Genomic DNA, 98,966 nt, shown 5'->3' with positions numbered 1-98,966 from the left:
TGAATCGCCCCGGCTTTCCTAGACACTCTCCAAGCTCTGGAAATAGCGCTTTTCAAACTCCACTGGCGATAGCTGCATAGCGCTGCTGTGCCGGCGTTTGGGGTTATAAAACATCTCGATGTAATCGAACACATCACTCCGAGCTTCTTCGCGGGTGCCGTAGGTCTTCCGTCGGATGCGTTCCCGTTTCAGCAACTGAAAAAAGCTTTCCGCTACCGCGTTGTCGTGGCAGTTGCCGCGTCGGCTCATGCTGCTGATCAGGTTGTTGGCCTTGAGGAAACTCTGCCAATCCGAGCTGCTGAACTGGCTGCCCTGGTCGGAGTGGATCATCACTTCCTGCTTGGGCTTGCGCCGCCAGACCGCCATCAACAGGGCATCGATGGCCAGGTCGCTGCACATCCGTGGCTTCATCGACCAGCCGATCACCTGGCGTGAAAACAGATCCAGCACCACCGCCAAATACAACCAACCCTCATAGGTGCGGATGTAGGTGATGTCGGTGACCCAGACCTTGTTCGGTTCACTGACGTTGAACTGCCGCTCCAGGCGATTGGGCGAAGCTACCGTTGGCCGGCCGCCGTAATAGCCGGGGCGCCGACGATAGCCGGTCTGCGAGCGCAGCCCTTCTCCCCGCATCAGGCGAGCCACGCGGTGCCGGCCACAGGACTCTCCCAGCTCACGCAGGTCGTCGTGAATCTTGCGATAGCCGTAGACCCCACCGCTTTCCAGCCAGGCATGTTTGATCAACCCGAGCAGGCGCTGATCTTCCTTGGCGCGTACGGATTTCGGCTCGGCCAGCCAGGCGTAGTAACCGCTGGGATGCACTTTCAGGGTCTGGCAGAGACGCCGTACCGGGTACTCCACCGACAGCTTGCTGATGAAGGCGTACTTCAGCCGGACTCCTTGGCAAAGTACGCGGCGGCCTTTTTTAGGATGTCTCGCTCTTCGGTCACTCGCTTGAGTTCGGCGCGTAGACGACGCAGTTCGGCCTGCTGATCATCTTCTTGCTGCCGCTGCGCCTGGGGCTTGCCGTAGCGCTTGATCCAGGCATACAGGCTGTGCACCGACATGCCTAACCGCGCTGCCACCTCGGCTACGGGGAGGCCGCGCTCGGTCACTTGCTTGACCGCTTCGATTTTGAATTCTTCGGGGTAACGCTGGTTGCTCATGGCACCTCCTAACGGGCCTCATTATGAGGCTTGGAGGTGTCTACGAAACTAGGGGCGATTCAATCGGCGGTATGAGAGTCGTCTCGGCTGGCCTGTTGGCAGGCGTTGTTGTTGGCGATCATCAGGCGGCGTCCCTTTCGGCAATCTTGGTGCGCAGCCATGCCTCTACCTCGGCCACGACGTAGAACGCAGCAGCCTGGCGCGTCTCGCCATCCTTGATAGGTTTCGGGAACGTCGGATCTTTCTTGCGTAGCTTGTCCAGGCCGGAGCGGGACAGGTCGAGCCAGCTGCAGAGTGCGGTCTGGCGGATGAGGGCTTTGTTTAAGGGGGTGTCTGGGTGCATTTAAGCGCCTCCATATTGGTGACGCTCGGAAAGTTATGCCTGAAAACGGCGGCTCAATTACAGCCCCGCCGTTTTTCTTTTACGTCTCCAGTCTCGGTAAGTTTTTTTAGGTATCCCCAGACGTTTTTCGATGATGCTGGATAGATCTCGTTCTGACTTGCCCGATGCCAGTAACTCGGCTTCTAGTCTCTCCACCCTGATCCATTTTTCGGTTCTTGAGGGGGCTTCAGCGGCCGCCTTGGCTTGCCTTGCTTTCGCTATATGCACTTGCTTCCTCTGACGTCCGGCCTCTCGCAGTAGATCCTCTGTCCGGAAGAAGTCTTCGGCTTTTGTTGTCTGCGCAAAGTGATAAAGCGTCCAGAAATCGAGAGCTAAGGGGCTCCAATGAGCAACCTTTTTAACGGCGCTGAGGCTGCGAGTAGCGTAGTAAATTGCCAGCGAAGATAGGTCTACGATTTCGTGCTGGCCCCGCTGTGTGTGGCCCTCCGACTCTAAGCAAGACACCCAGTCGTCTTTGGTCGAATTGTCCAACTCCAGTTCTTCGAGGGCTGATTTGGGGGCAGTAGTTAGCAGCAGTTCGATAATGGTTTTAGGGGGAAGGCCGCGAGTCATGCGTGCTTAAACTCCACTACATTGCTGCCAGCCAATCGATCCAAGTAGTCGGCATACCACTGCATCATTTCCCGGCGTTGAGGCAGATACACCGCCTTGTTGTACACGCCGGCGACCCCTTCCTTGACGTGGGATAGCTGGGCCTCGATGTGGTTTTCGTCAAAGCCATTTTCGTTGAGCGTGGTGGACGCGATGTGCCGGAACCCGTGGCCGGTTTGCCGGCCTTCATAGCCCAGACGACGCAGCGCCATCAGGAACACGGTATTGCTACGGGGCTTGGTTGTGTCGCTTCGGCCAGGGAAGAGCAGGGGATACGTGCCGGTGAGTATGTGCAGGTCGCGCAGCAGCTCGACGGCTTGTTGAGGCAGTGGCACGAGATGTTCGCGGCGGCGTTTCATGCGCTCGGCCGGAATGGTCCACAAGGCTCCATCTAGATCGAACTCGGACCAACTGGATTCCCGAAGTTCCGATGGGCGGCATGCCAGCAAGGAAAGCAGTTGCAGGCCTATGCGGATGTCGGCGGCGCTGGGATAGGACCGGATGGCACGGAGAAGCGCCGGCAATTCCGCCTGGGATACATGGGCGAAGTTCTCCACCGGCCGGGTCTGCAGGAACTTGTGCAGGCCCTCTAGCGGATTATGTGTGGCTCGGCCGGTCACGCGCGCCAGGTCATAGATCTCCCGGCACATGCCGCGCACGCGGCTGGTCTGCTCGACGATGCCCTTTTGCTCCATGGCGCGCAGGAACTCCATCCACTCGATAGGCAGAATTTCGGCGAAGGGGCGTTTCCCGAACGTCGGAAACACATGTAGTTCCAGGGCGCCGATGGTTCGAACTGCCGTACCCTCGGTCCACGTTTTGCGCTTGTTGGCGTACCACTCGCGAGCCAGCTTTTCGAAAGTGTTGGCCGCCGCTTCGGCATCGGCCGCCTTTCGGGCGTTCCTCATCGCCAGTGGGTTGCGGCCCTGGGATACATCGCCCCTGAGTTCGGCCGCCTTCTGACGGGCCAGGGAGCCGCCCACCTCAGGGTAACTGCCGAGGCCGATCCATGACCACTTACCGTCGGGCTTCTTGTAGCGCAGCTGCCAGGATTTGCGGCCGTCCGGTTTGACGCGCAGATAGAGACTGCTGCCGTCGTGCTCCCGGTACTCCGTGCCTTCCGGCTCCAGGGTGGCTAGCACCGTGTCGGCCAGTGGGCGGCGCTTGATTTCGCTGCGCTTCATCCTTGTACCCCTCAGTTTCAATTTATGATTCGGGTACAGGGGAGGATACACGGCAGGTTGTGCTGTGTGTATCTATTGGGGGATGTGTAGAAACAAGAAAGCCCGCACAGGGCGGGCTTTCAGGGGTGTTTCCGATCATGTGTGAACATGTGGAAACTTGCGTTTGGTGGAGCCGGGGGGATTTGAACCCCCGTCCGCCAGCTCTCCGCTTTCGGGACTACATGCTTAGCCAAGTCTACTGAGTTAGCTCTTTGCGGCCCGACTGGCAGGGTGCTCAGAGCGAGCTGTATAAGTTTTAGCCGTTACGTCTACAGCGAACTTGGCGGCGATCCTGTTCTATCTGACAGTCATTTCGGGTTTACAGGCATCCCCTTATGACTGCTGGCAGCCGAAGCCGCCAGAAGGGTTAGGCCGCGAGGGCCGCCCCGTAGTTGTCGTCGTTGGCAACTAATAGTTTGCAGCAGCTAATTTACGAGGTCTGCTACCAGCTCGGCATGCCCCTAGAGTTTTGTTACCGGCGTCGAATCCTAATCGGCCCCAATACTGCAAGGGTGTACAACGGGGGCGATTCTACGGCATAAGGCGGTGCAGCGTCGACCTTGCTTTTGACCTAATGTCATGGGTGCTTGCTATATGATTGCAGGCTATTGTCAGGAAGACCTTTGAGCCGAGACGTCGCCATGCCGCGTTCTGCCCGAACCCCCTTGCGCCAGTGGATCTGGCGCGCCTTCGTACAGAGTGCCCTGATCCCGCTGATTCTGGTCGAATCGGTGTTGATCACGGCTTATCTGTTGACCAACAGCGCGATTCGCGATGCCCAGGTGGACTACCTGCAGCAGAGTGCGCTGGAGGACCTGAGCAGCGCGGTGCTGCGTGAGGGCAAGGTGATCGACATGCGCCTGCAGGGCATCGAGGTGCCCACGCGGCTTTTCCGCGATGCGGTGGGCCGGTCGCTGCACGATCGCAACTTCACTCCGGATGACCTGGAGCGGCAGCGCCATGTGCTGAGTTCCGACGGCGTCTTCTACACCCGCTCCGACGACGGCCGGGCCGCTTCCTTCTACGCCAGCAGCACGCCGGTGGAGAAGCAGGACCACGACAAGGCGCTGCGCCTGTCCCAGGTGGACCCGCTGATGCGTTCGATCCGCGAGTCCAACCCGCTGGTGGCGGCGGTCTACTTCAACAGTTGGGACAGCTACAACCGCATCTATCCCTTCTTCATGACGCCCGAGCAGTATCCCCATGACATGGTGATACCCAACTACAACTTCTATTACCTCGCCGACGCCAAGCACAACCCGCAGCGCAAGACGGTCTGGACCGATGTTTACCTCGACCCGGCAGGCCTTGGCTGGATGATGTCGGCGATCACCCCGGTCTACCGGGGCGATTTCCTCGAAGGGGTGGTGGGGCTGGATATCACCGTGGGGCAGATGCTCGGCGAAATCGGCAGCCTGAAGGTGCCGTGGCAGGGTTACGCGATGCTGGTGAGCCGCGATCACAGCATCATGGCGCTGCCGGAAGCGGGCGAGCGTGATTTCGGCCTGCGCGAGCTGACCCGTTTCTCCTATGACGAGGCGGTGCGCCGCGAGGTGCTCAAGCCCGAAGACTTCAACCTGGCCCGCCACCGCGAGATGCAGCCGCTGCTGGAGGCCATGGCTGCCGGCAAGGGCAATGTCCAGGAAGTGGAGCTGGGCGGGCGCAAGCAGCTGGTGGCCTGGGCCGAGATTCCACAGACCGGCTGGCGGCTGATGATGGTGGTGGATGAGGCCAACATCTTCAAGGAAACCAACCGCCTCGCCGAGCGCTACCAGCAGATCGGCTATCTGCTGATCGCCGGGCTCGGCTTCTTCTATGCGCTGTTCTTCGCCTGGATGTGGTCGCGTTCGCGGCGCCTGAGTGGCGAGCTGGCCACGCCCATGGCAGCGATCATGGGAATGATGAAACGCATCGGCCAGGGCGACTTCCGCCCGCCGGCGCCGAGCAGTCGCATTGCTGAACTGCAGGCGCTGGCTGAAGCCGTGCAGCTCAGCGGCGCGCAATTGCAGGCCAGCGAGGAGGAGCGGCTGGAGGCCAGGCGCAACCTCGACCTGGTACTGGAAAGCACCACGGAAAGTCTCTGGGAAGTGGATGCCATTTCCCTGTCGATGAAGATGAGCGGGCGCTTCGTCAAACGCTTCGGGCTGCGTAGCGACAACATCACCTTCACCGAATTCAACGAACGCGTGCACCCCGATGATGTGGAGCGGGTGCGTCGCCTACGGATGCTGTTTTCGGTCAGCGACCAGGACAACTTCGACGCCGAGTACCGTTTTGCCGATGTGGAGGGGCGTTATTCCTGGCTGCTCAGCCGCGGCAAGGTGCTGGAGCGCGACTCCGATGGCCGCGCGCTGCGGGTGGCCGGTACCCATGTGGACATCACCCGCCTCAAGCAGGTGGAGGAAGAGCTGCGCGTTGCCAGCCGCGAGGCCCAGGCGGCGAGCCAGGCCAAGAGCCGCTTCCTGTCCAGCATGAGTCACGAGCTGCGCACCCCGCTCAACGCGATCAACGGTTTCGCCCAGCTCATCGCCCTGGAGGCGGAAGGCCAGGACGACCGCAAGGTGGAAGGCGACTACGCACAGGAGATCGTCAACGCCAGCCGTCACCTCACCTCGCTGGTGGACGACATCCTCGACCTGTCGAGCATCGAGAACCGCCGCCAGAAGCTGCAGCTCAAGCCTGTGGATATCGGCCCGCTGCTGGCCAGTTGCGGCGAGCTGATCCAGCCCGAACTCCAGGCGCGCCGCCTGCAATTGCAATTGATGGCGCCGCCTGTGCCATCGCTGCATGTGATGGCCGATGCCCGCCGCCTGCGCCAGGTGGTGCTGAACCTGCTCTCCAACGCGGTGAAGTACAACAGCCCGCAAGGCATGGTGAGCATGGGCTACGAGGTTCGCCCGGCGGCCGTGCGCCTCTGGGTGGCCGACAGTGGACCGGGTCTCAGCCAGGAGCAGCAGGCCATGTTGTTCCAGCCTTTCCAGCGCCTTGGCCGGGAGAATTCCACCATTCCGGGCACCGGCATCGGCCTGGTGCTGTGCCGCGAACTGGCGGAGTTGATGGGCGGTGAAATGGGCTTCAGCAGCGCGCCGGATATCGGCAGCCGTTTCTGGATCGACCTGCCCAGCGTCGCCGCGCAGGATGAGTTCGAGCCCCCGGCGCCGGCCAGGCCCGAGGAGGAAGAGCGGCAGGTGCAGCCGAAGGTGCTCTGCGTGGAAGACCATCCGGCCTGCCTCAAGGTGCTGCAGGAAGGTCTGAGGGACATGGCAGAGGTGCGTGGCGCAGGATCGGTGGGCAAGGCGCTGGCGCTGCTGGCGGATATCACCCCGTCCCTGCTACTGCTGGACCTGGACCTGCCCGACGGCGATGGCCTGGATGTGCTCGACTTCGTGCGCTCCAGCCCGCGCCTGGCGATGACGCCTGTGCTGGTGGTGAGCGCGGCGGTGGATGAAAAACTCCTGGCCGAAGCGCGCCGCCGTGGCGCCGACGCTTGCCTGAGCAAACCGGTAGACCTGAAGCAGGTGCGCCGGATGGCGCTTTCGTTGCTGGGCCAGGAGGCCTGAGGAACAGGATCCAGCTCGCGCGGGATCCTGGGTCTTTCCTATTCGCTGGCCTGCAAGAGGTTCAGCGCTTCAGCCAGCACTTTCTCTGACTCGGCATGATCGCCGGATTTATGCAGCTCTTCGCCTTCGGCACGGAGCTTTTTCACCTGTTCGAGCACGGCGGGGTCGGCAGGGGGATCGGTCTTCAGTATCTGGTCGATCTTCGCCATGTCCGCTGGGCAGTGTGACGCAAGAACGGGGGCACTGAGCAGGGCGGCGGCAAGCAGTACGGCGATACGGCGCATGTCGGACCTCCTTTTCGGGTTAACCGCTGAGCAGTATAGGAAAGCTCCGGGCGGGTGCCGGGAGGTCGCGCGAGGCGACCGGTCGCCATGCGCAACGATGCCGGGATCAGCCGCGGATCTGTCGAATAATCGCGGTGCGCACGGCGCACCCTACCGCTCGGCGTTGCGGGGTTGCTCGCATCCAAACGAGTTCACCCTACATCAGCCGGACTCGTCGGCACCGCCTTCGTTGCCGGGTTGTTGCAGGCGTTGCAGCGCCAGGGTGGTGGCATTGATGCAGGCTTCGGTGTCACCCAATTGCTGGGCCCGTTCGGCCTTCATGCGCAGCTCCAGGACTTGCTGGCGCAGCGGCTCGTCAATGGCGGTATTGGTTGCCATGGCGTCGTCGAGTTTCTGCAGGTTGACGCTGCACAGATCACCCGCGGCGAACGCGGGCGAGGCGAGCAGGGCAGCGGTCATCAACAGGACAGTGCGTTTCATGGGAAGTCTCCTCTCGGTTTCTTCGGCGCTGAGGCCTGTGTGTTCGAGACGGATAAGCCCTGGGTGTACCCCGGGGCTTATGGGGTGGACTGCCCTGTTTCCGCTGGGGTTCAGGTTTTTTGCGTCAGTGGCGGGGGGCATTTGTAGGAGCGAGCTTGCTCGCGAAAGATCGAGCTCGGGCTTCGCGAGCAAGCTCGCTCCTACAGGTTTCTACAGCCCAGGGCGGGGGCGGGTGACGCGATCCACCAGGTAGACCAGCCCGTGGTAGTCGATACCGCCGTGCTGGGAAAGGCCGATCTCGCAGGTGCGGCTGGTGGAAACGCCTTCGTCGCAGATCTGCACCGCATCCTTCAGCGAGCGCAGGGAGTGGGCGTTCAGTTCCGGGGTGGTGAAGCCTTTGTCTCCGGCGAAACCACAGCAGTGGATGCCTTCCGGCACCACCACTTCACGGGTGCAGCGCTTGACGATGTCGATCAGCCCCTGCGCTTCGCCCAGGTGCTGGGTGCTGCAGGTGACGTGGATGGCTACTGGTTTGTCCTGCGGGGTGAACTCCAGCCGATCCAGCAGGTGGCTGCGGATGAAACGCACCGGGTCGAACAGTTGCAGGCGCGAATCCAGGCCGTCCTGCACCAGCCGCAGCGTGCATGGGCTGGTGTCGCAGTAGACGGGGTCGAGGCCGCCACGGCTGGCGGCGAGCAGGGCGTCGACCAGTTCGCGGCGCTTGGTTTCCGCTTGCTCCGGGTAGCCCTTGGAAGCAAAGGGCTGACCGCAACAGAGGCTGTCGAGGTTTTCCGGGAACACCACCTGATAGCCGGCCTTTTCCAGCAGCATGCGGGTCTTGTCGATCAGCGGCACCTGCTCATGATCGCCGGCGGACGGCCCCATGGCGCGGGACACGCAGGCGGCCAGGTAGACCACGCGCGGCCGGTTGTCGGCAGTCGGTGGGGTGAAGTGGATGGGCGTCGCGGCCTGGGGCAGGGCGGGTGACCACTGCGGCAGACGATTGCCAGACAGCTGGCGCAGGGCCCTGGAGGTCTTCGCCAGCAACGGCGTGCCCAGTACCCGGCGTGCGCCATCGGCGATGCGCAGGGTCAGGCGTGTGCCCTTCAGGGCAAGGGCGAAGTGCCCGGCCAGCCAATCGGCGCTGCCGGCGTGGTGGGCGTCATTCGCGCGCAGCTTGCGTACCAGGTCGCCGGTGTTGATGCCCACCGGGCAGCGCTGGGCGCAGAGACCGGTGGCGGCGCAGGTGTCGATGCCCTGGTACTGGTAGGCCTGCTCGAGTTCGGTGGTGTCGATACCCGCGCGCCGTTTGGCCTGGATATCGCGCCAGATGACGATGCGTTGGCGGGGACTGAGGGTCAGCCCCTTGGAAGGACACACCGGTTCGCAGAAGCCGCACTCGATGCACTTGTCGACGATTTCGTCGGCGGCCGGCAGCGGCTTGAGGTTCTTCAGGTGGATGTCGCGGTCCTCGCTGAGGATCACGTCCGGGTTGAGCACGCCGCGCGGGTCGAGCAGGCGCTTGATCGTCCACATCAGCTGGTAGGCGTCGCTGCCCCATTCCAGTTCGACAAAGGGGGCCATGTTGCGCCCGGTGCCGTGCTCGGCCTTGAGCGAGCCGCCGAACTCCACCGCCACCAGTTGTGCCACGTCCTGCATGAAGGCTTCGTAGCGTGCCACCTGCTCGGGCTGTTCAAAGCTCTGGGTGAAGACGAAGTGCAGGTTGCCCTCCAGGGCGTGGCCGAAAATGATCGCCTCGTCGTAGCGGTGCTTGTCGAACAGCGCGAGCAGGCGATTGACCCCCTCGGCCAACTGCTCGATGGGGAAGGTGACGTCTTCGATGATCACCGTGGTGCCGGTCTGGCGCACGGCGCCGACGGCGGGGAAGGTGTCCTTGCGGATTTTCCACAGCAGGTTGTAGACGGCCGGGTCTTCGCTGAAGTCGACCTTCTGCTCCAGCGGGAAGTGGGTGATGGACGCCGTGATCTGCGCCAGTTGTTCGTGTAGCAGACTCTGGCTGGCCGCACGGGATTCGATCAGTAGGGCGCAGGCATTGGCCGAGAGGCCCTTCACCCACTCGGGCATGCCGGGCTTGGTTTCCACTGAGCGGAGGCTGCGGCGGTCCAGCAGCTCCACCGCCGACACCGGCTGGCTCTTCAGCAGGGTGACGGCCTTGCAGCAGCTTTCAACGTCGGGGAAGACGATCAGTGCGCTGGCCTTGTGCGGGTGGTCGGGCACGGTGTCGTAGGTCACCGCGCTGATGAAACCGAGGGTACCTTCGGAACCCACCAGCAGGTGGCTAAGGATGTCCAGCGGGTCGTCGAAGTCCACCAGGGCGTTCAGCGACAGGCCGGTGGTGTTCTTCAGGCGGTACTTGTGGTGGATATTTGCGGCGAGTTCGGTGTTGGCGCGGGTCTGCCGGCCGAGTTCCGCCAGCTCGGCCAGCAGCGGGCCATGGCTTTGGCGGAAGGCGACGATGCTGGCCGCGTCCTCGGTGTCCAGCAGGGTGCCGTCGGCCAACACCAGGCGCAGCCCGGCAAGGGTGTGGTAGCTGTTCTGCGCGGTGCCGCAGCACATGCCGCTGGCGTTGTTGGCGACGATGCCGCCGATCTTGCAGGCGTTGATGGACGCCGGGTCGGGGCCGATCTTGCGGCCGAAGGGGGCGAGCCAGGCGTTGGCCTGGGCACCGATGACGCCGGGCTGCAGGCGAATCTGTTCGCCGCCCCGGCGGATGTCGCGGCCGTTCCAGTTATCACCCAGGACGAGCAGTACGGAGTCGCTGATGGCCTGGCCGGAGAGGCTGGTGCCGGCCGCACGGAAGGTCACCGGGACCAGTTCGGCGTGGGCGGCTTTCAGCAGGGCAACGACTTCGGCTTCGCTCTCGACGCGGATCACCAGCTTGGGAATCAGCCGGTAGAAGCTGGCGTCGGTGCCGAAGGCCAGGGTGGACAGCGGATCGTCGAAGCGCCGCTCGCGGGGGATGAGGCGCTCGACGGTGTTGAGGAAAGGAATCGGCAGGCTCATGCGGTGTCCCGTCTGTTGTCGCGGGCCGCGGACGGCCCGCCGAAGTTGGGTGGCCGGTCAGCGGCCGAGTTCGCGTACCAGCGAGTCAGCGTTGATCTCGCTGATGGATTTGGCGCCGGTCAGCACCATGGCCACGCGCATTTCCTTTTCGATCAGGTCCAGCAAGTTGCTCACGCCCGCACCGCCTGCTGCGGCCAGAGCGTAGACGAAGGCGCGGCCGAGCATCACGGTGTCGGCGCCCATGGCGAGCATGCGCACCACGTCCAGGCCGGTGCGGATGCCGGAGTCGGCGAGGATCTTCAGCTCGCCTTTCACCGCATCGGCAATGGCCGGCAGAGCGCGGGCGCTGGAGAGCACACCGTCGAGCTGACGGCCGCCGTGGTTGGAGACGACGATGCCGTCAGCGCCGAACTTCACTGCGTCCTTGGCATCTTCCGGATCGAGGATGCCCTTGATCACCATCGGACCTTCCCAGTAGTCGCGGATCCATTCGAGGTCCTTCCAGGAAATCGACGGGTCGAAGTTGGCGCCGAGCCAGCCAATGTAGTCCGCCAGGCCCGTGGGGTTGCCGCGGTAGGTGGAGATGTTGCCCAGGTCGTGGGGTTTGCCCAGCAGGCCCACATCCCAGGCCCAGGACGGGTGGGTCATGGCTTGCAGCATGCGACGCAGCGGTGCGTTGGGGCCGCTCATGCCGGAGTGCGCGTCACGGTAGCGGGCACCGGGCACCGGCATGTCGACGGTGAAGACCAGCGTCGTCACGCCAGCAGCCTTGGCCCGCTCCAGGGCGTTCTTCATGAAGCCCCGGTCCTTCAGCACATAGAGCTGGAACCACATGGGGCGGTTGATGGCCGGCGCCACTTCTTCGATCGGGCAGACCGAAACGGTGGACAGGGTGAAGGGGATGCCCTTGGCCGCTGCCGCCTTGGCCGCCTGCACTTCGCCGCGGCGGGCGTACATGCCGGTCAGGCCCACCGGGGCCAGCGCCACCGGCATGGACAGGGTCTCGCCGAACAGCTTGGTTTCCAGGCTCAGCTCGGACATGTTCCGCAGCACGCGCTGGCGCAGGGCGATGCTGGCCAGGTCTTCGACGTTGCGGCGCAGGGTGTACTCGGCGTAGGCGCCGCCGTCGATGTAGTGGAACAGGAAGGGCGGGAGCTTGCGCTGGGCGGCGGCACGGTAGTCGGTGGAGGCGGAGATGATCATGAATTCGATCCGATTCAGGGCTTCAGGGCAGTGAAAAGGAACCGGGCTGCATCTGCACGCAGCCCGGAAGTGCCATTAATGAACGAGCAAGCCGGTGAACACGTAGGCCTGGGCCAGGGTGATCAGGCCGACCATGGCGGCGAACATCAGGCTGTGCTTCAGGGTGAAGCGGAACAGGTCGGATTCCTTGCCGACCATGCCGGTGGCGGCGCAGGCCACGGCGATGGATTGCGGCGAGATCATCTTGCCGGTCACGCCACCGCTGGTGTTGGCCGCAACCAGCAGGGTGTCGTTGACGCCGATCTGGTGTGCGGTGGTGGCCTGCAGGGAGCCGAACAGGGCATTGGACGAGGTGTCCGACCCGGTCAGGAACACGCCCAGCCAGCCGAGGAACGGCGAGAAGAACGGGAAGGCCGCACCGGTACCGGCCAGAACCAGCGCCAGGGTGGTGGACATGCCGGAGAAGTTGGTGACGAAGGCGAAGGCCAGCACCATGCCGATGGAGAGAATCGGCCACTTCAGCTCGACGAACGTCTCCTTCAAAGTGGTAATACCACTTTTTACATGGATATTCAGGACGATCATGGAGATCAGCGCGGAGAAGAAGATCGCGGTACCGGTGGCGGACACCGGGTCGAGCTTGTAGACGGCCGGAATGGCGGTTGCGGTGGCCACGATGGGTGCGCCTTTCATCACCAACTGGTCCAGGTGCGGAATGGCGAACAGGAAGACGAACTGCTCCAGTGCGCCGCCCGGGGCGAACATGGCCTTGAAGGGTTTCAGGGTCCAGATGGTCACCAGCACGGTCAGGATCAGGAAGGGCGACCAGGCCTTGAGGATCTCGCCGAAACTGTAGGGCGACGGAGTGGTACTGCGCGGGCCGCCGAAACCGCCCATCACTGCTGCACCACCGGATACGCCGACCACTTCGCGGTCTTCGGCGCGCTTGGGATGCCATACCTTGAGGAACAGGGTCAGGGATACCAGGCTCACCAGGGCAGAGGTGATGTCGGGCAGTTCCGGGCCGATGAAGTTGGAGGTGAAGTACTGGGTGACGGCGAAGCTGGCGCCAGCCACCAGGGCTGCCGGCCAGGTTTCCTTGATGCCGCGCCAGCCATCCATCATGGCGACCAGCCAGAACGGCACGATGATCGACAGCAGTGGCAGTTGGCGGCCGGTCATGGCGCCGATCTTGAAAGCGTCGATGCCGGTGACTTGTCCCGCAACGATGATCGGGATGCCCAGTGCGCCGAAGGCTACCGGTGCGGTGTTGGCGATCAGGCACAGGCCGGCTGCGTACAGCGGGTTGAAGCCGAGGCCCACCAGCAGGGCGGCGGTGATGGCCACTGGGGCGCCGAAGCCGGCGGCACCTTCGAGGAAGGCGCCGAAGGAGAAACCGATCAGCAGGACCTGCAGGCGCTGGTCGTCGGTGATGGACAGCACCGAGCTGCGGATCACTTCGAACTGGCCGCTCTTGACCGTGAGTTTGTAGAGGAACACCGCCGCGACGATGATCCAGGCGATGGGCCAGAGTCCGTACGCGAAGCCGTACCCGGCCGCGGCGAATGCCATGTCCACCGGCATCTGGAAGGCGAAGATCGCCACCGCCAGGGACAGCGCCAGGGTGATGGTGCCGGCGATGTAGCCCTTCATGCGAAATACCGCGAGGGCCAGGAAGAAGAAGATGATCGGAATCAGTGCGACGAGCGCCGACAGCCCGAGGCTGCCAAGGGGGGTATAGATCTGCTGCCAGGTTTGCATCGTGGGGTGGCTCCCTAATTGTTTTTGGAGTGCCTGTTTGCCGGATCGGGCGAAAACCGTTGCGCTCGTGGCGCGGCGGCAGGCGAAGACCGAGTCGGCGCTGCGTATCGCCTAAATTGGTAATACCAATTTACAAAAGCGATGGCTCAGAGTAAAAGCCGGACTATCCTTGTGTCAATTTGCCGCGTTGCGACTTTGGTCGAGCGGCAGATGGAAGGTGCGCTTCTTGTGCGTGGCTGGCGGGCTGGTTAGGCTGCCGCGTCGCGCCCCGCAGGCGCTGTGTTTGAAGGCCGCCCGAGGTGGCGTGAAAGGTTGGGTAGAGCAATGGGATTCGGTCAGATACGTCAGCGCCGCTTGTCGGACGATATCGTCAGTCAGCTCGAGGCGATGATCCTCGAGGGCACCTTGAAGGCCGGTGAGCGGCTTCCTGCCGAGCGTGCGTTGGCCGAGCAATTCGGCGTGTCGCGCCCTTCATTGCGTGAGGCGATCCAGAAGCTGGTGGCGCGGGGGCTGCTGGTCAGCCGGCAGGGCGGGGGCAACTATGTCGCGGCCGAATTGGGATCGACTTTCAGTGATCCGCTGCTGCAGCTGTTGGAGAGCAATCCCGAGGCCCAGCGCGATCTGCTGGAGTTCCGCCACACCCTGGAAGGTTCATGCGCCTACTACGCGGCGCAGCGGGCGACCGAGGTGGATCACGAGCGCCTGGCCGAGGCTTACGAGAACTTGCAGGCCTGCTACGCGTCGGACAGCAAGGCCAGTCGAGCGGAGGAGGGCGCGGCGGACGCGCGCTTCCATCTGGCGATCGCCGAGGCCAGCCATAACGCGGTGCTGCTGCACACCATTCGTGGCTTGTTCGACCTGCTCAAGCACAACGTGGTGACCAATATCGGTGGGATGTATCTGCAGCGTGGAGAAACCCGCGAGATGCTGACCAGGCAGCACCGTGCCCTTTACGAGGCGATCATCGAGCGGCGCGCAGAGGAGGCGCGGGAGATTTCCCATCAGCACATCCAGTACGTCCAGGAGGTGCTGGAAGAAGGTCAGCTGGAGGCGCAGCGGTTGGCGCGGTCGCAGCGGCGGCAGGGGCTCTGAGGCGAACGTTTAGCGGGCAGAGTTCGCTTTCATGGGGCAATGGCAGCTACAAACAAAAACGCCGGGCATTGCCCGGCGTTTCTTTGGGGTGGGGCTTATTCCTTGCCCTTGGTGCGCATGGCTCGCGCGATTTCGCGGTCGGAATCGCGTTCCTTCTCCGTGGCGCGCTTGTCGAATTCCTTCTTGCCCTTGGCCAGGGCGATCTCGCACTTGATCAGGTGTTTCTTCCAGTAGATGGACAGCGCTACGCACGCATAGCCCTTCTGCTGAACCGCCCCGAACAGCTTGCCCAGCTCGCGCTTGTGCAGGAGCAGTTTGCGGGTGCGCACCGGGTCCGCAATCACGTGGGTGCTCGCGGTCTTCAGTGGGGTGATGTGGCTGCCGAGCAGCCAGGCTTCGCCGTCCTTGAGCAGCACATAGCTGTCCACCAGCTGTGCTTTTCCGGCGCGCAGACTCTTCACTTCCCAGCCGGCGAGAGCCAGCCCGGCTTCGAATTTCTGTTCGATGGAATAGTCGTGCAGCGCCTTCTTGTTGAGGGCGATGGTGCCTTCCGGATGTTTCTTTTGCTTGGCCATAGGCGGCGCATTATAGGGAGTCGCAGACGGCGCGGCTACGGCGGCGTAGGCTTGAGCGATATTGGCGAATCTCCGACAATGCGGCACTTTTTTTGACCAGTCCGGCTCGGCGCATTTTCGCGCGAGGCAGTCCGGATACTTGTTCGAGGCCAAGATGACCACGCATATCCAGCGCTCCGCCCTGCTGCCATTTCCTGCGCAGGCGCTTTACGACCTGGTCAACGATGTCGCGCGCTACCCGGAGTTTCTGCCCTGGTGTGCGTCCGCCAAGGTGATGGAAGAGAGCGAGAGTCATATGCTCGCCAGTCTCGAAGTCGCCAAGGGCAGCCTCAGCCAGCGATTCGTTACCCGCAACCGGCTGGATAACGGCAAGACCATCGAGATGAACCTGGAGGAAGGTCCGTTCAGCCAGCTGCACGGCGTGTGGCATTTCAAGGCGCTGGGTGACAAGGCCTGCAAGATCAGCCTGGACCTGCGCTTCGACTACGCAGGCCCCATCGTCAAGGCCACCCTCGGACCGCTGTTCAACCAGGCTGCCAACACAATGGTCGATGCCTTCTGCCTGCGGGCGAAGGAACTCTATGGCTGAGGAGATGATTCGGGTCGAGGTGGTGTACGCCCTGGCTGACCGCCAGCAGTTGCTGCGCCTGAGTGTCCCTAGCGGCATCAATGCCCGTGATGCGGTTTTGCGTTCCGGGATGGATGCGCATTTCCCCGAGCTGGACCTCGCCGGTTGCCCGCTCGGAATCTTCGGCAAGTCGCTGCTCAAACCGGAAGAGCGGGTACTGGAGGAGGGGGATCGGGTGGAAATCTACCGGCCGCTGATTGCTGATCCGAAAGAGGTGCGCAAACAGCGTGCGGCGAAGGCTGCGCAGGCGCGCACTGGCGAGCGGTGAGTCTGAAAATCACCCAATAAAAAGCCCGGGACCAGCCCGGGCTTTTTTGTTGCCGCGTGTTATTGCGGCGAGGTTTCCAGCGGTTCCGGAATCGGTACCGGTACCGGTTCTGCACTGTCCACTTCCTTCTGGATCTTCTCCAGCAGGGAGCCCGGCGCTGCCGGCTCTTCGGCCTTGGGCTGCTCTTTCGGCTGCTCCGGTTTGGCTTCGGTGGTCGTGGTGGTGCTTTCGCCGCCGAGGATCGCTTCGTCACGGCTCACGCCGGGCATGAAGTCACCGGCCAGGCCGATCAGTTGTTCATTGCTGTCGAACATCAGGCTGACGCGTTCCTGGAGGCGTTGGCCGCCACCGGGCTGGATGCTGTAGAGGTAGTCCCAGCGATTGGCGTGGAAGGTGTCAGTGATCAGCGGGTTGCCCATGATAAACCGCACTTGACGTCGGGTCATTCCAGGCTTCAACTGGTCTATCATGTCTTGCGTTACGACGTTGCCCTGCTGGATGTCGATCTTGTAGACACCGGGAAACGAACAACCGGCGAGTGCGAGCAAGCCTGCGAAGGAGAGGCTGGTCAGCAGGAGCTTGGTGTTTTGCATCGGTGGGAGACTTCCACTATCTTGGCTGGGCATCAAAAGTCCCGATCATACCTGCATTAAGGGAAGCTGCGAAAGCTGCATTCCCCGAGAAAACCGACCATGGTTGAAAACAACGAACTGCGTAAAGCCGGCCTGAAGGTCACCTTGCCTCGGGTCAAGATCCTCCAGATGCTCGACTCCACCGAGCAACGCCACATGAGCGCGGAGGACGTTTACAAGGCCCTGATGGAAGCCGGCGAAGATGTCGGTCTGGCCACTGTCTACCGGGTCCTGACCCAGTTCGAAGCTGCGGGCCTGGTAGTGCGCCACAACTTCGATGGCGGCCACGCTGTGTTCGAACTGGCCGATAGCGGCCACCACGATCACATGGTGTGCGTCGATTCCGGTGAAGTGATCGAATTCTTCGATCCGGAAATCGAGAAGCGCCAGAAGGAAATCGTCAAGGAGCGCGGTTACGAACTGGTTGACCACAACCTGGTGCTCTACATCCGCAAGAAGAAGTAAGCGCTTCGCGCAAAAGAAAAGGCGACCTGTGGGTCGCCTTTTTCGTTTGGGGTCGGATCAGCCCTGGGCGCTGGTCACCATCTTCCTGGCGTGGGCCAGGGATTCCTCGGTGAGGTCGACGCCGCCCAGCATGCGTGCGATTTCCTCGATGCGTGGTGCTTCCTGCAGCTTGGCCACGGCGGTGCGGGTTTCCTGCGTGCCACGTTCCTTGTGCACGAAGAGATGGTGGTGACCCTGCGCGGCCACCTGGGGCAGGTGGGTGACGGTGAGTACCTGGCCACGTTGACCGAGGCGGCGCAGCAACTGGCCGACCACTTCGGCGGTGGGGCCGCCGATGCCCACGTCCACTTCGTCGAACACCAGCGTGGGAACGCGCGAGGTCTGGGCGGTGATCACCTGGATGGCCAGGCTGATGCGGGACAGCTCGCCGCCCGAAGCGACCTTGGCCAGTGCCTTGAGCGGCTGACCCGGGTTGGCGCTGACCAGGAATTCGACCTGTTCCAGGCCATTCTGCTGCGGTTCGTCGATCTGGCTGGCATGCAGCTGGATGCTGAATCGCCCACCGGGCATGCCCAGTCGCTGCATTTCGGTTTCTACCGAGCCTGCCAGGCGGTCAGACGCTTCGCCGCGCAGCCGGCTCAGCTCGGCAGCCTTTTCCCGGTAGTGGCGTTCATAGGCGGCCAGTTCCTCGGTCAAGCGCTCGACCGCTTCGTCATCGGCGTTGAGGGCTTCCAGTTCATCCAGTAGGTGCTGCTGCAGTTCCGCCAGCTCGTTTGGTTGCACCCGGTGCTTGCGCGCCAGGGTGTAGATGGTGTCGAGGCGCTCTTCGAGTGCCTGCTGGCGTTCGGGGTCGGCGTCGAAATGGTCGAGGAAGCGGTTCAGCTCGCCCATGGCTTCTTCGACCTGGATCTGCGCGCTGGAAAGCAGGTTGACCGCTTCAGCCAGCGCGCCGGGCTGGGTATGGAAAGCGGTCAGGCGGTTAAGGCTGGAGGTGAGTGCGCTGAGTACGTTGCCGGCATCGCTCTCGCTGCAGAAGTCGATCACCTGGCGGCAGGCGGCCAGCAGGCTTTCGGCGTTGGCCAGGTTCTTGTGTTCCTGTTCTAGCTGCTCCAGCTCGTTATCGCCGAGGGCAAGGTTCTCCAGCTCGTCCAGCTGGTAGCTGAGCAACTGGTGGCGGGCGCGTTGCTCGTCGCCAGCGCGGGAGAGGCGCTCCAGCTCCTGGCGGGTTTGCCGCCAGCGTTGTGCTGCTAGCTGGACTTGGCGAGCGAGGTCGCTGGCGCCGGCGAATTCGTCCAGGAGGCGGCGATGGGTGTCGGCCTTGAGCAGGGATTGGTGTTCGTGCTGGCTGTGGATGTCGATCAGCAGCTCGCCCAGGTTCTTGAGGTCGCCCTGGGGGCAGGGGCTGCCATTTATATAGGCGCGCGACCGGCCTTCGGCGGTGATGACGCGGCGCAGAATGCAGGGGCCGTCGTTGTCCAGGTCGCGCTCGGCCAGCCAGGCCCGGGCTTCGGGAATGTCGCTGATGTCGAAGCTGGCGAGGATGTCGGCCTTGTCGGCGCCGGGACGCACCACTCCACTGTCGGCGCGATCGCCCAGTGCGAGTCCGAGGGCGTCGAGCATGATCGATTTGCCGGCACCGGTTTCGCCGGTGATCACGGACATGCCGCCCTCGAGCTCCAGGTCCAGGTGCTCGACGATGGCGTAGTTATGGATCGACAGGTGTACCAGCATGGTGCGACTCCCGCGCTGAGATGGCTGGGTATTTATACAGTGTTTGTTTTCTGGCTGACAATCGTCCCTCCCCCTTGAAGCGACAAATTGCGACCCCATATAGGCGGACATATCAGCGGGTCTTTGCCCGCAGCTGTCTTTATGAGGAGGAAGGCATGGCCGACGAACAGACCCTGGAAAACCAGACCCCCGAAGCGAATTCCGCTGCCGAAACCGCATCCGGTGAAGATCTCGCCGCTCGCGTACAGGTGCTGGAAGAGCAACTGGCCGCGGCCCAGGATCAGTCGCTGCGCGTTGCCGCCGAGCTGCAGAACATCCGCCGCCGCGCCGAGCAGGATGTGGAGAAGGCGCACAAGTTCGCTCTGGAAAAATTCGCCAACGACCTACTGCCGGTGGTCGATAGCCTGGAGCGCGGCCTGGAACTGTCCAGCGCTACCGACGAGACCATCAAGCCGGTGCGCGAGGGCATGGAACTGACTCTCAAGTTGTTCCACGACACCCTCAAGCGTTATCAGCTGGAAGCCGTTGATCCGCATGGCGCGCCCTTCAATCCCGAGCACCACCAGGCCATGGCCATGGAAGAAAGCACCCATGTCGAGCCGGGCAGCGTGCTGAAGGTGTTCCAGAAGGGCTACCTGCTCAACGGTCGTCTGCTGCGCCCCGCCATGGTGGTGGTCAGCAAGGCGCCGAGCGCCACTCCGCCGTCGATTGACGAGCAGGCTTGAAATCCGGCCTCGGGCCCCCATCTGTTAGTTCAAGCGTTTATGTGCTGCCGCGGCCCGTGAAGCGAGGCCGCGGAGAATTCAAAGTTTCGGGAGAGAGAATATGGGCAAAATCATTGGTATCGACCTGGGGACCACCAACTCTTGCGTGGCCATCCTGGAAAACGGCAACGTCAAGGTGATCGAGAACGCCGAAGGCGCTCGCACCACGCCGTCCATCATCGCCTACACCAACGACGGTGAGACCCTGGTCGGCCAGTCCGCCAAGCGTCAGGCGGTCACCAACCCGCAGAACACCCTGTACGCCGTAAAGCGCCTGATCGGTCGCCGCTTCGAAGAAGACGTCGTGCAGAAAGACATCAAGATGGTTCCCTACAAGATCGCCAAGGCCGACAACGGTGACGCCTGGGTGGAAGTGAAGGGCCAGAAGATGGCGCCGCCGCAAATCTCCGCGGAAGTGCTGAAGAAGATGAAGAAGACCGCCGAAGACTACCTCGGCGAGCCGGTAACCGAAGCGGTGATCACCGTTCCGGCCTACTTCAACGACAGCCAGCGCCAGGCTACCAAGGACGCCGGCCGCATCGCCGGTCTGGACGTCAAGCGCATCATCAACGAGCCGACCGCGGCTGCGCTGGCCTACGGCATGGACAAGGCCAAGGGCGACCACACCGTCATCGTGTATGACCTGGGCGGCGGTACCTTCGACGTGTCGGTGATCGAGATCGCCGAAGTCGACGGTGAGCACCAGTTCGAAGTACTGGCCACCAACGGTGACACCTTCCTGGGTGGTGAAGACTTCGACCTGCGTCTGATCGACTACCTCGTTGACGAGTTCAAGAAAGAGTCCGGCATGGACCTGAAGGGCGACCCCCTGGCCATGCAGCGCCTGAAGGAAGCCGCCGAGAAGGCCAAGATCGAGCTGTCCTCCGCTCAGCAGACCGACGTCAACCTGCCGTACATCACTGCAGACCAGACTGGTCCGAAACACCTGAACGTGAAGATTTCCCGCGCCAAGCTGGAAGCCCTGGTGGAAGACCTGGTCGCTCGTACCATCGAGCCTTGCCGCATCGCCCTGAAGGACGCCGGCCTGGACGTATCCGACATCCAGGAAGTGATCCTGGTTGGTGGTCAGACCCGCATGCCGCTGGTGCAGAAGCAGGTCGCTGACTTCTTCGGCAAGGAGCCGCGCAAGGACGTGAACCCGGACGAAGCCGTCGCTATCGGTGCTGCCATCCAGGGCGCCGTACTCGCCGGTGACGTGAAGGACGTTCTGCTGCTCGACGTTTCCCCGCTGACCCTCGGCATCGAAACCCTGGGTGGCGTGATGACCGCGCTGATCGAGAAGAACACCACCATCCCGACCAAGAAGTCGCAGGTGTTCTCTACCGCTGACGACAACCAGTCCGCCGTGACCATTCACGTGCTGCAGGGTGAGCGCAAGCAGGCTGCCCAGAACAAGTCCCTGGGCAAGTTCGACCTGGCCGAGATTCCGCCGGCTCCGCGTGGCGTACCGCAGATCGAAGTGACTTTCGACATCGATGCCAACGGCATCCTGCACGTCGGCGCGAAGGACAAGGCCACCGGCAAGCAGCAGTCCATCGTGATCAAGGCCAACTCCGGCCTGTCCGAGGAAGAGATCCAGCAGATGGTGCGTGATGCCGAGGCCAACGCCGAGGAAGACCGCAAGTTCGAAGAGCTGGCGGCTGCCCGTAACCAGGGAGACGCGCTGGTCCACGCTACTCGCAAGATGATCACCGAGGCTGGCGACAAGGCCACCGCCGAGGAGAAGGCGGCCATCGAGAAGGTGCTGGGCGAGCTGGAAGTAGCCGTGAAGGGCGACGACAAGGCCGAGATCGAAGCCAAGATGAACGCCCTGTCCCAGGCTTCCGCTCCGCTGGCGCAGAAGATGTACGCCGATCAGGCTCAGGCTGGTGAGCAGCCGCAGGCCTCCAATGCGGACAAGGCTGGCGACGATGCCGTCGACGCTGAGTTCGAAGAGGTCAAGGAAAACAAGTAAGTGTCACGCTTGCTTCCGTCCCGGCGTGCGGGGCTAGACGCCCCGTACGCCTGATCCGCCACGCGGGAGCTTGCTCCCGCGTTGGCGTGTCTGGGGCTGGTGAATTCGAGAGTGCAGGAAACTATGGCTAAACGTGACTTTTACGAAATCCTCGGTGTCGAGCGCGGCGCCAGCGAGGCTGAGCTGAAGAAGGCTTATCGCCGGCTGGCGATGAAGCACCACCCGGACCGTAATCCGGGGGACAAGGAGTCCGAAGAGAAATTCAAAGAGGCCAACGAGGCCTACGAGATCCTGTCCGACGCCAGCAAGCGCGCGGCATACGATCAGTACGGCCACGCCGGCGTCGATCCGCAGATGGGTGCGGGCGCTGGAGCCGGCTTCGGTGGCGCCAGCTTCTCCGACATTTTCGGCGACGTGTTCAGCGATTTCTTTGGTGGTCAGCGTGGCGGCCAGCGCGGCGGCCCGCAGCGCGGCAGCGACCTGCGCTACACCCTTGAGCTGGACCTCGAAGAAGCCGTGCGTGGCACTACCGTGACCATCCGCGTGCCGACCCTGGTCAATTGCAAGACCTGCGAAGGCTCGGGCGCCAAGAAGGGCACCAGCCCGGTCACCTGTACCACCTGCGGTGGTATCGGCCAGGTGCGCATGCAGCAGGGCTTCTTCTCGGTGCAGCAGACCTGCCCGCGCTGCCACGGCAGCGGCAAGATGATCAGCGATCCGTGCGGCAGCTGCCATGGCCAGGGCCGTGTGGAAGAGCACAAGACCCTGTCGGTGAAGGTACCGGCCGGCGTCGATACCGGCGACCGTATCCGCCTCTCCGGCGAAGGCGAAGCGGGTGCCTTGGGTGGTCCGTCCGGTGACCTCTACGTGGTGGTCAATGTGCGCGAGCACCCGATCTTCCAGCGCGATGGCAAGCACCTCTATTGCGAAGTGCCGATCAGCTTCGCGGACGCCGCCCTGGGTGGCGAGCTGGAAGTGCCGACCCTGGACGGCCGGGTCAAGCTGAAGATTCCAGAAGCGACCCAGACCGGCAAGCTCTTCCGCCTGCGCGGCAAGGGCGTAGCCCCGGTACGTGGCGGTGGTGCGGGTGACCTGATGTGCCGCGTGGTGGTGGAAACCCCGGTCAATCTGGACAAGCGCCAGCGCGAGCTGCTCGACGAGTTCCGCAAGACGCTGCAGAACGATGGCTCCCATTCGCCCAAGGCCAGCAGCTGGTTCGAGGGCATGAAGCGCTTCTTCGGCGATCTCTAACGACGAGCTGGATGCCGCTGCCGGGCTATTTCCGTTCCGGTGCCGGTGTCCAGCTCCAGGCTTCCAGCTTGGAGCTTTTTTATGCGACGTATTGCTGTGATGGGCGCCGCCGGGCGCATGGGCAAGAACCTGATCGAGGCAGTGCAGCAGGCGCAGGGCGCCGGGCTGACCGCTGCCATCGATCGTCCGGACAGCACCCTGGTTGGCGCCGATGCCGGTGAGCTGGCAGCGCTTGGCCGCATTGGCGTGCCACTGTCGGGTGATCTGGTGAAGGTGGTCGACGAGTTCGACGTGCTGATTGACTTCACTCATCCCTCGGTGACCCTGAAGAACCTGGAAGTCTGCCGTCAGTCCGGCAGGGCCATGGTGATCGGCACCACCGGATTCTCCGCCGAAGAGAAGGCTCTGCTGGCGGCTGCCGCCAAAGAGATCCCGATCGTTTTCGCGGCTAACTTCAGCGTCGGCGTGAACCTTTGCCTCAAGCTGCTGGATACCGCCGCCCGCGTGCTGGGCGACGAGGTGGACATCGAGATCATCGAGGCCCACCACCGCCACAAGGTGGACGCGCCGTCCGGTACTGCGCTGCGCATGGGTGAAGTCGTGGCTGACGCGCTGGGTCGCGACCTGTCCAAAGTCGCTGTCTACGGTCGTGAAGGCCAGACCGGCGCCCGCGCCCGTGAAACCATCGGCTTCGCCACTGTACGCGCCGGCGACGTGGTGGGTGATCACACCGTGCTGTTCGCCGCCGATGGTGAGCGCGTGGAAATCACCCACAAGGCCTCCAGCCGCATGACCTTCGCCCGTGGCGCTGTGCGTGCAGCGCTCTGGCTGGATGGTCAGGAAGCGGGCCTGTACGACATGCAGGATGTGCTCGGTCTGCGCTGATGCGTGATCGCCGGTCTGCCAAATGGGATGTCTTTCCGGTGGACCGAAATGACGCATTCCTGTAAACTGCAGCTTTAGTGTGTCCACTAAAAGTTACGCAGAAATGGCTCAGATAAGAAAGCGGGGTGACGGTAACAACGTCATCCCGCTTTTTTACAACCTGCGTTTGCTTCAGCCTTAGATCTACGGGAGGTCTTCTTGACTAAGCCAGCCATACTCGCGCTTGCCGACGGCAGCATTTTTCGCGGCGAAGCCATTGGGGCCGATGGCCATACCATCGGCGAGGTAGTGTTCAACACTGCCATGACCGGCTATCAGGAAATCCTTACCGATCCTTCCTATGCCCAGCAAATCGTTACCCTTACCTATCCGCACATCGGCAACACCGGCACCACGCCGGAAGACGCCGAGTCCAACCGCGTATGGGCAGCCGGCCTGATCATTCGTGACCTGCCGCTGCTGGCGTGCAACTGGCGTAACAAGCAGTCGCTGCCGGATTACCTGAAAGAGCACGGCACCGTCGCCATCGCCGGTATCGATACCCGCCGCCTGACCCGCATCCTGCGTGAAAAGGGTTCCCAGAACGGCTGCATCCTGGCTGGCGACGACGCCACCGAGGAAAAAGCCCTCGAACTGGCTCGCAGCTTCCCTGGCCTGAAGGGCATGGACCTGGCCAAGGTCGTGTCCTCCACCGAGAAGTACGAGTGGCGTTCCGGCGTGTGGAGCCTGGAAACCGACAGCCATCCGGAAATCCCGGCTGCCGATCTGCCGTACCACGTGGTTGCTTATGACTTCGGCGTGAAGCTGAACATCCTGCGCATGCTGGTTGCCCGCGGCTGCCGCCTGACCGTGGTGCCGGCGCAGACTCCGGCCAGCGAAGTGCTTGCCCTGAACCCGGACGGCATCTTCCTCTCCAACGGCCCTGGCGACCCCGAGCCGTGCGACTACGCCATCCAGGCGATCCGTGAGTTCCTCGACACCGAGATTCCGGTATTCGGCATCTGCCTCGGCCACCAACTGCTGGCTCTGGCCTCCGGTGCCAAGACCGTGAAGATGGGTCATGGCCACCATGGCGCCAACCACCCGGTGCAGGACCTGGATTCCGGCGTGGTGATGATCACCAGTCAGAACCACGGTTTCGCCGTGGACGAGTCGACCCTGCCGGCCAACCTGCGCGCGACCCACAAGTCGCTGTTCGACGGCACCCTGCAGGGCATCGAGCGTACCGACAAGGTGGCCTTCAGCTTCCAGGGTCACCCGGAAGCCAGCCCAGGTCCGCACGACGTGGCTCCGCTGTTCGACCGCTTCATCGCGGCGATGGCCGAGCGCCGCTGAGATCGCGGAAGGGCTTGCGAAGATGATGCCGACCCTCGGGATCACCGACCTCTGGACCTACGTCCTGGGTACGCTGTTCATCGTCCTGCTGCCGGGGCCGAACTCGCTGTTCGTGCTCGCCACCGCCGCCCAGCGCGGCGTGGGCGCCGGCTACCGGGCGGCCAGCGCGGTGTTCCTTGGCGATGCGATCCTGATGCTGCTGTCGGCATTGGGGATCGCCTCGCTGCTCAAGGCCGAACCCATGCTGTTCCTCGGCCTGAAGTATGTCGGCGCCGCCTACCTGTTCTATCTGGGTATCGGCATGCTCCGGGGTGGTTGGCAGAAGTTGCGCCAACCGGTCGAGCAGGCCATCCCGGCACAGGAGCTGGACGTCAATCAGCCGTTCCGCAAGGCGCTGCTGCTGAGCCTGTCCAACCCCAAGGCGATCCTCTTCTTCGTGTCCTTCTTCATCCAGTTCGTCGACCCGGGATACGCCTACCCCGGCCTGTCGTTCCTGGTGCTGGGCGCGATCCTCGAAGTCATCAGCGCCCTTTACCTGAGTTTCCTGATTTTTTCCGGTGTACGCCTGGCGGCCTGGTTCCGCCGGCGGCAACGGCTGGCTGCCGGCGCTTCCAGCGGCGTCGGCGCCCTGTTCGTCGGCTTTGGCGTGAAGCTGGCCACCGCAACCCTGTCCTGATTATTGCAACGAGAGTCCCATGCCCAAGCGTACAGACATCAAGAGCATCCTGATCCTCGGTGCCGGCCCCATCGTCATTGGCCAGGCCTGCGAGTTCGACTACTCCGGCGCCCAGGCTTGCAAAGCCCTGAAGGAAGAAGGCTTCCGCGTCATTCTGGTGAACTCCAACCCGGCCACCATCATGACCGACCCGGCCATGGCCGACGCCACCTACATCGAGCCGATCAAGTGGGCGACCGTCGCCAAGATCATCGAGAAGGAGCGCCCCGACGCCCTGCTGCCCACCATGGGTGGCCAGACCGCGCTGAACTGCGCCCTCGACCTGGAACGCCACGGCGTACTGGCCAAGTTCGGTGTGGAAATGATCGGCGCCAACGCCGACACCATCGACAAGGCTGAAGACCGCTCGCGCTTCGACAAGGCCATGAAGTCCATCGGCCTGGCATGCCCGCGCTCCGGCATCGCCCACACCATGGAAGAGTCTTACGGCGTCCTGGAAAAGGTCGGCTTCCCCTGCATCATCCGTCCGTCCTTCACCATGGGCGGCACCGGTGGCGGCATCGCCTACAACCGCGAAGAGTTCGAAGAAATCTGCGCCCGCGGCCTGGACCTGTCGCCGACCAACGAGCTTCTGATCGACGAATCCCTGATCGGCTGGAAGGAATACGAGATGGAGGTTGTCCGCGACAAGAAGGACAACTGCATCATCGTCTGCTCCATCGAGAACTTCGACCCGATGGGCGTGCACACTGGTGACTCCATCACCGTCGCTCCGGCACAGACCCTGACCGACAAGGAATACCAGATCATGCGCAACGCCTCCCTGGCGGTGCTGCGTGAGATCGGCGTGGAAACCGGCGGTTCCAACGTGCAGTTCGGCATCTGCCCGAACACTGGCCGCATGGTCGTGATCGAGATGAACCCGCGCGTATCGCGTTCCTCGGCCCTGGCCTCCAAGGCTACTGGCTTCCCGATCGCCAAGATCGCTGCCAAGCTGGCCGTCGGCTACACCCTCGATGAGCTGCAGAACGACATCACCGGCGGTCGCACCCCGGCGTCCTTCGAGCCGGCCATCGACTACGTGGTGACCAAGGTTCCGCGCTTCGCCTTCGAGAAATTCCCGAAAGCTGACGCCCGCCTGACCACCCAGATGAAATCCGTGGGTGAAGTGATGGCCATCGGTCGTACCTTCCAGGAGTCGGTGCAGAAAGCCCTGCGCGGCCTGGAAGTGGGCGTTGCCGGCTTCGATCCCAAGCTGGACCTGAACGACCCGGAAGCCGAAGGCATCCTGAAGCGCGAGCTGACCGTTCCGGGCGCCGAGCGTATCTGGTACGTGGCTGATGCCTTCCGCGCTGGCAAGAGCATCGAAGAAGTCTTCGACCTGACTCGCATCGACGAGTGGTTCCTGGTGCAGATCGAGGACCTCATCAAGGATGAGGAGAAGGTCAAGACCCTCGGCCTGTCCGGCATCGACGCCGACCTGATGCGCAAGCTCAAGCGCAAGGGCTTCTCCGATTCCCGCCTGGCCAAGCTCCTCGGCGTTACCGAGAAAAATCTGCGCAGCCATCGCCACAAGCTAAAGGTCCTGCCGGTCTTCAAGCGCGTGGACACCTGCGCCGCCGAATTCGCCACCGACACCGCCTACATGTACTCGACCTACGAGGAAGAGTGCGAGGCCAACCCGTCGTCCCGCGACAAGATCATGATCCTCGGCGGTGGCCCAAACCGTATCGGCCAGGGCATCGAGTTCGACTACTGCTGCGTACACGCCGCGCTGGCCATGCGTGAAGACGGTTACGAGACCATCATGGTCAACTGCAACCCGGAAACCGTCTCCACCGACTACGACACGTCCGACCGTCTGTACTTCGAGCCGGTGACCCTGGAAGACGTGCTGGAAATCGTCCGCGTCGAGCAGCCCAAGGGCGTCATCGTCCAGTACGGCGGCCAGACTCCGCTGAAACTCTGCCGCGCCCTGGAAGAGGCCGGTGTACCGATCATCGGCACCAGCCCTGACGCCATCGACCGCGCAGAAGACCGCGAGCGCTTCCAGCAGATGGTCCAGCGCCTGAACCTGCGCCAGCCGGCCAACGCCACCGCGCGCAGCGAAGACGAAGCCCTGGCCCTGTCGAAGAACATCGGTTACCCGATGGTGGTGCGCCCGTCCTACGTACTGGGCGGCCGCGCGATGGAAATCGTCTACCAGGAAGAAGAGCTCAAGCGCTACATGCGCGAGGCCGTGAAGGTTTCCAACGACAGCCCGGTGCTGCTGGACCGCTTCCTGAACTGCGCCATCGAAGTCGACATCGATGCAGTCTGCGACGGCGAAACCGTCGTGATCGGCGCGATCATGCAGCACATCGAACAGGCTGGCGTGCACTCCGGTGACTCCGCCTGCTCGCTGCCGCCGTACTCGCTGCCGCAGCACATCCAGGACGAGATCCGTGACCAGGTCAAGAAGATGGCCCTGGAACTCGGCGTGGTCGGCCTGATGAACGTCCAGATGGCCGTTCAGGGCGAAGACATCTACGTGATCGAGGTGAACCCGCGCGCGTCCCGTACCGTGCCGTTCGTCTCCAAGTGCATTGGCGAATCCCTGGCCAAGGTTGCTGCCCGCGTGATGGCTGGCAAGAGCCTCAAGGAAATCGACTTCACCAAGGAAATCATTCCGCCGTTCTTCAGCGTCAAGGAGGCGGTTTTCCCGTTCGCCAAGTTCCCGGGCGTCGACCCGATCCTCGGCCCGGAAATGAAGTCCACCGGTGAAGTGATGGGCGTCGGCGACACCTTCGGCGAAGCCTTCGCCAAGGCGCAGTTGGGTGCCAGCGAGATTCTGCCGAACTCGGGTTGTGCATTCATCAGCGTGCGCGAAGATGACAAGCCGGAAGCCGTTCAGGTCGCACGTGATCTGGTCGCGCTGGGCTTCGAAGTCGTTGCCACTGCCGGTACCGCCAAGGTGATCGAGGCCGCTGGTCTGCCGGTACGCCGCGTGAACAAGGTGACTGAAGGTCGTCCGCATGTCGTTGACATGATCAAGAACGATGAGGTCACCCTGATCATCAACACCACCGAGGGGCGTCAGTCGATTGCTGACTCCTACTCGATTCGTCGTAACGCCCTGCAGCACAAGATCTACTGCACCACCACCATCGCGGCTGGTCAGGCGGTCTGTGAAGCGCTCAAATTCGGTCCCGAGAAGACCGTGCGCCGCTTGCAGGATCTCCATGCAGGAATCAAGGCATGAATAAGTACCCCATGACTGTCCAGGGCGCTCGCGCCCTGGAAGAGGAGCTGGCTCATCTGACCAAAGTGATGCGCCCGCAACTGAGTCAGGCCATCGGCGAAGCGCGTGAGCTGGGCGATCTCAAGGAAAACGCTGAGTACCATGCGGCGCGCGAGCAACAGGGCATGGTCGAGGCGCGTATCCGTGATATTGAAGGCCGCCTTCAGAATTCGGTGGTCATCGATGTCACCAGCATCGCCCATACCGGCAAGGTGATTTTCGGCACCACGGTGGATATTGCCAACGTCGAAACCGACGAAGCCGTTACCTACCAGATCGTTGGCGACGACGAAGCCGACATCAAGAAAGGCAAACTGTCGGTCAGCTCTCCCATCGCCCGTGCCCTGGTGGGCAAGGAAGAAGGGGACGTGGTGACCGTCAAGACTCCGAGCGGTATCGTCGAGTACGAGATTGTCGAAGTCCGCCACGTCTAAGCGTTCACCCTTTCGGGCCGCCGCCATCGCTTGGCAGCTGGCCCAGACCTTCTGGGTTGGCGGCCTCTGGCTGCTGCACTTCGTCATGCTGCCAGCGCTGGGCCGTATAGGTCTGGCGCCGATGCTGGTGGAGGAGGTGGCTTCCAGCCTCCGGCCGTTGATGGTTGCCTTTGCCGGCTTCTGTGCGCTGCTCCAGGCCCTGCTGCTGATCCAGCATGCGGGGCTTGCACGTCTCTGGCGTGATGCGCGCGCGCAGCTACTGGCCGCTGTGATCGGCCTGGTAGTGGTGTTCCTGCTGGTTCGCTTCTGGATGCCGGAGGCGTTGTACTGGCTGAACTTCAGCTATCTGTTGCTGGCCTTCTGCGGCCTGCTGCTGGTTATTCAGCCCTTGCCGGCGAAGCTGGCGGAGGGCCGGGCGCGCTGAGCGCGCGCCCTTGGCGGGAGGCTCAGAGACCGCTGAAGCGGCTGATGTTGGAGAGATTGCGGTTCGGCTTCGGATTGCGGCGATAGACCAGTGCCATCTTGCCGATGACCTGGACCAGTTCGCAGTTGCCGGCGGCACAGAGCTCGTCAATCAGGGCGCGGCGATCATCGCGCTCGATGATGCGGAACTGGACCTTGATCAGTTCGTGATCGTTCAGCGCGCGATCAAGCTCGGCCAGTACACCTTCGGTGAGGCCGTTTTCAGCCACCGTCAATACCGGTTTCAGGTGATGACCGATAGATTTGTATTGCTTCTTGTGCTCCGGTGAGAGCGCCATAATCAGACCCCTGCGAAAAAAGGCTGCTAGTTTACCCGAGTGATTCCGGGGCGCACAGCCGAACACGAGGTATACCGTGGCCCGTTCCAAGAGTAGCCAGCAATGGCTGCGAAGACATATCGACGACCCGTACGTCAAACAGGCGCAGAAGGACGGTTATCGTTCCCGCGCCAGCTACAAGCTGCTCGAAATCCAGGAGAAGGACCGCATCCTGCGGCCCGGCATGACCGTCGTCGACCTCGGCGCGGCGCCGGGCGGCTGGTCCCAGGTAACTAGCCGGGTGATCGGTGATCGCGGCCGGTTGATCGCTTCCGACATCCTGGAAATGGATAGCATTCCCGATGTGACCTTCATTCAGGGCGACTTCACCGATGATGAGGTCCTCACACGCATCCTCGAGGCGATCGGTGACAACCCGGTAGACCTTGTGATTTCCGATATGGCCCCCAATATGAGTGGCGTAAGGGCCTCCGATCAGCCGCGCTCGATGTTTCTCTGCGAGCTGGCGCTGGACCTGGCGGGCCGTACTCTGCGCCCGGGCGGCGATTTTCTGATCAAGATATTCCAGGGTGAAGGTTTCGACGTCTACCACAAGCAAGTGCGCGAGATGTTCGACAAGGTGCAGATGCGCAAGCCGCTTTCGTCGCGTGACAGCTCCCGGGAGCAATACCTGCTCGCGCGTGGCTTCCGCGGGGAATAGACTGCAACGGGGACCTGACTCGTCGGTCCCCTTCTGCAGGGGCTGGACACTGCAGCGAGGCCATCGGGCCTCATAAAGGGTTACAGACGGCGCCTGCCAGGGGCGGGGGTTGTGTAGTAAGTTAGGCCGGTTAACCACCAGCCGTTATGCGGGGTGCGCTCCAGGAAGGGGCCCGTTCCAGAGGGTAGCTAATTGAACGACATGGCAAAAAATCTGATCCTGTGGCTGATCATCGCCGCTGTGCTTGTCACGGTGATGAACAATTTCTCCAGCCCAAGCGAACCGCAGACCCTTAACTACTCGGAATTCATCGAGCAGGTTAAAGAAGGTAAAGTCGAGCGCGTGACCGTCGATGGCTTCGTCATCACCGGCAAGCGCAACGATGGCGAGTCCTTCAAGACCATTCGTCCGGCGATTCAGGACGGCGGCCTGATCGGCGACCTGATCGACAACAACGTGATCATCGAAGGCAAGCAGCCTGAGCAGCAGAGCATCTGGACTCAGTTGCTGGTGGCCAGCTTCCCGATCCTGGTGATCATCGCTGTCTTCATGTTCTTCATGCGCCAGATGCAGGGCGGCGGCGGTGGTCGCGGCGGCCCGATGAGCTTCGGCAAGAGCAAGGCGCGCCTGTTGTCGGAAGACCAGGTCAAGACCACCTTCGCCGACGTCGCCGGTTGCGACGAGGCCAAGGAAGAAGTCAGCGAACTGGTGGAATTCCTCCGCGATCCGGGCAAGTTCCAGCGCCTGGGCGGCCGTATCCCGCGCGGCGTGCTGATGGTCGGCCCGCCCGGTACCGGTAAGACCCTGCTGGCCAAGGCCATTGCCGGCGAAGCCAAGGTACCGTTCTTCACCATCTCCGGTTCCGATTTCGTTGAAATGTTCGTCGGTGTGGGTGCGTCCCGCGTCCGTGACATGTTCGACCAGGCCAAGAAGCACGCTCCCTGCATCATCTTCATCGACGAGATCGACGCCGTCGGTCGCCATCGCGGCGCCGGTCTGGGTGGTGGTCACGACGAGCGCGAGCAGACTCTCAACCAGCTGCTGGTCGAGATGGACGGCTTCGAAATGAATGACGGCATCATCGTGATCGCCGCTACCAACCGTCCTGACGTGCTGGACCCGGCCCTGCTGCGTCCGGGCCGCTTCGACCGCCAGGTGGTGGTTGGCCTGCCGGACATCCGTGGTCGCGAGCAGATCCTCAAGGTGCACATGCGCAAGGTGCCCATGGGCGATGACGTCGATCCGGCTGTGATCGCACGCGGTACCCCGGGCTTCTCCGGCGCCGACCTGGCCAACCTGGTCAACGAGGCTTCCCTGTTCGCCGCGCGCGTCAACAAGCGCCTGGTGGAAATGAAGGAATTCGAACTGGCCAAGGACAAGATCATGATGGGCGCCGAGCGCAAATCCATGGTCATGTCCGAGAAGGAAAAGCTCAACACCGCGTACCACGAAGCGGGTCACGCCATCGTAGGTCGTCTGGTGCCCGAGCATGACCCGGTCTACAAGGTGTCGATCATTCCGCGTGGCCGCGCCCTGGGCGTAACCATGTTCCTCCCCGAGGAGGATCGCTACAGCCTGTCCAAGCGCGCGCTGGTCAGCCAGATCTGCTCGCTGTTCGGCGGCCGTATTGCTGAAGAGATGACCCTGGGCTTCGACGGTGTCACCACCGGCGCCTCCAACGACATCATGCGCGCCACCCAGATCGCCCGGAACATGGTGACCAAGTGGGGCCTGTCCGAGAAACTCGGCCCGCTGATGTACGCGGAAGAGGAGGGCGAAGTGTTCCTCGGTCGCAGCGCGGGTGCGCAGCACGCCAACGTGTCCGGCGAAACCGCCAAGCTGATCGACCAGGAAGTCCGCCGCATCATCGATGAGAGCTATACCACCGCGAAGAACCTGCTGACGGAGAATCGCGACAAGCTCGACATGATGGCTGAGGCCCTGATGAAGTATGAAACCATCGACTCCGAGCAGATCGATGACATCATGTCTGGCCGAGTTGCGCGTGAGCCCAAGGACTGGCAGGGCGGTTCCGGTACCTCTGGTACCCCCGCACCGCGTGAAGAGGCCAAACGGCCTGAAACCCCCATCGGCGGGCCGGCTGGCGAACACTAAGGCCTGTAAATGAAGTCAGTGCAGTACCCGACCCGGTTGCCTTGCGGCAACCGGGTTCTTGATTTGGCCCAGCCTCATGTCATGGGCATCCTCAATGTCACCCCAGACTCCTTCTCCGATGGCGGCTGCTTCAATGCGCGCGACGCAGCGTTGCGCCACGCCGCCGAGATGGTCGCCGCTGGCGCGACCCTGATCGACGTCGGTGGCGAGTCCACCCGGCCCGGCGCTCGTCCGGTCTCCCCCACCGAAGAGCTCGAGCGCGTTGCCCCAGTGGTCGAACTCATCGCCCGTGAGTTGGATGTGGTGATCTCCCTGGATACATCCACGCCTGCCGTAATGCGCGAAGGTGCGCGCCTGGGCGCCGGGATGATCAACGATGTGCGCGCGTTGCGTCGTGATGGGGCCCTGGATGCCGCTGCCGATACCGGTCTTGCGGTGTGTCTCATGCACATGCTCGGCGAGCCGGGCAACATGCAGCAGGATCCACGCTACCAGGACGTCGTGCGCGAAGTCGGGGAGTTTCTCGCCGACCGCATGCAGGCCTGCCTGGCAGCTGGGATTTCGGAAGATCGTATCGTTCTCGATCCGGGTTTCGGCTTCGCCAAGACCCTGGCGCACAACCTCAGCCTGTTCAAGCATATGGAAGCGCTGCACCAGTTGGGGCGCCCTCTGCTGGTCGGGGTTTCACGAAAAAGCATGATTGGCCAGGCCTTGGGACGGGAAGTCCACCAACGGCTGTCCGGCGGGATCGCCCTGGCAGCCCTTGCGGTGGCCAAGGGTGCCTGCATCCTGCGCGTACACGATGTCGCGGAGACCGTGGACGCGGTACGCATGATCGCTGCGGTGCAAGCAGCGGAATAAGAAAACACGGAGCACCTCATGAGCAGAAAGTATTTTGGCACCGACGGTATTCGCGGGCGGGTCGGGCAGTTCCCGATTACTCCGGATTTCATGCTCAAGCTCGGTTGGGCTGCCGGCATGGCGTTCCGCAAGCAAGGCAAGAGCCGCATCCTGATTGGCAAGGACACGCGCATCTCCGGATACATGTTCGAGTCCGCTCTGGAGGCTGGGCTCTTGGCTGCCGGCGCCGACGTGATGCTGCTCGGCCCCATGCCTACCCCTGCCATCGCCTACCTCACTCGTACTTTCCTGGCGGACGCCGGCATCGTCATCAGTGCTTCGCACAACCCGCACCATGACAACGGCATCAAGTTCTTCTCCGGCAAGGGCACCAAGCTCTCGGATGAGGTGGAGCTGATGATCGAAGAGCTCCTGGATCAGCCGATGACCGTGGTGGAGTCGGAGCAGCTCGGCAAGGTGACTCGCATCAACGACGCTGCGGGCCGCTACATCGAGTTCTGCAAGAGCACCACTCCCATCAGCACCGACTTTGCCGGTCTCAAGCTGGTAATCGACTGCGCCCATGGCGCCACCTACAAGGTCGCTCCCAGCGTGTTTCGTGAGCTGGGTGCCCAGGTGCATGTGCTGGCGAACCAGCCCAATGGCCTCAACATCAACGATGATTGTGGTTCGACCCACATGGGCAGGCTGCAGGCTGCAGTGGCCGAGCAGAATGCCGACATCGGCATCGCATTCGATGGCGACGGTGACCGTGTGCTGATGGTGGATCACACCGGCACCGTGGTTGACGGCGACGAACTGATCTATCTGATCGCTCGCGACCTGCATGGCCGTGACAAGCTGCAGGGTGGTGTGGTCGGTACCCTGATGAGCAATCTCGGTATGGAGTTGGCACTGAAGGACCTCGGCATTCCATTCATTCGTGCGAAGGTCGGTGACCGCTACGTGATGAGTGAGCTTCAGGCCAACGGGTGGACCCTGGGCGGCGAAAACTCCGGCCATATCGTTTGCAGTCACTTCACCACCACTGGTGATGCCATCGTCTCCGCCTTGCAGGTGTTGCTCGCGCTGCAACGAAGCGGCCAGTCTCTGGCAGAAGCGCGCCAGGGCATGCGCAAGTGCCCGCAGGTCCTGATCAATGTGCGCTATGCCGGCAACGGTGTTGATCCGGTCAAGCACCCGGCGGTACAGGACGCATGCGCCCGTGTTACTGAGAAGATGGCCGGTCGCGGTCGCGTCCTGCTGCGCAAGTCCGGCACCGAGCCACTTGTGCGAGTGATGGTCGAAGGCGACGACGAAAAGCTGGTGCGCGGCTATGCCGAAGAGCTGGCGAAAGTCGTGACTGAGGTATGTGCTTGATTTCTCTTGCTAGTTGGAAATCTCTTGGGTAACATCTGCGCCCACTTTGATCGACGAGATAAAGCATGCGCCGACCTCTGGTAGCCGGTAACTGGAAAATGCACGGTACCCGCGCCAGCGTCGCAGAGCTGATCAAAGGCTTGCGCCAATTGGCCTTGCCTGCTGGCGTCGAAGTCGCGGTGATGCCGCCCTGTCTGTACATCAATCAGGTCATTCAAGGCCTGGACGGCAAGTCGATTGTCGTGGGTGCGCAGAATTGTGCGGTAGAGCCGGTGCAGGGAGCCCTCACCGGAGAGATCGCGGCAAGCCAGTTGGCAGACGTGGGTTGCAACCTGGTTCTGGTCGGTCATTCGGAGCGTCGCCTGATTCTGGGCGAGAGCGACGAAGTCGTGAGTCGCAAGTTCGCTGCTGCTCAATCCTGTGGTCTGGTTCCGGTGCTGTGCGTCGGAGAGACCCGGGAGCAGCGCGAAGCTGGCAAGACGCTTGAGGTTGTCGGGCGTCAGCTGGGTAGCGTGATCGAAGAGCTTGGTGTGGGCGCGTTTGCGCGGGCGGTAATAGCCTATGAGCCGGTTTGGGCGATAGGTACGGGGCTGACGGCCTCGCCGCAACAGGCGCAAGAGGTTCATGCGGCGATTCGCTCGCAGCTGGCGGCGGAAAATGCCGAAGTTGCTCGCGGTGTACGGATTCTGTACGGCGGCAGTGTGAAGGCGGCCAGTGCGGCCGACTTGTTCGGCATGCCGGATATCGATGGGGGGCTCGTTGGTGGTGCCTCCCTGAATGCGGATGAGTTCGGTGCGATCTGTCGCGCCGCAGGAAGCTGACAAGATGCTGGAAACTGTCGTTATTGTGGTGCACTTGCTGGTCGCTCTGGGTGTTGTAGGCCTGGTGCTGGTTCAGCAGGGCAAAGGCGCAGATGCTGGTGCCTCGTTCGGTTCTGGTGCTTCGGCAACCGTTTTCGGAAGCCAAGGTTCCGCTACCTTTCTGAGTCGCTTTACTGGTATACTCGCAGCGGTTTTTTTCATTACCAGTCTGGGTTTAGCGTTCTTTGCTAAAGAAAAGGCTGAGGCGCTGAGCAACGTAGGCCTGCCGGATCCGGCGGCTCTCGAAGTTCAACCCGCCAAACCGGCAGCTGACGATGTGCCGGTGCTCGAAGAGCAGAAGCCAGCCACCCAGTCGGGTGACGTGCCTCAGGCTCCGGAGCAGAAGTAAGGCAAGTTTTGCCGAGGTGGTGGAATTGGTAGACACGCTACCTTGAGGTGGTAGTGGCCATAGGCTGTAGGGGTTCGAGTCCCCTCCTCGGTACCATATAAAGAGAGGCCCGCAGAGATGCGGGCTTTCTTCTTCGCGGGATGTTCGGTTGACCATGCAAGGTGCTGGCCGTATAATCTCGCACCAGCTTTGACGCGGGGTGGAGCAGTCTGGTAGCTCGTCGGGCTCATAACCCGAAGGTCGTTGGTTCAAATCCAGCCCCCGCAACCAGTAGTCGCGAAGCCCCTTTTTAGGGGCTTTTTGCTAGCTGGACAGTTGGCCTCCGATCAATGATCAGGTGGTTTGAAGGGATGGGCGTTTCGCCCATTTTTTATTTGCACAGCATGCGAGAGGCGATCAGGTGTCGAGCAAGCTAGAACAGTTGCAGGCCTTGTTGGCCCCGGTAGTCGAAGCGCTCGGTTATCAGTGCTGGGGCATCGAGTTCCTGTCTCAAGGGCGGCATTCACTGCTGCGGATCTATATCGATCACGAAAACGGCATCCTGGTAGACGACTGCGAGAAAGTCAGCCGTCAAATCAGCGGCGTGCTCGATGTCGAGGACCCGATCAGCAGCGAGTACACCCTCGAAGTATCGTCGCCAGGTATGGATCGTCCGCTGTTCACCCTAGAACAGTTTGCGGCCCACGCTGGTGAACTGGTCAAGATCAAGCTGCGTTCGCCCTTTGAAGGTCGACGCAATTTTCAGGGGCTTCTCCGCGGGGTGGAGGAGCAGGACGTGGTGGTTCTCATCGAAGACCGCGAGTTCCTCCTGCCGATCGAACTGATCGACAAGGCCAACATCATTCCCCGTTTTGACTGAGACGCGGATCCCGCGGATCCAATGGATTGCGAAAGGCGAGGCGTACGATGAGCAAAGAAGTACTGCTGGTTGTTGAGTCGGTATCCAACGAAAAAGGTGTACCGGCCGGCGTGATTTTCGAGGCGCTGGAGCTGGCCCTGGCCACCGCTACCAAGAAGCGTTACGAGGACGAGGTCGACCTGCGTGTGTCGATCAATCGTCAGAGCGGTAACTACGACACCTACCGTCGCTGGGCTGTGGTCGAGGAAACTGATTTCGAGGACCCGGCTATCCAGCTGACCCTGGATCAGGCCCAGGAGCGCGATGAGAAAGCCAAGATCGGCGACATCATCGAAGAGAAGATCGAGTCCATCGAGTTCGGTCGCATCGCAGCCCAGACCGCCAAGCAGGTCATCGTGCAGAAAGTGCGCGAAGCCGAGCGCGCTCAGGTTGTCGAAGCCTACCGCGAGAAACTGGGCGACATCATTTCCGGCACCGTGAAGAAGGTCACCCGCGATAACGTGATCGTCGACCTCGGCAACAACGCCGAAGCGCTGCTGGCCCGCGAGGACATCATCGCCCGCGAGACTTTCCGTGTTGGCGCCCGCGTACGTGCTCTGCTGAAGGAAATCCGCACCGAGAACCGCGGCCCGCAGCTGATCCTGTCGCGCACCGCGCCGCAGATGCTGATCGAACTGTTCCGCATCGAAGTGCCGGAAATCGCCGAAGAGCTGATCGAAGTAATGGCTGCCTCCCGTGATCCGGGTTCCCGCGCCAAGATTGCCGTGCGCTCCAAGGACAAACGTATTGACCCGCAGGGCGCCTGCATCGGCATGCGCGGTTCCCGTGTCCAGGCCGTATCCGGCGAACTGGGTGGCGAGCGCGTCGATATCGTCCTGTGGGACGACAACCCTGCGCAGTTCGTGATCAACGCCATGGCTCCGGCCGAAGTGGTGGCGATCATCGTCGACGAAGATGCCCATGCAATGGACATCGCCGTTGCCGAAGACAACCTGGCCCAGGCCATTGGTCGTGGTGGCCAGAACGTGCGCCTGGCCAGCCAGCTTACCGGCTGGACCCTGAACGTGATGACCGAAGCGGACATCCAGGCCAAGCAGCAAGCCGAAACCGGCGACATCCTGCGTGCCTTCGTCGAAGAACTGGAAGTGGACGAAGAGCTGGCTCAGGTACTGGTGGAAGAAGGTTTCACCAGCCTGGAAGAAATCGCCTACGTACCCATGGAAGAAATGCTCAGCATCGACGGCTTCGACGAGGACATCGTCAACGAGCTGCGTGCTCGTGCGAAGGACCGCCTGCTGACCAAGGCCATCGCGACCGAAGAGAAGCTGGCGGATGCCCAGCCTGCCGAAGACCTGCTTTCTCTGGAAGGCATGGACAAGGATCTGGCTGTTGAACTCGCCGTACGTGGCGTTATTAACCGCGAAGACCTAGCCGAGCAGTCGATTGATGACCTGCTCGACATCGACGGCATGGACGAAGAGCGTGCCGGCAAGCTGATCATGGCCGCCCGAGCCCACTGGTTCGAGTAAGTTTCGCGGCCTAGGAGAGAAGTGCATGACGCAAGTCACGGTGAAAGAACTGGCCCAAGTGGTCGATACACCGGTGGAGCGCCTGCTGCTGCAGATGCGCGAGGCGGGATTGCCGCACACCAGCGCCGAACAGGTTGTAACCGACAATGAGAAGCAGGCCCTGCTGGCCCATCTCAAGAGCAGCCACGGTGAGCGCCTGGAAGAGCCGCGCAAGATTACCCTGCAGCGCAAGACCACTACTACGTTGAGGGTCGCCGGTAGCAAGACCATCAACGTCGAAGTACGCAAGAAGAAAACCTACGTCAAGCGCAGCCCTGACGAGATCGAGGCTGAGCGTCAGCGCGAACTCGAAGAGCAACGCGCGGCGGAGGAAGCTGCTCGACTGAAGGCCGAGGAAGAAGCTCGTCAGCGTGCCGAAGAGGCTGCTCGTCGTGATGCTGAAGCTCGCGCCAAGGAAGCTGCCCCGACCGCCACGGTCAATGCCGCTCCGGCTGTCGAGCCTGCTGCTGCAGCTCCTGTTGCTGCCGCTGCCACCGCCGCGCCGGCCACTGGCGCAGCCGCTGGTGCCGCAGCTGCTGGTGCCGAGCGCAAGAAAGAAGAGGTGCGTCGCCCCGAACGTGCTCGCGACGAAGACGATCGCCGCGACCGCAAGCATGCGCAGCACCGTCCTTCGCTCAAGGAAAAAGAAAAGGCTCCGGCCCCCCGCGTTGCTCCGCGCAGCACCGAAGAGGAAAGCGATTCCTTCCGTCGTGGTGGGCGTGGCGGCAAAGGCAAGCTGAAGAAGCGTAACCAGCACGGGTTCCAGAGCCCGACAGGACCTATCGTGCGTGAAGTCAGCATTGGCGAGACCATCACCGTGGCCGAACTGGCCGCCCAGATGTCCGTCAAGGGCGCAGAAGTCGTCAAGTTCATGTTCAAGATGGGCACCCCGGTGACCATCAACCAGGTGCTCGATCGCGAAACCGCCCAGCTGATCGCCGAAGAACTCGGCCACAAGGTCAAGCTGGTCAACGAGAACGCCCTGGAAGAGCAACTGGCCGAATCCCTGAAGTTCGAAGGCGAGGCCCTGACCCGTGCGCCGGTAGTGACCGTGATGGGTCACGTCGACCACGGCAAGACCTCTCTGCTCGACTACATCCGCCGTACCAAGGTGGCCAGCGGTGAAGCGGGTGGCATCACCCAGCACATCGGTGCCTACCACGTGGAAACCGATCGCGGCATGGTGACCTTCCTGGACACCCCGGGTCACGCGGCGTTCACCGCCATGCGTGCTCGTGGTGCCAAGGCCACTGACATCGTCATCCTGGTGGTAGCGGCTGACGACGGCGTGATGCCGCAGACCGTGGAAGCCGTGCAGCATGCGAAAGCGGCCGGCGTTCCGATCGTGGTCGCGGTCAACAAGATGGACAAGCCCGAAGCCAACCCGGACAACATCAAGAACGGCCTGGCCGCTCTGGATGTGATTCCGGAAGAGTGGGGCGGCGATACTCAGTTCGTACCTGTGTCGGCAAAGGCCGGTACCGGTGTCGACGAACTGCTCGAAGCCGTACTGCTGCAGGCTGAAGTTCTGGAACTCACCGCCACCCCGTCGGCCCCTGGCCGTGGTGTCGTGGTCGAGTCCCGTCTGGACAAGGGCCGTGGTCCGGTCGCTACCGTGCTGGTTCAGGACGGTACCCTGCGTCAGGGCGACATGGTCCTCTGCGGCGTCAACTATGGCCGCGTCCGCGCCATGCTCGACGAGAACGGCAAGCCGGTTAAAGAAGCCGGTCCGTCCATCCCTGTCGAGATCCTCGGCCTGGATGGTACGCCGGACGCCGGTGATGACCTGACCGTGGTCGCCGACGAGAAGAAAGCACGTGAAGTTGCCCTGTTCCGTCAAGGCAAGTTCCGCGAGGTCAAGCTGGCTCGCCAGCAGTCCTCCAAGCTCGAGAACATCTTCGAGAACATGGGCCAGGACGAGAAGAAGACCCTCAACATCGTGCTCAAGTCCGATGTGCGTGGTTCTCTCGAGGCCCTGCAGGGTGCCCTGTCCGACATCGGCAACGAAGAAGTCCAGGTGCGTGTTGTGGGTGGCGGCGTAGGTGGTATCACCGAGAGCGACGCCAACCTGGCGCTGGCGTCCAATGCCGTGCTGTTCGGCTTCAACGTGCGTGCCGACGCTGGCGCGCGCAAGATCGTCGAGCAGGAAGGTCTGGACCTGCGCTACTACAACATCATCTACGACATCATCGAAGACGTTAAGAAAGCACTGTCCGGCATGCTGGGCAGCGAAGTCCGGGAGAACATCCTGGGTATCGCCGAGGTGCGCGACGTGTTCCGTTCGCCGAAGTTCGGTGCGGTCGCCGGCTGCATGGTTACCGAGGGTCTGGTACACCGCAACCGTCCGATCCGCGTACTGCGCGACGATGTAGTGATCTTCGAAGGCGAACTGGAATCCCTGCGCCGCTTCAAGGACGACGTGTCCGAGGTGCGTGCCGGCATGGAGTGCGGTATCGGCGTGAAGAGCTACAACGACGTGAAAGTCGGAGACAAGATCGAAGTCTTCGAGAAGGTCCAGGTGGCGCGCACCCTGTAAGTGTCGCGCTTGCCACAAGCCGGGAGCCAGGAGCTGGAAGCCATCGCTTTCCACTCCTGGCTTTCGTCTTTTAAGCGTTCATGAGTGAAACGAAATGGCTAAAGACTACAGCCGTACCCAACGCATCGGCGACCAGATGCAGCGCGAACTGGCGTTGCTGATCCAGCGTGAGATCAAGGACCCGCGCCTGGGTCTGGTGACCATCACCGCAGTGGACGTGAGCCGCGACCTGTCCCACGCCAAGGTGTTCATCACCGTCATGGGTCAGGACGACAATGTCGAGAAGGTCAAGCTTAACTGCGACATCCTGCAGGACGCCGCCGGCTTCCTGCGCATGCAGCTGGGCAAGGCCATGAAGCTGCGCAGCGTGCCGCAACTGCACTTCCACTACGACGCCAGCATCCGTCGTGGTGCGGAGCTGTCGGCGCTGATCGAGCGTGCCGTGGCGGAAGACCGCAAGCACCAGGGCAGCGACGAGGAGTAATGGCGTGGCCCAGGTGAAACGTATCCGCCGCAACGTCAGCGGCGTGCTGATCCTCGACAAGCCGCGTGGCATGAGCTCCAACGCCGCGCTGCAGAAGGTGCGCTGGCTGCTCAATGCCGAGAAGGCTGGTCATACCGGCAGCCTCGACCCCCTGGCCACCGGCGTCCTGCCGCTGTGCTTTGGCGAGGCGACCAAGTTCTCCCAGTACCTGCTGGACGCCGACAAGGGCTATGAAACCCTGGCCCAGCTTGGCGTTACCACCTCCACGGGTGATGCCGAAGGTGAAGTGACCGAGCGTCGCGAGGTGACCGTTGGTCGCGAGGACATTGAGGCTCTGCTGCCGCGTTTTCGCGGTGAAATCAAGCAGATACCTCCGATGTACTCGGCCCTGAAGAAGGACGGCCAACCCCTCTACAAGCTGGCCCGTGCTGGCGAAGTAGTGGAGCGCGAGGCGCGTTCTGTTACTATTGCGCGCTTGGATTTGCTGGCCTGTGAAAACAGCCAGGCAAGACTGGCGGTAGCCTGCAGCAAGGGCACCTATATCCGCACCCTGGTCGAAGATCTCGGCCAGGCACTGGGATGCGGGGCACACGTGGCAGAGTTGCGCCGGACCCAGGCGGGACCCTTCGTGCTGGCCCAGGCGATCAGCCTGGAGACCCTGGAGAAGGTTCACGCCGAGGGTGGCAACGAGGCACTCGACCAGTTCCTCCTGCCGGTCGACAGCGGGCTGGAGCACTGGCCGCTGATCCAGCTGACCGAGCACAGCGCCTACTACTGGCTACATGGCCAGCCGGTGCGGGCTCCGGAAGCACCCAAGTTCGGCATGATGCGAGTACAGGATCACACCGGTCGCTTCATCGGAATCGGTGAAGTGAGCGATGACGGGCGCGTTGCGCCGCGTCGACTGATTCGGTCGGAATGACCGATCCGAGGATGGCTGTTAATAGGCACGGTCAATCCTCTTTTTTGAACACGGGGCGAAGGTCCCGGCCTATTACTCTCAGAGGAAGCCCATCATGGCACTGAGCGTTACTGAAAAAGCCCAGATCGTTAACGAGTACAAGCAAGCTGAAGGCGATACCGGTTCTCCGGAAGTGCAGGTTGCCCTGCTGACCGCCAACATCAACAAGCTGCAGGATCACTTCAAGGCCAACGGCAAAGACCACCACTCCCGTCGTGGTCTGATCCGCATGGTTAACCAGCGCCGCAAGCTGCTGGACTACCTGAAGGGTAAGGACACCTCTCGTTACAGCGCCCTGATCGGTCGTCTGGGTCTGCGTCGCTAAGCGACTCAGATGAGCTGGAAGCTGGAAAACCGGAAGCTGGACATCGTTCCAGCTTTCGGCTTTCCAGCTTCTGGTTTTTTAAGGGATTGAATCGGGTCCGACTCCCGCCTCTCCCACGATTTCCCCCAAGGCAACATAGAGAAGGAAAACACCGTGAACCCGGTAATCAAGAAGTTCCAGTTCGGTCAATCGACCGTTACCCTCGAGACTGGCCGTATCGCCCGTCAAGCCTCCGGTGCCGTTCTGGTCACCATGGATGAAGACGTCACCGTTCTGGTGACCGTGGTTGGCGCCAAGCAGGCCGACCCGGGCAAGGGTTTCTTCCCGCTGTCCGTCCACTACCAAGAGAAAACCTACGCCGCTGGCCGTATCCCCGGTGGTTTCTTCAAGCGTGAAGGCCGTCCTTCCGAGAAGGAAACCCTGACCTCGCGCCTGATCGACCGTCCGATCCGTCCGCTGTTCCCGGAAGGTTTCCTGAACGAAGTTCAGGTCATCTGCACCGTGGTTTCCACCAACAAGAAGACCGATCCGGACATCGCTGCCATGATCGGTACCTCCGCAGCCCTGGCCATCTCCGGCATTCCGTTCAGCGGCCCGATCGGTGCCGCGCGCGTGGCCTACCACGAAGAAGCCGGCTACCTGCTGAACCCGAACTACGAGCAGCTGAAAGCCTCCGCCCTGGACATGGTCGTTGCCGGTACCGAAGACGCCGTGCTGATGGTTGAGTCCGAAGCTCAAGAGCTGACCGAAGACCAGATGCTGGGCGCCGTTCTGTTCGCCCACCAGGAATTCCAGTCCGTGATCACCGCGGTCAAGGAATTCGCTGCCGAAGCCGGCAAGCCGACCTGGAACTGGACCGCCCCGGCTGAAAACACCGCTCTGCTCAGCGCCATCAAGGCCGAGTTCGGCGAGGCCATCTCCCAGGCCTACACCATCACCATCAAGCAGGACCGCTACAACCGTCTCGACGAGTTGCGCGACCAGGTCATCGCCCGCTTCGTTGGCGAGGAAGAAGGTCAGTTCCCGGCTGGTGAAGTGAAAGACGCCTTCGGCCTGCTGGAATACCGCACCGTTCGCGAGAACATCGTTAACGGCAAGCCGCGTATCGACGGCCGTGACACCCGCACCGTGCGTCCGCTGAAGATCGAAGTCGGCGTGCTGGACAAGACCCACGGTTCCGCCCTGTTCACCCGTGGCGAAACCCAGGCCCTGGTCGTTGCCACCCTCGGCACCGCCCGTGACGCCCAGCTGCTGGACACCCTGGAAGGCGAGCGCAAGGACGCCTTCATGCTGCACTACAACTTCCCGCCCTTCTCGGTAGGTGAGTGCGGTCGTATGGGCAGCGCCGGCCGCCGCGAAATCGGCCACGGCCGTCTGGCCCGTCGTGGCGTTTCCGCCATGCTGCCGAAAGGTGACGAGTTCCCCTACACCATCCGTGTGGTTTCCGAAATCACCGAGTCCAACGGCTCCAGCTCCATGGCTTCGGTCTGCGGCGCTTCCCTGGCTCTGATGGACGCCGGCGTGCCGATGAAGGCGCCGGTTGCCGGTATCGCCATGGGTCTGGTGAAGGAAGGTGACAAGTTCGCCGTCCTGACCGACATCCTGGGCGACGAAGACCACCTGGGCGACATGGACTTCAAAGTAGCCGGTACCGCCAAGGGCGTGACCGCGCTGCAGATGGACATCAAGATCAACGGCATCACCGAAGAGATCATGGAGATCGCTCTGGAGCAGGCTCTGGAAGCGCGTCTGAACATCCTCGGCCAGATGAACCAGATCATCGCTGAGTCCCGCAGCGAGCTGTCGGCCAACGCTCCGACCATGATCGCGATGAAGATCGACACCGATAAGATCCGCGACGTCATCGGCAAGGGCGGCGCCACCATCCGTTCGATCTGCGAAGAGACCAAGGCCTCCATCGACATCGAAGACGATGGCAGCGTGAAGATCTTCGGCGAGACCAAGGAAGCTGCCGAGGCCGCGCGTCAGCGCGTTCTGGGTATCACCGCTGAAGCTGAAGTCGGCAAGGTGTACGTGGGCAAGGTCGAGCGCATCGTCGATTTCGGCGCCTTCGTCAACATCCTGCCGGGCAAAGACGGTCTGGTGCACATCTCGCAGATCAGCGACAAGCGCATCGACAAGGTCACCGACGTTCTGCAGGAAGGCCAGGAAGTCAAAGTCCTGGTTCTCGACGTCGACAACCGTGGTCGCATCAAGCTGTCGATGAAGGACGTAGAAGCTGCCGAAGCTTCCGGCGTCTGATAATCGTCACGCAATAGAAGAGAGGGCCCCTTGCGGGCCCTCTTTTTTTGCCTGGAGAATGGCAAACCGCCACCGTACCTGGATCAGTCATGGACAAGACGCTCTGCCAGTACCACCCAGCCCAACCCGCGACCTGGCACTGCGTGCCTTGCCAGCGCCATTTCGGCGATTGCTGCATTCCCCTCAACGCTGATGCTCCCGACGATAGCCCGGCCTGCCCCCTGTGCCGCAGCGAGCTCACCTTCCTCGGCGCGGCCAACACCGCCCAGCCGTTCTGGGAACGCCTGCCGCAGTTCTTCGCCTATGGCCTGCAGAGCAGCCCACTGGCCTTCAGTGCCCTATTGGCCCTGGCTGGCCTGTTCATGCCGCGTTCGCTGGTCCTCTGGAGCATCCTGCTGAGCGTGGCTACCAAGTATTTCCACAGCGTGATCGAGTCCAGCAGCGAAGGCGTGCGCGAGGCGCCGAGCCTGGTCAGTGCCTTTGGTGGTGATGGTTTCTCGCTGTTCATCAAGCAGGTGCTGGTCTTCGCCATTGCGCTGGGTGCGCTCTGGCTGGCGGCGGACTTCAACAGCGAAACCATCTTCTGGGTGGTCAACATCGCCATCGTCTTGCTGCTGCCCGCCAGCATCATCCGCCTGGCACTGAGCAAGGAACTGGGTTCTGCCCTGAGCCCCGATCAGGTCGGTGAAGTGATCAAGGCCATGGGCTGGCGTTACCTGATTCTCTGCGCCTTCCTCTTCATCCTCTGGCAGTCCCCGAGCTATGTGGCCTGGATGCTTTCCGGTGGCCTGCCGAGGGTCGTGCTGATGCCCATCGCCACCTTCCTCTTCGGTTATTTCGGCGTCGTGATGTGCTGCATGATGGGCTACGCGGTGTTCCAGTATCAGGGCGCACTGGGCTTTGCCATTGCCGAGGAGGGCGCCCAGCAGGGGATGCCGGAGAATGAATGGCGCCGCCGCAAGGCCCTGGCCGAAGCCGAGATCCGCCTCAAGGAAGGCCAGAGTGATGGTGCGCTGGAAACCCTGGCCAACGCGTTGCGGCGCGATCCGGAGGACTTGCGCCTGAACGAGCGCTACCACCAGCTGCTGTTTGGTTTGGGGGCTCACGAGCGCTGCCTGCGTCATCTGGACCACTACCTGCCCCTGGCCGCGCGCCAGAACCCGGCTTTGGCCGCCACCGCGCTGCTCAACGCCCGCCAGTTCAAGGTCGATTTCCAGCCGGCCGACGCCCTGGTCTGTGAGCAAGTTGCCGGGGCGCTGCTGGATCGGCACAAGGTGCGCGAGGCCCTCAGCCTGCTGCGCAATCTGCATCAGCGCTTCCCTGATTACCCGCACATTCCACGCGCCTACCTGCTGGCGGCCCGTGGTTTCGCTGAAGGCCTCGGGCAGTTGGAGCCGGCGCAGAAGCTGCTGGCCTACATCCGCACGCGCTATCCGGCCTCGCCGTTGCTGGATCAGGTCAGTGCCCTGGAGGGCACCATCGCGAAGCTGGGTAGCGCCGGCCGCTGAGTCCGTTTTCATCGTGCAGTCTGCAACGCCTCAGTGGCGTGAACATGCAGACTGCATGCAAACGGATGCTTGGCTGTTTTCCTATCTCATTGATCTGGCGGATCTTTTTCTTCGCTGGAAAGCTGGCACAGGCCTTGCGACGTTCCTGCTGAGCCTGCAACCAGTTGCTTGATGCAGACGTTCCGGAGAAGAGAGGAGACCCACCTCATGAAACAGACTTTCACCAAATGGACCTTTGCCGCTGTCACTGCCGCCGCCATGAGCCTGCCGTTCGCGACCGGCGCCTATGCAGAAACCAGCGGTCACCCGATGCTGGCAGCCAGCGAGACCATGCAGAAAGCCGAAGACGCGGTCTCTGATACCTGGATCACCAGCAAAGTCAAATCCACCTTCCTGGCCGACAAGAACCTCAGCGGGATGGACATCAAGGTTGAAACCAACCAGGGCGTGGTCGCGCTGTCCGGTACGGTGCAGAGCGACGCCGAGCGTGACCTGGCCATCGACACCGCCAAGGGCATCAAGGGTGTCACCGCGGTTTCCGCCGACGGCCTGAAGTCCTCCCAGTAACTACCGTCCAGGCAAATGCACAAGGCCCCGCCTATGCGGGGCCTTGTCGTTCGAGGATTCAGCGCGCGAGGTGCTGCTGGTAGAGCGCCAGTTGCCGGGTCTGCTCCGCTTCGGGGAAGGCCCGGCGCAGGTATTGGCCGAGTTCGCCCACTCCGCGCAGGTCCTGGCGTTGGCCCAGCTGCTTGGCCAGCTGCAGCGTCAGACCGGGGAGCTGCGGCGGCACCGGGCTTACCTGGCAGAGGCGGCGCCACGGCGCCATGGCGCGGGTGCTGTCGCCAGCCTTGATCAGCCGTTGCAGCAGGTGCAACAGCACGGCCGGGTGCTGCAGCAGGCGCTGCTGCGGGTCCGCCACATCGTCCGCGAGCTTCTGTAGCAGGGGCAGGGCGGTGGCCTGTTCCGGCAGGGCGAACAGTTGCTTCAGCACGGCGGCCAACAGGGGCTTGTCCTGGCGGCTCTTGGCCAGCGGATAGAGACGTTCCAGCAGTGCCAGCCTGCCGGGATAGCGTTGCAGCAAATCGAGGCCCCGAGGCGCGGCCTGATCAAGGGCAAAACGTCCGATCAACTGGTCCAGGGCGGCCAGTTCGCGCTTGAAGGGAGCGTCCGGGTCTTCCTTGCTGAGGTAGGCCTCGTCCACCTTGAGGAAGCCCACCCGGTGCAGCAGCCAGGTGGCCAGGAAGCCAAAGGCCAGGCCACCGAGGTGCGCGTAGTAGTTCACGTGGTCGTCGGCCAGCAGGACGCCATACAGTTCCTTGCCGAGCCAAGCGGGGAATATCCACAGGGCGGGGGCCTTGAAGTAGCCGATCAGCGGGCCCAGCCAGTAGAAGAAGCGAATCTTGCGCAGCCCGTATACGCCGATGGTCATACCCATCAACCCTGATACCGCGCCGGAGGCACCAATGCCTGCCACCCAGGCGGGGTCCAGTGCCCACCAGAGCAGGTGAGAAGCCAGTCCGCTGGCCAGGTAGAGGCCGAGATAGACCCAGCGTCCCAGGGCCGCTTCCAGGGCGAAGCCGCAGATGAACAGGAAGATCATGTTGCCCAGCAGGTGATCGAAGCTGCCGTGCAGGAACATGGCGCCGAACAGCCCCTGGACGCTGAACTTGTTGGGGATGAAGCCAAAGCGCTGGGAGCTGATCTTGTCTCGCGCCGCCTCGGCCTTCTGTCGCGTCTGTTGCCATGCGGGATCGGCCTTGTAGGCCGGGGAGCGGTGCAGCCAGTCCTCGAATTCCAGGTCACGCAGGATGATGGTCGCCAGTTGCTGGCGACGCATGCCATCGATGGCGTGGCGCTGGTCGGCGTCGAACTTTTCCCGCTCCACCAGGTGGTCGACGAACAGGGCGCGCTCGCGATTGAGCAGGCCGCCGTCCAGATAGAGTTGCTGGGCCTCTTCGATCCGTGCCTGGTCACCGCCCTGATAGACGATGTAGATCAGGGTGTTGAGCAGGATCAGCAGCAGGGTGATGACCGGCGGCCGCCGCCAGTCCAGGGGTTGATCAGCGGGAAGGATGATCATCGCGCGCGGCTCAGTTGCGCTTGCTGTCGATTTCGCTGAGGCGACCGCCGACGAATCTCAGGTAGTGGTACATGCCGTTGGCGGGGCCGTAGACCCACTCCTCCACCTGCATCTCCTGGCGCCCGCTGGTGGTCTCCGAATAGCCGATGAAATCGCGGGAGGCGGGCTCGCCGCACTTGCGCTGAACCTCGACGCTACGATCGCCGATGCTCACGAGATTGCTTTCGCAGCGGAAGGTGCTGGCGTGGGCCGTGAGGGGCAGAAGGAGGGCGGCTGCGAAGAGGCAGGCGAGGGCTTTCATGGGGCGGGCATCCTGTCCGTGGGCTATAAGGCGCAGAGCCTAGCATTCCGCCCGAGAGGCTGTCAGTTGCCGCGTTTGCTGTCGATGTTGCGCAGTCGATTGCCCTCGAAACGGAGGAACTGGTACATGCCATTGCGCGGTCCGTAGACCCATTCCTCGACTCGCACCTCGTTGCGCCGGTAGTACTGGTCCACCACTTCCTTGAAACCCAGATCAGCGCGGCTGATCGGCTCGCCGCACTTGTCCAGCACTTCGCTGGTGGTGTCGTCGAGGCTGATGAGGTTGCTGTTGCAGCGCAGGGTGGAAGAGGCCTGGGCATTGCCCACGGCAAGCAGCAGGGACAGACAGAGGAGAACGCGGCGTTTCACGGGGATGTCCGAAGATCGGCGGGAGGTGGCTACAGCCTACACCTGGCGCCCCGGGGCGTCAGCGGCTGCGCTTGGTTTCGATTCGAATCAGGCGATTGCCCTCGAAGGTGAGGATGCTGAGCATGCCGTTATTGGGGCCGTACACCCATTCTTCAACGGTGAATTCGCGGTTGTCGTAGGAACCCAGGGTGTAACCGACGAGGTCACGATGCACCGGCTCGCCGCATTTCTGCAGGACTTCGAAGGGGCGGTCGCCGAGGCTGACCAGCCTGCTGCCGCAGCGCATGGTCTCCGCCCCGGCCGGAGTGGCCAGGGCGAGGATCAGCAGGGCGAACGGCAGCATGCGCATGAGGCCTCCTATTCGCTGTCCAGGTGCAGCGGCGAGATCACCTCTCCGGCCTGGTTGGGGTCCACGAAGCTGACGTCCAACAGGAAGATGCGGTCGTCGGCAAGGCCGCCGCGATCAACCAGATAGTCCTTGATGCTGGCGGCGCGGGCCTGGCCCAACTGGCGCAGCAGCAAGTCGCTCTGGGCCCAGGAGGCGAGCACCGCTTCGCGCAGCTTGGCAGCGCGCTGCTCGCTTTCCAGGTCCTGCCATTCGGCCGGAGGCTGCTGTTTCAGGCGGGTGCGGTAGATGCCTTCCAGCATAGGCGCTTTCTCGTCCTCCGGAACCTCCAGCTGGCTGGCTTCGGCCGGGACCTTGTCGCCTCGGCGCTGGGCGATCTTGTAGTAAGTGCTTTGGTATTCCCGCTCCAGGCGTTGCTCGGCCAGCGGCGGGCCGTCGGCAGCCTTGGCGCTGGCACCTTCCACCTCCAGGCGCAGGGCAGGACGCTGCTTGAGCGCGTCGGCCAGCGTATCCAGGGATTTTTGCGCCTCGGCATCCAGCTCGCTGCTGCCGGCCGGGAAGGGCACCTGGCCGAGGTCTTCGCTGCTGCCGCCCACCAGGCCGGCAACGAAGTTGAAGGGCGCCTGCACCGCGCGTAGCACCAGGTTGCGCAGGGTCTGCCAGACGATGGGCGCGACGCTGAATTGCGGGTCGTTGAGGTTGCCCGCCACCGGCAGCGAGATATCGATCTTGCCCTGGGTGTCCTTCAGCAGGGCGACCGCCAGGCGCACTGGCAGGTCCACGGCATCGGGGCTGGAAACCTGTTCGCCGAGCTGCAGCTGTTCCAGTACCAGGTGGTTTTCGGCCTTCAGCTGGCCCTTCTCGATCTGGTAGTGCAGGTCCAGGTTCAGCCGCCCCTTGCGGATGCGGTAGCCGGCGAACTTGCCGGAGTAGGGTGTCAGGGTCGTCAGCTCGACGCGCTTGAAGCTGGTGGCGATGTCCAGGCTGTCCAGGGGATCGAAGGGGTTCAGGCTGCCTTTGATGGTCACCGGCGCATAGCGATCGACCTTGCCGTTCACCGCCACCTTGGCCGGCTTGGGATTGCGGTTGTCGAGGGTGCCGATTTCACCGTTGAGCTGCTGGATGGCGGTGGCGAAGTTGGGTGTCAGGCTGAAGTCGGCGAAGTTGGCCGAGCCGTCCTTGATCTCGATGCCGCCGATGCGGATGCCCAGGGGCTTGGCGGCGGGTTCCTGCTGGGCGCTGGCGTTGGCCGGGGCATTGGCGTCGGCGGGTTGCTTGATCACCAGCTCGCTGGCGTTGGTGGTCAGGTCCTCGTTGATGATGAAGCGCGCATAGGGCTGGTTCAGGCTCACCTTGTCGATCACCAGGCTGTCGCCGTGCTGGTAGTTGAGCCCATCCACCAGTAGTTGCTGCCATTTGACGAAGTCGCGTTCCTTGATGGTGTCCAGGGTGTGCATCTGGTTGACCAGCGCGCGGCCGGTGATGCCCAGGGCCAGCGGCTCGGTGCTCTTCAAATCGACGTTGAGGTCGCTGTCGAGCAAGCCGCTGCGCAGTTCCAGGCGCACGAAGGGGCTGATGTAGGTCTGGGCCACGCGCAGGTCGATGTCGCGGGTCTGTACCTGCAGTTTTGCGGTGACGGGCTTGAGCTGGACCTGGCCGACCGCCTGCACCTTGCCCTGCTTGCCGAGGCCGGTGTCGAGGCTGAGATTGAAGGGCGATTCGCCGCGACTGTCGAAATCCTTGAGGTCCAGGTTGAGCGGGCCCAGTTCCAGTTGCACCGGCTCCTTGGGCACCCGGTCGGCCAGGTGCACCTTGTAGCCGCGCAACTGGGTTTCCTTGAGTCGCACGACCCAGGGCTTGCCGGGCTCGTCCGCCTTGGCCTCGGCCTGCTCGGCTGCGGGCTTCTCTTCAGCCTTGGCGGCGGGCTTGGGTTCGCTGGCGAACAGCTTCTGCCAGTCCAGTTGGCCGTCGGCCTCGCGGGCGGCCCAGGTTTCCAGGTTCTGGCTGTGGATCTTGCCCACCAGCACTTCCTGCTTGGCCAGGTCCAGGGAGCTGTCGCTGACTTCCAGCGTTTCCAGGTTGACCAGGGGACGGTTGTCCGGCGCCTTGATGGCAAAGGGCGCGACCTTGATCCAGATCTTGTCCAGGTTCAGCTGGGTGCCATTGGCCAGGCTCAGCTTGTAGTCCGTGGACAGGCTCATCGCGCCCTTTTCCAGGACCAGGGGCACCGCGTCGCGTACATAGGGCCAGAAGGCCTTCATCTTGCCGTCGGTGATCTTCAGCTGGCCGCTGGAGGTAAGGGGCACCAGGCTGATCTGGCCCTCCCAGTCGATGCGTCCGCCATAGGGCCCGGTGGCCACGAACGACATCTCGGCATTGTCGTCAGGCAGGGTGCTGAGGTGGTGCAGTTCGAGGTTGAGGGAGTCGTAGACGAACTCGATGGCCTCGCTAGGGCGCAGGTCCTGGAAGTGCAGGCCACCTTCGCTCAGCTTGATGCGGTCGATGCGCACCGGAAAGGGATCGCCCGCCGGCTCCTCCGGCTTGGGTTCACTGGGGGGCAGCTTGAACAGCTGGGTCAGGTTGAGCGTACCGTCCTTGGCGAACAGCACCTCGGTGGTCGACTTGTCCAGCTGCACGTCCGCCAGGTGCAGGGCGCCGGACCAGAGGCTGTCCAGTTGCAGGTTGGCATAGAGCCGCTCGAAGCCTACCTGCTCGGCCTTGTCGTCACCGATGTGCAGGCCCCACAGGGTCAGCTCCAGGCTGAAGGGGTTGAGCTGGATGCGCTCCAGCCGCGCGGGGACGGTGGCGTATTGGGCCAATTGCTGGTTGACCACCCGGAGGGCGACTCCCGGGATGATCAGAAAGCCAAGCAGGCTGTAGAGGGCAACGACGATCAGCAGGGCGCAGGCGGCCCGTTTCAATCCTTTGTACATGAGGCGTCAACTATCCCGGCAAAGAGTGCCTTGGATTATGGCACGGCCTTCGGGTTCCGCCTGATGGCTGGATCTCGTTGCTGCGCGGCTTTCAGAGCTGCAGGATCAGGGTCTTGAGCGGTGGGCGTCCGTCCTGCGAGGGGAAGTCGGTGGCAGGCGCGAGCTGCTGCCACTCGCGCACCGGCCGGCCCAGCTTGCTGGCGCAACGCAGCACCTGCTCGCGCCAGTCCTCCATCGCGACCTTGGCGAGGTTGTTGTTGCATACCAGCACGCCACCTTCGGCGGTCGCCATGAGCGCGGGCTTGAGCAGGCTCTGGTAGTCACGCAGCAGGTCCACGGTGCCGAAGGCGCTCTTGGCCCAGGCCGGCGGGTCGAGGAACACCAGGTCGAACTGGCGCTGTTCCAGGCGCGGGTAGCTCGGTAGTTTCTGACCGTGGCGACGGGCGAGGGGCAGGCCGGCGAACTGGCGGATGGCCGGGAAGTAGTCGGATTGCACGAAGTGCATGGGCGCAAGCATCGGGTTCAGCTCACCGTTCTCGCGGCCGACCGCCAGGTTGCCTTCGGCGAAGTCCAGGTTCCACACCTCGCTGGCGCCGCCGGCCGCCGCACAGAGACCGACGCCGCAGGTATAGGCGAAGAGGTTGAGTACCGACTTGCCGGCACTGTTGGCCTTCACCCAGCCACGGGTGTTGCGCAGGTCGAGGAAGAGCAGCGGATCCTGGCCGGGGTGACGGCCACGTACCCGGTAGTTCAGGCCCCATTCATGGCCCACCAGGTCCTCCAGGGCAGCGGGCTCGGCCTGGTAGACCGGGTCGCGGCGATCGACCCGCGAATTGCCCTGGGAGCGGTCGTTGTAGACCAGCAGCAGCTTCTCGCCGAGGAATTCGTCCACCGCAGCGGCCAGTTCCAGCAGGGGCTCGCGCTCCAGTGCCTGGTGGAAGCTCTGCACCATCAATTGCGCGCCGTAGCGGTCGACGGTCAGGCCGGGAGCGCCTTCCTGGCTGCCGTGGAACAGCCGATAGCAATCGGTGCCCTGGGCATGGAGTTCGGTCAGCAGCGGCTGACGGGCGTCGAGGGCGGCGCGCAGCGCCTGGAGGAGAGCGGGGGACATGCGCGGCGTCTCGCAAAAAGGGGCGCGCAGTTTAACAAAGCGGCTTTGCCGTAGGTTGGCGCAGAGCGAAGCGAAGCCCAACAAAGGGCCTGAATCGGCATCATCGCGTTGGGCTTCGCTGGGATCAGTCCAACCTACAGAATCGGCTTAGCGCTCGATGGCCAGCGCCACGCCCTGGCCGCCGCCGATGCAGAGGGTCGCCAGGCCCTTCTTCGCATCACGCTTGATCATTTCGTGGAGCAGGGTCACCAGCACGCGGCAGCCGGACGCACCGATGGGATGGCCGAGGGCGATGGCGCCACCGTTGACGTTGACCTTCGCGGCGTCCCAGCCCAGCTCCTTGCCTACCGACAGAGCCTGGGCGGCGAAGGCTTCGTTGGCTTCGATCAGGTCGAGATCGTCCAGGCTCCAGCCGGCTTTGTCCAGGCAACGGCGGGTGGCTGAAACCGGGCCGATGCCCATGATCGCGGGATCGACGCCAGCGTTGGCATAAGCAGCGATGCGGGCCAGCACCGGCAGGCCCAGGGACTTGGCCTTCTCGGCGCTCATCAGCAGTACAGCGGCGGCGCCGTCGTTGAGGGTGGAGGCGTTGCCTGCGGTGACGCTGCCGTCCTTCTTGAAGGCGGGCTTGAGCTTGGCCAGGGCTTCGGCGGTGGTGCCGGCACGGGGCTGCTCGTCGGTGGCGAAGGCAACGGGGTCGCCCTTCTTCTGCGGAATCAGGATGGGGGTGATCTCATTCTGGAAGCGGCCACCTTCGATGGCGGCGACGGCCTTCTGCTGGGAAGCAGCGGCAAAGGCGTCCTGCTGCTCGCGGGTCAGGCCGTACTTCTCCACCAGGTTCTCGGCGGTGATGCCCATGTGGTAGTCGTTGAAGGCATCCCACAGGCCGTCCTGGATCATGCTGTCCACCAGCTTCGCGTGACCCATGCGCAGGCCGGTGCGCGCGCCGGGCATGACGTAGGGCGCCAGGCTCATGTTCTCCTGGCCGCCAGCGATGATCACCTCGGCATCGCCGCAGCGGATGGCCTGGGCCGCCAGGTGCAGTGCCTTGAGGCCGGAGCCGCAGACCTTGTTCAGCGTCATGGCCGGTACCGCGTGGGGCAGGCCGGCGAGGATGGCGGCCTGGCGCGCCGGGTTCTGGCCACTGCCAGCGGTGAGTACCTGGCCGAGGATCACTTCATCCACCTGCTCGTCCTTGAGGCCGGTCTGGGCCAACAGCTGGCGAATCACCGCAGCGCCCAGTTCCGGGGCGGGAATGTTCGACAGGGAGCCCTGGAAGCTGCCGATGGCAGTGCGGGTAGCGGCGACTATTACGACGTCTTGCATGGATCTGTCCTCACGGCTGTGAAATGGGTCAGGCAATGACCGGGCAAGCGGTGATCGTCGCACAGGGTGTTTGACCGGACCACACTCTCAACGGGGGGGCAGCCCCATGCGACGGCGCGCACGATGCACGGCGCCATTGCGCATGGCCCAGCGCAGCAGCGGCGCCACGCGCCAGACCAGATCCCGCACCACGCGGCGCTGCCAGGGGCGCTGGTGCAGGCCGATCATGGCGCTGGCCCACTCCGGCATCAGGTCGATGCCGGCCTGCATCATCAGGATGCCGAAGGGTTTGGCTGCAGCGCTGGGTGCCGGTGCGGCGAGAAGGACGCGCACCACTTCCAGGCTGCGTTCGTCGCAGAACAGCTGTGGGCGCATGGCTTCCAGGTAGTCCGCCACCTCCTGGCGGGACTTTGGCACATTGCTCGCGCCGAGCCGTTCGGCGACCAGGGCGATCTCGGCGTAGTAGCGATCCTGGTCTTCACCGCTCAAGTGCGGGTTGAGATAACGCAGGTGGGACTTGAGGAAGCAGCTGACCTCGGCCACGTGCACCCAGGTAAGCAGCGCGGGATCGCTGGCCGCGTAAGGGCGCCCGTCGGGGGCGGTGCCGGCTACCTGCAGGTGGATGCTGCGCACCTTGTCGATCAGCCAGTCGGCGTCCTTGCGGGTGCCGTAGGTGGTGCCGGAAATGAACTGGCCGGTGCGACGCAGACGGCCGAGCATGTCCGCGCGGAAATTGGAGTGGTCCCAGACGCCCGAGAGCGCCAGGGGATGCAGCATCTGCAGGAGCAGGGCGCTGATGCCGCCGATCATCATCGTGGTGAAGTCGCCGTGGACCTTCCAGGTCACCGAGTCCGGGCCGAACAGGCCGGGGTCACCCTTGGGGTTCTCGAAGTCGAGTTGGCCGAGGGCGAGGCCAGTCAGGCCGATGATCTGGCTTTCGATACGGCGGCGGATGAATTCCATGGGGAGGGCGATTCCAAAGGAAAAGCGACAGCCCCCAGCGAGGGCTGCCGCCTTGGCAGGTGTTACTGGTTGAGGCGCTTGTCGATCAGGTTCTGCACCACGGACGGGTCGGCCAGGGTGGAGGTATCGCCCAGGTTCTCCAGCTCATTGCAGGCAATCTTGCGCAGGATGCGGCGCATGATCTTGCCCGAACGGGTCTTGGGCAGGCCCGGCGCCCACTGGATCAGCTCCGGCTTGGCGAAGCTGCCGATTTCCTTGCTGACCAGGGCCAGCAGTTCCTTCTTCAGCTCTTCGGAGGGTTCCAGGCCCTTCATTGGCGTGACGAACGCGTAGATGCCCTGGCCCTTGAGGTCGTGGGGGTAGCCCACCACGGCGGCCTCGGCCACGGAATCGTGCAGCACCAGGGCGCTTTCCACCTCGGCGGTACCGATGCGGTGGCCGGACACGTTGATCACGTCGTCGACGCGGCCGGTGATCCAGTAGTAGCCATCCTCGTCGCGGCGGGCGCCGTCGCCGGTGAAGTAGTAGCCGGGGTAGGCGGAGAAGTAGGTGTCGATCATCCGCTTGTGGTCGCCGTAGACGCTGCGGATCTGGCTCGGCCAGCTGGCCTTGATCGCCAGTACGCCGGAGCCGGCGCCTTCGATTTCCTTGCCCTTTTCATCCAGCAGTACCGGCTGCACGCCGAAGAACGGGCGGGTGGCCGAACCGGGCTTGAGGGCGGTAGCGCCCGGAAGCGGGGTGATGAGGATGCTGCCGGTCTCGGTCTGCCACCAGGTGTCGACGATGGGGCAGCGGCAGTCGCCCACCACGTTGTAGTACCACTCCCAGGCTTCGGGGTTGATCGGCTCGCCGACGCTGCCGAGCAGGCGCAGGCTGGCGCGGGAGGCTTTCTTCACCGGGTCCTCGCCTTCACGCATCAAGGCGCGGATGGCGGTCGGCGCGGTGTAGAAGATGTTCACCTGGTGCTTGTCGATCACCTGCCAGAAGCGCGAGGCATCCGGGTAGTTGGGCACGCCTTCGAACATCAGGGTGGTGGCGGCGTTGGCCAGCGGGCCGTAGACGATGTAGCTGTGGCCGGTGACCCAGCCCACGTCCGCGGTGCACCAGAAGATTTCGCCGTCCTTGTAGTCGAACACGTACTTGTGGGTCATCGCCGCACCCAGCAGGTAACCGCCGGTGGTGTGCAGTACGCCCTTGGGTTTGCCGGTGGAGCCGGAGGTGTAGAGGATGAACAGCGGGTCCTCGGCGTCCATCCATTCTGGCGGGCAGTCCTCGCTGACACCGTGCAGGGCCTCGTGGTACCAGAGATCACGCCCGTCCTGCCAATCGATCTTGCCTTCGGTGCGCTGCACCACCAGCACCGACGAGACGTTCGGGCAGTCCTTCAGCGCCTTGTCGACGTTCTGCTTCAGCGGAACGTACTTGCCGCCGCGCACGCCTTCGTCGGCGGTGATCACGGTACGGCAGTCGGCGTCGAGGATGCGGTCACGCAGGGCGTCCGGGGAGAAGCCGCCGAACACCACCGAATGCACGGCACCGATGCGCGCACAGGCGAGCATGGCGTAGGCCGCTTCGGGAATCATCGGCATGTAGATGCACACGCGGTCGCCCTTTTTCACGCCACGGCTCTTCAGCACGTTGGCCAGGCGGGTGACATGGCTGTGCAGCTTGCGATAGGTGATTTGCGCGGACTCACTGGGATTGTCGCCTTCCCAGATGATGGCGACCTGCTCGCCGCGCTGCTCCAGGTGGCGGTCGATGCAGTTGTAGGCGACGTTCAGCTTGCCGCCCTTGAACCACTCGGCTTCGCCCTTCTTGAGGTCGCTGCGGTGCAGCTGCTCCCAGGGCTGGAACCAGGTGAGGAAACTGGTGGCCTGCTCGCTCCAGAACAGCTCGGGCTGCTCGACGGACTGCTGGTACAGGCGCAGGTAGGCATCGTTATCAATGAGCGCCTGCTTGCGCACGGCGTCTGGCACGGGGTGAAGGCTGATCTCGTACATGGCGGGTCCTTGTTGTTGTCTAGCCGAGATACCCACAAGGGTGCATCCAAGCCATCGCAGGGTTCAAGGGTTGACCATGGAGTTTTGAGCCCCAGGCCCGTCGGATCGTTCAGTGGCGCGGATATTCGAGCTGGGCGGCGACGAAAGCGGCAGTGGCGTCGCCATAGCGCGCGGCGATCCCGGCCAAGGCCTCGTCCAGCACTTTTCCGGGTGACGCCTCCCGGCCGGGGAGCGGCGGCAATTCTTCGGTTTTGGCGCCTGGCAGCAGCGTCAGGCCGTGGCGACTGCGGACCGGTCCGTTGCCGCTGGCCAGCACTTCGGTTCGGAAGCTGCGAGCCCAGGCATCGACGCGCAAGGCGAGGGTCGCTTCGTCCAGGCCCGGCTGCAGGGGCAGGGAGAGGGTTTCGTGGCGCCAGAAGGCAAGGTAATTGCCTGCCGCCGTCAGGTAGCCGCCAGCACCGAATGCGAAGGACTGGCTGTCGTGCGCTGGAGACCAGTCCGTCAGCCCGATCTCCCGGCCCAAGGCTTCGGCTTTCAGCGGGCCGGCGATGGCTTCCACCAGCGCCAGGGATACCGGCACGGCGGCACTGACGCCCGAGCTGGTCACCAGCTTGCCGTCCACCACGTAGCGGCGATCGACCTGCCAATGGGTATCGGGAAAGTCCGTCTCGCGCATTGATTTCGAATACCAGTGGCCGGTGGCTTGGCGGCCGTGGAGCAAGCCAGCGTGGCCCAGGACCAGCACGCCGTCGCAGATGCCGACGATGGTGGCGCCTTTGGAGGCCTGGCCGGCCACGAAGGCGGTGAGGACGGGGTCGTCGCTGTAGTGCACGGCGGGCACGATCAGATAGTCGGCGCCCTGTGGATAACGCTGCTCGAACTCGCGGGTGGTGGCTTGGGCGTCGACCTTCAGCGCCGGCATCATCTGCAGCGGCCCCTCACGGGTGGACAGGGCGACCACCTCGGCGACCCCGGCACGGCTGAGCAGGCCGAAGGGCACCAGGTAATCCACCAGTTCGGTCATGCGGTTCTCACCGACCACGGCCACCAGCGGCTGTTCGCGACCGAAACGCGGCTGGTAGCGCTCAAGTGCTTCTGCCTGGGCGAGCAGGGGAAGGTAAAGCGTCAGGACCAACAGAAGCGCGCGCATGGGTCTTCTCCGAAGTGGGGATTCCAGTCTGGCGCGCAGGCGAATGTCAGAAATGACAGCTATCAGTGAATATCTGCCAATCCTGCTTTCGAGTATTCCCCGATGCCACACCCCCATCGCGTGATGCTGCTGGTCTTCCCCGATTTCCAACTGCTGGATGCCACGGGCCCGGCGGAAGTGTTCGCCTCTGTCAGCGGCCACCTGCCGAAGGAGGTCGGTCCCGCCTATGTCTTGCAGGGCATTTCTGTCGCCGGTGGGCTGGTGCGTTCCAGTACCGGGTTGGAGCTGATGACCGAAGGCCTGCCAGAACCGGAAAGCCTGGCCGGGTGCACCCTGTTGGTGGCGGGCGGCTATGGCGTGCAACGGGCGATGGCGCAGGGCGTGCTGGCGCGCTGGCTCAAGGACGCGGTGGCCCGGACGGCACGCTGCGGTTCGGTGTGCACCGGGGCCTTCCTGCTGGCCCAGGCCGGATTGCTTGATGGCCGCCCGGTGGTGACCCACTGGAAGTACGCCATGCTGCTGAAGCGGCTGTTCCCGAAGTTGTTGGTGCAGGAAGACGCGCTGTTCGTTCGCGATGGGCATTTCTACAGCTCGGCCGGGGTAACAGCCGGCATGGACCTTTGCCTGAGCCTGGTGGAGGAAGACCATGGCCGCGCGGTATCGCTGCAGGTGGCCAAGGGGCTGGTGATGTACCTGCGCCGGCCCGGCGGTCAGCGGCAGTTCAGTGCCGAATTGCTGGCGCAGCAGGCACCCCCTGGAAGCGTGATGGAGAAGCTGGTCCAGTGGTTGCGCGGTCGCCTGCACGAGGCAGTGGGCATCGAGGTGATGGCGGCGGAGATGGCGGTATCACCGCGGACGCTTCACCGGCATTGCCAGGCGGAGCTGGGGGTTACGCCGGCGAAACTGCTGTTCCAATTGAGACTGGAAGAGGCGTGCCGATTGCTGGAGCAGGGCGCGCCGTCACTCAAGCGTACGGCGGAGAACAGCGGATTCGGTAGCGAATACAACCTGCGCCGGGCGTTCATTCAGGCGCTGGGGGTAACGCCGAGCGAGTATCGGCAGCGGTTCTGCCGGTAGTGGCAAAAGGTTGCGGGAGCGTTGTGGGGGCGAATTCATTCGCTGACCGGACCGAAGGTCCGGCTCGGAGATTTGCAGGGCGCTACGCGCCCATTGCGAATGAATTCGCCCCCACAGGATCAACCGCGGTGACGCGCGCGGAAGAAGTCGATCAGGCCCTGGGTCGAACCATCCTCGGCCTGGGCTTCGTCCTGGCCGGTCAGGCGCGAATAGACGGTCTTGCCCAGTTCCTTGCCCAGTTCCACGCCCCACTGGTCGAAGGCGTTGACGCCCCAGAGCACGCTCTGCACGTAGACCTTGTGTTCGTACATGGCGATCAGTGCGCCCAGGCGGCGCGGGCTAATGCGTTCCATCACCAGGGTGTTGCTCGGACGGTTGCCAGGCACCACCTTGTGCGGCGCGAGACGCTGCACTTCTTCTTCCGGCAGGCCCTTGGCGCGCAGTTCGGCCTCGGCCTCCTCGCGGGACTTGCCGAGCATCAGCGCCTGGCTCTGGGACAGGCAGTTGGCGAACAGCCACTGATGGTGGTCGGCCACCGGGTTGTAGCTGGAGACGGGGACGATGAAGTCCGCCGGAATCAGCTGGGTGCCCTGGTGCAGCAACTGGTGGTAGGCATGCTGGCCGTTGCAGCCGACGCCGCCCCAGATCACTGGGCCGGTGCCGGCGGTAACCGGAGTGCCGTCCTGGCGCACGCTCTTGCCGTTGGACTCCATGTCCAGCTGCTGCAGGTGATCGGTGAAGTTACGCAGGTAGTAGTCGTAGGGCAGGATCGCGTGGCTGCGCGCACCCCAGAAATCGCCGTACCAGACGCCGAGCAGGCCGAGGATCACCGGAATGTTGCGGTCGAACGGCGTGCTCTGGAAGTGCTGGTCCATGCTGTACGCGCCGGACAGCAGCTCCTTGAAGTTGGAGATGCCGATGGACATGGCGATCGGCAGGCCGATGGCGGACCAGAGGGAGTAGCGCCCGCCGACCCAGTCCCACATGGGGAAGATGTTTTCCTCGCGGATGCCGAAGGCCACCGCCGCTTCCTTGTTGCTGGAAACAGCGATGAAGTGCCGGTACAGCTCTTCCTCGCTGCCGCCCTGGGCCAGGTACCAGGCGCGAGCGGCCTGGGCGTTCTTCAGGGTTTCCAGGGTGCCGAAGGACTTGCTGGAGACGATGAACAGGGTGGTTTCGGCGTTCAGGCGGCAAGCCAGTTCGCGGAATTCGCTGCCGTCGATGTTCGCCAGGTAATGGCAGCGCACGCCTTTCTGGGCGAAGGGCAGCAGCGCTTCGGAGACCAACTGCGGGCCGAGGAAGGAGCCGCCGATGCCGATGTTTACGACGTCTGTGATGGGTTTTTCCGTGTAGCCGCGCCACAGGCCGTTGTGTACATAGCCCACCAGCTCGGTCATCTGGTGCAGCACGCGGTGCACCTCGGGCATCACGTCGACGCCCTCTACCCGCACCTTGTCGCCGATGGGACGGCGCAATGCGGTGTGCAGCACCGGACGGCCCTCGGATGCGTTGATCACGTCACCCCGGAACATGGCCTTGATGGCATCGCCGAGCTGGGCTTCTTCCGCCAGCTTGACCAGGAGGTCCAGGGTGTCGGCACGGACCAGGTTCTTCGAGAAGTCCAGCAGCAGGCCGCAGGCGCTGTGGCTGAACTGCTTGAAACGCTCGGAATCTTCGGCGAACGCCTGGCGCAGGCTGAAGCCGGCAAGGTCCTGGCGATGCTGGTGGAGCTCCTTCCAGGTGGGCAGTTGGGTGACATCGAGCGGCGTCAGGTGGTGGTCCATGGCGTACCTGTGTGCGACTTATGAAAAAGCCCGGAAAGGTCCGGGCTTCGGGTCATGCTGCATTCCGGTCTCAGGCGACCTGTACCGGAATCGCGTTGCTGGTGTGGCTGAGTTCGTTGCCCGGAGCCATGTACAGCATACGCGGTTTGAAATTGGCGAGTTCCGCTTCGCTGTAGTGAGCGTAAGCGCAGATGATCACGCGATCACCCACCTTGGCCTTGTGCGCCGCGGCGCCGTTCACCGAGATCATCCGCGAGCCGTTCTCGGCGCGGATGGCGTAGGTGGTGAAACGTTCGCCATTGTCGACGTTGTAGATCTGGATCTGTTCGTACTCGCGGATACCGGCGAGGTCGAGCCAATCACCATCGATGGCGCAGGAGCCTTCGTAGTCGAGCACGGCGTGGGTGACTTCGGCGCGGTGCAGTTTGGCCTTGAGCATGATGGCGTGCATGGCTTTTCCTCGTCAGGATGCGGGCGGCGGCAGAGTTTGCCCGAACCCCCGAGGGGGTTCAAGGCTGCGACGGGCGTTGATCAGTGCGCTTCGAGGTTGAAGGCAAGGTTGTCGATCAGGCGGGTGTTGCCCATGAAGGCGGCACCCAGGATCACCAGCTGCTGGTCCTTGTCGCCTGCGGGGCGCAGATTCAGCGCTTCGCGGACTTCCAGGTAGTCCGGGCGGAAGCCGGCCTTGGCCAGTTCGGCCTGGCCTTCCTGTTCCAGCGTGGTGAAGTCACGACGGCCTGCACGGATGGCAGAGGCCATCTGCTGCAGGGTGCGGTACAGAGCGGGAGCGGCGGCACGCTGGGCGTCGTCCAGGTAACCATTGCGCGACGACAGGGCCAGGCCATCTTCGGCGCGAACCGTGGGCTCGCCCATGACCTGGATCGGCATGTTCAGGTCGCGCACCAGCTTGCGGATGACCGCCAGCTGCTGGAAATCCTTCTCGCCGAACACCGCGAGGTCGGGCTGGACCATGTTGAACAGCTTGCTGACCACGGTGGCCACGCCTTCGAAATGGCCCGGGCGGCTGCCGCCGCAGAGACCTTCGGAAACCAGCGGGACGTTGACGCGGGTCTGGCCGTTCATGCCGTCCGGGTACATTTCTTCCACGTCCGGGTGGAACAGGAGGTGGCAGCCGGCGGCTACCAGCTTCTCCTGGTCGGCCACCAGGGTGCGCGGGTAAGTGGCCAGGTCTTCGCTGGGCCCGAACTGCAGCGGGTTGACGAAGATGCTGGCGACCACGAAATCGGCGCGCTGGCTGGCCTTCTCCACCAGGGCGACGTGCCCGGAGTGGAGGTTGCCCATGGTGGGCACGAAGCCGACGCGTTTGCCTTCGCTGCGTGCACGGGCGACGGCTGCACGCAGTTCGCGGACGGTCTTGACGGTGATCATGCGGAGAATCCGTGTTCGGCGGCGGGGAAGGTCACGTCCTTGACGGCCTGGACGTAGGCCGACAGGGCAGCCTGGATGCTGGCCTGGCCTTCCATGAAGTTCTTCACGAACTTGGGCGCACGGCCGGTGAGGGACAGGCCGAGCATGTCGTGCAGGACCAGTACCTGGCCATCGGTGGCGCTACCTGCGCCAATGCCGATCACCGGGATCTTCACCGACTGGGTGATTTCGGCGGCCAGCTCGCTCGGGACGCACTCCAGCAGCAGCATGGCGGCGCCAGCCTGTTCCAGGGCCATGGCGTCGGCGCGCAGTTGGCGGGCCTGGGCTTCCTGGCGGCCCTGGACCTTGTAGCCGCCGAGGATGTTCACGGCTTGCGGAGTCAGGCCCAGGTGGGCGCAGACCGGCACGCCGCGTTCGGCCAGCAGGCGGATAGGCTCGGCCAGCCAGGCGGCGCCTTCCAGCTTCACCATGTGCGCGCCGGCCTGCATCAGGGCGGCGCTGTTGGCGAAGGTCTGCTCGAGGTTGGCGTAGGCCATGAACGGCAGGTCGGTGATGATCAGCGCACCCTGGTTACCGCGTTTAACGGCGGCGGTGTGGTAGGCCATATCGGCCATGCTGACCGGCAGGGTGCTGTCATGGCCCTGCAGGACCATGCCAAGGGAGTCGCCCACCAGCAGCACATCCACGCCAGCCTGGCAGGCTGCCTGGGCAAAGGTGGCGTCGTAGGCTGTCAGCATGGCGATCTTCTCGCCTTTCAGCTTGAGCTCTTGCAGGGTGGTCAGGGTCACATCGGGCATGAAAACGTCCTCATCGGCGCCGGTTTGCACCGGCGCGGGGCAACGGGACGCTTATAGTCCCGATGGGGGGGCATGAAGTCAATTGCAGGTGTTACCGACCTGTTACGGCGTTACCGCCAGGTCGGGCAGGCGCTCGAGGCCTTCGAATGGGCAGGCGGTCAGCAGGGCCTGCAGCGGGCGCCCATCGGGCAGTTGCAGGTCCTCGGCGATCTCCGCCAGGGGATAGAGCACGAAGGCGCGGGCGTGCATGTGGTAGTGCGGAACCTGTAACCGCGGCTCATCGAGCTGGCGCTGGCCGAACAGCAGGATGTCCAGGTCCAGGGTGCGCGGACCCCAGCGTTCGTCCTTGCGTACACGCCCTTGCGCCAGCTCGATGGCTTGCAGGGCGTCGAGCAGTTCCAGCGGCGCCAATTCGGTATCCAGGGCCGCCACGGCATTTACGTAGCGGGGCTGGTCCGGTGGGCCGAGGGGATCGCTGGCGTAGAGCGAGGACACTGCCGCGAGACGTGTTCCGGGCAGCTCGCCTAGGGCTGCAAGGGCCCCGCGCAATTGGCTGACAGGCTCGGCGAGATTGCTACCGAGGCCGATATACACGCGCTCCATGATCATTCGCCCGAGTTGTCAGGCGCGCCATCGCTGCGCGGACCGCGACGGCGGCGGCTGCCACCGCGGCGGCGGCGCTGGCCACTGGGCTGTTGCTCGTCCTTGGTATTGAGCTCGCGGATCATGTTGCGGCGCTGGCTGTCGCTGGCGTCCTGGTAGTCCGTCCACCAGTCCCCCAGGCCATCGGTTTTCTCGCCGGCGCTTTCACGCAGCAGGAGGAAATCGTAACCGGCGCGGAATCGCGGATTCTCCAGCAGCAGGTCAGCACGCTTGCCATTACGCCGCGGCAGGCGCTCCTGCATGTCCCAGATTTCACGGATCGGGATGCTGAAACGCTTGGGAATGGCGGTGCGCTGGACCTGTTCCATGATCAGGACATGGGCCGCTTCCTGCATTGCCGGGATCGGCGGCATGCCGCGTTCCTGCAATTGCGCTGCGCGGGCGGGCAGGGCCGGCCAGAGCAGGGCGGCGAAGAGGAAGGCCGGGGTAACGGGTTTGCCCTGGCGAATGCGCTCGTCGGTGTTGATCAGCGCCTGGCGAATCAGGCGGCCGGTGTATTCGGGGTTGCGTTCCAGGGCTGCGGCGCTGGCCGGGAACAGCGGGGCGAACAGGTCGTACTCCACCAGCAGTTCGAAGGTGCGCTCGGCCTTGCCGCCGAGGAACAGCTTGAGCACTTCGTCGAACAGGCGTGCCGAGGGGATTTCCCGCAGCATCGGCGCCAGGCGGCGAATGGGGGCGGCGCTGTGCTTCTCGATCTCGAAGTCCAGCTTGGCGGCGAAACGCGCGGCGCGAAGCATGCGCACCGGGTCTTCCTGGTAACGCTGCTCGGGAATGCCGATCAGGCGCACCAGGCGATTGCGGATGTCGTGAACACCGTGGGCGTAATCGAGGATGCGCTCGGTGGTGGGGTCGTAGTACAGCGCGTTGATGGTGAAGTCGCGACGCTGGGCGTCGTCTTCCAGGCTGCCATAGACGTTGTCGCGCAGGATGCGGCCGCTTTCGTTGCGCGAGGCCTGGTTGCTGTCTTCCTCTTCCTCACCCTGCGGGTGGTTGGCGCGGAAGGTGGCGACCTCGATGATTTCACGGCCGAACTGCACGTGGGCCAGCTTGAAGCGACGGCCGATCACCCGGGCGTTGCGGAACTCGGCGCGCACCTGCTCGGGGGTGGCGTTGGTGGCCACGTCGAAGTCCTTGGGGCGCAGGTTCAGCAGCAGGTCACGGACGCAACCGCCGACGACGTAGGCCTGATAGCCAGCCTTCTGCAGGCGATCGACGACCAGTACGGCATTGCGACTGATGCCCGAACGGTGCAGCGAATGCTGATTATTGCCCAGTACTTCGGGAGTGCTGCGCGGATGCTGGGCGCGGCGAAGGGGCGAACGGAAAGACTGGAACAGCTTCTTCAGCATGGGATGCACTGTTTTGCGGAATGGACGGCCAGAAAAGGATATGGGCGCACGATGGCCGCGGATTCTAGCACTGGGAGGGGGGATGGAGAAGAAAAGGTCTGAAAGGAGCCAAAGCTACTGGGGGAGCCGAAGCTCCCCCCCAAATTGGTGCGTGCTTTGTTTTTATTGTATCGGGCTTGGTGTTTTTGTTGTTCGACCCGTTCCAGCAGGCATTTCACCTCTGGATATGCCCTCCAATCGAGGGTTAGTAGCAAACGGATTGCTTTGGACGCTGATGGTGCCGTGATCATTCCGTGACCCAACCAGTACTGGCGCTGCTTTGGAAGCAGTTTTTGTTGTTCTCTGCCTGGCTGTGGGGCAAGCCCCAATGGCAACTCCTCTCCAAAAGAATCAGTTAGCTGCGCCTCCGCTGTCTTGTTTTTATTGTGCTGGAGTCGATACGTCTTGTTTTTATTGTGGGGTTCAGCGTTTGTTATTGTTGTTGTGCCGCAGATAAAGCAGATGCCGTGCCAACTTTTGAGATTCCTTGTAAATCAAGGGTTTGCGAGAGGTGGTGGCTGAGCGGTGGGCAAAAAAAAGCCGGGTTTTCGTTACCTTTAAACCCGGCTTTGTTACGTGATGTTAGGCGGGGTAACAGCGCAGGGAACCCTTTGTGTTCCCCCGGTGTCACCCACGCCGGGCGCTCAAGGCCCGGCTGCGGCGCCCGATTTGCGGCGCGGAATCCCCAGGCGCTGACGGCGTTCCCACAGGCATTTGCGGCTGATGCCCAGCTTGCGGGCCAGCTCGGTCTCGGTCATGTGGTCCTGATGCTCCAGCACGAAGTGCTGGAAGTAGTCTTCCAGCGACAGGTCTTCGGTGGGCTCGTGGGCGGTGTTGTTGGCCTGGGACGGAGCGGCGGTTTCGTTGAAGTCCTCTTCGTCCAGGTCGTCCAGTTCGATGTCGATGCCCAGCAGGTCCGCCGAGATGTCCGGGCTCTCGCACAGGATCACCGCACGCTCGATGGCGTTTTCCAGCTCGCGCACGTTACCCGGCCAGTTGTAGTGGCGGATGGCCTGTTCCGCATCCGTCGCGAAGCGCAGGCTGTCGCGCCCCATCTGGGCGCACTGGCGCGCCAGGAAGGAGCGGGCGATTTCCAGTACGTCGTTACCGCGCTCGCGCAGGGCGGGTAGCTTCAACGAAATGACGTGCAGGCGGTAATAGAGGTCCTCGCGGAACTGGCCGGTCTTGGCCAGGGTCTTGAGGTCGCGGTGGGTCGCCGCGATCAGGCGTACGTCGACCTTCTGCGACTGCACGGAGCCCACGCGGCGGATTTCGCCTTCCTGCAGGACGCGCAGCAGACGCGCCTGGGCTTCCAGGGGCAGTTCGCCGATCTCATCGAGGAACAGGGTGCCACCGTCGGCGGCTTCCACCAGGCCGGCGCGGCCGGCGGTGGCGCCGGTGAACGCGCCTTTCTCGTGTCCGAAGAGTTCGGACTCGATCAGGGTTTCCGGGATGGCGGCGCAGTTCACCGAAATCAGCGGTGCCTTGGCGCGGCGGGAGAGGTTGTGCAGTGCGCGGGCCACCAGTTCCTTGCCGGTGCCGGACTCGCCCTGGATGAGCACGGTCGAGTCGGTCGGGGACACTTTGCGGATCTTGCTGTAGAGCTCGAGCATCGGCGGGCAGGAACCGATGATGCCGATCTCGCCGTCGGCGTTGCTGGCTCCCGCCTTGTCGCCGCCACGGCTGGCGCCGGGGCGCTCGCTCGGGGCCGATTTGGCGTCCTGGCGCTCCTTGAGGATGCGAGAGACCGCCTGGAGCATTTCGTCATGGTCGAAGGGCTTGGCGATGTAGTCCACCGCGCCCATCTTCATCGAATCCACTGCCGAGCGCAGGCTGGCGTAGCTGGTCATGATCAGCACCGGGGTGCCCTGGGCCAGCTTGATCAGTTCGGTACCGGGAGCGCCGGGAAGGCGGAGGTCGCTGATGATGAGGTCGAAACCGGGAATGCTGTAGCGCTCCTGGGCTTCCTGGACGGAGCCGGCCTCGCTGACCTGGTACTGGTTACGTTCCAGCAGTCGGCGCAAGGCAGAGCGAATGATGGTTTCGTCTTCGACGATCAGAATATGTGGCATTAATTCGGCTCTCTAGACGGTCTCAGCTCACGGCGGATGTCGCTTCGACAAAACGAGGCAGCGTCACCCTGATTCGGGTGCCGCGCTGGTGCTCGGAGTCGGCCGGGCTTTCGATGGTTATCTGTCCATAATGCTCTTCCACGATCGAATAGACCAGTGCAAGGCCAAGGCCGGTCCCTTTCCCTGGGTCCTTGGTGGTGAAGAAGGGTTCGAACAGGCGATCCATGATCGCCTTCGGAATACCGCTGCCTTCGTCCTCGACGACGAGGTCGACGGTATGTTCCGAAGCTTCGCTGCGCACGCGGATGGCGCTGCCCACGGGAGAGGCGTCGCGGGCGTTGGACAGCAGGTTGATCAGCACCTGGGCGAGGCGCTGCGGATCGCCTTCGACGACATGATGCGGATCGCAGAGGTTGAAGAAGTTCACCTCGATGCTGCGCTTGTTCAGTGATAGCAGGCCGATGGCATCCTGGGCCACCTCGGCCAGGCACACCGGCTCGCTTGCCTGCTGGCGGCCGCCGGCATGGGCGAAACTCATCAGCGATTGGACGATACGGGTGACGCGCTTGGTCTGTTCGAGAATCTGGCTGCTGAGTTCCTTGATCTCCGAATCGCCCTCGCGCTCTTCTCGCAGGTTCTGCGCCAGGCAGGCGATACCGGTGATGGGGTTGCCGATCTCATGGGCGACGCCAGCGGCCAGGCGGCCGATGGAGGCCAGGCGCTCGGAGTGCACCAGCTTGTCTTCCAGCAACTGGGTGTCGGTTACGTCTTCCACCAGCAGCACCAGGCCGCTGCTGCCGGGGGCCAGGGGTTCTTCGATCGCCGCCTTGTGCAGGTTCAGCGCACGGACCTGACCATCCAGCGTCAGGCGCTGCTTGTGCAGGTGCTCGTCGGGCAGGTTGATGAAGCCTTCCAGCAAGCCCTTCCAGGGTTCGGTGATGGTGGACAGGCGAGATCCCACGACGCGCTGCGCCGGAATCTCGGTCAGTTCCTCCATGGCGCGGTTCCACATGAGGATTTCCTGATCCTTGGCCAGGGAGCAGACGCCCATTGGCAGCTCCTGCAGCGTCTGGCGATGGTAGCGGCGCAGGGCGTCCAGTTCGGCGGCCAGGCCCGTGAGGCGCGAGTGGTAGTCCTCAAGGCGGCTTTCGATGAAGTGGATGTCTTCGGTGACGTAGCCCTCGCTGCCGGATTTGTAGGGCAGGAAGGTTTCCACCATGTCCTGGGCCACGCTGGGGCCCATCAGGCCGGAAAGGTTGGCCTCGATCCGATCGCGCAGGCGGCGCAGGGCATAGGGGCGGCGTTCGTCGAACGGCAGGTGGAGGTCGCGTAGCGCCTGTTCCACTTCCTTCTGTGCAGTCTTGGCGCCCAGGGGCTTGGCCAGCTGGGTGGCGAACTCCTGGGGCGAGCTGGCCAGCAGTTCGCGGCGCTGCGGCCGGCGTACGTTGTCCACGGTGCAGGCTTCGGCAGCGCTGCATTCTTCCGGGCTGGCTTCGGTGAAGAGCGAAACCAGGGTGAAGATCAGCACGTTGGCCGCCAGGGAGGCGATGGCCGCGATGTGCCAGCTGGTGTCGTCGAGTACGTAGATGGCGTTGAACAGCGGCAGGTAGATGCCCTGCAGGTTGCCCACCAGCGGCAGCAGCATGGCGAACAGCCAGACGAGGAAGCCCGCCAGCAGGCCGGCAATGAAGCCGCGGCGGTTGGCGGTCGGCCAGTAGAGCACCGAGAGCGCGCCCGGCAGGAATTGCAGGGTGGCGACGAAGGCGACTATGCCGAGGTTGGACAAGTCCTGCTCGGCCCCCAGCAGCAGGTAGAAGCCGTAGCCCGCCATGATGATGAAGGCAATCAGCGCGCGGCGGGTCCATTTCAGCCAGCGGTAGATGTTGCCCTCGGCCGGTGGTTGGTAGAGCGGCAGCACCAGGTGGTTGAGAGCCATGCCGGAGAGCGCCAGCGTCAGCACGATGATCAGGCCGCTAGCAGCAGAGAGGCCGCCGACGTACGCGAGCAGGGCCAGTACCGGGTTATTCACGGCGATGCCGAGGCCCAGGGTGAAGTATTCCGGATTGGTGGTGGCGCCCAGCTTGAGACCTGCCCAGAGAATCAGCGGGATAGCCAGGCTCATCAGCAGCAGGAACAGCGGCAGGCCCCAGCTCGCGCTGACCATGGCGCGCGGGTTGAGGTTCTCGGTGAAGGTCATGTGGTACATGTGCGGCATGACGATCGCCGAAGCGAAGAACACCAGCAGCAGGGTCCGCCAGGGGCCTTCCTGCAGCGGGGTGTGCAGGGTGGACAGCGCGGCCTGGTTTTGCAGCAGCCAGAGTTCCAGCTCGCGCGGGCCGCCAAACACCCCATAGAGCGCGTAGAGGCCGATGGCACCCAAGGCTACCAGCTTGACCACCGACTCGAAGGCGATGGCGAACACCAGACCGGCGTGCTTCTCGCGGGTGGCGATATGGCGGGCGCCGAAGAGGATGGTGAAGAGGGTAATGAGCGCGCAGAAACTCAGGGCGACGCGGTTGTGCACCGGCTCGCGGGTGAGGATGCCGATGGAGTCGGCCACCGCCTGGATCTGCAGGGCCAGCAGCGGCAGGACGCCGATGATCATGATCACCGTGGTCAACGCGCCGGCCCAGGTGCTGCGGAAGCGGAAGGCGAAGAGGTCGGCCAGGGACGAGAGCTGATAGGTGCGGGTGATGCGCAATATCGGATAGAGCAGCACCGGCGCCAGCAGGAAGGCACCTGATACCCCGAGGTAGCTGGCGAGGAATCCGTAGCCGTATTGGTAGGCCAGGCCGACCGTGCCGTAGAACGCCCAGGCGCTGGCGTAGACGCCCAGGGACAGGGTGTAGGTCAGCGGATGGCGGACGATCCAGCGCGGGACGAAGCCCCGGTCACTGAGCCAGGCCACGCCGAACAGGGCCAGAAGGTAGGCAGCGCTGATCAGGATCAGCTGGGTGAGGCTAAAGCTCATCAGCATCGCGTTGACTCTGCAGAATGAAGGTCACCACGATCAGGATCAGCCACAGCAGGTAGGGGCGGTACCAGGCGCCGTTGGGGTCGATCCACCAATCCATGATGGCGGGGGAGAACAGGTAGATTCCCACCACCAGGAGCAGGACCAGTCGATAGATGTACATGCCACAAAATCTCGTCGTGTCTGTCGCGATGGTAGCGAATGCACCACCGGCGGGCGAGAGGCTAGCGAAGCTGCGCTTCGGCCAGGGTCCTGGCCCGCGGTATTCGCCCGGCATCCCAGTGGGTGATCCCCCATTCCAGCACTTCGCGGGGGCTATAGCCGGCCAGCTCGACTGGTGGCTCCTGGCCCAAGGCGCGCAGGGCGCGCGTCAGCAGCGGTCCGGCGCTGTCAGCCGGTAATGGCGGCGAGCGGTAGGACTTGCCGAGCTTGTGGCCATCCGGCTGGATGATCAGCGGAACATGCAGATAGCGCGGCTGGCTGAACCCTAGCAATTCCTGAAGATAGAGCTGGCGCGGCGTGGAATCCAGCAGGTCAGCGCCACGGACGATGTCGGTCACACCCTGCCAAGCATCGTCCAGCACCACGGCCAGTTGATAGGCGTAGAGACCGTCTCGACGGCGGATGACGAAGTCGCCGACTTCCCGCCCCAGGTGCTGGCGGTACTCGCCCTGGACGCGGTCGACAAAGTGATATTCCAGCTCCGGCACACGGATGCGGATGGCCGCGTCGTGCTGCGGGTGCTGGGCATTGCGGCAGATCCCGGGATAGACGCCCTGATTGCCTTCCAGCTGTTTGCGCGAGCAGGTGCAGGCGTAGGCGAGCCCCATCTCGTAGAGACGGTCGATCACCTTGGCGTAGACCTCATGCCGATCGCTCTGGCGGACCATTTCGCCGTCCCATTCGAAACCGTAATTCTCCAGGGTATGGAGGATCGCCGCCTGGGCGCCTTCGACTTCCCGTGGCGGGTCGAGGTCTTCCATGCGCAGCAACCAGCGTCCACCCTTTGCGCGGGCGTCGAGGTAGGAGGCGAGGGCAGCGACCAGCGAGCCGAAATGCAGATAGCCGCTGGGCGTGGGGGCGAAACGCCCGATATAGGCAGGGGACGTCATTGGGGGGCAGGGCCCTATAAAGCGACGGGGCGCCGTTGGCGCCCCGTTTCGGCATCAGGAGCCGAGCTGCTTTTCCTTGATCTCCGCCAGGGTCTTGCAGTCGATGCAGAGGGTGGCGGTGGGGCGGGCTTCCAGACGGCGGATGCCGATCTCGACGCCGCAGGAATCGCACCAGCCGTAATCGTTGTCTTCGATCAGTTGGAGGGTCTCGTCGATCTTCTTGATCAGCTTGCGCTCGCGGTCGCGGGCACGCAGTTCCAGGCTGAATTCTTCTTCCTGGCTGGCGCGGTCGGCCGGGTCGGGGAAGTTGGCAGCTTCGTCCTGCATGTGGTGCACGGTACGGTCCACCTCTTCCATCAACTCCTGCTTCCATTTGTTGAGGATGTTGGTGAAGTGAGCGCGCATGCGGTCGCTCATGTACTCCTCGCCCTTGGTCTCTTGGTAGGGCACGAAGCCACGAATCAACTGGCTGTTCTGTTGTTTTGCATTGGTGGGCATGGATGGCCGCCTCTCACTTTCTCTAATCCATTGCGCAGGATTATGGTCCATCGCCGGTCGTACCGGCCCTGCGGCTGCAAGCGGGCGAACTTACCAGATCAAATCCGGGTACGCTACTCCCCGCGTCGCACATGCTGCAGCGTCCAGGGACCATTGGTTAGAATCCTCTCTTTGCCTTAATAAAGGAAGGCCAATGGCCCAGTCCTACAGTGCGCGCAGCCGCGCCATCGAACCCTTCCACGTCATGGCCCTGCTGGCTCGCGCCAACGAACTCCAGGCAGCGGGTCACGACGTGATCCACCTGGAAATCGGCGAGCCGGACTTCACTACTGCCGAGCCTATCGTCCAGGCCGGGCAGGCAGCCCTGGCCGCCGGGCATACCCGTTACACCGCCGCTCGCGGTATTCCACAACTGCGCGAAGCCATCGCCGGCTTCTATGCATCGCACTATCGGTTGAACATAGACCCAGATCGCATTCTCATCACCCCCGGTGGCTCCGGCGCCCTGCTGCTGGCCAGCAGCCTGCTGGTGGACCCGGGCAAGCACTGGCTGCTGGCCGACCCCGGCTATCCCTGCAATCGCCACTTCCTGCGCCTGGTGGAAGGCGCTGCACAACTGGTGCCGGTCGGCCCCGAAACCCGTTACCAGCTGACCCCGCAACTGGTCGAACGGTACTGGGATTCCGACAGCGTGGGGGCATTGGTCGCCTCGCCGGCCAACCCTACCGGCACGGTGCTGCACGCCGACGAGCTGGCGGCCCTGTCGCAGGCTCTCAAGGCACGCGGCGGTCACCTGGTGGTGGACGAGATCTACCACGGCCTGACCTACGGGATGGAAGCCAGCAGCGTGCTGGAGGTTGATGACGAGGCGTTCGTGCTGAACAGCTTCTCCAAATATTTCGGCATGACCGGCTGGCGCCTGGGCTGGCTGGTGGCGCCGGCCGATGCGGTACCCGAACTGGAGAAGCTGGCGCAGAACCTCTATATCAGTGCGCCCTCGATGGCTCAGTACGCGGCTCTGGCCTGCTTCCAGCCGCAAACCCTGGAAATCCTCGAAGAACGCCGCGAAGAGTTCGCTCGCCGTCGCGACTACCTGCTGCCGGCCCTGCGTGAGCTGGGTTTCCGCATCGCGGTCGAGCCAGAGGGCGCCTTCTACCTTTATGCAGACATTTCCGCCTTTGGTGGCGATGCCTACGCCTTCTGCCGGCACTTCATCGAAACCGAGTACCTGGCCTTCACGCCGGGCCTGGATTTCGGCCGCCATCAGGCGGGCCACCATGTGCGCTTTGCCTACACCCAGGGCCTGCCGCGCCTGGAGGAGGCGGTGCAGCGCCTGGCCCGTGGCCTGAAAACCTGGGCGAGCCGATGAGGTTCTCCCCGGCCCTGGAGGAGGGCAGGCTGCTCAAGCGCTACAAGCGCTTCCTCGCGGATATCGAGACGGCCTCGGGCGAGTTGCTGACCATCCACTGCCCCAATACCGGGTCGATGCTGAACTGCATGAGCGAGGGATGCCGGGTCTGGTTCAGTCGCTCCGATGACCCCAAGCGCAAGCTGCCGGGAACCTGGGAAATCGTCGAGACTCCCCAGGGCCGGCTGGCCTGCGTCAACACGGCGCGTGCCAATGCCCTGGTAGAAGAAGCGCTGCGGGCGGGTGTGATCGTCGAACTGGCGGGCTTCGACAACCTGAAGCGCGAAGTGGCCTACGGGTTGGAAAACAGCCGCGCCGACTTCCGCCTGGATTTCGCCAGCGGTTCGGCCTTCATCGAAGTAAAGAGCGTGACCCTGGGCTTCGACGGCACGCCGGTGGCGGCCTTCCCGGACGCCGTGACCCAGCGCGGCAGCAAGCACCTGCGTGAGCTGGCCGCGCTGGCCCGTGACGGCGTGCGGGCCGTGCAGCTCTATTGCGTCAATCTTTCGGGTATCGACGCCGTGCGTCCGGCTGAGGAAATCGACCCGGCCTACGCGGCTGCATTGCGTGAGGCAGTCGCCGCAGGTGTAGAAGTGCTGGCCTATGGCGTGGAGCTGACGCCGGAAACCGTGCGCGTCAGCCGCCGCCTCGATGTGAGGCTCTGAGCCTCAGGCTTCGCTCAGGAGCCAGATGCCGTCGGCATCTTCGCGGCAGTCCAGCGGCTGCAGGACATCGCCGACACAGGGGCCGGTCACGCATTCGCCCGATTCGATCAGGAACAGTGCGCCATGGGCGGCGCACTGGATCAGACTGCCGCTGTGGTCGAGGAACTGGTCCGGTAGCCACTCCAGTGGAATGCCTCGGTGCGGGCAACGGTTTTCATAGGCATGGACCTGCCCATGCCGGCGCACCAGCATGAGTTTCAGGTCATCAACGACAAAGCCCCGGCTCTGGCCTTCGGCCAGCTCATCGGGGCGGCAAAGCAGGATCATCGGCATCTCCACGACAGGCGCGCATTATCGCGCGCCGCCGTGGCTTCCCCAAGAGGGGCACGTCCCTGTGCTGAAAGCTGAAAGGGGTCAGATCTCCCAGACCAGGTTGACCGAGGCGTTGCGGCCCGGCTGGGTGTAGCGGCCCAGGCTGCGGCTGCTGGCGTCCAGGCCCTGGACGTCACCCCATTGCCAGTACTGCTTGTCGGTCAGGTTGAACAGGCCGGCGTTGACCGAGAGGGCATCGGTGACCTGCCACCAGGTATTCAGGTCGAGGGTGCCGTAACCCGGCGTGGCGAACTGCTCGCTGATGCGCAGGCTGGCGTTGTTCGACTGGTCGATGCGGTCCTTGGCCTTGACCAGGGTCCAGGCCAGATCGCCGCCGAACTTGCCGGAGGGCTCCGCGTAGGCGAGGCCGATCACCGCCTTGAGCGGGTCGATGCTGTTGATCGGCGCGCCGGTTTCCTCGTTCTTGCCGCGGGCATAGGCGATTGTGCCGAGCAGTCGGGTGCCGGTCGGCAGGCCGAAACTGTCGAGGAAGAGCTCGCCTCGGGCCTCGGCGCCACGGATGGTCACCTTGTTCAGGTTTTGCGACTGGAAGGTGAGCAGGTTGTTGCCGGTCGGATCGGGGACGGTCACCTGCTCGATGAAGTCTTCATAGCGGTTGTAGAACAGCGCCACGCCGAAGCTGCCAGTGTCGTACTTGCCGCGCAGGCCGACTTCATAGCTGTCGCTGGTTTCCGGCTTCAGATTGGTGTTGGCGATGGTCTGGTAGCCCATGCCGGCGTTGACGAACTCACCGAAGATATCCACAGGCTCCGGCGCCTTGAAGCCGGCGGCGTACTGGCCGTAGACGCTGTGGGCGTCGTCCAGGCGATAGGTGACGCCGAGCTTGGGCGACAGCTGGTGATCGCTGAAGTTGGACGGGTTGCGGTCCACCGGGTTGCTGTTCAGGTATTCCGGCGTCACGTCGGGCCTGAGTTCGTAGTAGTCGTAGCGCAGGCCAGGCAGCAGGGTCCAGCGGCCGATCTCGATGCTGTCCTGGGCGAACAGGGCGTACTCGTGGGTGACCGGATCGGGGAAGTCGCTCAGCGGGAAGGTTTCCGCGCCGAATGAGGGCGGCAGGGATTGACCGGTGCTGACGCGAATCTCGTTGCCCTTGCGCAGGTCGCTGCTCTCCAGGCGCTTGAGGTCGACGCCGTAGATCAGGTGGTGCTGGGTATCACCCAGGGCGAAGTGCTTGTCCAGCTGGCTATTGAACGACCAGAGCTTCTCTTCGTAGACCGAGTCGCGGGTGCGCAGGCGTTCGAAGGCCGAGGCCGGCGGCACCGGGTTGCGGTTGAAGGCCACCCAGCTGTAGCGGTTCTGGTCGGTCTGCTGGCGAATCTGGCTGTCCTGGTGATTGAGCTGCCATTTCAGCTGATCGGCAAAGGCCGTGTTCAATTCCAGCTGGTGCTCCAGGCTGATGCGTTCGCGATCGGTGCTGTCCTTGGCGTTGCTGGCGGCGATCAGGGCATTGCTGAACATGCCGCCGCCAAGGGAAGTGGAGGTCAGGCTGGAGGCCTCGCTCAGCACGCGGGTATCGACGTCGTCCTGGAAGCGCTCGTAGGTCAGTTGCAGGCGGTCATTGCCGGCGTAGTTCCAGCCGATCTTGGCCAGCATGTTGTCGGTGGTGAAGTCCTGCGGGTTGGCTTCCTCGCGGCCGCTGCCCAAGCCGCCACGGCCGCCGAAGGTTTCGGTTTCGTCGCCGGTTCGGCGGCCGAGGTGGAGCACGCCATCCACGACGCCCTGACGACCAGCGAAGGTGGCGCTGCGCAGCCAGCTGTTGTCGGCACTGCTGTAGCCGGTCTTGAGACGGGCATAGGCGTCGTCACCTTCATCCAGGTAGTCGGCGGCATCCTTGGTCAGGAAGCTCACCGCGCCACCGATGGCGTCGCTGCCGTACAGCGAGGAGGCGGGACCACGGATGATTTCCACCTGTTTGACGATGTCCGGGGCGATGTAATTGCGCTGGGCGTTGAGGAACGGGCCGAAGTTGAACGCGTCCGGGACGGACACACCGTCCACCTGGGTCAGCACCCGATTCCCGCCGATGCCGCGGATAGTGAAGCCGGAGAGGCCGAATCGGCTGCCGGTGCCGCTCACCGAAACGCCGGGTTCATAGCGCACCAGGTCGCGGATGTTGTTCACGTTCTTCTGGTCGATATCGCGCTCAGTCTGCACGGTCACCGTGTTCGGCACCTCGTCGAGGCGCTGCTCGCTGCGGGTGGCGGTCACCGTCATGGTGTCGAACTGGGTTGCCGTCTTTTCGGCGGCCAGTGCGAGGGAAGGGCAGAGCAACAGCAGGGCAAGCCCGGATCGACGGGCAAAGGGCGGACGCAGCGCCATGGGGAGGCTCCCGGTAACAAGGGCGTACCAGCAGCCGACATGGGTTCGCCGGAGACTTTCCGGCGTCCTGGCATCCGTTTCCAGCGATATGTCCGCTTTTTCCGGGGCTTTTCCGTCAGGTCTTACTGGTGATCGCAGGTTGATATCGGCGCAGAACCATAATGACGTTGACATTCAAATGCAAATAATAATCAAATGAATTCGTATTAATAATTGGTCGGTCTCGATGCCGCGCTTCCTGCTCAGCTTCGCGCTTGTCCTGGCCCTGCACCTTGGTGTGGGCTGGCTGCTGCATGGGCTCCGAGCAGAGCCGGGCGTGGCCGTGCGAGCTCCCGAGGCGATGCTGATTCAACTGGTGAGCCCGGAACCGGCGCCCGTCCCGAGAGCAGCTCCGAAACCTGTGGCGCGCCCGTTGCCAGCCGCCAGGCCGGCGCAGTCGGTGAAGGCGCCGAGACCCGAGCCCAGGCCCATGGTGACGAGCAAGCCGCAGCCCGCGCCTGCCCGCCAGATGGCGAAGGCAGAGCCTGTGGAGCCGCGCTCCAGCGAAGCAGCAAGTGCACCGCCAACGAAGGCTGCCGATGCTGTCCCCAGCCACCGCGAGCCGCCGGCGCTCGCCAGTACGCCGGCGACCAGGGCGGCGGACATGGAAGTCTTCAGTCGTGAGCCTGAATTCCTCACACCGCCCAAACCGCCCATCTATCCGGCCCAGGCGCGCCGTCGCAACCAGCAGGGCCTCGTCCTGGTGGAGGCGCGGCTGGACGCAGATGGCCATCTGCGGGAGCTGAGGCTGCTTCGCTCCTCTGGCGTGGAAAGCCTGGATAGATCGGCCATGGATGCGGTCGCCAACTGGCGCTTCCGCCCTGAAACCCAGAACGGCCTGCCTGTGCCTAGCCGCGTGCACATCCCCATTGAGTTCGCCCTTTCGGCGAGTCGCTGAATCACAAGGAGCTTCAGATGAACCTGCAATCTTCGACCCCCAGCCCGGTTTCACCTCTCTACCAGGCCTGGCAAACCTTGCGTTCCGAGCAGCCGCGCCTACGCGCGCGGGATGCCGCCCAGCACCTGTCCGTCAGTGAGGCTGAGCTGACCGCCAGCCGCCTGGGCGTCGATACCGTGCGCCTGCGACCGGATTGGGCCAGCCTGCTGCCCGCGTTGGGCGAGCTGGGCTACATCATGGCGCTGACCCGCAACGAGCATTGCGTGCACGAGCGCAAGGGCTATTACCGGGAGGTCTCCGTGGCGGCCAACGGCCAGATGGGCCTGGTGGTGTCAGCCGATATCGACCTGCGCCTGTTCATGGGCGGCTGGGCCAGCGTATTCGCCGTGGCCGAGGAAACCCCGCGCGGTATCCTGCGCAGCATCCAGATCTTCGACCAGCAGGGCACTGCGGTGCACAAGGTGTTCCTGACCGGAGACAGCGAACTCGCCGCCTGGGAACCCCTGGTGGAGCGCTTCCGTGCCGAGGAACAGAGCGACGAGCTCGAGCTCCGGCCTCAGCCTGAACCCGTCCAGGCCCGGCCCGATGCAGAAATCGCTGTCGATTCCCTGCGTGAAGGCTGGGCAACGCTGAAGGACACCCACCACTTTTTTGCCCTGCTGAAGAAGCACGGTGCTGAACGCACCCAGGCGCTGCGTCTGGCCGGCAGCCAATGGGCCGAGAAGCTGGATACCGCCGAACTGCCGCGCCTGATGGAAGAGGCCGGCGCGCGCGAGGTGCCGATCATGGTGTTCGTCGGCAACCGTCATTGCATCCAGATCCACAGCGGTACCGTCAGCAACCTGAAGTGGCTGGACACCTGGTTCAACGTGCTTGACCCGGAGTTCAACCTGCACCTGCAGACTGCCGGCGTGACCGAGCTGTGGCGCGTACGCAAGCCCAGCACCGATGGTGTGATCACCAGTTGGGAAGCCTTCGATGCTGACGGTCAGCTCGTCGTGCAATTGTTCGGCGCCCGCAAACCCGGTATTCCTGAGCGGGAAGACTGGCGAGCCCTTGCGGAAAGTGCACCGGCACTCTGAGTTCGCGCCGCCAAGGGACCATCGCGTCCCTATCCAGGTCAGCGTCCTGTCAGCACAGGGCGTTGGCTTTTCCCGCATTCAGCGATGGAGTTGTTTTCGATGCATCTAGTGGTCAGGCTGGCCAGCCTCTGTGCCGGCATTCTGTTCTTCCACCAGGCTGCTCTGGCGGAGTCCCTGCCCCAGCGCTGGGTCAGCGCCGGCGGTTCGATCAGTGAATGGGTGGTTGCCCTCGGCGGGCAGGACAAGCTGGTGGGCGTGGATACCACCAGCCAGCACCCCGAGTCATTGAAGGCCCTGCCCAGCATCGGCTACCAGCGACAACTGGCGGCGGAAGGCATTCTCTCGCTGCGCCCTGACATCCTGGTCGGGACCGAGGAAATGGGGCCGCCGCCGGTGCTGGCGCAGATCGGCGCGGCCGGGGTGCGGATCGAGCGCCTGGCATCCACCCCCGATCTGCCCACCCTGGAAAAGAACCTCAAGCTGATCGGCGCCTTGCTCGGTGCCGAGGCGCGTGCCGACCAGGCCTTCGCCGAGTATGGCCAGCGCCTGAAGCGCCAGGCCGAGTGGGTGGCCAAGGTGCAGCAGACGCAGAAGGCACCCAGGGTGCTGTTCCTGCTCGGCCACTCCGGCAGCAGCCCGCTTGCGGCTGGCAAGGACACGGCGGCTGCCTGGCTGATCGAGCGCGCCGGTGGGCACAACCTGACCGATCACCAGGGCTACAAGGCTATCTCCAATGAAGCACTGGCGGCACTCGACCCCGATGTGGTGGTCATTGCCGATCGCCGCCTGGAAGGTGACGCCGCGCGCGAGGCGCTGCTCAAGCAGAATCCGGCCCTGGCCGCTACCCGCGCCGCCCGTGAGGGGCGCCTGCTCAACCTGGACCCGACCCTGCTGGTGGGCGGGCTGGGGCCGCGTGTGCCTGACGGCATGGCCGAGCTGTCCGCCGGCCTCTATCCTTCGGCACCGGCCCTGATCGAGAAAGCCCCGAGCCAGCCATGACTGCTTCCCTTCATTCGCGCCCATTGTTCATCTTCCTGGGCGTCCTTCTGCTGCTGGCGCTCTGGCTGTCCCTGGCGCTGGGGCCGGTGAGCCTGCCGCTGGGCGAGACGCTTCGCGCGGCGCTGCGGCTGGCTGGCTTGCCGTTTTCCGGAGAGGGGCTGGAACAGGCCGAGCTGATCCTCGGGCAGATCCGCCTGCCGCGCACCCTGCTCGGGTTGGCGGTGGGGGCGGTGCTGGCGCTGTCCGGCGTCGCCATGCAGGGGCTGTTCCGCAATCCCCTGGCCGATCCGGGCCTGGTAGGCGTGTCCAGTGGCGCCGCCCTGGGTGGTGCCGCGGCCATCGTCGGTGGAGCCGCACTGGGCGGCCTGCCAGATGCGTTCGCTCCTTACCTGTTGTCCGTCTGCGCCTTTGCCGGCGGACTGGGGGTGACCTTGCTGGTCTATCGCCTCGGGCGTCGTGATGGCCAGACCAGTGTGGCCACCATGCTGCTCGCCGGCATTGCCCTGACTGCGTTGGCCGGCGCAGTGATCGGCCTGTTCACCTACCTCGCCGACGACGCCACCCTGCGCAGCCTGACCTTCTGGAACATGGGCAGCCTCAATGGCGCGAGCTATTCGCGGCTCTGGCCGCTGCTGATCGTCACGCTGTTCGTGGTCTTCTGGCTGCCGCGTCGGGCCAAGGCGCTGAACGCCTTGCTGCTGGGCGAGTCCGAAGCCCGTCACCTGGGCTTCGATGTGGAACGGCTGAAACGCGAACTGGTGTTCTGCACGGCGCTTGGCGTGGGCGCTGCAGTGGCGGCGGCCGGGTTGATTGGTTTCATCGGCCTTGTGGTGCCGCACCTGGTTCGCCTGGTCGCCGGGCCGGATCACCGGGTTCTGCTGCCGGCTTCGGCCCTGGCCGGGGCCAGCCTGATGCTGCTGGCTGATCTGGCGGCGCGTCTGGTGCTGGCGCCGGCCGAACTGCCCATCGGTATCGTCACGGCGCTGATCGGTGCGCCGTTCTTCCTTTATCTGCTGGTGCGAGGGCGCCCCTGATGCTGCGCGTGGAACAACTGGACGTGCTGCGGGGCGGCAAGCGGGTGCTCGCGGGTGTCGATCTGGAGCTGCAACCTGGGGAAGTGCTCGGCGTGCTCGGACCCAATGGCGCGGGCAAGAGCACGCTGCTCGGTGCCCTTTGCGGTGAGGTGTCGGCGGCAGTCGGGCAGGTCAGTCTGGATGGACGGGCGCTGGCCGACTGGAGTGGTCCGCAGCGCGCGCGGCGTGTGGCGGTGCTGCCGCAAAGTTCCACCCTGAACTTCGCGTTCCGCGTCGAAGAGGTCGTGGCCATGGGGCGCATGCCTCACGATACCGGCCGGGAACGGGATGCCGAGGTGGTCGCTGAGGCCCTTCAGGCGGCGGACGCCAGCCACCTGGCGGGCCGCAGCTATCTGGCGCTCTCCGGTGGCGAGCGCCAGCGGGTACACCTGGCGCGGGTGCTGGCGCAGCTCTGGCCGGGCAGCGCTGGGCAGATACTGTTGCTGGACGAGCCCACCTCGGCGCTCGATCCATTGCACCAGCACACCACCTTGCAGGCCGTGCGCACTTTCGCTGATCGCGGTGTGGCGGTGCTGGTGATCCTCCATGACCTGAACCTGGCGGCGCGTTACTGCGATCGCCTGCTGTTGCTCGCCGATGGCCGGCCACATCTGTTGGGTTCGCCGGAGCAGGTGCTCCAGGCCGAACCCCTCAAGGCTGTTTTCGGCCTGGAGGTGCTGGTGCAGCGCCATCCGGAGCGGGGTCATCCCCTGATCGTCGCTCGCTGAATCGAACAAGGAACCTTCATGCGCGTTTTCCTGCTTTTCATCTGCGGCTTGCTGGCCGCCTGCCAGAGCCTGCCGCCGGTACCTGCCTGGCAAAGCCCCGAGGGCCGCGATAGCGCGGACCTGGGCGTAATCCGTGACCTGCGCACCGGCGAACGTCTGACGCCGGAGCAACTGGTCGACCGGCTCGCTGTCCAGCCGCGGGTGCTGGTCGGCGAGCAGCACGACAACCCGGACCACCATGCCTTGCAGTTGTGGTTGCTGGAGGCGCTGGAGTCCCGTCGCGACCAGGGCAGCCTGCTGCTGGAAATGCTCGATCCCGAGCAACAGGCCAAAGTGGATGCCGTGCGTCAGGGGCTGCTGCCGGCGGACCTGCCACAGTCGCTGGCCTGGCAGAAGAACTGGGATTGGGACCTGTACGGCCCGATCGTCCGTCATGCGCTGGTGCAGCCGTACCCGCTGCTGGCTGCCAACCTCGACCGCAGCGAGATAGAACGCATCTACAACGAGCGTCCGGTGTTGCAGGGCAAGCTCTCCACCGCCGATGCGGTACGCGGGCCGTTGCTGGAGCAGATTCGTGAATCCCACTGCGGAATGCTGCCGGAGTCCCAGATGCCGGCGATGCTGGCGGTGCAGCAGCAACGTGACCGGCGCATGGCCGAGCGGCTGCTGGCGGCACCCGGCCCGGCCATGCTGTTCGCTGGCGCCTACCATGTGCGTCGCGACCTGGGCGTGCCCCTGCATCTGGCGGACCTGGGCAAGCCTGATGGCAGCGCGGTGCTGATCCTGTCGGAAGTGGGCAAGCCGGTGGAGCGGGGCGCAGCCGACTTCGTCTGGTACACCGCGGCGCTGCCGCCCATTGATCATTGCGCCGATATGCTCAAGCAGATGGCGCCGACGCGCTGAGCTTCGGGATCAGAACCCGCGGGCAAAAAAAGACCCGGCAAATTGCCGGGTCCAAAACCGTGATTAGCCTGATGAGGAGATAATCTGAAGAGTCCGACTGCTTGGTCTCCCAGCTTACCGGCTGATCTCGCGATCAGTTGCGAGAATAATAACAATTCTCATTTTCAAGTCAAGCGTTGATTCGGGGGATTTCTTCATGCCCTGTCGCGCGATGCCCTGAAAGCAGTAACCCCGGCCTTGTGCCGGGGTTTCCTTTATCGGGTCAGGTGTCGGGGTCAGGCCCGCTCGGGCGACAGGCGCAACTGGGTGACTTCCTTGTTCAGCAGATCGATGCGGCGCGCCATGCTCTCGATGAGGCTGTGGGCGATGCGTGGATTGCTTTGCATCAGGCTGAGGAACTGCTCCTTGGGGATCACCATCACGGTGCAGGCCTCGCTGGCTACCACCGTGGCGCTGCGCCGCTCCCGGGTGAACACGGCCATAGCGCCGAAGATCTCGTCCTTCTGCACGTCGCCCACTTTCTGCCCATCGACGTACGCCTCGGCGTGGCCCTCGATGATGATGAACACGTGGTCGGCTTCGTCGCCCTGGTGAATCAGCTCTTCGCCTGCGGAGAAGTGCTGGAAACCGGTAGAGGGACGAACGTCAGGCTGTTTCAGTCGGGCCACGGCGTCCGAGAGCAGGGCGGTATGACCCACCAGGTACTGGATGAACAGTTCCTGGCGCTTTTCGTTGCCATAGATGTGCTTGAACACTTCACTGCGGCTGAACGGCAGCAGGCTGATGGGTTCGTCGCTGCTGTAGCGGCAGGAGGGCAGGTCGATGCCTTGGCGCAGACCGATCAGGTCGCCTTCCTGCAGATAGAAGAGGGGGCGTTCGTCGACTATGGCGTGGATCAGGCCATTCTCGATCAGGAACAACTGGTTGCCCGGCAGCATCGGCGCCAGGTCCTCGACCTGCTCCAATCGCAGCGCGGGGCCGCTCGGTTCCAGCCCGTCGAGCAACTGCCCAGGGATGCTCTGCAGTCTGTTGATCAGCTGGTCGGCGTAGGCCGGTTGCTCCCCGAGTAGGTACATGGCAGAAATTCCTTGAACTGACTGGAATGGCGTCGCACACGAAGGTCCCTGAAACAATAGGGACCTTCGCCTAGCTCGTAAATCTCTCTTGGCGGAGGTTGTGAGCTAGCTCTTGTTGTTGGCGCCTGGAGTGTCCAGTTGATGGTTCAGCTCTGCCTTGTGGCCGGGGGGCAGGTCATTCCAGTGAATATCCAGAAGGGCCCCCTCGATGGCGTAGAGCAGTACTTTCGAGGCCCTGAAGCCCCTGGCCCGAACAGCCTTGTAGGCGCCGACCGCACCGAGCCGGCGCAGGTCGGAGGCACTGTGGATGCCGACGGCATGCAGCCACTGTGCTGAAGTCTTGCCCAGGTTCTTCATGTGTTGCAGTTCGTCGTTCATCGAGCCTCCTTGCGATGGATTGGGCGCGAGAGGGGCAGGGCTGTGGATAAGTGTAGCGGCCATTCGTAGTGCGTGGCCTTGTGCTATCGCTCAATCCTCGTGCGCTTCCTGCACGGATAACGATCACTGCTGACGATAGGGCGGGTCGCTTCGTTCGGGCGGAGGTGCCAACGGCCGGCGGGGATGTCGGCAATTGGAGGGAGAAGATCCTGCTGCGCGGCTGAGGGCGACTCAGCCGGCAGTATAGAAGCCGCGCCGGATGTTGCCCGACGCGGCGTAGGAGGGTCAGACGCCCGGCAGATGCTGGCGGATGAGCTCCACCAGACCGTCGAGGCTGGCGGCCTGATCGGTGTCGATGCGCTTGCTTTGCGCTTGCTCGTTCGCATCCAGTGGTTCGCGGCTGGCCAGTTGAGCGCGTACCACTTCCATGGTGGCGTCGGACGGGTCGCTGCCTTCGGCCTGGCGCTGGATCAGCCAGGATTCAATCACCGCCTCCGGTGCATGGCAGTCGAGGATCAGGAACGGCGTACCGGTTTCCTCAGCGACCTGGCGTGCGGCCTTGCGTTGGTCTTGCTTGAGGAAGGTGGCGTCGATGGCCACGGGGAAGCCGGCGTGCAGGGCGACACGCGCCAGTTGGTTCAGGTGCTCGTAGGTGGCGGAACTGGCATCGGTGCTATAGATGCCGCTCTGCAGGCCTTCACTGCCCTGCTGCTGTTCACCGAACAGGCGCTTGCGTTCGACGTCCGAGCGCAGGCGGATGGCGCCGAGGGCTTCCACCAGACGCAGCGCCACGTGGCTCTTGCCCGAGGCGGATACGCCACTGGTAATGGCCAGGAACGGCGAGGGGATGGCGCTGTAGCTTTCCGCCAGCCCGGCGTAGTTGCGGTACTGGCGAAGCGTGGCGGCCTTTTGCACCGCGTCGGGCTGGTGGGCCAGGCTGAACAGCGCGATCTTGGCGCGGACCAGTGCGCGATAGGCCTTGTAGAAGTTGAGCAGCTCCAGGCCCTCATAGTCGCCGGTGTGCTCCAGGTACTGGCTGACCAGGCGGCGGGAGAGAGACTTGAGGCCGCGATCTTCCAGGTCCATGGCGATGAAGGCGGTATCGGCGTAGACGTCGGTGAAGCGGAAGGGCTCGTTGAACTCGATGCAGTCGAAGATCACGACCTCGCCATCGATCAGCGTGGCGTTGCCCAGGTGGATATCACCGTGGCATTCGCGGATGAAGCCTTCCTGCTTGCGGCGCGCCAGAAGCGGTTTGAGTCGCTCGTGGCTGCTCTCGGCCCAGGCTTCCAGGGCGTCCAGTTGTTGCAGGTCGGCCTTATCGCTCAGCATCGGGCGGATCTGCTCGAAGTTCTGGCGCACCGGCATCATCACCGCATCAGGAGTGCCCAGCGGGTGCTCGACGGCCACTTTCGGGGCGGCCAGGTGGAAGCTGGCGATCTGCTCGGCGAGGGCGTCGATATGAGCGGGGGTCAGTTCGCCGCGGGCCTGCATGGCGCTGAGCAGGTTTTCCTGGGGGAACTGGCGCATCTTCAGTACGTACTCGATGGCCGGACCTTCGCCGCCGATCTGCGGGGCCTCGGCGCTGCCAGTGATCGGCAGGACTTCGAGGTAGAGGCCGCGGGTCAGGCGCTGGTTGAGGCGCAGCTCCTCCTCGCAGAAGTGCTTACGATCATCGAGATTGGTGAAATCGAGGAAGCCGAAGTTCACGGGCTTCTTCACCTTATATACGTAGCTGCCGGTCAGCAGCACCCAGGAGATGTGCGTCTCGATCACCTGGAACCCGTCTACCGCATGGGGGTAGAGGGCGGGATTCTGCAGGGCGGCTATCAGGGACTGGCTCACGGGCGTTCCTTGTTCGGTAGCTGTGGAAGCCCGGCATTATCGCCTCTGTGCGACGCCCTGCAAACCGTCAGGGCGTGCCTGTTGGCTGTGGATAAAGTGCGTATAATGCGCCGCCATGACACGTCCCCGCTCTCCCAAGTCCCGCTCAAAACGCCGTTCCAGCAGCCTTCGCCCTTGGTTGGGCTGGGCTTTCAAACTGGGCCTGGTAGGCCTGGTGATTCTGGCCGGTTTCGCTATCTATCTCGACGCCGTGGTGCAGGAGAAATTCTCCGGCAAGCGCTGGACGGTGCCGGCCAAGGTCTACGCGCGTCCGCTGGAGCTGTTCGTTGGCCTGAAGCTGTCCAAGGACGACTTCCTGAAGGAACTGGACGCCCTTGGCTATCGGCGCGAAAGCGTGTCCAACGGCCCGGGTGCCGCTTCGGTGTCGGGCAGTACCGTCGAGCTGAATACCCGCGGCTTCCAGTTCTATGAGGGCGCCGAGCCGGCCCAGCGCGTACGCGTGCGTTTCTCCGGCGACTTCGTGGCCGGGCTGAATCAGGCCAGCGGCGCGGACCTGGCGGTTGCGCGCCTGGAACCCCTGCTGATCGGTGGCCTCTATCCCGCTCATCATGAAGACCGCGTGCTGATCAAGCTGGATCAGGTGCCGGCCTATCTGGTGGAAACCCTGGTGGCGACCGAAGACCGTGAGTTCTTCAATCACCACGGCGTGTCCATCAAGTCCATCGCTCGTGCGTTCTGGGTCAACGCCACCGCCGGTGAACTGCGCCAGGGCGGCAGTACGCTGACGCAGCAGTTGGTGAAGAACTTCTACCTGACCAGCGAGCGCAGCATCTCCCGCAAGGCCACCGAAGCCATGATGGCGGTGTTGCTGGAGCTGCATTACGACAAGCGTGAAATCCTCGAGGCTTACCTCAACGAGGTATTCCTCGGCCAGGACGGCCAGCGCGCCATTCACGGCTTCGGCCTCGCCAGCCAGTACTTCTTCAGTCAGCCCCTGGCTGAATTGAAGGTGGATCAGATTGCGTTGCTGGTGGGCATGGTCAAGGGGCCCTCCTACTACAACCCCCGCCGATTCCCGGAGCGTGCGCTGGAGCGTCGCAACCTGGTGATCGATCTGCTGGCCGAGCAGAACGTGATCACGCCAGCCGAAGCCGTCGCAGCCAAGGCGAAGCCCCTCGGCGTGAGCAAGCGCGGCAGCCTGGCGGACAGCTCCTACCCGGCCTTCCTCGATCTGGTGAAACGCCAGTTGCGCGAGGATTACCGCGAAGAGGACCTGACTGAGGAAGGTCTGCGCATCTTCACCAGCTTCGATCCCATCCTGCAGTCCAAGGCGGAAACCTCGCTGAACGAGACCCTGAAACGCCTGGAAGGGCGCAAGGGTGTCGATCAGGTGGAATCGGCCATGGTCGTAAGCAACCCGGAGACCGGCGAAATCCAGGCGCTGATTGGCAGCCGACAGCCGCGCTTCGCCGGCTTCAACCGTGCGGTGGACGCCGTTCGCCCCATTGGTTCGCTGATCAAACCGGCTGTCTACCTCACCGCCCTCGAGCGCCCGAGCCAGTACACCCTGACCAGCTGGGTCGCAGACGAACCCTTCTCGGTGAAGGGACAGGACGGCCAGGTATGGCGTCCGCAGAATTACGATCGCCGCGCCCACGGCACCATCTACCTGTACCAGGGGCTGGCGAACTCCTACAACCTGTCGACTGCCAAGCTCGGTCTGGAACTGGGCGTGCCCAATGTGCTCAAAACCCTTGAGAGATTGGGTGTTTCCCGTGAGTGGCCGGCCTATCCCTCGATGCTCCTCGGTGCCGGTGCGCTGAGCCCGATGGAAGTGGCGACCATGTACCAGACCCTGGCCAACGGCGGATTCAACACACCGCTTCGGGCAATTCGCAGTGTGCTGACGGCCGAGGGTGAACCGCTCAAGCGCTACCCCTTCCAGATTCAGCAACGCTTCGATCCGGGCGCCATCTACTTGGTGCAGAACGCGATGCAGCGTGTGATGCGCGAAGGCACTGCGCGGTCGGTGTACAGCCAGTTGCCGTCGTCCCTGACCCTGGCGGGCAAGACCGGTACTACCAACGATTCGCGGGACAGCTGGTTTGCCGGCTTCAGCCAGGATCTGCTGGCGGTGGTCTGGCTGGGGCGCGATGATAACGGCAAGACGCCGCTGACCGGAGCAACCGGCGCGCTGCAGGTCTGGACCGCCTTCATGCGCAAGGCTGACCCGCTGCCGCTGGATATGCCGATGCCGGACAACGTGGTGCAGGCGTGGATTGACCCGCACAGCGGCCAGGGCTCCGATGCGAGCTGCCCCGGTGCGGTCCAGATGCCCTACATTCGTGGCAGTGAACCTGTCCCGGGCGCACCTTGCGGCCTGGGAGCTCCCGTGGACTCGGTGATGGACTGGGTTCGCGGTTGGATGCAATGAACCGAGAGGATGAAACGTGAGTAAAGCCTGGATTCCCGCCCTTGCGGCAGCCGCTCTGCTGGCCGGTTGCGCCACCCCGCAGCGGGGCGCCATTCCCGTGGTCGATTCCGGCGCGCCCTTGTCCGAACTTGAGCAGGGCAGTTCCAACCGTGGTGGCTACAATCCGGCGCCCGCCGCGCCGCGCAGCGTTCCCGAGGATGCCGGTGTGGTGGTGATGGTGCCTGGTGCCAATTCCGGCGCTCCCATCGCGGCTCCCGCTCCCAGCGCGCCCATCAGTGGCAGCATCACCAGCGGTGGGATCACCCCCGGCCCCATCACTACTGGTCCGGCAGCGAGCGCACCCAGCGTGCCGAGCTATGGTGCGCCCAGTTCCAACTATGGTTCGCCGAGCTATAGCGCTCCGGCACCCAGCGCCCCGACGGGTATTCCCGGCAACACGGGTGGCTTGGCGGCTGACGAGCAACTCGATGGCCCGGTCCTGGCGCTGCTGACCACTGCTCAGCAACAGCAGGGTGGCGGTGATCTCAATGGTGCGGCAGCCAGCCTGGAGCGCGCTCAGCGCATCGCGCCGCGCGAACCCCAGGTGCTTTATCGCCTGGCCGAAGTGCGCATGGCCCAGGGCGATGCGGCCCAGGCCGAGCAGTTTGCACGTCGCGCGCTGACTTACTCCAGCGGCCGTCCGGCTATGCAGGCCAGCCTGTGGGATCTGATCGCACGCTCCCGTGACCGCCAGGGCGATCCGTCCGGTGCTGCACTGGCTCGTGATAAAGCCAAGGTCAACCTGTAATGGACCCGCGCTGCGTCAACATCGCCGACCAACTCCTGCTCATCGAGCAGGAGCTGCGCAGTCTTGGCTGGTGGGATGAGGTATCGCCCAGTGATGATGCCCTGGCCAGCCAGGCGCCTTTCTGTGTGGACACCCTGGCCTTCGAGCAGTGGCTGCAGTGGATCTTCCTGCCGCGTATGAAGGTCATCCTGGAGAACGACCTGGAGTTGCCTCACGCGTCAGGCATCCGTGCTATGGCGGAAGAGGCCTACCGGGAGCGGCTGACCGAAGCGGGCAGGCTGCTCGACGCCCTGGGAGCGTTCGACCGGTTGATAGGCGGGGCGAACTGAGGCGACGCCTCAGTTGCAGTTCTCGCTGATCGCCTTTTCGGCATCCTTGATTCGGGACTGCCGCTCTTCTTCGCTCAGGCGGCGCATTTCACCGTTCACTTCTGTGCGCAGTCGCGGGTTGTTCTGCAACTGCGCCAGGTTGGTACGGATGCTGTCGCAGTACTTGCGGCGCTCCGCTTCCTGAGTTGCAACTTCCGCCTTCACTTTTTCGTCGATGGCTTTCTGGTCGCCTACCGGCTGGCTCTCCGATTGCGGTGCCTGCTGCTGTTGAATCTCACTGTCCAGGAGCGGCAGGCTGGGGCGCGGCTTCGGTACCGAGGTATTCACGCTCGTGGCTTGCTGGCCGTCTGGCGGCTGCGCGCCGAAGTGGGTAACGCCCTGGGCATCGACCCATTTGTAGACTTGGCCGGCCATGGCAGACGTGGCCAGTGCCAGCAACAGGCTGCCGGCGAAAATCATGCGATGCATGCTGTTTCCTTCAAGTGGCGGTGAGTCCTCGGCTAACTATAACCAAAAGCCGGCGACCTTGATCCTGCGTCGCGTCACAGCAATCCATGCAAGATTCCTCAACGGATTACTTGACTTGTCTCGTGCTTATCCGAAGAATCCAGGGTTCGCTATTCCAGTGGGCCGGCCGCAAGTCGGAAGCTGTAGTAGACGATGAGGTGCACACCCGCGCCGACCTGTAACACCCGCAACGCGTTACCTCGCGCTGGGTGGGAAAGCCCCGCAACAACTCTCAGGGGCCGACCCGATGCTTGTTCAGTCAGTAGCTGACGTAGTCGGCGACCACCAGTCGCTCACGCGCTGATTGCAGGCAAACCTAATCAGGCTGTCCGGTCGCGGGCGGTTATCTGGCGTTCTAGAGGTGAAAAACGTGGAGCTTTTATCTGGCGCTGAAATGGTCGTCCGCTCGCTGCGTGACGAAGGCGTTAAGTACATCTATGGGTACCCGGGTGGTGCCCTCCTGCATATCTACGATGCCCTGTTCAAAGAAAATGAAGTGACCCATATCCTGGTCCGTCATGAACAGGCTGCTACCCATATGGCTGACGGCTACGCCCGCGCCACCGGCAAACCCGGTGTTGTGCTGGTGACGTCCGGTCCGGGTGCGACCAACGCCGTTACCGGCATCGCCACCGCCTACATGGACTCCATTCCAATGGTGATCCTGTCCGGCCAGGTGCCGAGCAACATGGTCGGCACCGATGCCTTCCAGGAAACCGACATGGTCGGTATCTCCCGCCCGATCGTGAAGCACAGCTTCATCATCAAGCATCCCTCGGAAATCCCCGAGGTGATCAAGAAGGCGTTCTACATTGCCCAGTCCGGTCGTCCCGGCCCGGTTGTCGTCGACATTCCGAAGGACATGGGCGACCCGACCCAGAAGTTCGAATACAGCTACCCGAAGAAGGTCAAGCTGCGTTCCTACAGCCCTGCGGTCCGTGGCCACTCCGGTCAGATCCGCAAGGCCGCCGAGATGCTGCTGGCCGCCAAGCGTCCGATCATGTACTCCGGTGGTGGCGTGGTCATGGGCAACGCATCCGAGCAGCTCACCGAGCTGGCCAAGATGCTCAACCTGCCGGTGACCAACACCCTGATGGGCCTTGGCGCCTTCCCGGGTACCGATCGCCAGTTCGTCGGCATGCTCGGCATGCACGGCAGCTACACCGCCAACCTGGCGATGCACCATTGCGACGTGATCCTGGCTGTCGGCGCGCGCTTCGATGACCGCGTCATCAACGGCGCTGCCAAGTTCTGCCCGAACGCCAAGATCATCCACATCGACATCGACCCCGCGTCGATCTCCAAGACCATCAAGGCCGATATCCCGATCGTTGGCCCGGTAGACAGCGTGCTGTCCGAGATGGTCGCCATCCTCAAGGAAATCGGCGAGACCCCGAACAAGGAAACCGTCGCGGCCTGGTGGAAGCAGATCGATGAGTGGCGCGCTGGTGGCGACCTGTTCCCCTACGACAAGGGCGACGGCAGCATCATCAAGCCGCAGAGCGTGATCGAGACCCTCTGGGAAGTGACCAAGGGTGATGCCTACATCACCTCCGACGTGGGTCAGCACCAGATGTTCGCGGCGCAGTACTACCGCTTCAACAAGCCCAATCGCTGGATCAACTCCGGTGGCCTGGGCACCATGGGCTTCGGTTTCCCGGCGGCCATGGGCATCAAGTTGAGCTTCCCGGAAGTCGACGTCGCTTGCGTGACCGGCGAGGGCAGTATCCAGATGAACATCCAGGAGCTGTCCACCTGCCTGCAGTACGACCTGCCGGTGAAGATCATCAACCTGAACAACGGTGCGCTGGGCATGGTCCGCCAATGGCAGGACATGCAGTACAACAGCCGTTACTCGCACTCCTACATGGAATCGCTGCCCGATTTCGTCAAGCTGGCCGAGGCCTATGGCCACGTCGGCATTCGCGTGACCGATCCGAAGGATCTGAAAGCGAAGATGGAAGAGGCGTTCTCGCTGAAGAACCGTCTGGTGTTCCTCGATATCCAGGTCGACTCCAGCGAACACGTCTACCCGATGCAGATTCGGGATGGCGCCATGCGCGACATGTGGCTGAGCAAGACGGAGCGGACCTGAACATGCGACACATCATTTCCCTGCTGCTGGAAAACGAGCCGGGCGCACTGTCCCGCGTCGTCGGCCTGTTCTCTCAGCGCAACTACAACATCGAAAGCCTGACCGTGGCGCCGACCGAGGACCCGACCCTGTCGCGTCTGACGCTGACCACTATCGGCCACGATGAAGTGATCGAGCAGATCACCAAGAACCTCAACAAGCTGATCGAAGTGGTGAAGCTGGTGAACCTGTCGGAGAGCGCTCACATCGAGCGTGAACTGATGCTGGTCAAAGTGAAGGCCACTGGCGCCCAGCGCGCCGAGGTCAAGCGCACCACCGACATCTTCCGTGGCCAGATCGTCGACGTGACTTCCAGCGTCTATACGATCCAGCTGGCGGGCACTAGCGACAAGCTGGACAGCTTCATCCAGGCCATCGGCACCAGCTCGATCCTGGAAACTGTACGCAGTGGCGTCACCGGGATTTCCCGTGGCGACAAAGTGCTGACTATCTGATCGCAGTAATGAAAAACCCCGCTTTGTGCGGGGTTTTTTATTGCCCGGATTTTACTGGCGGCGATTCCAGAATGCTGCGATCAGCGGGTCCTTGAGGCGTTTTTCCAGGGCGAACAGACCGATGTCGTAGGGGGCCAATGGCGGCTGGATATCGTAGATTCGAATGCGTGCGGTCAGTGGGCTGTTGTCGAGCACGATCTGCGGGGCCACGCCGATACCGAATCCCAGGCTCACCATGCTGACGATGGCCTCGTTGCCGCTTACCTGGGCATAGATGCGCGGCTTGATGCCGTGGATTTTCAGCCAGCGGTCGGTCCGGGTCCGGGCAAGGCCTTCTTCCGAGAGAATCATCGGTACGTCCTTCCAGCTCTGCGCCGTGGGCTGCCTCCTTTGTTCTTCGGTCAGCAGTTGAGGTGACTGTGGGCCGATGAAGCGCAGCTCCGAGCGGGTAATCGACTGGAATTCGACGCCGGCTGGCAGGTTGTCGGGTCGGGCACCGATGGCAAGATCCTCCAGCCCCTGCTGCACCCGCTCGACGGCCTTTGCGGGGTCGCCGGTGTGCAGCTTCATTTCGATGCGGGGGTAGTCCAGGCGGAAGCTGCTCAGGATGTCGTAGAGGAAGCTGTAGCTCGCTGTCACCGAGCAATACAGGGAGAGTTCGCCGTTCAGGTCCAGTTGGTCCTGCATGAGTCGTTGGCGGATGGCATGCCAGCCGCTCATGGCCTCGCTCGCGTATTCGCGGAACTGCTGCCCCTCGCGTGTCAGCTGAACCGAGCGGCTGTCACGCACGAACAGTGGTGCGCCGAGTTCGTCCTCGAGTTGCTTGATGCTGCGACTGAGCGCGGAGGGGCTGACATGCTGCTCGCGGCTAGTTTTGCCGAAGTGCAGGTTGTCTGCCAGGGAAAGAAAGAGCTTGAGGGAGTGGCTGTCCATGAGCGTTTCGCATGTTGGCACGTTGCATTGCGAATATATCATTTTACGCAATGGATCAGATCGCTTAATGTGCCCTTGTCGCGGTGCGCGCACCCCATCCCTTTCGTTATAAGAGTCAAGAACATGAAAGTTTATTACGACAAAGACTGTGACCTCTCGATCATCCAGGGCAAGAAAGTTGCCATCATCGGTTACGGTTCCCAGGGCCACGCTCACGCGTGCAACCTGAAAGATTCCGGTGTGGACGTGACCGTTGGCCTGCGCCCGGGCTCCGCCACCGTTGCCAAGGCCCAGGCCCACGGCCTGACCGTCAAGAGCGTGCCGGAAGCCGTTGCCGCTGCTGACCTGGTAATGATCCTGACCCCGGACGAATTCCAGTCCAAGCTGTACAAGGAAGAAGTCGAGCCGAACCTGAAGAAGGGTGCCACCCTGGCCTTCGCCCACGGCTTCGCCATCCACTACAACCAGGTTGTACCGCGCGCTGACCTCGATGTGATCATGATCGCGCCGAAAGCTCCGGGCCACACCGTTCGCTCCGAGTTCGTGAAAGGCGGCGGTATCCCTGACCTGGTTGCTATTTACCAGGACGCTTCCGGCAACGCCAAGAACGTTGCCCTGTCCTACGCTTGCGGCGTGGGCGGTGGTCGTACCGGCATCATCGAAACCACCTTCAAGGACGAAACCGAAACCGACCTGTTCGGTGAGCAGGCTGTTCTGTGTGGCGGTTGCGTTGAGCTGGTGAAAGCCGGTTTCGAAACCCTGGTCGAAGCTGGCTACGCGCCGGAAATGGCCTACTTCGAGTGCCTGCACGAGCTGAAGCTGATCGTCGACCTCATGTACGAAGGCGGCATCGCCAACATGAACTACTCGATCTCCAACAACGCCGAGTACGGTGAGTACGTAACCGGTCCGGAAGTCATCAACGCCGAATCCCGTCAGGCCATGCGCAACGCTCTGAAGCGCATCCAGGACGGCGAATACGCCAAGATGTTCATCCAGGAAGGTGCTTCGAACTACGCTTCGATGACCGCCTACCGCCGCAACAACGCTGCTCACCCGATCGAGCAGGTTGGCGAGCGTCTGCGCGCGATGATGCCGTGGATCTCCGCCAACAAGATCGTCGACAAGACCAAGAACTAAGGTCTTTTCCGATCCAGAAAGAACGCGGCCTTGGCCGCGTTCTTTCGTTATGGCGATAGGGTTCTGGTATAAAGCCTGTTTGCCGGGCGCTGCATCCCGCGTGTTGCCCACCACAAACCGTATTCGTTGCAAGGATGTAGTTCATGAGTGAACGTCCCGAAGAGCCGAATCAGCCCACCGAGGGCGAGAGCCTGCTGCCCATCGACGAGCATGTCGAGGAAGGGCAGGACGCCGATGGGCGCAAGGTTCGCCACCGCGGTATCTATCTGCTGCCCAATCTCTTCACCACCGCCAACCTGTTCGCCGGCTTCTACGCCATCGTCAATGCCATGAACGGCAACTTCTCGGTGGCTGCCGCTACCGTTTTCGTCGCCATGGTGCTGGATAGTCTCGATGGCCGCGTTGCGCGACTCACCAATACCCAGAGCGCTTTCGGTGCCGAGTACGACTCGCTGTCGGACATGGTCGCCTTCGGCGTTGCGCCTGCCCTGCTGGCTTTCGAATGGGCCTTGAGTGGCTTGGGCAGCGTAGGTCTGACCGTTGCCTTCATCTATGTGGCCGGCGCGGCGCTGCGTCTGGCGCGTTTCAATACCCAAATTGGCAAGGTGGACAAGCGCTACTTCATCGGTCTTGCCAGTCCGGCTGCGGCAGGCGTAGTGGCCGGTACCGTCTGGGCATTCAGCGACTTCGGTATCAAGGGCTCGAACATGTCGTTCATCGTTGCCCTGCTGGTCGCCTTGGCTGGCATGCTGATGGTCAGCAACATCAAGTTCTACAGCTTCAAGGACCTGGACCTGAAAGGACGTGTGCCCTTCGTGGCCATTCTCGTGGTCGTGCTGGTCTTCGCTGTAGTGTTCAGCGACCCGCCGCGCATCCTTCTGCTGATCTTCCTGGCTTACGCCGCCTCCGGCCCGGTGCAATACTTGCTCCAGCTGCGTCGCCGCAAGCAGGTCGAGTGATGTAATTTCCTCGCGGCTCCGCAGTCTACTGGGCATCCCTGCCCAAGTTGCGGAGCCGCCATGCTGATCCAGATTCCCTCTTCCTCCGCGTGTCGCGAGAGCGAAGTCACTTCCGAGTCCATCTACCTCTCCCGTCGCCAACTGCTTGGTGCGGCCGGTGCCCTGGCGGCCATGGCTGCGATGCCTGGCCGTGCCCAGGATGCATCGGCCTATCCGGATGTCGAGCCAGCGCCGGCGCCAACGTGGTTCAGTGAGAAGCTCGCCAGTACCCGATGGCAGGCGGTAACGCCGGGGAACGAGTCGACCACCCCGTTTCAGGACGCGACCCACTACAACAACTTCTACGAGTTCGGGACTAACAAGGGCGACCCGGCGCGTTATGCGGAGAAGATGCAGGTCGAACCCTGGACGGTGCGAATCGATGGAGAAGTGGGCAAGCCGGGCACTTATTCAGTAGAGGATCTGGTCCGGCCACACGGGCTTGAAGAGCGCATCTACAGGCTGCGTTGTGTCGAGGCCTGGTCCATGGTCATTCCCTGGCTGGGCTTTCCCTTGGCTGAATTGCTCAAGCGGGTCGAGCCTACGAGCAAAGCCAAGTACGTCAGCTTCGAGACTCGTCTCGCTCCAGAGGAGATGGCTGGCGTGCGCTCCGGTTTCTCCCTGATCGATTGGCCATATGTGGAGGGGCTAAGGCTGGATGAGGCCATGCATCCGCTGACGATTCTTGCTGTGGGTATGTATGGTCGCGTGTTGCCGAATCAGAATGGAGCACCGCTACGCCTGGTGGTGCCCTGGAAGTATGGATTCAAGGGCATCAAGTCCATCGTGCGAATCAGTCTGGTCAGTGAGCAACCGCCCACGACATGGCAATCCATCGCCCCTGAGGAATATGGCTTCTATTCGAACGTCAATCCTGAGGTAGACCATCCCCGCTGGAGCCAGGCCCATGAGCGGCGCCTCCCTAGTGGATTGTTCAGCCCGAATATCGTGCCGACGCGTATGTTCAACGGCTATGACGAAGTGGCCAGCCTCTATGCCGGGCTGGATCTGAGGAAGTACTACTGATGCGGTTCAGACTCTGGAGACTGTTCGTGTTTCTCGTGGCGCCGATCCCGGTCGGTCTGTGGCTCTATCAAGCCTGGATATTCGCCCTTGGGCCGGACCCGGGCAAGGTACTTGTGGATCGTCTGGGGCTGGGGGCGCTCTGGTTGCTGCTCATCACCCTGTCCATGACTCCGCTGCAGAAACTGACTGGCTGGGGAGGGTGGGTTGCAGTGCGCAGGCAAGTGGGGCTTTGGTGTTTCACTTATGTGGTCCTGCATATCACGGGGTATGCCGTCTTCCTGCTCGGCATGGATATGCAGCAATTACTGATTGACCTGGGCAAGCGTCCCTACATATTCGTAGGTGCCCTTGGGTTCTGTGGGTTGCTGGCCCTGGCGGTAACGTCGAACCGCTTCAGCATCCGGCGCCTGGGTAAGCGCTGGAAGCAATTGCATCGGCTGGTATATGCGATCCTGGCGATTGCTCTACTGCATATGCTCTGGGTTGTGCGAGCGGATATGGCCGAATGGTCCGGCTATGCCTTTACAGGTATCGGGTTGCTGCTGTTGCGAGTTCCAATCGTGGAGCGCTACCTGCCTAGGGTTTTCGCGCTATTCAGGCGGGATGACAAAAAAGTTTCAATTTAGTGTTGACGGCAGATTCTGCATCCCTATAATGCGCACCTCTTCCGGCGCAGTCGCCAAACAAAACTCCTTGTAGATCAATGAGTTAAGTGTTTGGCGAAGGGGCTGGAAGGGTTCGCTTCGCAAGGTTCGCCACTGGCGAATGAAGCTGAATCGGAGGTGTTGACAGCGGGTTTGAACGCTGTAGAATGCGCCTCCCGCTGACGAGAAGAGTGAATCGGATCGGAAGCGCAAGCGGTTGAGTAGAAACGAAAATTTCGAAAAA

General features: G+C 63.2%; 91 protein-coding genes, 2 tRNA genes and 1 other RNA gene. 49 read left to right on the top strand and 45 right to left on the bottom strand.

All coding sequences use genetic code 11. The features are described from left to right. Positions 1-18: 18 nt before the first annotated feature. From E8F06_RS05670 to ssrA, 5 genes are all read right to left on the bottom strand, one after another. A protein-coding gene (locus E8F06_RS05670; protein ID WP_280363247.1) for an IS3 family transposase occupies positions 19-1,169 on the bottom strand; the annotation gives its coding sequence in 2 pieces (ribosomal slippage) (positions 19-926 and positions 926-1,169; 1,152 coding nt in all). A 121-nt stretch (positions 1,170-1,290) separates the two neighbouring features. Further along, positions 1,291-1,512 (bottom strand): transcriptional regulator, encoded by a 222-nt coding sequence (locus E8F06_RS05665; RefSeq protein WP_280365043.1) that lies wholly within the window; start codon positions 1,510-1,512, stop codon positions 1,291-1,293. A gap of 57 nt (positions 1,513-1,569) precedes the next feature. Continuing rightward, positions 1,570-2,124, bottom strand: coding sequence for a hypothetical protein (locus E8F06_RS05660; RefSeq protein ID WP_280365041.1), 555 nt, complete (start codon positions 2,122-2,124; stop codon positions 1,570-1,572). Next, entirely contained in the window at positions 2,121-3,347 is a 1,227-nt protein-coding gene (locus tag E8F06_RS05655; RefSeq protein WP_280365038.1) for a tyrosine-type recombinase/integrase, read from the bottom strand. Before E8F06_RS05655 ends, E8F06_RS05660 begins: the two co-directional genes overlap by 4 nt. Positions 3,348-3,511: 164 nt before the next feature. Beyond that, positions 3,512-3,886: a transfer-messenger RNA gene (gene ssrA, locus E8F06_RS05650) on the bottom strand. A 141-nt stretch (positions 3,887-4,027) separates the two neighbouring features. On the opposite strand from ssrA, the gene E8F06_RS05645 reads away from it, so the two are divergent. After that, complete coding sequence (locus tag E8F06_RS05645; RefSeq protein ID WP_280365036.1) at positions 4,028-6,946, top strand: ATP-binding protein; 2,919 nt, start codon at positions 4,028-4,030, stop codon at positions 6,944-6,946. 38 nt (positions 6,947-6,984) lie between these two features. Here E8F06_RS05645 and E8F06_RS05640 read toward each other — a convergent pair whose 3' ends face one another. From E8F06_RS05640 to E8F06_RS05620, 5 genes are all read right to left on the bottom strand, one after another. Beyond that, positions 6,985-7,230 (bottom strand): hypothetical protein, encoded by a 246-nt coding sequence (locus E8F06_RS05640; RefSeq protein WP_151137053.1) that lies wholly within the window; start codon positions 7,228-7,230, stop codon positions 6,985-6,987. A 201-nt stretch (positions 7,231-7,431) separates the two neighbouring features. After that, positions 7,432-7,710 carry a hypothetical protein gene (locus E8F06_RS05635; protein WP_280365034.1) on the bottom strand — a complete coding sequence of 93 codons (279 nt, stop codon included), beginning with the start codon at positions 7,708-7,710 and terminating at the stop codon, positions 7,432-7,434. A 210-nt stretch (positions 7,711-7,920) separates the two neighbouring features. Beyond that, entirely contained in the window at positions 7,921-10,734 is a 2,814-nt protein-coding gene (locus E8F06_RS05630) for an FAD-binding and (Fe-S)-binding domain-containing protein (RefSeq protein WP_280365033.1), read from the bottom strand. Between the two features lie 57 nt (positions 10,735-10,791). Next, positions 10,792-11,937 carry an FMN-dependent L-lactate dehydrogenase LldD gene (lldD, locus tag E8F06_RS05625; RefSeq protein ID WP_280365031.1) on the bottom strand — a complete coding sequence of 382 codons (1,146 nt, stop codon included), beginning with the start codon at positions 11,935-11,937 and terminating at the stop codon, positions 10,792-10,794. A 75-nt stretch (positions 11,938-12,012) separates the two neighbouring features. Continuing rightward, positions 12,013-13,698, bottom strand: coding sequence for a lactate permease LctP family transporter (locus tag E8F06_RS05620; protein WP_280365028.1), 1,686 nt, complete (start codon positions 13,696-13,698; stop codon positions 12,013-12,015). Positions 13,699-14,022: 324 nt separating this feature from the next. Between E8F06_RS05620 and E8F06_RS05615 the strand changes: the two genes are divergently transcribed. Further along, positions 14,023-14,790 (top strand): FCD domain-containing protein, encoded by a 768-nt coding sequence (locus E8F06_RS05615; RefSeq protein ID WP_280365025.1) that lies wholly within the window; start codon positions 14,023-14,025, stop codon positions 14,788-14,790. Between the two features lie 95 nt (positions 14,791-14,885). Here the strand turns inward: E8F06_RS05615 and smpB are convergent, their stop codons facing one another. After that, positions 14,886-15,365 (bottom strand): SsrA-binding protein SmpB, encoded by a 480-nt coding sequence (smpB, locus tag E8F06_RS05610; protein ID WP_028629989.1) that lies wholly within the window; start codon positions 15,363-15,365, stop codon positions 14,886-14,888. A gap of 154 nt (positions 15,366-15,519) precedes the next feature. On the opposite strand from smpB, the gene E8F06_RS05605 reads away from it, so the two are divergent. Both E8F06_RS05605 and E8F06_RS05600 read left to right on the top strand, forming a co-directional pair. After that, positions 15,520-15,954, top strand: coding sequence for a type II toxin-antitoxin system RatA family toxin (locus E8F06_RS05605; protein ID WP_280365023.1), 435 nt, complete (start codon positions 15,520-15,522; stop codon positions 15,952-15,954). After that, positions 15,947-16,261, top strand: coding sequence for an RnfH family protein (locus E8F06_RS05600; RefSeq protein ID WP_280365020.1), 315 nt, complete (start codon positions 15,947-15,949; stop codon positions 16,259-16,261). Before E8F06_RS05605 ends, E8F06_RS05600 begins: the two co-directional genes overlap by 8 nt. Positions 16,262-16,320: 59 nt before the next feature. Here E8F06_RS05600 and E8F06_RS05595 read toward each other — a convergent pair whose 3' ends face one another. Beyond that, entirely contained in the window at positions 16,321-16,854 is a 534-nt protein-coding gene (locus E8F06_RS05595; protein WP_280365018.1) for an outer membrane protein assembly factor BamE, read from the bottom strand. Positions 16,855-16,953: 99 nt separating this feature from the next. Here E8F06_RS05595 and fur point away from each other — a divergent pair, with 99 nt between their 5' ends. Next, positions 16,954-17,358: a ferric iron uptake transcriptional regulator gene (gene fur, locus E8F06_RS05590; protein WP_120654496.1), complete on the top strand. Its 405-nt coding sequence runs from the start codon at positions 16,954-16,956 to the stop codon at positions 17,356-17,358. A 57-nt stretch (positions 17,359-17,415) separates the two neighbouring features. Here fur and recN read toward each other — a convergent pair whose 3' ends face one another. Further along, positions 17,416-19,089: a DNA repair protein RecN gene (recN, locus tag E8F06_RS05585; RefSeq protein WP_280365016.1), complete on the bottom strand. Its 1,674-nt coding sequence runs from the start codon at positions 19,087-19,089 to the stop codon at positions 17,416-17,418. Positions 19,090-19,244: 155 nt separating this feature from the next. Here recN and grpE point away from each other — a divergent pair, with 155 nt between their 5' ends. From grpE to E8F06_RS05540, 9 genes are all read left to right on the top strand, one after another. Further along, positions 19,245-19,814 (top strand): nucleotide exchange factor GrpE, encoded by a 570-nt coding sequence (gene grpE / locus E8F06_RS05580; protein WP_280365013.1) that lies wholly within the window; start codon positions 19,245-19,247, stop codon positions 19,812-19,814. 100 nt (positions 19,815-19,914) lie between these two features. Further along, positions 19,915-21,828 carry a molecular chaperone DnaK gene (gene dnaK / locus E8F06_RS05575; protein WP_280365010.1) on the top strand — a complete coding sequence of 638 codons (1,914 nt, stop codon included), beginning with the start codon at positions 19,915-19,917 and terminating at the stop codon, positions 21,826-21,828. A 123-nt stretch (positions 21,829-21,951) separates the two neighbouring features. After that, positions 21,952-23,079 (top strand): molecular chaperone DnaJ, encoded by a 1,128-nt coding sequence (dnaJ, locus tag E8F06_RS05570; RefSeq protein ID WP_280365008.1) that lies wholly within the window; start codon positions 21,952-21,954, stop codon positions 23,077-23,079. 81 nt (positions 23,080-23,160) lie between these two features. After that, entirely contained in the window at positions 23,161-23,964 is an 804-nt protein-coding gene (gene dapB / locus E8F06_RS05565) for a 4-hydroxy-tetrahydrodipicolinate reductase (protein WP_280365005.1), read from the top strand. Positions 23,965-24,162: 198 nt separating this feature from the next. Beyond that, the gene (carA, locus tag E8F06_RS05560) at positions 24,163-25,299 is read left to right on the top strand and encodes a glutamine-hydrolyzing carbamoyl-phosphate synthase small subunit (RefSeq protein WP_280365002.1); all 1,137 of its coding nucleotides are present in this window, start codon (positions 24,163-24,165) and stop codon (positions 25,297-25,299) included. Positions 25,300-25,324: 25 nt separating this feature from the next. Then, on the top strand, positions 25,325-25,975 hold the full coding sequence (gene leuE / locus E8F06_RS05555) for a leucine efflux protein LeuE (RefSeq protein ID WP_280365048.1): 651 nt from the start codon (positions 25,325-25,327) through the stop codon (positions 25,973-25,975). Positions 25,976-25,994: 19 nt separating this feature from the next. Continuing rightward, positions 25,995-29,216 (top strand): carbamoyl-phosphate synthase large subunit, encoded by a 3,222-nt coding sequence (gene carB / locus E8F06_RS05550; RefSeq protein ID WP_280364999.1) that lies wholly within the window; start codon positions 25,995-25,997, stop codon positions 29,214-29,216. Next, positions 29,213-29,689 carry a transcription elongation factor GreA gene (gene greA, locus E8F06_RS05545; RefSeq protein WP_016494781.1) on the top strand — a complete coding sequence of 159 codons (477 nt, stop codon included), beginning with the start codon at positions 29,213-29,215 and terminating at the stop codon, positions 29,687-29,689. The genes carB and greA overlap by 4 nt, the downstream gene beginning before the upstream one ends. Further along, complete coding sequence (locus E8F06_RS05540; protein WP_280364996.1) at positions 29,667-30,113, top strand: DUF4149 domain-containing protein; 447 nt, start codon at positions 29,667-29,669, stop codon at positions 30,111-30,113. Before greA ends, E8F06_RS05540 begins: the two co-directional genes overlap by 23 nt. Positions 30,114-30,135: 22 nt before the next feature. Here the strand turns inward: E8F06_RS05540 and E8F06_RS05535 are convergent, their stop codons facing one another. Next, a complete protein-coding gene (locus E8F06_RS05535) occupies positions 30,136-30,450 on the bottom strand; it encodes a YhbY family RNA-binding protein (RefSeq protein WP_280364993.1) in 315 nt (104 codons plus the stop codon). A gap of 76 nt (positions 30,451-30,526) precedes the next feature. Here E8F06_RS05535 and rlmE point away from each other — a divergent pair, with 76 nt between their 5' ends. The 17 genes from rlmE (at position 30,527) to E8F06_RS05450 (ending at position 47,764) form a co-directional block, all read left to right on the top strand. Then, positions 30,527-31,150, top strand: a complete 624-nt coding sequence (gene rlmE, locus E8F06_RS05530) for a 23S rRNA (uridine(2552)-2'-O)-methyltransferase RlmE (RefSeq protein ID WP_179057725.1) — start codon at positions 30,527-30,529, stop codon at positions 31,148-31,150. Positions 31,151-31,351: 201 nt separating this feature from the next. Then, a complete protein-coding gene (ftsH, locus tag E8F06_RS05525; RefSeq protein WP_280364990.1) occupies positions 31,352-33,265 on the top strand; it encodes an ATP-dependent zinc metalloprotease FtsH in 1,914 nt (637 codons plus the stop codon). Between the two features lie 9 nt (positions 33,266-33,274). Beyond that, the gene (folP, locus tag E8F06_RS05520; RefSeq protein WP_280364988.1) at positions 33,275-34,126 is read left to right on the top strand and encodes a dihydropteroate synthase; all 852 of its coding nucleotides are present in this window, start codon (positions 33,275-33,277) and stop codon (positions 34,124-34,126) included. A gap of 18 nt (positions 34,127-34,144) precedes the next feature. Further along, positions 34,145-35,485, top strand: coding sequence for a phosphoglucosamine mutase (gene glmM, locus E8F06_RS05515; RefSeq protein ID WP_280364986.1), 1,341 nt, complete (start codon positions 34,145-34,147; stop codon positions 35,483-35,485). A gap of 65 nt (positions 35,486-35,550) precedes the next feature. Then, positions 35,551-36,306, top strand: coding sequence for a triose-phosphate isomerase (gene tpiA / locus E8F06_RS05510; protein WP_280364984.1), 756 nt, complete (start codon positions 35,551-35,553; stop codon positions 36,304-36,306). A 4-nt stretch (positions 36,307-36,310) separates the two neighbouring features. After that, positions 36,311-36,694 carry a preprotein translocase subunit SecG gene (gene secG, locus E8F06_RS05505; protein ID WP_280364981.1) on the top strand — a complete coding sequence of 128 codons (384 nt, stop codon included), beginning with the start codon at positions 36,311-36,313 and terminating at the stop codon, positions 36,692-36,694. A 10-nt stretch (positions 36,695-36,704) separates the two neighbouring features. After that, a tRNA-Leu gene (locus E8F06_RS05500) sits at positions 36,705-36,790 on the top strand. A 97-nt stretch (positions 36,791-36,887) separates the two neighbouring features. Then, positions 36,888-36,964: transfer RNA gene (locus E8F06_RS05495), tRNA-Met, on the top strand. A gap of 130 nt (positions 36,965-37,094) precedes the next feature. Further along, positions 37,095-37,553 carry a ribosome maturation factor RimP gene (gene rimP, locus E8F06_RS05490; RefSeq protein WP_028630011.1) on the top strand — a complete coding sequence of 153 codons (459 nt, stop codon included), beginning with the start codon at positions 37,095-37,097 and terminating at the stop codon, positions 37,551-37,553. Positions 37,554-37,600: 47 nt separating this feature from the next. Beyond that, the gene (gene nusA / locus E8F06_RS05485; RefSeq protein ID WP_280364979.1) at positions 37,601-39,082 is read left to right on the top strand and encodes a transcription termination factor NusA; all 1,482 of its coding nucleotides are present in this window, start codon (positions 37,601-37,603) and stop codon (positions 39,080-39,082) included. Between the two features lie 25 nt (positions 39,083-39,107). After that, on the top strand, positions 39,108-41,657 hold the full coding sequence (gene infB, locus E8F06_RS05480) for a translation initiation factor IF-2 (protein WP_280364977.1): 2,550 nt from the start codon (positions 39,108-39,110) through the stop codon (positions 41,655-41,657). Positions 41,658-41,751: 94 nt separating this feature from the next. After that, a complete protein-coding gene (gene rbfA / locus E8F06_RS05475) occupies positions 41,752-42,141 on the top strand; it encodes a 30S ribosome-binding factor RbfA (protein WP_190831826.1) in 390 nt (129 codons plus the stop codon). Between the two features lie 4 nt (positions 42,142-42,145). Then, entirely contained in the window at positions 42,146-43,063 is a 918-nt protein-coding gene (gene truB, locus E8F06_RS05470) for a tRNA pseudouridine(55) synthase TruB (RefSeq protein ID WP_280364974.1), read from the top strand. 94 nt (positions 43,064-43,157) lie between these two features. Beyond that, positions 43,158-43,427, top strand: a complete 270-nt coding sequence (gene rpsO, locus E8F06_RS05465; protein ID WP_016494768.1) for a 30S ribosomal protein S15 — start codon at positions 43,158-43,160, stop codon at positions 43,425-43,427. Positions 43,428-43,580: 153 nt separating this feature from the next. Continuing rightward, entirely contained in the window at positions 43,581-45,689 is a 2,109-nt protein-coding gene (pnp, locus tag E8F06_RS05460; protein ID WP_280364972.1) for a polyribonucleotide nucleotidyltransferase, read from the top strand. An 89-nt stretch (positions 45,690-45,778) separates the two neighbouring features. Continuing rightward, positions 45,779-47,197, top strand: coding sequence for a DUF4013 domain-containing protein (locus E8F06_RS05455; protein WP_280364969.1), 1,419 nt, complete (start codon positions 45,779-45,781; stop codon positions 47,195-47,197). 207 nt (positions 47,198-47,404) lie between these two features. Continuing rightward, positions 47,405-47,764, top strand: coding sequence for a BON domain-containing protein (locus tag E8F06_RS05450; RefSeq protein WP_280364966.1), 360 nt, complete (start codon positions 47,405-47,407; stop codon positions 47,762-47,764). Positions 47,765-47,822: 58 nt separating this feature from the next. Here E8F06_RS05450 and E8F06_RS05445 read toward each other — a convergent pair whose 3' ends face one another. The 10 genes from E8F06_RS05445 to E8F06_RS05400 form a co-directional block, all read right to left on the bottom strand. Then, entirely contained in the window at positions 47,823-49,277 is a 1,455-nt protein-coding gene (locus E8F06_RS05445; RefSeq protein ID WP_280364963.1) for a rhomboid family intramembrane serine protease, read from the bottom strand. A gap of 10 nt (positions 49,278-49,287) precedes the next feature. Further along, positions 49,288-49,578 carry a DUF2845 domain-containing protein gene (locus E8F06_RS05440; RefSeq protein ID WP_280364961.1) on the bottom strand — a complete coding sequence of 97 codons (291 nt, stop codon included), beginning with the start codon at positions 49,576-49,578 and terminating at the stop codon, positions 49,288-49,290. A 62-nt stretch (positions 49,579-49,640) separates the two neighbouring features. Continuing rightward, positions 49,641-49,946 carry a DUF2845 domain-containing protein gene (locus tag E8F06_RS05435; protein WP_280364959.1) on the bottom strand — a complete coding sequence of 102 codons (306 nt, stop codon included), beginning with the start codon at positions 49,944-49,946 and terminating at the stop codon, positions 49,641-49,643. A gap of 58 nt (positions 49,947-50,004) precedes the next feature. Then, positions 50,005-50,295: a DUF2845 domain-containing protein gene (locus E8F06_RS05430; protein WP_280364957.1), complete on the bottom strand. Its 291-nt coding sequence runs from the start codon at positions 50,293-50,295 to the stop codon at positions 50,005-50,007. An 8-nt stretch (positions 50,296-50,303) separates the two neighbouring features. After that, a complete protein-coding gene (locus E8F06_RS05425) occupies positions 50,304-53,225 on the bottom strand; it encodes a DUF748 domain-containing protein (protein ID WP_280364954.1) in 2,922 nt (973 codons plus the stop codon). Positions 53,226-53,316: 91 nt separating this feature from the next. Beyond that, positions 53,317-54,336 carry a class I SAM-dependent methyltransferase gene (locus E8F06_RS05420; RefSeq protein WP_280364951.1) on the bottom strand — a complete coding sequence of 340 codons (1,020 nt, stop codon included), beginning with the start codon at positions 54,334-54,336 and terminating at the stop codon, positions 53,317-53,319. Between the two features lie 147 nt (positions 54,337-54,483). After that, positions 54,484-55,662, bottom strand: coding sequence for an acetyl-CoA C-acetyltransferase (locus E8F06_RS05415; RefSeq protein WP_280364950.1), 1,179 nt, complete (start codon positions 55,660-55,662; stop codon positions 54,484-54,486). Between the two features lie 87 nt (positions 55,663-55,749). Beyond that, positions 55,750-56,625 (bottom strand): oxygenase MpaB family protein, encoded by an 876-nt coding sequence (locus E8F06_RS05410; protein WP_280364947.1) that lies wholly within the window; start codon positions 56,623-56,625, stop codon positions 55,750-55,752. 62 nt (positions 56,626-56,687) lie between these two features. Continuing rightward, positions 56,688-58,625 carry an acetate--CoA ligase gene (gene acs / locus E8F06_RS05405; protein WP_280364944.1) on the bottom strand — a complete coding sequence of 646 codons (1,938 nt, stop codon included), beginning with the start codon at positions 58,623-58,625 and terminating at the stop codon, positions 56,688-56,690. Between the two features lie 109 nt (positions 58,626-58,734). Beyond that, positions 58,735-59,775, bottom strand: coding sequence for a DJ-1/PfpI family protein (locus tag E8F06_RS05400; RefSeq protein WP_280364941.1), 1,041 nt, complete (start codon positions 59,773-59,775; stop codon positions 58,735-58,737). A gap of 102 nt (positions 59,776-59,877) precedes the next feature. Here E8F06_RS05400 and E8F06_RS05395 point away from each other — a divergent pair, with 102 nt between their 5' ends. Beyond that, positions 59,878-60,852: a helix-turn-helix domain-containing protein gene (locus tag E8F06_RS05395; RefSeq protein ID WP_280364939.1), complete on the top strand. Its 975-nt coding sequence runs from the start codon at positions 59,878-59,880 to the stop codon at positions 60,850-60,852. 119 nt (positions 60,853-60,971) lie between these two features. Here the strand turns inward: E8F06_RS05395 and pgi are convergent, their stop codons facing one another. The 11 genes from pgi to dksA form a co-directional block, all read right to left on the bottom strand. Next, the gene (gene pgi, locus E8F06_RS05390; RefSeq protein WP_280364937.1) at positions 60,972-62,636 is read right to left on the bottom strand and encodes a glucose-6-phosphate isomerase; all 1,665 of its coding nucleotides are present in this window, start codon (positions 62,634-62,636) and stop codon (positions 60,972-60,974) included. A 70-nt stretch (positions 62,637-62,706) separates the two neighbouring features. Further along, complete coding sequence (gene panD / locus E8F06_RS05385; protein WP_190831853.1) at positions 62,707-63,087, bottom strand: aspartate 1-decarboxylase; 381 nt, start codon at positions 63,085-63,087, stop codon at positions 62,707-62,709. A gap of 80 nt (positions 63,088-63,167) precedes the next feature. After that, positions 63,168-64,025, bottom strand: coding sequence for a pantoate--beta-alanine ligase (panC, locus tag E8F06_RS05380; protein WP_280364935.1), 858 nt, complete (start codon positions 64,023-64,025; stop codon positions 63,168-63,170). Beyond that, positions 64,022-64,822 (bottom strand): 3-methyl-2-oxobutanoate hydroxymethyltransferase, encoded by an 801-nt coding sequence (gene panB, locus E8F06_RS05375; protein ID WP_280364932.1) that lies wholly within the window; start codon positions 64,820-64,822, stop codon positions 64,022-64,024. Before panB ends, panC begins: the two co-directional genes overlap by 4 nt. A 102-nt stretch (positions 64,823-64,924) precedes the next feature. Next, the gene (gene folK / locus E8F06_RS05370) at positions 64,925-65,425 is read right to left on the bottom strand and encodes a 2-amino-4-hydroxy-6-hydroxymethyldihydropteridine diphosphokinase (RefSeq protein ID WP_280364930.1); all 501 of its coding nucleotides are present in this window, start codon (positions 65,423-65,425) and stop codon (positions 64,925-64,927) included. Positions 65,426-65,427: 2 nt separating this feature from the next. Continuing rightward, positions 65,428-66,834, bottom strand: coding sequence for a polynucleotide adenylyltransferase PcnB (locus E8F06_RS05365; RefSeq protein WP_280364927.1), 1,407 nt, complete (start codon positions 66,832-66,834; stop codon positions 65,428-65,430). Between the two features lie 683 nt (positions 66,835-67,517). Beyond that, positions 67,518-68,945, bottom strand: coding sequence for a sigma-54 dependent transcriptional regulator (locus tag E8F06_RS05360; protein ID WP_280364926.1), 1,428 nt, complete (start codon positions 68,943-68,945; stop codon positions 67,518-67,520). A gap of 22 nt (positions 68,946-68,967) precedes the next feature. After that, the gene (locus tag E8F06_RS05355; protein ID WP_280364924.1) at positions 68,968-71,922 is read right to left on the bottom strand and encodes a sensor histidine kinase; all 2,955 of its coding nucleotides are present in this window, start codon (positions 71,920-71,922) and stop codon (positions 68,968-68,970) included. Further along, complete coding sequence (locus E8F06_RS05350) at positions 71,906-72,082, bottom strand: hypothetical protein (protein WP_003095129.1); 177 nt, start codon at positions 72,080-72,082, stop codon at positions 71,906-71,908. The genes E8F06_RS05355 and E8F06_RS05350 overlap by 17 nt, the downstream gene beginning before the upstream one ends. A 61-nt stretch (positions 72,083-72,143) precedes the next feature. Then, a complete protein-coding gene (gene gluQRS / locus E8F06_RS05345) occupies positions 72,144-73,031 on the bottom strand; it encodes a tRNA glutamyl-Q(34) synthetase GluQRS (protein ID WP_280364922.1) in 888 nt (295 codons plus the stop codon). A 54-nt stretch (positions 73,032-73,085) separates the two neighbouring features. Then, positions 73,086-73,529, bottom strand: a complete 444-nt coding sequence (gene dksA / locus E8F06_RS05340; RefSeq protein ID WP_028630036.1) for an RNA polymerase-binding protein DksA — start codon at positions 73,527-73,529, stop codon at positions 73,086-73,088. A 193-nt stretch (positions 73,530-73,722) separates the two neighbouring features. On the opposite strand from dksA, the gene E8F06_RS05335 reads away from it, so the two are divergent. After that, positions 73,723-74,898 (top strand): pyridoxal phosphate-dependent aminotransferase, encoded by a 1,176-nt coding sequence (locus E8F06_RS05335; RefSeq protein WP_280364920.1) that lies wholly within the window; start codon positions 73,723-73,725, stop codon positions 74,896-74,898. Further along, entirely contained in the window at positions 74,895-75,602 is a 708-nt protein-coding gene (gene sfsA, locus E8F06_RS05330; RefSeq protein ID WP_280364918.1) for a DNA/RNA nuclease SfsA, read from the top strand. Before E8F06_RS05335 ends, sfsA begins: the two co-directional genes overlap by 4 nt. A 3-nt stretch (positions 75,603-75,605) precedes the next feature. On the opposite strand, the gene E8F06_RS05325 is transcribed toward sfsA, so the two are convergent. The 4 genes from E8F06_RS05325 to E8F06_RS05310 all read right to left on the bottom strand — a co-directional run bounded on the left by E8F06_RS05325 (position 75,606) and on the right by E8F06_RS05310 (position 78,959). After that, on the bottom strand, positions 75,606-75,929 hold the full coding sequence (locus E8F06_RS05325; RefSeq protein ID WP_226282651.1) for a Rieske (2Fe-2S) protein: 324 nt from the start codon (positions 75,927-75,929) through the stop codon (positions 75,606-75,608). Positions 75,930-76,016: 87 nt separating this feature from the next. Continuing rightward, a complete protein-coding gene (locus E8F06_RS05320) occupies positions 76,017-78,314 on the bottom strand; it encodes a TonB-dependent hemoglobin/transferrin/lactoferrin family receptor (RefSeq protein ID WP_280364916.1) in 2,298 nt (765 codons plus the stop codon). A 115-nt stretch (positions 78,315-78,429) separates the two neighbouring features. Continuing rightward, positions 78,430-78,609 (bottom strand): hypothetical protein, encoded by a 180-nt coding sequence (locus E8F06_RS05315; RefSeq protein WP_280364914.1) that lies wholly within the window; start codon positions 78,607-78,609, stop codon positions 78,430-78,432. 53 nt (positions 78,610-78,662) lie between these two features. Further along, positions 78,663-78,959 (bottom strand): hypothetical protein, encoded by a 297-nt coding sequence (locus tag E8F06_RS05310; protein ID WP_280364912.1) that lies wholly within the window; start codon positions 78,957-78,959, stop codon positions 78,663-78,665. Here E8F06_RS05310 and E8F06_RS05305 point away from each other — a divergent pair. The 6 genes from E8F06_RS05305 (at position 78,958) to E8F06_RS05280 (ending at position 84,036) form a co-directional block, all read left to right on the top strand. Beyond that, entirely contained in the window at positions 78,958-79,251 is a 294-nt protein-coding gene (locus E8F06_RS05305; RefSeq protein ID WP_280364909.1) for an energy transducer TonB, read from the top strand. The two genes, E8F06_RS05310 and E8F06_RS05305, sit on opposite strands and share 2 nt — an antisense overlap. 17 nt (positions 79,252-79,268) lie before the next feature. Then, positions 79,269-80,333, top strand: coding sequence for a ChuX/HutX family heme-like substrate-binding protein (locus tag E8F06_RS05300; RefSeq protein WP_280364906.1), 1,065 nt, complete (start codon positions 79,269-79,271; stop codon positions 80,331-80,333). A 99-nt stretch (positions 80,334-80,432) separates the two neighbouring features. Beyond that, positions 80,433-81,332, top strand: a complete 900-nt coding sequence (locus E8F06_RS05295; protein WP_280364904.1) for an ABC transporter substrate-binding protein — start codon at positions 80,433-80,435, stop codon at positions 81,330-81,332. A 50-nt stretch (positions 81,333-81,382) separates the two neighbouring features. After that, the gene (locus tag E8F06_RS05290; protein ID WP_280365045.1) at positions 81,383-82,366 is read left to right on the top strand and encodes an iron chelate uptake ABC transporter family permease subunit; all 984 of its coding nucleotides are present in this window, start codon (positions 81,383-81,385) and stop codon (positions 82,364-82,366) included. Then, entirely contained in the window at positions 82,366-83,133 is a 768-nt protein-coding gene (locus E8F06_RS05285; RefSeq protein ID WP_280364902.1) for a heme ABC transporter ATP-binding protein, read from the top strand. Before E8F06_RS05290 ends, E8F06_RS05285 begins: the two co-directional genes overlap by 1 nt. Before the next feature lie 18 nt (positions 83,134-83,151). Then, a complete protein-coding gene (locus E8F06_RS05280; protein WP_280364899.1) occupies positions 83,152-84,036 on the top strand; it encodes a ChaN family lipoprotein in 885 nt (294 codons plus the stop codon). 275 nt (positions 84,037-84,311) lie between these two features. Here E8F06_RS05280 and E8F06_RS05275 read toward each other — a convergent pair whose 3' ends face one another. The 3 genes from E8F06_RS05275 to E8F06_RS05265 all read right to left on the bottom strand — a co-directional run bounded on the left by E8F06_RS05275 (position 84,312) and on the right by E8F06_RS05265 (position 87,335). Next, positions 84,312-85,112 carry a cyclic nucleotide-binding domain-containing protein gene (locus E8F06_RS05275; RefSeq protein WP_280364897.1) on the bottom strand — a complete coding sequence of 267 codons (801 nt, stop codon included), beginning with the start codon at positions 85,110-85,112 and terminating at the stop codon, positions 84,312-84,314. 105 nt (positions 85,113-85,217) lie between these two features. After that, positions 85,218-85,490, bottom strand: a complete 273-nt coding sequence (locus E8F06_RS05270; RefSeq protein ID WP_151136930.1) for a TfoX/Sxy family protein — start codon at positions 85,488-85,490, stop codon at positions 85,218-85,220. Between the two features lie 285 nt (positions 85,491-85,775). Beyond that, entirely contained in the window at positions 85,776-87,335 is a 1,560-nt protein-coding gene (locus E8F06_RS05265; protein WP_280364894.1) for an AAA family ATPase, read from the bottom strand. A gap of 115 nt (positions 87,336-87,450) precedes the next feature. On the opposite strand from E8F06_RS05265, the gene mrcB reads away from it, so the two are divergent. The 3 genes from mrcB to E8F06_RS05250 are packed head-to-tail and all read left to right on the top strand — an operon-like array spanning position 87,451 to position 90,885. Beyond that, complete coding sequence (mrcB, locus tag E8F06_RS05260) at positions 87,451-89,769, top strand: penicillin-binding protein 1B (RefSeq protein WP_280364892.1); 2,319 nt, start codon at positions 87,451-87,453, stop codon at positions 89,767-89,769. Between the two features lie 16 nt (positions 89,770-89,785). Beyond that, complete coding sequence (locus tag E8F06_RS05255; protein WP_280364890.1) at positions 89,786-90,556, top strand: tetratricopeptide repeat protein; 771 nt, start codon at positions 89,786-89,788, stop codon at positions 90,554-90,556. Continuing rightward, positions 90,556-90,885, top strand: a complete 330-nt coding sequence (locus E8F06_RS05250; RefSeq protein WP_280364888.1) for a YqcC family protein — start codon at positions 90,556-90,558, stop codon at positions 90,883-90,885. Before E8F06_RS05255 ends, E8F06_RS05250 begins: the two co-directional genes overlap by 1 nt. A 9-nt stretch (positions 90,886-90,894) precedes the next feature. Here E8F06_RS05250 and E8F06_RS05245 read toward each other — a convergent pair whose 3' ends face one another. Beyond that, positions 90,895-91,353 carry a DUF4124 domain-containing protein gene (locus tag E8F06_RS05245; protein ID WP_280364885.1) on the bottom strand — a complete coding sequence of 153 codons (459 nt, stop codon included), beginning with the start codon at positions 91,351-91,353 and terminating at the stop codon, positions 90,895-90,897. A gap of 409 nt (positions 91,354-91,762) precedes the next feature. On the opposite strand from E8F06_RS05245, the gene E8F06_RS05240 reads away from it, so the two are divergent. Then, complete coding sequence (locus E8F06_RS05240) at positions 91,763-93,487, top strand: acetolactate synthase 3 large subunit (RefSeq protein WP_280364883.1); 1,725 nt, start codon at positions 91,763-91,765, stop codon at positions 93,485-93,487. 2 nt (positions 93,488-93,489) lie between these two features. Beyond that, complete coding sequence (gene ilvN / locus E8F06_RS05235) at positions 93,490-93,981, top strand: acetolactate synthase small subunit (protein WP_028630051.1); 492 nt, start codon at positions 93,490-93,492, stop codon at positions 93,979-93,981. 51 nt (positions 93,982-94,032) lie between these two features. On the opposite strand, the gene ilvY is transcribed toward ilvN, so the two are convergent. After that, positions 94,033-94,914, bottom strand: a complete 882-nt coding sequence (gene ilvY, locus E8F06_RS05230; protein ID WP_280364881.1) for an HTH-type transcriptional activator IlvY — start codon at positions 94,912-94,914, stop codon at positions 94,033-94,035. A gap of 123 nt (positions 94,915-95,037) precedes the next feature. Here ilvY and ilvC point away from each other — a divergent pair, with 123 nt between their 5' ends. From ilvC to msrQ, 4 genes are all read left to right on the top strand, one after another. Beyond that, positions 95,038-96,054, top strand: a complete 1,017-nt coding sequence (gene ilvC / locus E8F06_RS05225; RefSeq protein ID WP_016494721.1) for a ketol-acid reductoisomerase — start codon at positions 95,038-95,040, stop codon at positions 96,052-96,054. A gap of 143 nt (positions 96,055-96,197) precedes the next feature. Then, positions 96,198-97,013 carry a CDP-diacylglycerol--serine O-phosphatidyltransferase gene (gene pssA, locus E8F06_RS05220; RefSeq protein WP_190831896.1) on the top strand — a complete coding sequence of 272 codons (816 nt, stop codon included), beginning with the start codon at positions 96,198-96,200 and terminating at the stop codon, positions 97,011-97,013. A 60-nt stretch (positions 97,014-97,073) separates the two neighbouring features. After that, positions 97,074-98,078: a protein-methionine-sulfoxide reductase catalytic subunit MsrP gene (gene msrP, locus E8F06_RS05215; protein ID WP_280364874.1), complete on the top strand. Its 1,005-nt coding sequence runs from the start codon at positions 97,074-97,076 to the stop codon at positions 98,076-98,078. Continuing rightward, on the top strand, positions 98,078-98,704 hold the full coding sequence (gene msrQ, locus E8F06_RS05210) for a protein-methionine-sulfoxide reductase heme-binding subunit MsrQ (RefSeq protein WP_280364873.1): 627 nt from the start codon (positions 98,078-98,080) through the stop codon (positions 98,702-98,704). The genes msrP and msrQ overlap by 1 nt, the downstream gene beginning before the upstream one ends. A gap of 74 nt (positions 98,705-98,778) precedes the next feature. Here msrQ and E8F06_RS05205 read toward each other — a convergent pair. Then, the coding region (locus tag E8F06_RS05205; protein WP_280364871.1) for a hypothetical protein at positions 98,779-98,966 on the bottom strand (188 nt) is incomplete at its 5' end.

The sequence above is a fragment of the Pseudomonas sp. BN411 genome (assembly GCF_029871235.1).
In the GTDB taxonomy this organism is placed as follows: Bacteria; Pseudomonadota; Gammaproteobacteria; order Pseudomonadales; family Pseudomonadaceae; genus Metapseudomonas.
This window is presented reverse-complemented; position numbering and strand designations above follow the sequence as displayed.

Excerpts from the sequence above, each read along its gene's own strand:
- E8F06_RS05410 (WP_280364947.1), bottom strand. The coding sequence starts at position 56,625 with ATGGAATTCATCCGCCGCCGTATCGAAAGCCAGATCATCGGCCTGACT.
- E8F06_RS05365 (WP_280364927.1), bottom strand. The coding sequence starts at position 66,834 with ATGCTGAAGAAGCTGTTCCAGTCTTTCCGTTCGCCCCTTCGCCGCGCC.
- E8F06_RS05620 (WP_280365028.1), bottom strand. The coding sequence starts at position 13,698 with ATGCAAACCTGGCAGCAGATCTATACCCCCCTTGGCAGCCTCGGGCTG.
- ftsH (WP_280364990.1), top strand. The coding sequence starts at position 31,352 with ATGGCAAAAAATCTGATCCTGTGGCTGATCATCGCCGCTGTGCTTGTC.
- E8F06_RS05535 (WP_280364993.1), bottom strand. The coding sequence starts at position 30,450 with ATGGCGCTCTCACCGGAGCACAAGAAGCAATACAAATCTATCGGTCAT.
- folK (WP_280364930.1), bottom strand. The coding sequence starts at position 65,425 with ATGGAGCGCGTGTATATCGGCCTCGGTAGCAATCTCGCCGAGCCTGTC.
- rpsO (WP_016494768.1), top strand. The coding sequence starts at position 43,158 with ATGGCACTGAGCGTTACTGAAAAAGCCCAGATCGTTAACGAGTACAAG.
- E8F06_RS05350 (WP_003095129.1), bottom strand. The coding sequence starts at position 72,082 with ATGTACATCTATCGACTGGTCCTGCTCCTGGTGGTGGGAATCTACCTG.
- E8F06_RS05335 (WP_280364920.1), top strand. The coding sequence starts at position 73,723 with ATGGCCCAGTCCTACAGTGCGCGCAGCCGCGCCATCGAACCCTTCCAC.
- rbfA (WP_190831826.1), top strand. The coding sequence starts at position 41,752 with ATGGCTAAAGACTACAGCCGTACCCAACGCATCGGCGACCAGATGCAG.
- E8F06_RS05605 (WP_280365023.1), top strand. The coding sequence starts at position 15,520 with ATGACCACGCATATCCAGCGCTCCGCCCTGCTGCCATTTCCTGCGCAG.
- E8F06_RS05245 (WP_280364885.1), bottom strand. The coding sequence starts at position 91,353 with ATGCATCGCATGATTTTCGCCGGCAGCCTGTTGCTGGCACTGGCCACG.
- ilvN (WP_028630051.1), top strand. The coding sequence starts at position 93,490 with ATGCGACACATCATTTCCCTGCTGCTGGAAAACGAGCCGGGCGCACTG.
- pssA (WP_190831896.1), top strand. The coding sequence starts at position 96,198 with ATGAGTGAACGTCCCGAAGAGCCGAATCAGCCCACCGAGGGCGAGAGC.
- infB (WP_280364977.1), top strand. The coding sequence starts at position 39,108 with ATGACGCAAGTCACGGTGAAAGAACTGGCCCAAGTGGTCGATACACCG.
- E8F06_RS05665 (WP_280365043.1), bottom strand. The coding sequence starts at position 1,512 with ATGCACCCAGACACCCCCTTAAACAAAGCCCTCATCCGCCAGACCGCA.
- E8F06_RS05660 (WP_280365041.1), bottom strand. The coding sequence starts at position 2,124 with ATGACTCGCGGCCTTCCCCCTAAAACCATTATCGAACTGCTGCTAACT.
- ilvY (WP_280364881.1), bottom strand. The coding sequence starts at position 94,914 with ATGGACAGCCACTCCCTCAAGCTCTTTCTTTCCCTGGCAGACAACCTG.
- E8F06_RS05655 (WP_280365038.1), bottom strand. The coding sequence starts at position 3,347 with ATGAAGCGCAGCGAAATCAAGCGCCGCCCACTGGCCGACACGGTGCTA.
- carB (WP_280364999.1), top strand. The coding sequence starts at position 25,995 with ATGCCCAAGCGTACAGACATCAAGAGCATCCTGATCCTCGGTGCCGGC.
- E8F06_RS05645 (WP_280365036.1), top strand. The coding sequence starts at position 4,028 with ATGCCGCGTTCTGCCCGAACCCCCTTGCGCCAGTGGATCTGGCGCGCC.
- dapB (WP_280365005.1), top strand. The coding sequence starts at position 23,161 with ATGCGACGTATTGCTGTGATGGGCGCCGCCGGGCGCATGGGCAAGAAC.
- E8F06_RS05615 (WP_280365025.1), top strand. The coding sequence starts at position 14,023 with ATGGGATTCGGTCAGATACGTCAGCGCCGCTTGTCGGACGATATCGTC.
- ilvC (WP_016494721.1), top strand. The coding sequence starts at position 95,038 with ATGAAAGTTTATTACGACAAAGACTGTGACCTCTCGATCATCCAGGGC.
- E8F06_RS05280 (WP_280364899.1), top strand. The coding sequence starts at position 83,152 with ATGCGCGTTTTCCTGCTTTTCATCTGCGGCTTGCTGGCCGCCTGCCAG.
- dnaK (WP_280365010.1), top strand. The coding sequence starts at position 19,915 with ATGGGCAAAATCATTGGTATCGACCTGGGGACCACCAACTCTTGCGTG.
- E8F06_RS05430 (WP_280364957.1), bottom strand. The coding sequence starts at position 50,295 with ATGCGCATGCTGCCGTTCGCCCTGCTGATCCTCGCCCTGGCCACTCCG.
- glmM (WP_280364986.1), top strand. The coding sequence starts at position 34,145 with ATGAGCAGAAAGTATTTTGGCACCGACGGTATTCGCGGGCGGGTCGGG.
- gluQRS (WP_280364922.1), bottom strand. The coding sequence starts at position 73,031 with ATGACGTCCCCTGCCTATATCGGGCGTTTCGCCCCCACGCCCAGCGGC.
- panB (WP_280364932.1), bottom strand. The coding sequence starts at position 64,822 with ATGCCCGATGTGACCCTGACCACCCTGCAAGAGCTCAAGCTGAAAGGC.
- E8F06_RS05450 (WP_280364966.1), top strand. The coding sequence starts at position 47,405 with ATGAAACAGACTTTCACCAAATGGACCTTTGCCGCTGTCACTGCCGCC.
- fur (WP_120654496.1), top strand. The coding sequence starts at position 16,954 with ATGGTTGAAAACAACGAACTGCGTAAAGCCGGCCTGAAGGTCACCTTG.
- E8F06_RS05640 (WP_151137053.1), bottom strand. The coding sequence starts at position 7,230 with ATGCGCCGTATCGCCGTACTGCTTGCCGCCGCCCTGCTCAGTGCCCCC.
- E8F06_RS05270 (WP_151136930.1), bottom strand. The coding sequence starts at position 85,490 with ATGAACGACGAACTGCAACACATGAAGAACCTGGGCAAGACTTCAGCA.
- greA (WP_016494781.1), top strand. The coding sequence starts at position 29,213 with ATGAATAAGTACCCCATGACTGTCCAGGGCGCTCGCGCCCTGGAAGAG.
- E8F06_RS05275 (WP_280364897.1), bottom strand. The coding sequence starts at position 85,112 with ATGTACCTACTCGGGGAGCAACCGGCCTACGCCGACCAGCTGATCAAC.
- E8F06_RS05360 (WP_280364926.1), bottom strand. The coding sequence starts at position 68,945 with ATGCCACATATTCTGATCGTCGAAGACGAAACCATCATTCGCTCTGCC.
- pgi (WP_280364937.1), bottom strand. The coding sequence starts at position 62,636 with ATGGACCACCACCTGACGCCGCTCGATGTCACCCAACTGCCCACCTGG.
- nusA (WP_280364979.1), top strand. The coding sequence starts at position 37,601 with ATGAGCAAAGAAGTACTGCTGGTTGTTGAGTCGGTATCCAACGAAAAA.
- recN (WP_280365016.1), bottom strand. The coding sequence starts at position 19,089 with ATGCTGGTACACCTGTCGATCCATAACTACGCCATCGTCGAGCACCTG.
- msrP (WP_280364874.1), top strand. The coding sequence starts at position 97,074 with ATGCTGATCCAGATTCCCTCTTCCTCCGCGTGTCGCGAGAGCGAAGTC.
- folP (WP_280364988.1), top strand. The coding sequence starts at position 33,275 with ATGAAGTCAGTGCAGTACCCGACCCGGTTGCCTTGCGGCAACCGGGTT.
- E8F06_RS05445 (WP_280364963.1), bottom strand. The coding sequence starts at position 49,277 with ATGATCATCCTTCCCGCTGATCAACCCCTGGACTGGCGGCGGCCGCCG.
- panC (WP_280364935.1), bottom strand. The coding sequence starts at position 64,025 with ATGATCACCGTCAAGACCGTCCGCGAACTGCGTGCAGCCGTCGCCCGT.
- E8F06_RS05285 (WP_280364902.1), top strand. The coding sequence starts at position 82,366 with ATGCTGCGCGTGGAACAACTGGACGTGCTGCGGGGCGGCAAGCGGGTG.
- E8F06_RS05355 (WP_280364924.1), bottom strand. The coding sequence starts at position 71,922 with ATGCTGATGAGCTTTAGCCTCACCCAGCTGATCCTGATCAGCGCTGCC.
- E8F06_RS05420 (WP_280364951.1), bottom strand. The coding sequence starts at position 54,336 with ATGTCCCCCGCTCTCCTCCAGGCGCTGCGCGCCGCCCTCGACGCCCGT.
- E8F06_RS05595 (WP_280365018.1), bottom strand. The coding sequence starts at position 16,854 with ATGCAAAACACCAAGCTCCTGCTGACCAGCCTCTCCTTCGCAGGCTTG.
- grpE (WP_280365013.1), top strand. The coding sequence starts at position 19,245 with ATGGCCGACGAACAGACCCTGGAAAACCAGACCCCCGAAGCGAATTCC.
- panD (WP_190831853.1), bottom strand. The coding sequence starts at position 63,087 with ATGCACGCCATCATGCTCAAGGCCAAACTGCACCGCGCCGAAGTCACC.
- E8F06_RS05455 (WP_280364969.1), top strand. The coding sequence starts at position 45,779 with ATGGACAAGACGCTCTGCCAGTACCACCCAGCCCAACCCGCGACCTGG.
- secG (WP_280364981.1), top strand. The coding sequence starts at position 36,311 with ATGCTGGAAACTGTCGTTATTGTGGTGCACTTGCTGGTCGCTCTGGGT.
- dnaJ (WP_280365008.1), top strand. The coding sequence starts at position 21,952 with ATGGCTAAACGTGACTTTTACGAAATCCTCGGTGTCGAGCGCGGCGCC.
- E8F06_RS05300 (WP_280364906.1), top strand. The coding sequence starts at position 79,269 with ATGAACCTGCAATCTTCGACCCCCAGCCCGGTTTCACCTCTCTACCAG.
- msrQ (WP_280364873.1), top strand. The coding sequence starts at position 98,078 with ATGCGGTTCAGACTCTGGAGACTGTTCGTGTTTCTCGTGGCGCCGATC.
- E8F06_RS05600 (WP_280365020.1), top strand. The coding sequence starts at position 15,947 with ATGGCTGAGGAGATGATTCGGGTCGAGGTGGTGTACGCCCTGGCTGAC.
- dksA (WP_028630036.1), bottom strand. The coding sequence starts at position 73,529 with ATGCCCACCAATGCAAAACAACAGAACAGCCAGTTGATTCGTGGCTTC.
- E8F06_RS05630 (WP_280365033.1), bottom strand. The coding sequence starts at position 10,734 with ATGAGCCTGCCGATTCCTTTCCTCAACACCGTCGAGCGCCTCATCCCC.
- E8F06_RS05395 (WP_280364939.1), top strand. The coding sequence starts at position 59,878 with ATGCCACACCCCCATCGCGTGATGCTGCTGGTCTTCCCCGATTTCCAA.
- E8F06_RS05415 (WP_280364950.1), bottom strand. The coding sequence starts at position 55,662 with ATGCAAGACGTCGTAATAGTCGCCGCTACCCGCACTGCCATCGGCAGC.
- E8F06_RS05295 (WP_280364904.1), top strand. The coding sequence starts at position 80,433 with ATGCATCTAGTGGTCAGGCTGGCCAGCCTCTGTGCCGGCATTCTGTTC.
- acs (WP_280364944.1), bottom strand. The coding sequence starts at position 58,625 with ATGTACGAGATCAGCCTTCACCCCGTGCCAGACGCCGTGCGCAAGCAG.
- tpiA (WP_280364984.1), top strand. The coding sequence starts at position 35,551 with ATGCGCCGACCTCTGGTAGCCGGTAACTGGAAAATGCACGGTACCCGC.
- E8F06_RS05635 (WP_280365034.1), bottom strand. The coding sequence starts at position 7,710 with ATGAAACGCACTGTCCTGTTGATGACCGCTGCCCTGCTCGCCTCGCCC.
- leuE (WP_280365048.1), top strand. The coding sequence starts at position 25,325 with ATGCCGACCCTCGGGATCACCGACCTCTGGACCTACGTCCTGGGTACG.
- smpB (WP_028629989.1), bottom strand. The coding sequence starts at position 15,365 with ATGGCCAAGCAAAAGAAACATCCGGAAGGCACCATCGCCCTCAACAAG.
- E8F06_RS05305 (WP_280364909.1), top strand. The coding sequence starts at position 78,958 with ATGGAAGTCTTCAGTCGTGAGCCTGAATTCCTCACACCGCCCAAACCG.
- E8F06_RS05440 (WP_280364961.1), bottom strand. The coding sequence starts at position 49,578 with ATGAAAGCCCTCGCCTGCCTCTTCGCAGCCGCCCTCCTTCTGCCCCTC.
- mrcB (WP_280364892.1), top strand. The coding sequence starts at position 87,451 with ATGACACGTCCCCGCTCTCCCAAGTCCCGCTCAAAACGCCGTTCCAGC.
- lldD (WP_280365031.1), bottom strand. The coding sequence starts at position 11,937 with ATGATCATCTCCGCCTCCACCGACTACCGTGCCGCCGCCCAGCGCAAG.
- sfsA (WP_280364918.1), top strand. The coding sequence starts at position 74,895 with ATGAGGTTCTCCCCGGCCCTGGAGGAGGGCAGGCTGCTCAAGCGCTAC.
- E8F06_RS05315 (WP_280364914.1), bottom strand. The coding sequence starts at position 78,609 with ATGCAGCAGCCAGCCCACACCAAGGTGCAGGGCCAGGACAAGCGCGAA.
- E8F06_RS05325 (WP_226282651.1), bottom strand. The coding sequence starts at position 75,929 with ATGATCCTGCTTTGCCGCCCCGATGAGCTGGCCGAAGGCCAGAGCCGG.
- E8F06_RS05400 (WP_280364941.1), bottom strand. The coding sequence starts at position 59,775 with ATGCGCGCGCTTCTGTTGGTCCTGACGCTTTACCTTCCCCTGCTCGCC.
- E8F06_RS05250 (WP_280364888.1), top strand. The coding sequence starts at position 90,556 with ATGGACCCGCGCTGCGTCAACATCGCCGACCAACTCCTGCTCATCGAG.
- E8F06_RS05425 (WP_280364954.1), bottom strand. The coding sequence starts at position 53,225 with ATGTACAAAGGATTGAAACGGGCCGCCTGCGCCCTGCTGATCGTCGTT.
- E8F06_RS05320 (WP_280364916.1), bottom strand. The coding sequence starts at position 78,314 with ATGGCGCTGCGTCCGCCCTTTGCCCGTCGATCCGGGCTTGCCCTGCTG.
- E8F06_RS05310 (WP_280364912.1), bottom strand. The coding sequence starts at position 78,959 with ATGTCCGCCGCCCTGGTCGCCGGCGTACTGGCGAGCGCCGGCGGCTCG.